General features: G+C 59.4%; 108 protein-coding genes, 4 tRNA genes and 2 pseudogenes (1 of these 114 cut by a window edge). 60 read left to right on the forward strand and 54 right to left on the reverse strand.

The annotated features are described in order from the left end of the window. On the forward strand, nt 1-572 hold a 572-nt coding region (locus IB244_RS31905; protein ID WP_210334307.1), incomplete at its 5' end, for a hypothetical protein. Then, nucleotides 569-961 (forward strand): hypothetical protein, encoded by a 393-nt coding sequence (locus tag IB244_RS21125; protein WP_192305459.1) that lies wholly within the window; start codon nt 569-571, stop codon nt 959-961. The genes IB244_RS31905 and IB244_RS21125, both read left to right, overlap by 4 nt. Before the next feature lie 10 nt (nt 962-971). Here IB244_RS21125 and IB244_RS21130 read toward each other — a convergent pair whose 3' ends face one another. Further along, nucleotides 972-1,787: an FkbM family methyltransferase gene (locus IB244_RS21130; RefSeq protein WP_192305461.1), complete on the reverse strand. Its 816-nt coding sequence runs from the start codon at nt 1,785-1,787 to the stop codon at nt 972-974. Between the two features lie 191 nt (nt 1,788-1,978). On the opposite strand from IB244_RS21130, the gene IB244_RS21135 reads away from it, so the two are divergent. The 5 genes from IB244_RS21135 (at nt 1,979) to IB244_RS21155 (ending at nt 4,275) form a co-directional block, all read left to right on the forward strand. Next, nucleotides 1,979-2,704 carry a glycoside hydrolase family 19 protein gene (locus tag IB244_RS21135; RefSeq protein WP_192305463.1) on the forward strand — a complete coding sequence of 242 codons (726 nt, stop codon included), beginning with the start codon at nt 1,979-1,981 and terminating at the stop codon, nt 2,702-2,704. Between the two features lie 3 nt (nt 2,705-2,707). Further along, nucleotides 2,708-2,899 (forward strand): hypothetical protein, encoded by a 192-nt coding sequence (locus IB244_RS21140; protein ID WP_192305465.1) that lies wholly within the window; start codon nt 2,708-2,710, stop codon nt 2,897-2,899. After that, nucleotides 2,887-3,276: a hypothetical protein gene (locus IB244_RS21145; RefSeq protein ID WP_192305467.1), complete on the forward strand. Its 390-nt coding sequence runs from the start codon at nt 2,887-2,889 to the stop codon at nt 3,274-3,276. Before IB244_RS21140 ends, IB244_RS21145 begins: the two co-directional genes overlap by 13 nt. Before the next feature lie 149 nt (nt 3,277-3,425). Further along, nucleotides 3,426-3,833, forward strand: a complete 408-nt coding sequence (locus IB244_RS21150) for a hypothetical protein (protein WP_192305469.1) — start codon at nt 3,426-3,428, stop codon at nt 3,831-3,833. A 97-nt stretch (nt 3,834-3,930) separates the two neighbouring features. Then, nucleotides 3,931-4,275: a DUF982 domain-containing protein gene (locus IB244_RS21155; RefSeq protein WP_192305471.1), complete on the forward strand. Its 345-nt coding sequence runs from the start codon at nt 3,931-3,933 to the stop codon at nt 4,273-4,275. On the opposite strand, the gene IB244_RS21160 is transcribed toward IB244_RS21155, so the two are convergent. Together IB244_RS21160 and IB244_RS21165 are read right to left on the reverse strand one after the other, a co-directional pair. Next, nucleotides 4,265-4,474, reverse strand: a complete 210-nt coding sequence (locus tag IB244_RS21160; protein WP_192305473.1) for a hypothetical protein — start codon at nt 4,472-4,474, stop codon at nt 4,265-4,267. The two genes, IB244_RS21155 and IB244_RS21160, sit on opposite strands and share 11 nt — an antisense overlap. Nucleotides 4,475-4,676: 202 nt before the next feature. After that, complete coding sequence (locus IB244_RS21165) at nt 4,677-5,036, reverse strand: antibiotic resistance protein VanZ (protein ID WP_018856969.1); 360 nt, start codon at nt 5,034-5,036, stop codon at nt 4,677-4,679. A 178-nt stretch (nt 5,037-5,214) separates the two neighbouring features. On the opposite strand from IB244_RS21165, the gene ilvA reads away from it, so the two are divergent. From ilvA to IB244_RS21180, 3 genes are all read left to right on the forward strand, one after another. Then, nucleotides 5,215-6,465 carry a threonine ammonia-lyase gene (gene ilvA, locus IB244_RS21170; RefSeq protein WP_026371759.1) on the forward strand — a complete coding sequence of 417 codons (1,251 nt, stop codon included), beginning with the start codon at nt 5,215-5,217 and terminating at the stop codon, nt 6,463-6,465. Nucleotides 6,466-6,500: 35 nt separating this feature from the next. Beyond that, nucleotides 6,501-6,827, forward strand: a complete 327-nt coding sequence (locus IB244_RS21175; protein ID WP_192305474.1) for an HlyU family transcriptional regulator — start codon at nt 6,501-6,503, stop codon at nt 6,825-6,827. A gap of 197 nt (nt 6,828-7,024) precedes the next feature. Beyond that, nucleotides 7,025-8,296: a sensor domain-containing diguanylate cyclase gene (locus IB244_RS21180; protein ID WP_192305527.1), complete on the forward strand. Its 1,272-nt coding sequence runs from the start codon at nt 7,025-7,027 to the stop codon at nt 8,294-8,296. Here IB244_RS21180 and IB244_RS21185 read toward each other — a convergent pair. Continuing rightward, nucleotides 8,293-9,075, reverse strand: coding sequence for an SDR family NAD(P)-dependent oxidoreductase (locus IB244_RS21185; RefSeq protein WP_192305476.1), 783 nt, complete (start codon nt 9,073-9,075; stop codon nt 8,293-8,295). The two genes, IB244_RS21180 and IB244_RS21185, sit on opposite strands and share 4 nt — an antisense overlap. 104 nt (nt 9,076-9,179) lie before the next feature. Here IB244_RS21185 and IB244_RS21190 point away from each other — a divergent pair, with 104 nt between their 5' ends. Next, nucleotides 9,180-9,758 (forward strand): TetR/AcrR family transcriptional regulator, encoded by a 579-nt coding sequence (locus IB244_RS21190; protein ID WP_029792481.1) that lies wholly within the window; start codon nt 9,180-9,182, stop codon nt 9,756-9,758. Nucleotides 9,759-9,807: 49 nt separating this feature from the next. Here the strand turns inward: IB244_RS21190 and IB244_RS21195 are convergent, their stop codons facing one another. Continuing rightward, nucleotides 9,808-10,422, reverse strand: coding sequence for an FMN-dependent NADH-azoreductase (locus IB244_RS21195; RefSeq protein ID WP_029792480.1), 615 nt, complete (start codon nt 10,420-10,422; stop codon nt 9,808-9,810). Nucleotides 10,423-10,563: 141 nt separating this feature from the next. Here IB244_RS21195 and IB244_RS21200 point away from each other — a divergent pair, with 141 nt between their 5' ends. Continuing rightward, complete coding sequence (locus IB244_RS21200; RefSeq protein WP_018856962.1) at nt 10,564-11,532, forward strand: LysR family transcriptional regulator; 969 nt, start codon at nt 10,564-10,566, stop codon at nt 11,530-11,532. A 34-nt stretch (nt 11,533-11,566) separates the two neighbouring features. Here the strand turns inward: IB244_RS21200 and IB244_RS21205 are convergent, their stop codons facing one another. The 4 genes from IB244_RS21205 to IB244_RS21220 form a co-directional block, all read right to left on the reverse strand. Further along, nucleotides 11,567-13,555: a bifunctional 2',3'-cyclic-nucleotide 2'-phosphodiesterase/3'-nucleotidase gene (locus IB244_RS21205; protein WP_192305478.1), complete on the reverse strand. Its 1,989-nt coding sequence runs from the start codon at nt 13,553-13,555 to the stop codon at nt 11,567-11,569. Nucleotides 13,556-13,642: 87 nt separating this feature from the next. Next, entirely contained in the window at nt 13,643-13,978 is a 336-nt protein-coding gene (locus IB244_RS21210; protein WP_018856960.1) for a PilZ domain-containing protein, read from the reverse strand. A gap of 69 nt (nt 13,979-14,047) precedes the next feature. Further along, nucleotides 14,048-14,944: a DMT family transporter gene (locus tag IB244_RS21215; RefSeq protein WP_018856959.1), complete on the reverse strand. Its 897-nt coding sequence runs from the start codon at nt 14,942-14,944 to the stop codon at nt 14,048-14,050. A gap of 90 nt (nt 14,945-15,034) precedes the next feature. Then, on the reverse strand, nt 15,035-15,496 hold the full coding sequence (locus IB244_RS21220) for an Lrp/AsnC family transcriptional regulator (protein WP_018856958.1): 462 nt from the start codon (nt 15,494-15,496) through the stop codon (nt 15,035-15,037). A gap of 156 nt (nt 15,497-15,652) precedes the next feature. Here IB244_RS21220 and ald point away from each other — a divergent pair, with 156 nt between their 5' ends. Further along, complete coding sequence (gene ald / locus IB244_RS21225; protein ID WP_025659112.1) at nt 15,653-16,771, forward strand: alanine dehydrogenase; 1,119 nt, start codon at nt 15,653-15,655, stop codon at nt 16,769-16,771. A 52-nt stretch (nt 16,772-16,823) separates the two neighbouring features. On the opposite strand, the gene IB244_RS21230 is transcribed toward ald, so the two are convergent. From IB244_RS21230 to IB244_RS21250, 5 genes are all read right to left on the reverse strand, one after another. After that, nucleotides 16,824-17,291, reverse strand: coding sequence for a DUF1203 domain-containing protein (locus IB244_RS21230; protein ID WP_192305480.1), 468 nt, complete (start codon nt 17,289-17,291; stop codon nt 16,824-16,826). Between the two features lie 99 nt (nt 17,292-17,390). After that, a complete protein-coding gene (locus IB244_RS21235; protein ID WP_025659110.1) occupies nt 17,391-17,954 on the reverse strand; it encodes a GNAT family N-acetyltransferase in 564 nt (187 codons plus the stop codon). Between the two features lie 4 nt (nt 17,955-17,958). Continuing rightward, a complete protein-coding gene (gene sseA / locus IB244_RS21240) occupies nt 17,959-18,828 on the reverse strand; it encodes a 3-mercaptopyruvate sulfurtransferase (RefSeq protein WP_192305482.1) in 870 nt (289 codons plus the stop codon). A gap of 18 nt (nt 18,829-18,846) precedes the next feature. Further along, nucleotides 18,847-19,584: an alanyl-tRNA editing protein gene (locus IB244_RS21245; protein WP_113470106.1), complete on the reverse strand. Its 738-nt coding sequence runs from the start codon at nt 19,582-19,584 to the stop codon at nt 18,847-18,849. A gap of 6 nt (nt 19,585-19,590) precedes the next feature. Next, entirely contained in the window at nt 19,591-20,631 is a 1,041-nt protein-coding gene (locus IB244_RS21250; protein ID WP_169681835.1) for a cysteine synthase A, read from the reverse strand. A 230-nt stretch (nt 20,632-20,861) separates the two neighbouring features. Here IB244_RS21250 and IB244_RS21255 point away from each other — a divergent pair, with 230 nt between their 5' ends. Beyond that, entirely contained in the window at nt 20,862-21,503 is a 642-nt protein-coding gene (locus tag IB244_RS21255) for a ChrR family anti-sigma-E factor (protein ID WP_083929853.1), read from the forward strand. 100 nt (nt 21,504-21,603) lie between these two features. Continuing rightward, nucleotides 21,604-22,437 (forward strand): SDR family NAD(P)-dependent oxidoreductase, encoded by an 834-nt coding sequence (locus IB244_RS21260; RefSeq protein WP_018856950.1) that lies wholly within the window; start codon nt 21,604-21,606, stop codon nt 22,435-22,437. Nucleotides 22,438-22,857: 420 nt separating this feature from the next. On the opposite strand, the pseudogene IB244_RS32960 reads toward IB244_RS21260, so the two are convergent. After that, nucleotides 22,858-23,167: pseudogene (locus IB244_RS32960) on the reverse strand (hypothetical protein). A 265-nt stretch (nt 23,168-23,432) separates the two neighbouring features. Here IB244_RS32960 and IB244_RS21265 point away from each other — a divergent pair. Then, nucleotides 23,433-23,744 (forward strand): hypothetical protein, encoded by a 312-nt coding sequence (locus IB244_RS21265; RefSeq protein ID WP_026372080.1) that lies wholly within the window; start codon nt 23,433-23,435, stop codon nt 23,742-23,744. Nucleotides 23,745-23,833: 89 nt separating this feature from the next. Here the strand turns inward: IB244_RS21265 and IB244_RS21270 are convergent, their stop codons facing one another. The 11 genes from IB244_RS21270 to IB244_RS21320 form a co-directional block, all read right to left on the reverse strand. Next, nucleotides 23,834-23,971, reverse strand: coding sequence for a hypothetical protein (locus tag IB244_RS21270; RefSeq protein ID WP_192305484.1), 138 nt, complete (start codon nt 23,969-23,971; stop codon nt 23,834-23,836). Between the two features lie 236 nt (nt 23,972-24,207). Beyond that, nucleotides 24,208-24,378: a hypothetical protein gene (locus tag IB244_RS21275; protein ID WP_169681837.1), complete on the reverse strand. Its 171-nt coding sequence runs from the start codon at nt 24,376-24,378 to the stop codon at nt 24,208-24,210. A gap of 1,263 nt (nt 24,379-25,641) precedes the next feature. Further along, on the reverse strand, nt 25,642-26,019 hold the full coding sequence (locus IB244_RS21280; protein WP_192305486.1) for a hypothetical protein: 378 nt from the start codon (nt 26,017-26,019) through the stop codon (nt 25,642-25,644). A gap of 771 nt (nt 26,020-26,790) precedes the next feature. Continuing rightward, complete coding sequence (locus tag IB244_RS21285) at nt 26,791-28,122, reverse strand: hypothetical protein (protein ID WP_192305488.1); 1,332 nt, start codon at nt 28,120-28,122, stop codon at nt 26,791-26,793. After that, a complete protein-coding gene (locus IB244_RS21290; protein WP_192305490.1) occupies nt 28,119-28,799 on the reverse strand; it encodes a hypothetical protein in 681 nt (226 codons plus the stop codon). The genes IB244_RS21285 and IB244_RS21290 overlap by 4 nt, the downstream gene beginning before the upstream one ends. Before the next feature lie 564 nt (nt 28,800-29,363). Further along, nucleotides 29,364-30,020: a recombinase family protein gene (locus IB244_RS21295; protein ID WP_192305492.1), complete on the reverse strand. Its 657-nt coding sequence runs from the start codon at nt 30,018-30,020 to the stop codon at nt 29,364-29,366. Nucleotides 30,021-30,761: 741 nt separating this feature from the next. After that, nucleotides 30,762-33,872, reverse strand: coding sequence for a type I restriction endonuclease subunit R (locus tag IB244_RS21300; protein ID WP_192305494.1), 3,111 nt, complete (start codon nt 33,870-33,872; stop codon nt 30,762-30,764). After that, on the reverse strand, nt 33,869-34,576 hold the full coding sequence (locus IB244_RS21305; protein ID WP_192305496.1) for a restriction endonuclease subunit S: 708 nt from the start codon (nt 34,574-34,576) through the stop codon (nt 33,869-33,871). Before IB244_RS21305 ends, IB244_RS21300 begins: the two co-directional genes overlap by 4 nt. Then, nucleotides 34,573-36,408 carry a class I SAM-dependent DNA methyltransferase gene (locus tag IB244_RS21310; RefSeq protein ID WP_192305498.1) on the reverse strand — a complete coding sequence of 612 codons (1,836 nt, stop codon included), beginning with the start codon at nt 36,406-36,408 and terminating at the stop codon, nt 34,573-34,575. The genes IB244_RS21305 and IB244_RS21310 overlap by 4 nt, the downstream gene beginning before the upstream one ends. Before the next feature lie 151 nt (nt 36,409-36,559). Beyond that, on the reverse strand, nt 36,560-37,954 hold the full coding sequence (locus IB244_RS21315) for a DUF6538 domain-containing protein (protein ID WP_192305500.1): 1,395 nt from the start codon (nt 37,952-37,954) through the stop codon (nt 36,560-36,562). An 87-nt stretch (nt 37,955-38,041) separates the two neighbouring features. Further along, nucleotides 38,042-38,116: transfer RNA gene (locus tag IB244_RS21320), tRNA-Asn, on the reverse strand. Between the two features lie 117 nt (nt 38,117-38,233). On the opposite strand from IB244_RS21320, the gene IB244_RS32420 reads away from it, so the two are divergent. Next, on the forward strand, nt 38,234-38,530 hold the full coding sequence (locus IB244_RS32420) for a hypothetical protein (RefSeq protein ID WP_025659101.1): 297 nt from the start codon (nt 38,234-38,236) through the stop codon (nt 38,528-38,530). On the opposite strand, the gene IB244_RS21325 is transcribed toward IB244_RS32420, so the two are convergent. Both IB244_RS21325 and IB244_RS21330 read right to left on the reverse strand, forming a co-directional pair. Continuing rightward, entirely contained in the window at nt 38,531-39,535 is a 1,005-nt protein-coding gene (locus tag IB244_RS21325; RefSeq protein ID WP_018859404.1) for an inorganic phosphate transporter, read from the reverse strand. It lies immediately after the preceding gene. After that, the gene (locus IB244_RS21330) at nt 39,536-40,177 is read right to left on the reverse strand and encodes a DUF47 family protein (RefSeq protein WP_113470110.1); all 642 of its coding nucleotides are present in this window, start codon (nt 40,175-40,177) and stop codon (nt 39,536-39,538) included. 193 nt (nt 40,178-40,370) lie between these two features. Here IB244_RS21330 and IB244_RS21335 point away from each other — a divergent pair, with 193 nt between their 5' ends. The 3 genes from IB244_RS21335 (at nt 40,371) to IB244_RS21345 (ending at nt 41,812) form a co-directional block, all read left to right on the forward strand. Next, complete coding sequence (locus IB244_RS21335; RefSeq protein ID WP_113470111.1) at nt 40,371-40,835, forward strand: BA14K family protein; 465 nt, start codon at nt 40,371-40,373, stop codon at nt 40,833-40,835. Nucleotides 40,836-40,958: 123 nt separating this feature from the next. After that, nucleotides 40,959-41,032: transfer RNA gene (locus IB244_RS21340), tRNA-Cys, on the forward strand. A 597-nt stretch (nt 41,033-41,629) separates the two neighbouring features. Further along, a complete protein-coding gene (locus IB244_RS21345) occupies nt 41,630-41,812 on the forward strand; it encodes a hypothetical protein (protein ID WP_018859401.1) in 183 nt (60 codons plus the stop codon). 219 nt (nt 41,813-42,031) lie between these two features. Here the strand turns inward: IB244_RS21345 and IB244_RS21350 are convergent, their stop codons facing one another. After that, nucleotides 42,032-42,178 carry a hypothetical protein gene (locus IB244_RS21350; protein ID WP_018859400.1) on the reverse strand — a complete coding sequence of 49 codons (147 nt, stop codon included), beginning with the start codon at nt 42,176-42,178 and terminating at the stop codon, nt 42,032-42,034. Between the two features lie 368 nt (nt 42,179-42,546). Here IB244_RS21350 and IB244_RS21355 point away from each other — a divergent pair, with 368 nt between their 5' ends. The 5 genes from IB244_RS21355 to exoR all read left to right on the forward strand — a co-directional run bounded on the left by IB244_RS21355 (nt 42,547) and on the right by exoR (nt 50,457). Then, entirely contained in the window at nt 42,547-43,212 is a 666-nt protein-coding gene (locus IB244_RS21355) for a protein-L-isoaspartate O-methyltransferase family protein (RefSeq protein WP_018859399.1), read from the forward strand. A gap of 220 nt (nt 43,213-43,432) precedes the next feature. Continuing rightward, a complete protein-coding gene (locus tag IB244_RS21360) occupies nt 43,433-44,308 on the forward strand; it encodes a PopZ family protein (RefSeq protein ID WP_026372079.1) in 876 nt (291 codons plus the stop codon). A gap of 117 nt (nt 44,309-44,425) precedes the next feature. After that, entirely contained in the window at nt 44,426-47,269 is a 2,844-nt protein-coding gene (locus tag IB244_RS21365) for a valine--tRNA ligase (RefSeq protein ID WP_192305502.1), read from the forward strand. Between the two features lie 402 nt (nt 47,270-47,671). After that, nucleotides 47,672-48,946: an OmpP1/FadL family transporter gene (locus IB244_RS21370; RefSeq protein WP_192305528.1), complete on the forward strand. Its 1,275-nt coding sequence runs from the start codon at nt 47,672-47,674 to the stop codon at nt 48,944-48,946. A 707-nt stretch (nt 48,947-49,653) separates the two neighbouring features. Beyond that, nucleotides 49,654-50,457 carry an exopolysaccharide production regulator ExoR gene (gene exoR / locus IB244_RS21375; RefSeq protein ID WP_018859394.1) on the forward strand — a complete coding sequence of 268 codons (804 nt, stop codon included), beginning with the start codon at nt 49,654-49,656 and terminating at the stop codon, nt 50,455-50,457. 38 nt (nt 50,458-50,495) lie between these two features. Here exoR and xth read toward each other — a convergent pair whose 3' ends face one another. Both xth and erpA read right to left on the reverse strand, forming a co-directional pair. Next, nucleotides 50,496-51,287: an exodeoxyribonuclease III gene (gene xth, locus IB244_RS21380; RefSeq protein ID WP_112641435.1), complete on the reverse strand. Its 792-nt coding sequence runs from the start codon at nt 51,285-51,287 to the stop codon at nt 50,496-50,498. Between the two features lie 120 nt (nt 51,288-51,407). Further along, nucleotides 51,408-51,740 carry an iron-sulfur cluster insertion protein ErpA gene (gene erpA / locus IB244_RS21385; protein ID WP_018859392.1) on the reverse strand — a complete coding sequence of 111 codons (333 nt, stop codon included), beginning with the start codon at nt 51,738-51,740 and terminating at the stop codon, nt 51,408-51,410. A 215-nt stretch (nt 51,741-51,955) separates the two neighbouring features. Here erpA and IB244_RS21390 point away from each other — a divergent pair, with 215 nt between their 5' ends. The 13 genes from IB244_RS21390 to IB244_RS21450 all read left to right on the forward strand — a co-directional run bounded on the left by IB244_RS21390 (nt 51,956) and on the right by IB244_RS21450 (nt 67,087). Continuing rightward, a complete protein-coding gene (locus IB244_RS21390; RefSeq protein ID WP_018859391.1) occupies nt 51,956-53,173 on the forward strand; it encodes a deoxyguanosinetriphosphate triphosphohydrolase in 1,218 nt (405 codons plus the stop codon). Nucleotides 53,174-53,238: 65 nt separating this feature from the next. Beyond that, entirely contained in the window at nt 53,239-54,996 is a 1,758-nt protein-coding gene (argS, locus tag IB244_RS21395) for an arginine--tRNA ligase (RefSeq protein WP_113470171.1), read from the forward strand. 59 nt (nt 54,997-55,055) lie between these two features. Continuing rightward, entirely contained in the window at nt 55,056-57,998 is a 2,943-nt protein-coding gene (locus tag IB244_RS21400) for an SPOR domain-containing protein (RefSeq protein WP_192305504.1), read from the forward strand. A 108-nt stretch (nt 57,999-58,106) separates the two neighbouring features. Next, nucleotides 58,107-59,120 carry a beta-N-acetylhexosaminidase gene (gene nagZ, locus IB244_RS21405; protein WP_192305506.1) on the forward strand — a complete coding sequence of 338 codons (1,014 nt, stop codon included), beginning with the start codon at nt 58,107-58,109 and terminating at the stop codon, nt 59,118-59,120. Between the two features lie 21 nt (nt 59,121-59,141). Next, on the forward strand, nt 59,142-60,002 hold the full coding sequence (locus IB244_RS21410; RefSeq protein ID WP_018859387.1) for a segregation and condensation protein A: 861 nt from the start codon (nt 59,142-59,144) through the stop codon (nt 60,000-60,002). A 32-nt stretch (nt 60,003-60,034) separates the two neighbouring features. Beyond that, nucleotides 60,035-60,715, forward strand: a complete 681-nt coding sequence (gene scpB, locus IB244_RS21415; protein WP_051085621.1) for an SMC-Scp complex subunit ScpB — start codon at nt 60,035-60,037, stop codon at nt 60,713-60,715. Nucleotides 60,716-60,900: 185 nt separating this feature from the next. Continuing rightward, the gene (locus IB244_RS21420; protein WP_007532194.1) at nt 60,901-61,098 is read left to right on the forward strand and encodes a twin-arginine translocase TatA/TatE family subunit; all 198 of its coding nucleotides are present in this window, start codon (nt 60,901-60,903) and stop codon (nt 61,096-61,098) included. 49 nt (nt 61,099-61,147) lie between these two features. Continuing rightward, on the forward strand, nt 61,148-61,765 hold the full coding sequence (gene tatB / locus IB244_RS21425) for a Sec-independent protein translocase protein TatB (RefSeq protein WP_018859385.1): 618 nt from the start codon (nt 61,148-61,150) through the stop codon (nt 61,763-61,765). Then, entirely contained in the window at nt 61,762-62,589 is an 828-nt protein-coding gene (gene tatC, locus IB244_RS21430; RefSeq protein WP_018859384.1) for a twin-arginine translocase subunit TatC, read from the forward strand. The genes tatB and tatC overlap by 4 nt, the downstream gene beginning before the upstream one ends. A 91-nt stretch (nt 62,590-62,680) precedes the next feature. Further along, complete coding sequence (serS, locus tag IB244_RS21435) at nt 62,681-63,964, forward strand: serine--tRNA ligase (protein ID WP_192305508.1); 1,284 nt, start codon at nt 62,681-62,683, stop codon at nt 63,962-63,964. A gap of 4 nt (nt 63,965-63,968) precedes the next feature. Beyond that, on the forward strand, nt 63,969-64,736 hold the full coding sequence (surE, locus tag IB244_RS21440; protein ID WP_018859382.1) for a 5'/3'-nucleotidase SurE: 768 nt from the start codon (nt 63,969-63,971) through the stop codon (nt 64,734-64,736). Nucleotides 64,737-64,742: 6 nt separating this feature from the next. Next, nucleotides 64,743-65,396, forward strand: coding sequence for a protein-L-isoaspartate(D-aspartate) O-methyltransferase (locus IB244_RS21445; protein ID WP_018859381.1), 654 nt, complete (start codon nt 64,743-64,745; stop codon nt 65,394-65,396). A 137-nt stretch (nt 65,397-65,533) separates the two neighbouring features. Then, nucleotides 65,534-67,087, forward strand: coding sequence for a peptidoglycan DD-metalloendopeptidase family protein (locus tag IB244_RS21450; protein ID WP_192305510.1), 1,554 nt, complete (start codon nt 65,534-65,536; stop codon nt 67,085-67,087). 52 nt (nt 67,088-67,139) lie between these two features. On the opposite strand, the gene IB244_RS21455 is transcribed toward IB244_RS21450, so the two are convergent. Further along, entirely contained in the window at nt 67,140-68,012 is an 873-nt protein-coding gene (locus tag IB244_RS21455) for an ATP-binding protein (RefSeq protein ID WP_018859379.1), read from the reverse strand. 208 nt (nt 68,013-68,220) lie between these two features. Here IB244_RS21455 and yajC point away from each other — a divergent pair, with 208 nt between their 5' ends. The 8 genes from yajC (at nt 68,221) to IB244_RS32425 (ending at nt 75,151) form a co-directional block, all read left to right on the forward strand. Further along, entirely contained in the window at nt 68,221-68,568 is a 348-nt protein-coding gene (gene yajC, locus IB244_RS21460) for a preprotein translocase subunit YajC (RefSeq protein ID WP_018859378.1), read from the forward strand. Between the two features lie 56 nt (nt 68,569-68,624). Then, nucleotides 68,625-71,186: a protein translocase subunit SecDF gene (gene secDF / locus IB244_RS21465; RefSeq protein ID WP_192305512.1), complete on the forward strand. Its 2,562-nt coding sequence runs from the start codon at nt 68,625-68,627 to the stop codon at nt 71,184-71,186. A gap of 4 nt (nt 71,187-71,190) precedes the next feature. Further along, nucleotides 71,191-71,577, forward strand: a complete 387-nt coding sequence (locus IB244_RS21470) for an Mth938-like domain-containing protein (protein ID WP_113470175.1) — start codon at nt 71,191-71,193, stop codon at nt 71,575-71,577. Between the two features lie 2 nt (nt 71,578-71,579). Then, nucleotides 71,580-72,431 carry a phytoene/squalene synthase family protein gene (locus IB244_RS21475; protein ID WP_018859375.1) on the forward strand — a complete coding sequence of 284 codons (852 nt, stop codon included), beginning with the start codon at nt 71,580-71,582 and terminating at the stop codon, nt 72,429-72,431. A gap of 68 nt (nt 72,432-72,499) precedes the next feature. Beyond that, nucleotides 72,500-72,967 (forward strand): hypothetical protein, encoded by a 468-nt coding sequence (locus tag IB244_RS21480; protein ID WP_192305514.1) that lies wholly within the window; start codon nt 72,500-72,502, stop codon nt 72,965-72,967. A gap of 191 nt (nt 72,968-73,158) precedes the next feature. Then, nucleotides 73,159-73,818, forward strand: coding sequence for a peroxiredoxin (locus IB244_RS21485; protein ID WP_018859373.1), 660 nt, complete (start codon nt 73,159-73,161; stop codon nt 73,816-73,818). 36 nt (nt 73,819-73,854) lie between these two features. Further along, the gene (locus IB244_RS21490; protein ID WP_018859372.1) at nt 73,855-74,892 is read left to right on the forward strand and encodes an MBL fold metallo-hydrolase; all 1,038 of its coding nucleotides are present in this window, start codon (nt 73,855-73,857) and stop codon (nt 74,890-74,892) included. A 76-nt stretch (nt 74,893-74,968) separates the two neighbouring features. Next, complete coding sequence (locus tag IB244_RS32425) at nt 74,969-75,151, forward strand: GDCCVxC domain-containing (seleno)protein (protein ID WP_312867262.1); 183 nt, start codon at nt 74,969-74,971, stop codon at nt 75,149-75,151. Here the strand turns inward: IB244_RS32425 and IB244_RS21495 are convergent. The 4 genes from IB244_RS21495 to IB244_RS21510 all read right to left on the reverse strand — a co-directional run bounded on the left by IB244_RS21495 (nt 75,124) and on the right by IB244_RS21510 (nt 80,054). Next, nucleotides 75,124-75,720: a class I SAM-dependent methyltransferase gene (locus IB244_RS21495; RefSeq protein ID WP_018859371.1), complete on the reverse strand. Its 597-nt coding sequence runs from the start codon at nt 75,718-75,720 to the stop codon at nt 75,124-75,126. The genes IB244_RS32425 and IB244_RS21495 overlap by 28 nt on opposite strands. A gap of 88 nt (nt 75,721-75,808) precedes the next feature. Beyond that, a complete protein-coding gene (trmFO, locus tag IB244_RS21500; RefSeq protein ID WP_192305515.1) occupies nt 75,809-77,242 on the reverse strand; it encodes a methylenetetrahydrofolate--tRNA-(uracil(54)-C(5))-methyltransferase (FADH(2)-oxidizing) TrmFO in 1,434 nt (477 codons plus the stop codon). A gap of 76 nt (nt 77,243-77,318) precedes the next feature. Continuing rightward, nucleotides 77,319-79,388: a pyridoxamine 5'-phosphate oxidase family protein gene (locus tag IB244_RS21505; RefSeq protein ID WP_192305517.1), complete on the reverse strand. Its 2,070-nt coding sequence runs from the start codon at nt 79,386-79,388 to the stop codon at nt 77,319-77,321. 48 nt (nt 79,389-79,436) lie between these two features. Next, complete coding sequence (locus IB244_RS21510; RefSeq protein WP_018859368.1) at nt 79,437-80,054, reverse strand: glutathione S-transferase family protein; 618 nt, start codon at nt 80,052-80,054, stop codon at nt 79,437-79,439. 111 nt (nt 80,055-80,165) lie between these two features. Here IB244_RS21510 and IB244_RS21515 point away from each other — a divergent pair, with 111 nt between their 5' ends. Next, a complete protein-coding gene (locus IB244_RS21515) occupies nt 80,166-81,053 on the forward strand; it encodes a LysR family transcriptional regulator (RefSeq protein ID WP_026372074.1) in 888 nt (295 codons plus the stop codon). A gap of 58 nt (nt 81,054-81,111) precedes the next feature. Here IB244_RS21515 and IB244_RS21520 read toward each other — a convergent pair whose 3' ends face one another. From IB244_RS21520 to IB244_RS21530, 3 genes are all read right to left on the reverse strand, one after another. Then, complete coding sequence (locus IB244_RS21520) at nt 81,112-81,315, reverse strand: hypothetical protein (RefSeq protein ID WP_026372073.1); 204 nt, start codon at nt 81,313-81,315, stop codon at nt 81,112-81,114. A gap of 182 nt (nt 81,316-81,497) precedes the next feature. Continuing rightward, nucleotides 81,498-81,641, reverse strand: coding sequence for a DUF1127 domain-containing protein (locus IB244_RS21525; RefSeq protein WP_018859365.1), 144 nt, complete (start codon nt 81,639-81,641; stop codon nt 81,498-81,500). 296 nt (nt 81,642-81,937) lie between these two features. Beyond that, the gene (locus IB244_RS21530; protein ID WP_018859364.1) at nt 81,938-82,084 is read right to left on the reverse strand and encodes a DUF1127 domain-containing protein; all 147 of its coding nucleotides are present in this window, start codon (nt 82,082-82,084) and stop codon (nt 81,938-81,940) included. Between the two features lie 869 nt (nt 82,085-82,953). On the opposite strand from IB244_RS21530, the gene IB244_RS21535 reads away from it, so the two are divergent. From IB244_RS21535 to IB244_RS32430, 5 genes are all read left to right on the forward strand, one after another. Continuing rightward, the gene (locus tag IB244_RS21535) at nt 82,954-84,057 is read left to right on the forward strand and encodes a DUF2157 domain-containing protein (RefSeq protein ID WP_192305519.1); all 1,104 of its coding nucleotides are present in this window, start codon (nt 82,954-82,956) and stop codon (nt 84,055-84,057) included. Continuing rightward, complete coding sequence (locus tag IB244_RS21540; RefSeq protein ID WP_018859361.1) at nt 84,054-84,641, forward strand: GDYXXLXY domain-containing protein; 588 nt, start codon at nt 84,054-84,056, stop codon at nt 84,639-84,641. Before IB244_RS21535 ends, IB244_RS21540 begins: the two co-directional genes overlap by 4 nt. Nucleotides 84,642-84,795: 154 nt before the next feature. Next, nucleotides 84,796-84,880 (forward strand) — tRNA-Leu (locus tag IB244_RS21545). Nucleotides 84,881-85,066: 186 nt separating this feature from the next. Further along, a complete protein-coding gene (gene tig / locus IB244_RS21550; RefSeq protein ID WP_192305521.1) occupies nt 85,067-86,545 on the forward strand; it encodes a trigger factor in 1,479 nt (492 codons plus the stop codon). A gap of 336 nt (nt 86,546-86,881) precedes the next feature. Next, complete coding sequence (locus tag IB244_RS32430; RefSeq protein ID WP_018859957.1) at nt 86,882-87,124, forward strand: hypothetical protein; 243 nt, start codon at nt 86,882-86,884, stop codon at nt 87,122-87,124. Nucleotides 87,125-87,162: 38 nt separating this feature from the next. On the opposite strand, the gene IB244_RS21560 is transcribed toward IB244_RS32430, so the two are convergent. The 6 genes and pseudogenes from IB244_RS21560 to IB244_RS21585 form a co-directional block, all read right to left on the reverse strand. Beyond that, the gene (locus IB244_RS21560; RefSeq protein WP_018859956.1) at nt 87,163-88,959 is read right to left on the reverse strand and encodes a radical SAM protein; all 1,797 of its coding nucleotides are present in this window, start codon (nt 88,957-88,959) and stop codon (nt 87,163-87,165) included. Nucleotides 88,960-89,142: 183 nt separating this feature from the next. After that, complete coding sequence (sthA, locus tag IB244_RS21565; protein ID WP_018859955.1) at nt 89,143-90,549, reverse strand: Si-specific NAD(P)(+) transhydrogenase; 1,407 nt, start codon at nt 90,547-90,549, stop codon at nt 89,143-89,145. Nucleotides 90,550-90,636: 87 nt separating this feature from the next. Continuing rightward, nucleotides 90,637-91,257: a dual specificity protein phosphatase family protein gene (locus IB244_RS21570; RefSeq protein ID WP_018859954.1), complete on the reverse strand. Its 621-nt coding sequence runs from the start codon at nt 91,255-91,257 to the stop codon at nt 90,637-90,639. Between the two features lie 65 nt (nt 91,258-91,322). Beyond that, a pseudogene (gene radC, locus IB244_RS21575) lies at nt 91,323-92,142 on the reverse strand (RadC family protein). A 7-nt stretch (nt 92,143-92,149) separates the two neighbouring features. Further along, entirely contained in the window at nt 92,150-92,986 is an 837-nt protein-coding gene (gene map, locus IB244_RS21580; protein WP_018859953.1) for a type I methionyl aminopeptidase, read from the reverse strand. 568 nt (nt 92,987-93,554) lie between these two features. Beyond that, nucleotides 93,555-94,880 carry a DUF2778 domain-containing protein gene (locus IB244_RS21585; RefSeq protein WP_192305523.1) on the reverse strand — a complete coding sequence of 442 codons (1,326 nt, stop codon included), beginning with the start codon at nt 94,878-94,880 and terminating at the stop codon, nt 93,555-93,557. Between the two features lie 316 nt (nt 94,881-95,196). Between IB244_RS21585 and IB244_RS21590 the strand changes: the two genes are divergently transcribed. Continuing rightward, complete coding sequence (locus IB244_RS21590; protein WP_169683365.1) at nt 95,197-96,216, forward strand: methyltransferase; 1,020 nt, start codon at nt 95,197-95,199, stop codon at nt 96,214-96,216. A 24-nt stretch (nt 96,217-96,240) separates the two neighbouring features. On the opposite strand, the gene phaC is transcribed toward IB244_RS21590, so the two are convergent. Next, nucleotides 96,241-98,079, reverse strand: a complete 1,839-nt coding sequence (phaC, locus tag IB244_RS21595) for a class I poly(R)-hydroxyalkanoic acid synthase (RefSeq protein WP_112641381.1) — start codon at nt 98,077-98,079, stop codon at nt 96,241-96,243. A gap of 154 nt (nt 98,080-98,233) precedes the next feature. On the opposite strand from phaC, the gene IB244_RS21600 reads away from it, so the two are divergent. The 5 genes from IB244_RS21600 (at nt 98,234) to IB244_RS21620 (ending at nt 103,896) form a co-directional block, all read left to right on the forward strand. Then, nucleotides 98,234-98,650 (forward strand): hypothetical protein, encoded by a 417-nt coding sequence (locus IB244_RS21600; RefSeq protein ID WP_018859949.1) that lies wholly within the window; start codon nt 98,234-98,236, stop codon nt 98,648-98,650. Nucleotides 98,651-98,875: 225 nt separating this feature from the next. After that, nucleotides 98,876-100,093 carry an LL-diaminopimelate aminotransferase gene (locus IB244_RS21605; protein WP_007532313.1) on the forward strand — a complete coding sequence of 406 codons (1,218 nt, stop codon included), beginning with the start codon at nt 98,876-98,878 and terminating at the stop codon, nt 100,091-100,093. 64 nt (nt 100,094-100,157) lie between these two features. After that, nucleotides 100,158-101,480: a homoserine dehydrogenase gene (locus IB244_RS21610; protein WP_018859948.1), complete on the forward strand. Its 1,323-nt coding sequence runs from the start codon at nt 100,158-100,160 to the stop codon at nt 101,478-101,480. Between the two features lie 182 nt (nt 101,481-101,662). Beyond that, nucleotides 101,663-103,465, forward strand: coding sequence for a single-stranded-DNA-specific exonuclease RecJ (gene recJ, locus IB244_RS21615; protein WP_169683363.1), 1,803 nt, complete (start codon nt 101,663-101,665; stop codon nt 103,463-103,465). After that, nucleotides 103,462-103,896, forward strand: coding sequence for a hypothetical protein (locus IB244_RS21620; RefSeq protein ID WP_192305525.1), 435 nt, complete (start codon nt 103,462-103,464; stop codon nt 103,894-103,896). The genes recJ and IB244_RS21620 overlap by 4 nt, the downstream gene beginning before the upstream one ends. Here IB244_RS21620 and IB244_RS21625 read toward each other — a convergent pair. The 3 genes from IB244_RS21625 to IB244_RS21635 all read right to left on the reverse strand — a co-directional run bounded on the left by IB244_RS21625 (nt 103,889) and on the right by IB244_RS21635 (nt 105,830). After that, complete coding sequence (locus IB244_RS21625; protein WP_156828822.1) at nt 103,889-104,248, reverse strand: hypothetical protein; 360 nt, start codon at nt 104,246-104,248, stop codon at nt 103,889-103,891. The genes IB244_RS21620 and IB244_RS21625 overlap by 8 nt on opposite strands. A gap of 215 nt (nt 104,249-104,463) precedes the next feature. After that, nucleotides 104,464-104,538, reverse strand: a tRNA-Glu gene (locus IB244_RS21630). 230 nt (nt 104,539-104,768) lie between these two features. Next, nucleotides 104,769-105,830: a class I SAM-dependent methyltransferase gene (locus IB244_RS21635; RefSeq protein ID WP_018859944.1), complete on the reverse strand. Its 1,062-nt coding sequence runs from the start codon at nt 105,828-105,830 to the stop codon at nt 104,769-104,771. 230 nt (nt 105,831-106,060) lie between these two features. Between IB244_RS21635 and IB244_RS21640 the strand changes: the two genes are divergently transcribed. After that, nucleotides 106,061-106,495: a hypothetical protein gene (locus IB244_RS21640; protein WP_018859943.1), complete on the forward strand. Its 435-nt coding sequence runs from the start codon at nt 106,061-106,063 to the stop codon at nt 106,493-106,495. 149 nt (nt 106,496-106,644) lie between these two features. Here the strand turns inward: IB244_RS21640 and IB244_RS21645 are convergent, their stop codons facing one another. The 4 genes from IB244_RS21645 to IB244_RS21660 form a co-directional block, all read right to left on the reverse strand. Further along, complete coding sequence (locus IB244_RS21645) at nt 106,645-107,418, reverse strand: amino acid ABC transporter ATP-binding protein (RefSeq protein ID WP_018859941.1); 774 nt, start codon at nt 107,416-107,418, stop codon at nt 106,645-106,647. A gap of 19 nt (nt 107,419-107,437) precedes the next feature. Continuing rightward, a complete protein-coding gene (locus IB244_RS21650; RefSeq protein ID WP_018859940.1) occupies nt 107,438-108,592 on the reverse strand; it encodes an amino acid ABC transporter permease in 1,155 nt (384 codons plus the stop codon). A 1-nt stretch (nt 108,593) separates the two neighbouring features. After that, complete coding sequence (locus tag IB244_RS21655) at nt 108,594-109,796, reverse strand: amino acid ABC transporter permease (protein ID WP_026372163.1); 1,203 nt, start codon at nt 109,794-109,796, stop codon at nt 108,594-108,596. A 91-nt stretch (nt 109,797-109,887) separates the two neighbouring features. Next, on the reverse strand, nt 109,888-110,913 hold the full coding sequence (locus tag IB244_RS21660) for an amino acid ABC transporter substrate-binding protein (protein ID WP_018859938.1): 1,026 nt from the start codon (nt 110,911-110,913) through the stop codon (nt 109,888-109,890). Between the two features lie 364 nt (nt 110,914-111,277). Here IB244_RS21660 and IB244_RS21665 point away from each other — a divergent pair, with 364 nt between their 5' ends. Next, nucleotides 111,278-112,468, forward strand: a complete 1,191-nt coding sequence (locus tag IB244_RS21665) for a cystathionine beta-lyase (protein ID WP_026372162.1) — start codon at nt 111,278-111,280, stop codon at nt 112,466-112,468. On the opposite strand, the gene IB244_RS21670 is transcribed toward IB244_RS21665, so the two are convergent. Beyond that, nucleotides 112,469-113,494: the 3' portion of an FAD-dependent monooxygenase gene (locus IB244_RS21670; protein WP_192240722.1), read on the reverse strand. 120 nt of this gene lie beyond the right edge of the window; only the last 1,026 of its 1,146 coding nucleotides appear in the window; its start codon lies off the right edge, out of view; it ends in the stop codon at nt 112,469-112,471.

Genomic DNA, 113,494 nt, shown 5'->3' on the forward strand with positions numbered 1-113,494 from the left:
CCAATCAGGGTGGACTAGACACCGGTTCGGTTGGGGACAACACATATCACGTATTTCTGATCCAGCGGTCTGACACGGGCGTTGTCGATGTTCTGTTTTCGCTTTCCGCGACATCACCAACGATGCCTACGAACTACGACCGCAAACGCCGCATTGGTTCCATTCTACGCACAGGCGGGGCAAACCGGCTATTTATTCAGATCGGCAACCGGTTCATGTTGGCGGGGGGTCCTATAGGAATTCGCAATAGTACAGCCGCCACTGCTGGTGGAACGCTTGTAACAACGGTTGCGCCTTTTGGCGTTCGTGTCCAGCCGCTACTGACTTCGCTCCTATCCATGAATAGCTCGTCCACGGCGTCGAACTGGATCTCGGACGGAGACGGCGGGGCAGGGAACTTCATTTTCCAGAACGTCGGCGCTGGCCAACTGGATCAGGTGCCAATTTTCGGCGGGATCTACACGGATCTCTCCGCTCGCATCAACTGGTCAACAACAATCGGCGCCGGGACCATTGCAGCCAACGTTCTTTCAAGCATTGGCTGGATCGACAGTAGAGGTATAAACGGATGACGTTTGTTCAAAGAGACGAAGCTGGCAAGATCAACGGCCTTTATGCCTTCCTGTGCCCAGGTGTGGCAGAGGAAGAGCTGCCAGACGACGATGCTGAGGTGCTGGCATTCCTCAACCCCCCACCGTCCATGACAGACTACGAGAATGCTGTTCAAGGCGTGATTGACGCCACGGCCCGCGAGAAGCAGTTCCGCGACGGCGTGACGCTAGCCTCCTACGAAGCTTCAACCGTACAACCGTGGGCCTCCCAGGCTATAGCGTTCATCGCCTGGCGCGACGATGTGTGGCAGTATGCCTATTCGGAACTGTCAAAGGTTCAAGACGGCGAGCGCGAGCAGCCGTCCATTGAAGCATTCCTTCTCGAAATCCCCGAAATGGTGTGGCCGTGATGGCGGCTAATCACCAGCCGAGCGCCGGGTGGTCCTTGGGGACGAAGAACTTATCCACTCCGGTTATCTGCATGGGAACGGGTCTCCCCTCTTCCCTTGCGAAGATCACACTATAGCCTGCCGCCTCCAGAATTGGCTGCACACTGTCTGCAGGCGCCACTCCGTCGTGCTCTTCAACGCAGATGAAGCCGAATTTATAGCGGTCGAAATCGAAATTGACGAACACTTCCTTTTCGTGGCCCTCAGTGTCCACTGAGAGAAAATCGACAAAGCGCGGCGCATCATGGTCCTTCAGGAGATCAAGAAGGCTCACGGTATCCACCTTATAGGATTTAACAACGCCGCCGATGTAAGGGTGCTCCTGGCTTGGGGATGAGTTCCCCGGCCGGTCTGATTGAAAAAATTCGATCTGTGCGCCTGTAACTGACGAAACGCAGCGCTTGTCGATAATAGCCGCCCTGTTCGGGGAGAGGCGCTCATGCCAGAACCGATCCGGCTCGGCCAATATCCCTCTCCATCCGAATCGCTGCTCAAGATTCACGGTGTTGTTGGCGACTATTCCATCGCATGCCCCGAACTCCACAAAGTAACCGTCCCGTTTCCCCTCATTAAGGAGAATGGCGAATACATCCTGACAGTGTTCTGCTGATGTCGTAAGAAGGGTGTCGATTATCTCCGGATAGTCTACGTTCGGGTGCGTGCGTAGCATTCTGCCGATCAGGCGGAACAGGAGCTTAAGCCGTTCCCGCTGGGCGATCGTATATTGAAGGCCAAGCGCATTCTTTTCGCTTTCAGCGTGCAGTTCTTCGAATGTCCATGTTTTCATTCTTACACCTATAAGGGGAATAGCCGCCTAGCTTCGTATTTTGGCAGCAATAGCCGGAGATGTGAGTCTCTGGCTACCCACGCTTCACCATCTCATTGTTGCGATGTCAACAGCCGCTAAGCATGAGGCCATCGCGGGCCGGTATCTGCTCAAGGCAAAGCCTTTCTAATCCTCACAATCTGGAGCTTTCAATGGATCGTACAGCGTTCTTCGCTGCACTGCGCCGTCGCACGTCTGGCGTTTTCGGCACGTCTCTAAGCCAGTCGCAGGTGGACGGCATCAACGGAATCCTAGACGCCTTCGCCACCCATGGAGACGGGCGAGACAAGACGCTCGCCTATGCCCTCGCCACAGCCTACCACGAGACAGGAGCCCGTATGGTTCCCGTCCGAGAGGGTTTCGCAAAAGACGACGCCAGCGCTCGCCGGATCGTCGCCAAACGCGAATATGGCAAGCCTGCGGGGAAATACGGCCACGTCTACTATGGTCGCGGGCAGGTCCAGCTCACCTGGCTGAAGAATTACGACACCTCGTCAGCCGATGCGGCCTATGATCTCGTCGCCTATCCCGACAAGATGCTCGATCCGGTCATCTCGGCGCGGGTGATGATCAAGGGCTTGCTTGACGGTCGATGGAACGGAGCCGGGAAGGGGATTGCCGCCTACCTCCCGACAAACGGCCCTGACGACCTCAAGAACGCCCGCCGCACGGTCAACGTGACCGACAAGTGGGAACTGATCGGCGGCTACTACACGGCCTTCCTGTCGGCCATCAAAGAGGCTGGCGGGGTTCCTGTCACCACTCCCGCTCCAGCACCAACTCCCAAGCCCATCGTCATCGAGCCGCAACCGGTCTCTGACGGCAATTGGCTCGCCAAGCTCATTGAAGCAATCGCCAACATCTTCACAAGGAAGTGACCCATGGCCGCAGTCATAAGCAGAATCGCTCTGAGGTACATTGCAGGCGCTCTCATCGCCAAAGGATATCTGGATGCCGGGACCGGCGACACGCTCGCCTCTGACCCTGACCTTCTCATGCTGACCGGCGTTGCCATCGGCGTTGTGACGGAAGGCGCTTATGCGCTAGCCAGAAAATACGGATGGGCGAAATAATGCTCTGGGGCGCCTTCCTCGGCTTCCTGAGAGGCCCGCTCGATCGAATTCTATCGACGATCGACAACCGCGTGGACAACATCACCGAGCGAGAGCGGATCAAGACTGAGGCCGTGCAGAGCTATGTCAACGCCCAGGCACAAGTCCTGACGGGGAGGGGCTGGTGGTTCCCGCTGCTATTCCTCATCCCGGCCGGTCTGTGGTTCACCGCGGTATGTCTCTATTCGATCCTGTTCTGCCGGGGATGCATCTATCCCCAGACGTGGACCGTAGCCGCGCTCCCGCCTCCGCTGGATGGCTGGATGGGGGCGATAGTGTCGTCTCTCTTCATCGGCAAAGCCGGTGAGCAGATCCTCGCCAAGTGGCGAAGCAAGTAGCAAGCGGCCCGACACGTTGCGCTAACAGCGTGCCGGACCTCACCTTAGACGATAAGTGCCATCGCCAAAGGCTGACGAGACATTACTCGCCTCTGGTTAACGGAATCGCATTGAAGGGGCATGGGGCATTGACACCAGCGGAAAATGATATGGATCTCCGAAGCCGAATGGTTCAGGCAGAACATCGATTAAGCGAGTACGGCGGGCGGCTCATGGCCGTTGAGGCGTGGCGCAGCACGAAAGAGGTTGCCGATGCCAGGAACGACGAGAGGATGACGGCTCTTGCTGACGACGTGAAAGGCATCAAGTCGGGAATCGGTCGCCTATTCTGGATCATCGTCGCGGCTATCGCTGCAGTTCTGGTGACGTTTGCCATGAACGGCGGGTTTGTGAAGGCGAAGGAAACAGCCTCTCTCTTGATCGACACTGTGCCGCCAGTCATGCCTGCGGCTCGCCCTTTGACATGCCCTGCAGAACGGCCCGTGCTTGTCCGCGCCTACTGCCGCGCTCCACAGAAGCCGTGGTTCGGCACCCAGGCGGTCCTTCGCTCGGAATAGCTCTCTCTGTCCCCCACCAGACAAATTAGAAGAATCTCATAAACGCACCTTGACTCTCCGGCTCCAATCCTCACCTGATTCGGCCAGAGGTGACGGCATGACTGAATACGTAGGTGAGCACATCAGCATTAGAGACTGCATTGTCTGCGTCGAGAAGCGCAAGGGCATCACCATGCGCCGGCACGCAACGCTGTCGGATCTGGCCTACAGCCTGCTCTATCGCTGGCCGGAAGAGAACCGGGGCAAGGAATGGCTACGAGCGCAGACCATGTGCCTTGAGGCGATGGAAGGGCATCGGGATCCGGAGCAGGCGAGGGCGGCTTTCGTAGCTGCTGCAATTGCCGCCGAGATGCTGATGATCAAGGAAGAATACATACAGGTGCGGGGCGAGAAGCGTCCCAAGCCCAAGCGCGGGCAGAGACAAACGAGCCCTAGCGCCTGACGACCTGTATCCGGTTGCCTTCCAACATCAGGATCAAACCATCCGACTCCATTGCATAGAGCGCGTTGACGATCTCGTCCTGCGTATACCGGTCATCCTTCAAGAGCAGCGGGCCGATCTCCAGAAGGCTGATAGGCGTTCCTCGCTCTGCCTTGCTGTTGGCGGCGTCTAGGATGGCTTGGCGGATGTCTTGGGTCATGGAATTAGACCTAAACCGTTGTGCAAATCGAAGGATTTTGCATCGTATTTCATCGGTTTTTGCGTTTGCGTTGTGCAGAAATATTCAACGAAAACAATGGACCGGAAGAATTTTAAGTCCCTTGCGTCTACCAGTTTCGCCACGCTCGCGCAGGCATCTCCTTCAACGACTGAGGCGATTCAGTCAAGAGCGACGCGGCTCCTCATGTTTGCGCGGGACGCGCTGCAATACGGACCCGATTCAAAAGGCAACCGGCAAACACGCCGGCGGATGCGCCGACAATCTTGACCGCGGCGTCGTGGAAGCGCGCATGGCGCGTCGGCGACAGGTATTGCAGATACTCGACTGCCAAGGCGCCGGCGGCCAGGAGAAGCGCGACCGCGATCCAATGCCGCGGATAGGCGAGCGCGAACATGAAGCCGGCCAACGAATAAGCCAGAGCGCGGTCGAGATTGACTGACGTGACCGTATGCGGGCGCAACCCGATCGGCGACAGGGTGACGAAAATAATGGCCGCGAAAAGCAGCCAGGCAATCGGTCTTGCAAATTTGCTTGAGATCATCCGGGCGATGTAGCCGCATTGCGAGCGAATTGATAGCGCACAATCGCGTTATTGCGCGAACGGCGGCAGCCGATACAAAAGATGACTTCGCAAGTGGAGAATATTGGCGGATATGGGCTTTTTCCCGTTGCGCGCTTATGCCATAGCGGGGGTCGGTAACAGCAATGGACGAACGATTGTGACCAGACAGGATGTCGAGAGCGCCGAGGCGGCCATGCGCAGCCTATTTCCAGCAACGCCACTGCAGCTGAACGAGCACCTGTCGGCGCGCTATGGCGCCGACATCTGGCTGAAGCGCGAAGACCTTTCACCCGTGCGTTCCTACAAGATTCGCGGCGCCTTCAATTTCTTCCGCAAGGCGATCGCCGAGGGTGCTGGCGGCAAGACCTTCGTCTGCGCCTCGGCCGGCAATCATGCCCAGGGCTTTGCCTTCGTCTGCCGCTATTTCGGCGTGCCTGGCGTTGTCTTCATGCCGGTGACAACGCCGCAGCAGAAGATCGACAAGACGCGCATCTTTGGCGCGGAGTTCATCACCATCAAGCTGACGGGCGACTTCTTCGATCAATGCTACAAGGCCGCCCGCGATCACGTCGAGGCGATCGACGGCGTCATGGTGCCGCCGTTCGACCATCCGGATATCATCGAAGGCCAGGCGACGGTTGCCGCGGAAATCCTGCAGCAACTGCCCGAAGGGACCACACCTGATATGGTCGTCATGCCGGTCGGTGGCGGCGGACTGGCGGCTGGCATCACTCGTTATCTCGATGATTTTGTGCCAAAATCCGGCTTCATCTTCACGGAGCCGGCCGGCGCGCCGAGCCTGAAGCGAAGCATCGAAGCAAGGCAGGTGGTGACGCTCGCGAAGGTTGACAATTTCGTCGACGGTGCGGCCGTTGCGCGGATCGGGGATCTGAACTTCGCCGCCCTGGAAGGCTTTCCCACCGAGCAGGTCATGCTGATGCCGGAAAACGCCATTTGCGTGACCATCGGCGAGATGCTGAACGTAGAGGGAGTCGTCCTCGAACCGGCGGGAGCACTATCGCTGACCGCAATTGCCGCGATGGATCCGGAAGTGCTGAGAGGCAAGACCGTCATCGCCGTTGTCTCCGGGGGCAACTTCGATTTCGAACGCCTTCCCGATGTCAAGGAGCGCGCAATGCGCTATGCCGGATTGAAGAAGTACTTCATCCTGCGGATGCCTCAGCGACCCGGCGCCTTGCGCGACTTTCTGAACCTGCTTGGCCCCGACGACGACATCGCCCGTTTCGAGTATCTCAAGAAGACGGCTCGCAATTTCGGCTCGGTATTGATCGGTATTGAGACCAAGGCGCCCGAGAATTTCGCGCAGCTCATCGCGAACTTCGAGAATGCGGCCATCGGCTTCGAGGACATCACCGAAAACGAGATCCTCGCAAACCTCATCATTTAACTTTTCCGGCACGCGCTGCCATGATAAGGCGAAATATGGCTTCGATCTTCTCCAGTATTTTCTCAATGTTTTCAGGCGGCGGCAAATCGCCTGACGCGCCGGTTGGCGTCTCTTCCGAGCCGCAGCTCTATGGGGACTGCACGATCTATGCCGAGCCGCAAAAGGAAGGCGGCCAGTACCGCCTTGCCGGCCGGATCGAGAAATCTGTCGGGGACGAGGTCCTCGTACGCAATTTCATTCGCGCCGACATGTTCGGATCTTCGGATGATGCGATCGAGTGCACGGTGCGCAAGGCGCAGCAGATCATCGACCAGAACGGGCCGTCATTGTTCAACGACGGCGCAAAAGTTCGCCAGGTCTGATTCGCTTTCCGCGGCGTCGGTAGGACGATACTAATACTCACGCAATCTTAAAGGATTACGAGGAATCTTGGTGTCCGCAGCCTTGCAGGACAGCCACGTGCCTTACGACAAACACAGACCACCGCTCATGTTCGCCGCCATTAATTGCTGGTGTGGTGGACCGCCTCTGGATGCGCGCTGGCTGGTGAGAGGGGCAGCTGATGGAAGCCTTTAACCTGCTGCTGTTTGCCATTGCCGCCGTTGGCTATTTCACGCTCATGGTGACGTTACTGCACTTCCGCCAGCGCCTCGGCCTGGGCATGTTTCTCACTGCCCTCGGTGTCATGCACTTCATGGAAACCTACCTGGCGGCAGTCTTTTATGTCGCGCTGCCGTTCGGCATTGCGTCGCCCGGTTCGTCGGTATTCTTCACTGGCAAGCTGATGATGATTCTCATGCTGTATCGGCAAGAGGACGCTGCTACCGTTCGCCAACCGATCTACGGCCTGTTTGTCGGCAATATCCTGACGGTCGCAGTAGCGTGGCTGATGCAACTGCATACGCCGATCGAGCTCCCTCGGGGCGACAGCGCGAACTTCGATTTCCTCAAGGAAATGGGATGGCTCATGGTTTGGGGGACGACGCTCCTCTATCTCGATTCCATCGGCATTATCCTGCTGTACGAGCGCCTCGGTCGCTTCCTGAAGCACTGGATCATCGTGCGCTTTATGATCTGCGGCTTCGTCATCCTCACATTCGATCAGATCGGGTTCTTCGGTGCGCTCCACTACTTCCTCGAGATTCCTGCCTCTGCCTTCTGGGACGGATGGAAGGGCAAGATGTTTGCCGTCTGCATCTATGCGTTGCTCTTCGCCGTCTACGAAGTTTGGATACGGCGCGAAGGCATTCCCGCGAGCGTGCGGCCGATCAGTGATGTCTTCAGTGACCTGACCTTCCGGGAGCGTTACAACGATCTGCTTGATCGTACCGGCAGGGACGTGCTGACGGGGGTCTACGATCGCGCGCGAATGGAGATGGAAGCGCCGGTCATGGTTCGTGAAGCACTGCGGCAGGGACACTCCGCCACTGTCATCATTCTGGACGCGGACCATTTCAAGGAGGTCAACGACCGCTTCGGGCATCTGCAGGGAGATGAGGTGTTGAAGGCGATCACGCTTCGTCTCGGCAGCATTTTGCGATCGGCCGACCGTGTCTTCCGTTTTGGCGGTGAGGAATTCGTCGCGGTCTGCCCGGCAACCGACCATGCCGAGGGAATGGGGCTGGCCGAACGCTTGCGCTGGACGATCGCGAATAGCGTCAAGACGCCGGATGGCGAGCCCGTGACCGTCAGTATCGGCGTGGCGACAGCCGAGACTGACGGCGCGAGCTTCACAACGGTTCTTTCGGCCGCCGACCAGAGGCTCTACCAGGCGAAGAAAAGCGGCCGCAATTGCGTGGTCGGCAAGTCCGGACTCGAGAAGTTCGATTAGCCGATCGATGCGCGGAATATTTTGGCGCCGGACGGGGCGCTCGTCGCGCCGCCATCGACCACAATTTCAATCCCTGTGACGTTGGTCGAATCGCTTGACGCGAAATAGAGCGCGGCCTTGGCAATTTCCTCCGCTTCGCTCATTCGGCCGAGCGGGCTCATTCCGCCCAGCCGGGCTTCAAGCGCCGACATTGCATCCGCCGTCGACGCCACCGGTTGCCAGATCGGTGTCTTGGTGCCGCCTGGCGTGACCTGGTTGACGCGGATGCCGCGCGGCGCAAGCTCGGAAGCTATATTGCGGGTCATGGCACGTACCGCACCCTTCGTCGCTGCATAGGCTGAATAGCCGGGCGCACCAAGCACCGCATGAACCGAGCCGTTTAGGATGACCGAGCTGCCGTCGTTCAGATGCGGCAATGCCGACTGGACCGTAAAGAAGACGGAGGTCAGGTTCGTGCTGATGATCGTGTTAAATTGCTCCAGCGACGTTCCACCAAGGGGAGTCGCACCGCCAATCCCGGCGTTTGCAAAGAGCACGTCAAATTTGCCGAACTTGGCGGCGGCTTCCGCAAAGGCCCGTTCCGTGGCCGCGACGTCCGTTACATCAAGCCTCAGCGCAAGCACGTTGCTGCCGAACGCCTTCTCGGCGGCGGCGAGTGTCTCGGTATTCCGGCCGGTTATGATCACCTTCGCCCCTTCGTCGAGGAAGACCTTGGCAGTTGCAAGACCGATGCCGCTATTTCCGCCCGTGATGAGGGCGACCTTGTTCTGCAGACGCATTGCATGACTCCTCTTGGAAAATTGCGCTATCTGGATTACGATATGAATCCAGAAGGATTATGATCGTAATCTAAATCTGTCAACCGGTGTGGGGAGAGATTTTTATGGGCCACTCACAGCAGGACAAGCGCAAGACACACGAGCGGATCGTCGTAATTGCATCGAAGCGTCTGCGTGAGAAGGGGCTGGATGGCGTCGGCGTCGCGGATCTGATGAAGGAGGCGGGGCTGACCGTCGGTGGCTTCTACAAGCATTTTGCGTCCCGAGACGAACTGGTGGCCGAGGCAATGCAATCGGCCTTCGGCGCCTGGTCGGCGAAGGTTCGGTCGGAGGGGCGGACTCCAGAGGACATTCCGTTGCAGGAGTATGCGGCGATCTACCTGAGCGGAAAACACCGGGACGATACAGCCGGCGGGTGTCCCTTTGCGGCCCTGACGGCCGATCTGGCCCGCAGTGGCGAGAGGTGCCGATCGCTTGCGACAGATCAGCTGAAGACGAGCGTAAACAGCATGCAGGCGCGCATTGACGCCACCGATGAGGCAGAGGCTCGCAGCAAGGCGATCATCATGTCCTGTCTCATGAGTGGAGCGCTGGGCCTTGCACGGATATCGAACGATGAAGCCTTTGGCGACGAGATCCTCGACACCGTGAAGGCCTTCGTGAACGAGTTCGGCACAAAATGAAAACGGCCGGTGAGAACCGGCCGTGTTTCAACATCGATTTCGACACCGATTAGGCGGCGAGGGCGATTTCCTCAGCGCGGGCCTTGGCAGCGCCAATTGCCTTCTCGGCAGCTTCCGGACCAAAGGCGAGGCCTTCGACGTAGATCGTTTCGACGTCGGTGATACCGAGGAAGCCGAGGACCGACTTCAGGTACGGTACAGCGTGGTTCATGCCTGCTGCCGGGCCCTGCGAATAGACGCCACCGGAAGCAAGAACGACGTAGACCTTCTTGCCGGTGGCAAGACCAACCGGGCCGCTTTCGGTGTACTTGAAGGTAAGGCCGGCGCGGGCGACGTTGTCGATCCAAGTCTTCAGCGACGAGTAGATGTTGAAGTTGATGAGACCCGTACCGATGACAACCGTATCGGCTGCGAGCAGTTCGGCGACGAGTTCGTCCGACGTCTGCACGGCGGCGGCTTCCTCAACGGTGCGATCATCGGCAGGCTTGCGGATGGCTGCGGTGAAGAGATCATCGATGTGCGGCAGCGGATTTACACCTAGGTCGCGACGAACGACGGCGCTGCCCGGCTGCTGAGCCTTGATCTTTTCGGCAAGGTCAGCGGCGATCGTGGTCGAAAGAGAGTCTACACGCGGGCTGGAAGTCAAAAGCAGAATGGAAGGCATGATTGAATTTCCTCTCGAATTTGCGTTCGCGGCCGTTCTTGGGAGCTTCGAGCCGCTGTTTCGAAGCAGAAAATAGGACTGGCCGACTATCGAAAAAACTGTGATAATGTCGATCAAAATCATCGATAGATTGGATGGAAGATGCTTCCGAACCCCACACTCGACCAGTTGCAAGTGTTCCTTACCGTTGCGGAAATGGGCAGCTTTTCGGCTGCTTCGCGCACGCTAAATCGCGCTCAATCGGTCATCAGCTACACGATCGCCAACCTCGAGGCGCAGCTGGAGGTGCCCCTTTTCGAGCGTTCGGGTGCGAGGCAACCGAAGCTGACGGAGGCGGGCAGGGCACTCCTCGAAGACGCACGGCGACTCGTCTCGGATCTCGAGGTGATGCGCGCCCGCGTAAAGGGGCTGAAGGAAGGGTTGGAGGCCGAGGTCTCCGTCGCGATCAGTGTCATGGTGCCGTCAAAGGCGATGGTTGAGGTCCTGCGCGAGTTTCGCAACGAGTTCCCGTCCGTCGGGCTCAATCTGGCGGTCGGTGAACTCGGCGTGGTGATGGATCTCGTCTCAAACGGCAAGGCGACGATCGGGATCGGCGGCGCCATCCTGCAGCAGCATGATTCGCTTGTGACCGAGCGCATCGGCCATTCCTTCATGGTGCCGGTTGCGTCGAGCGCTCATCCTTTGGCGCGGTTGGGCCGGCCGTTGACGCTGGCCGATGTCCGCGACGAGACGCAGCTTGTTGTCACCGACCCATCGGGATTGACCAAAGGTCGCGACTTCAATGTGCTTTCCTACAAGACGTGGCGCGTTAGCGATATCGCGACGAAGCACTCTCTTATTCGCGGGGGTCTCGGCTGGGGTGGTCTTCCGGCGTCGCTTATTCGAGACGAGTTGAGAAGCGGAGCGCTTGTACACCTGGATCTCCAGGCCTACGAGCAAGGCGAGTATCCAATTTATGCGATGCGACGAATCTCAACCCCGCCCGGACCGGCTGCCACCTGGATGGTTGACGCCTTTCGGTCCAGGCTTTCGCAATGCCCAAGCCATGCCGACTTCACCGCCGAGGTGGCGGAGTATGCAGCGCGCGATCTCTCCCTAGCGGCGGAATAGGCGAGGCGCAAGGGCCTCGCCGGGAGCTGAACGCCTAGAGAACCAGACGGAATTTGGCGAATCCATCGGTGCCTTCACCTGCGTCCTCGATCTTTACGCTTTTCACGTCCGCGAGGAACTGCTTGGCCTTCGGACCGCTCTGGAAGACGGCCGTCGTTCCCGGCAACGGTTTGAAGGTCCAGTTGCCGTCGGCCGACGGATTGATTGTGCGCTCTTCATGGACGAAGCGGACGATAACGTCACGATTGGTGTCCGGCGCCTGGAAGACGACCTTGTCGGCGGCGATTTCCGGAAACTTGCCGCCGCCGCCGGCGCGGTAGTTGTTGGTGACGACGACAAATTTCTGCTTGAGATCAATAGGCTTGCCGTCGAACTGCAGATTCTGGATGCGGTTCGCATCGGCATTGATCAACTTGCCGTCATCATCGAACCTGCGCGGTTGCGACAGGTCTATCTGGTAGGTGACGCCATCGATCACATCGAAGTTGTAGGATGGGAAGGCACTGTTCAGCAGGTCCGTGTCCTTCGATCCCGGTTTCACCTCGTTGAACATGGCGGCTGACATTTCCAGCCAATTCTTCACCTGTTCGCCAGTGATGGCGACCGCCTGAACCGTGTTGGGGTACAGGTAGAGATCAGCGACGTTCTTGATCGCGATATCGCCGGCGGGCACGTCGGTATAGTAGTCCGCGCCGCCGCGACCGCCGGCCTTGAACGGCGCTGCGGCCGACAGCACGGGCAGGTCCTTGTATTCGGTGTCGGCGAGCATCTGCTTGATGTACCAGGTCTGTGCCTGGCTAACGATCTGGACGGATGGGTCGTCGGCAACGAGCGCGAAATAGGAATAGAGCGGGGCCGATGTCTTGCCGACCGGAGTGCGCACGTAGGCAAGGGTGGCCTCATGCTCAGCCTTCGCAGCTTCGATGACGTCCTTTTTGTCGGCGACGTCGGCGATGACTTTCTTCTTATCATCGCGGTGGTAGATCGGCCGCGCTTCCGAGGTGAAGTCGACAATTCTCCAACCTTTGCCGTCCTTTTCCAGCAGGAGGTCAATGAGGCCGAGATGGGAGCCCCAGAAGCCCGCCATCACAGCAGGCTTGCCATGCAATGTGCCTTTCACCGGATCGGCATTCTGAATGCCATCCCAGGTCTTGGGACCGGGGAAGACGAGGTGCTGGTGCCCGGTAAAGATCGCGTCGATTCCATCGACCGCGGCAAGATGCAGCGATGCGTTCTCCATCTTCTCGGAGGGGGCCCCGCCGTCGATGCCGGAATGAGAGAGCGCGATCACGATATCCGCGCCTTCCTGCTTCATGACCGGCACCCAGGCCTTGGCCGCCTCGACGATGTCGCGCGTCTGCGCCTCGCCTTCGAGGTTCTTGATATCCCACAGCATGATTTGCGGCGGCACAAAACCGATGAAGCCGATCTTGATAGGGCTCTCGTTGCCGGCGCCGTCCTTGATTGTCTTCTCGACGATGAGATAGGGCTTGAAAAACAGCTCGTCCTTGGTCGGATCGGACGCGAGCTGGCCTTTGGTCAGGTTTGCGCAGACGAACGGGAAATTTGCCCCGTTCAGCACCTTGAACATGAAATCGAGGCCGTAGTTGAATTCATGGTTCCCGAGCGTGCCGACCGTGTAGCCGAGCGTGTTCATCGCCTTGATGACGGGATGTAGGTCACCGTCCTTCATCCCGCGTTGGTAGGCCATGTAGTCGCCCATCGGGTTGCCCTGCAGCACGTCGCCATTGTCGATCAGCAGCGAGTTGGCAGCTTCCGCCCGGATGTTGTCGATGATCGTCGCGGTGCGCGCCAGGCCCATCGTGTCGTTCGGCTTGTCGGAATAGTAGTCGTAGGGAAAGACGTTGACGTGAATGTCGGTCGTTTCCATCAGGCGAAGATGCGCCTGATTGGCGGCTGCGCGCGCGCTGAAAGGATGAAGAAGGATGAGCGCTGACGTGGCGGCCAGGCCGCCAAGCAACGAGCGGCGGGTCACTGGTGGCAGATCCAGAATGGAAGACATGAAAACTCCTTCGAAAATCACGCGTCGCCCAGCCATGGCGAGACTAGGGTGATTTGCGAAGGAGTAAACCCTGAAAATGACAGGGAATTATCGCGAGAGGACTGGCTTTACTTCCTTGTGGAAGAACCGGAAGTATGAGGCCACCTGCGCACGGGCATTGGAGTTCGGGTCGAACTGAATTCCGAGGCGACCATTATGGCTCCAGCGGATGATGCCGTGAAGCGTGCCGAGGTCTTCGGCGATGATTTGCACGCGGCTGCCGGCCGCGGCGTGGATCGGCGACCGGATCTCGACGGCAACGCCAGTAACCGACATATCGAGGATGCGAGCATCAACTTCTTTGGTGAGATAGCGGACCTTGCCGAATACACGGCAGGACCGCCGCTCGGCCTTTCGGGCAATGATATTCAGATTACGCTGCATGTTACGCTCCACCAGAACATGTAAGTGAAATCTACTGGAGGAACATTAAGAATGCTCTAATTGATCGATCTAGAATTGCGGAGAGCCCCGCTGCAAACGTCCTCTGCGCGCAACGACGTGTTCGCGCCACACGGTGAAAATGCCTGCCGCCACGACGATGGCGGAGCCAACGATCATGGTGAGGCTCAGCTTCTCGCTGTAGATCACCACGCCGATGATCGATGCATAGACGAGTTGCAGATATGTCAGCGGCTGCACGGCGGCAGCATCCAGCATATCGTAGGCCCGGATGAGAAAATAATGGCTCGAGATGCTGGTCAGACAGACAAGCGTCATCCAGCCCCAGTCCCACCCCGACATCCAGGTCCAATAGAAAGGGCCGACAAGCGTCATGGCGATGCCGCCGACGACACCCGTATAGAAGAAGCTCGTCATCGCCGAGTCGTCCCGACTGACAAGCCGCGTAGCGATGACGTAAAATGCGAATAGGAAGCATGAGAAGACAGCAAGCAGCAGCTTGACGTCGAAAAACTCGCCTTCCGGCTTCAGGATCAACAGCACCCCGACCAGACCCGCACCAATTGCCGTCCAGCGGCGCCAGCCCACCCGTTCGCCAAGGATCGGCATCGAGAGCAGCGCAATCAGAATCGGGGTTGCGGAAAAGATTGCCTGCGAGTGGGCTAGGCCGATCAGGGCGAAGCAATTGATGACAACGACAACCTGAGAGGCCAGCAAAACGCCCCTGAAGACCTGCAGGAGCGGCCTCTTTGTCTTGGCTGTCTGCTTGAGGCCACCCCTCATCTTGCAAGCAAGCGCAATGGTGAATGCGGCAAAGGCCCAGTAGCGGATCATGGTGATGAAGACGGGCGGATAGGCGGAGGCCAGGTGCTTCGAGATGCCGTCCTGCAGCGAGAAGATGGTGATCGCCAGCAGGACGAAAATATAGCCTTGGGTTTTGGATTTCATGCGTACGGGGTCTTATTGTGGGGGGATCAGGCAGAGGACGACGAAGCCGCTGCTCCGATTCTGCGACATTCTGCCGATTTCAGCTCTCTGTCAAAGCCCGACATTTGGCCTGTCGATGACTTCACGCAGGGCGAAGCTGGAGTTGATCTTTACGACATGCGGAAGCGCTGAGAGCCAGTCGCGATGGATGCGCTCGTAGTCCTCGAGGTCGCGCGCGGCGACGCGGAGAATGTAATCGTATTCGCCCGACATCAGATAACAAACCAAAACGTTCGGACAGCGTTTCACCGCGGCTTCGAATTCGGAGAGCGTCTTCGCAAATTGGCCCGACAGGGAGATGTGCACGATCGCGATCATCTTGTAGTCGAGCGCCTTGTGAGAGACGTGGGCGTGGTAGCCACGGATGACGCCGCGCTTCTCCAGTATATCAAGCCGCCGAGAGCAAGCCGATGGCGACAGTCCAACCTTGGCTGCAAGGTCGGCATTGGTAATGCGGGCGTCGGACTGAAGCGTCTTCAGAATCGCAAGATCGATGGCGTCGGGTTCTGACATTCGAAGAACTTTCGATTATTTGCTCTAATTCGCAATATTCTTCGAAAATCACCCGCTGCGCAAACCTTCTTTGCAAGGACATTTCGCGGGTGTGGTGGTTGGATTTCCCGGTCAAAAACACTCCGCGAAGCGGACATAATGAGAGAGGAACGCTCAATGCGTGTCGGTTGCCCGAAGGAAATCAAGAATCATGAATATCGTGTCGGACTGACACCTGCATCCGTTCGTGAATATGTCGCCCATGGCCACGAGGTCTGGGTTGAGACCAAGGCGGGCGCCGGCATCGGTGCTGATGACGCGGCCTATGCGGCCGCTGGCGCAAAGATTGCCGCCTCGGCCAAGGAAATCTTCGAGAAGTGCGATATGATCGTCAAGGTCAAGGAGCCGCAACCCTCCGAGTGGGCGCAGCTTCGCGATGGCCAGATTCTCTACACCTATCTTCACCTCGCGCCCGACCCGGAACAGACCAAGGGTCTCCTTGCGTCCGGCGTCACCGCTGTTGCCTATGAGACGGTAACGGACGATCGGGGCGGTCTGCCCCTCCTTGCGCCGATGTCCGAGGTGGCCGGACGCCTGTCTATCCAGGCTGGCGCGACCGCCCTGCAGAAGGCCAATGGCGGGCTGGGTATCTTGCTCGGCGGCGTTCCCGGCGTGCTGCCGGCGAAGGTCGCTATTATTGGTGGCGGCGTCGTCGGCCTGCATGCCGCCAGGATGGCCGCGGGCCTCGGCGCCGATGTCAGCATCCTCGACAAGTCACTGCCGCGTCTCCGCCAGCTTGACGATATCTTCGGCGGTCGCGTCCATACGCGCTATTCCAGCATTCAGGCTCTGGAAGAAGAAGTTTTCGCGGCAGACCTCGTCATTGGGGCCGTGCTCATTCCGGGCGCCGCCGCGCCGAAGCTTGTGACCCGCGAAATGCTGTCGGGGATGAAGCGAGGCTCTGTCATCGTCGACGTTGCCATCGACCAGGGCGGCTGCTTCGAGACGTCGCATGCAACGACCCATTCCGAACCGACCTACGTTGTCGATGACGTGGTGCACTACTGCGTCGCCAACATGCCAGGCGCCGTGCCGGTCACCTCGGCACATGCCCTGAACAATGCAACGCTGGTTTATGGTCTGGCGCTGGCCGATCGCGGCCTGCGTGCGATTGCAGAAGATCGTCACCTCAGGAACGGTCTCAATATCCACAAGGGACGCGTCACCAATAAGCCGGTGGCCGAAGCGCTGGGCTACGAAGCCTATGCTCCGGAAAGCGTACTAAACGTGGCGTAATTCCCATCACGTTACGTGAGGCAGGCTGGTCGCATTCTCCTGCGACCAGCCATCATCTGTCTATACGGCATTGATAGCAGTTATTGCGTGCCGACCGCACATGCACGTAGGCAACCTCAGGCCGCTCGAGGAGCTGGGTGGCATAGGAGCGGATATCGGGTGTCAGAGTTACCGCGCCTGTGCCGTACACGATTCGGTTATCGGCATTGTAACCGCGCACGATGAAATCCGGGCTGGTCAGAACCGGCGGCAGGACCTCTTCTGCGGCATAGCGCTCGCAGGGCTCCTTGTGAAGAAAGACCGGACCGGTCTCAGCATAGGGCTGAAGCTCCGGAAACGGCCGGTAGGCGAAGACCAGCAATTCCTCGCCGGCATCGATATTCTTCAGGCAATGACGGCAGGGATGGCCAGGCCCGTCGGAGACCATCGTCTCGGGCAAGAAACCGTAGGCGTCTGTACCGCCGTTCCAGAGATTCTCGGCGTTGGCGGTGGGCATGGCGGAAAAGCGGATGTCGGTCATGGCGGATCTCCTTGCTGATTGCCAAGAGATGCGCCTTTATCGGGGTAGAAACCACCCGATTCCTGCCAGAGCCCTCGAGGGCTCCAGCTCCTGGCCGACTCACCAATCCTTCTTGCTCAACTCCAGAAGTTCCTTGTCGCTGAGCGGCCGGACGATGCCCGAACCGGTGGAGACCGGTGAAAAGCCGAACATCTGGTAGAGCTGCAAAGCTCGCGGGTGATCAAGATCGTTGGTCGTCGTCGTCACCCGCTTCGGATTGAGCGTCCAGATCGCGTAGAGCGCCTGCAGCAGGAACCACTTTCCGATCCCCAGACCAAGCGCATGCTCGAACAGCCCGAAGTGGCTGAGCTCGATCGTGTCCTCATCCTCGACGAAGTACTCGTAGAAGCCAGCAGGCGCGCCGTTGACGTAGAGCACGCTGATATTGTTGCGTTTGTCGTGCAGCGACCTGGCCAAATCCTCGTCAAGCATCCGCAGCCGGTCCACCCACTGCCACCTGGCACCGACCTGACGGTAGAGATAGCGATAGAATGGCAGCGGAATGTCGGGAGCCCGCATGATCGCCGTCTGGATGTTGATCGGCACCGGAAGGCTTGCCTTCGGCGGTGCCGTCATTTCCAGGCGCGTAATATGGGCTTTTAGGGAAGAGGGGGGCTTCACCATCGTGTCAGGCTTTGACCGGTTCCGGCGGACCGGTGACAACAGGCGTGTCGTCCCGGCCACCCCATTCGCTCCAGGAACCGTCGTAGAGCTTGTTGTCGGTATGGCCGAGGGATTCCAGCGCCAGCGTGATGATGGCCGCGGTGATGCCCGAACCGCAGGACGTGACCACGGGCTTCGACAGGTCTACGCCCGCCTCCTCAATCGTCTGCTTGAGTTCCGGCAGGGATTTGAAGCGGCCCTGGGTGGCGAAGACACCCGATGGCAGGTTTCGCGCGCCCGGCATGTGACCGGAGCGCATGCCAGCGCGCGGCTCAGGCTCGACCGCTGCAAAGCGGCCCGCGCTCCTGGCATCCGCTATCTGCAGCGCGCCGCGTGCAACGATCTCCCGCATGGCATCGAGATTGACGACCCGCGAGGCGTCATAGGTGGGCTTGAAAACCTTTGGCTCGTGGCGCGGAACGGTTGCCTCAAGCGGCCGGCCCTCCGCTTTCCATCCGTCCAGTCCGCCATCAAGTACGTACACATTCCGTGCGCCCATCACGCGAAACAGCCACCACACACGCGGCGATGCGAACATCCCGATGCCATCATAGACGACGATATGATCGTTTTCCCCGATGCCGAGCTTGCCGACTTCGGTTGCGAAAAACTCTGGCGAGGGGATCGTGTGCGGCAGCAGTACGGAATGATCCGCGATCTTGTCCTGATCGAAGCGGATAGCGCCCGGGATATGGCCGGCGGCGTATTCGGCGTCGGCATCGCGCTTCTGCGCCGGCAGATAGAAGGACGCATCCAGGACGCGCAAATCCGGCTTGCCCAATTCCGCCTGCACCCAATCGGCCGAAACGACGAAACGGCTCTTTTCTTCGCTCATTCTGCTCTCCCTGGGGCTTCAGGCTTCGTCGCCGGGAGCGCCGAAGCGAATACGGAAGCGACGGTTTTCCTTGCCCTTCTTTTCGATCTTGGCAATGTGAATCTGACCGACTTCCTGAGTTTCGGACACATGTGTGCCGCCGCAGGGCTGGCTGTCAATCGCAGAGTTTTCGCCGATGCAGACAAGGCTGACCCGACCGAGCCCGATCGGCGGACGGACGTTCTTGGATTTGACGATACCAGGGTTGGCAGCAAGCTCCTCGTCGGTGATCCACTGCAGGTAGACCGGATAGTTCTGCCGCACCAGTTCCATGAGTTTTTCGGTGACGTCGTCCTTGTCGATCGTCTCGGTCATATCGAAGTCGACACGGCTCTCATCCTCGCCGACAGCTGCACCCGTGATCGGATAGGAGCAGACGACGGAGAGCAGGTGACAGGCGGTGTGCATCCGCATAAGCTTGTAGCGGCGCGGCCAGTCGACATGCAGTACCAGCTTCTCGCCGACGGCCGGCTGTTCCTGGCCCTCGAGCGGCACATGCACGACGATGTCCTTGGTCGCTCCATGCTTCGTCTGCCCAAGCGTGATCTTGCTGCCATCGGCGCGCTCGAGGAATCCCGTATCGCCCGGCTGGCCTCCCGATGTCGCATAGAAGCAGGTTTGATCCAGCTCAATGCCCCCGTCGTCGTGAACGGCGGTTACCACCGCCTCGCATGTCGAAAGATAGAAATCGTCACGATAGAGGGCATTGACGGGCATGGGGTCTCACGCTGCTGGTTCGTATGGGATCTGTATGTCTTGCGTCTTGGCGAGCCACGCCGGAACCGGCAGGCCCTTCGACGTCAGGAAATCGGGGTTGAAAAGCTTGGACTGGTAGCGGTTGCCGTAGTCGGCGAGGATTGTCACGATGGTATGGCCGGGACCGAGCTCCTTGGCAAGGCGTACTGCGCCGGCGATGTTGATTGCCGTCGATCCGCCCAGGCACAAGCCTTCATGCTCGACGAGATCGAAGACGTAGGGCAGGGCTTCCGCATCCGAAATGCTATAGGCGAAATCGGGCGTGAAGCCTTCAAGGTTCGCTGTGATCCGTCCCTGACCGATCCCTTCGGTGATCGAGGAACCCGACGCTTTCAATTCGCGGTTCTTGTAGAATTCGTAGAGCGCGGCTCCGTCGGGGTCGGCCAGGCCGATCTTGATGTCCTTGTTGAATGCCTTGAGGCCGGCGGCCACACCCGCAAGCGTCCCGCCAGAGCCGACGGAGCAGATAAAGCCGTCGACTTTGCCGTTGGTATCGTTCCAGATCTCGCTGGCCGTCGTTTCGATGTGCGCCTGCCGGTTGGCGACGTTGTCGAACTGGTTCGCCCAGATCGCGCCGTTGGGATCCGTCTTCGCCAGCTGTTCGGCCAGCCTTCCTGAGACCTTCACATAATTGTTCGGGTTTTTGTAGGGAACGGCGGGCACCTCGACGAGTTCGGCGCCGAGCAACTTCAGCGCATCCTTCTTTTCCTGGCTCTGCGTCTCCGGGATGACGATTACGGTCCGGTAGCCGAGCGCCTTTGCAACGACCGTCAGGCCGATGCCGGTATTGCCGGCGGTCCCCTCGACAATGACGCCGCCCGGCCGCAGCACGCCCTTCTTCTCTGCGTCGCGAATGATGTAGAGCGCCGCGCGATCCTTGACCGACTGGCCGGGATTGAGGAATTCCGCCTTGCCGAGAATAGTGCAGCCGGTCGCTTCCGACGCACCCTTGAGCTTGATCAACGGGGTGTTGCCGATTGCCTCTAGAACGGAGGGATGGACGGTCATGGACTCTGCCTCTTTTGAACGCTTAGTTTAGGAACGGTCTTTTCCCTTCACAAGGCTAGGTTGGCAAGAAATGCTATTCCATCCCTTTGAGCGCAGCGACAAAATTAGACTTCGCTGCCGTCCAGGCACTCGAGCCAGAGCCGTTCGCCGGCCTTGTGATCCGGAGATTGACTTTCAGCGTAGGGATGACGACAAAGCAGTCTCTAGAAGAAAAAACAACCGAAACCGTCATGGTTCATGAGCATATCGACACGGTCGATGCGTTGATGGCGCATTACGTCGCCGGATCCCTTCCTGAGCCGGCACGCGTGCTGGTCGAATCGCATCTTGAAATGAAGCCCGATCATCGCTTGCTGGTGAGAGATCTGGAATCCCTTGCTGGGGAGGCCCTCGAGGAGACACCCGAAGCCGCAATGGGCGATCGCCAGGTGCGCCTCGCCGCGGTCTTCGCCTCTGCGCTGCCAGCTGAAAAGCCAGCCGACCTGCCGACAAAACAGGGGTTCTTCCCGAAGGCGATTCGCAACCTGGTCGGCTATGATGTGGATACGGTCCCCTGGAAGACGAAGCTTCCCGGCTTCAAGGAGTACTCGACCGATATCGATGGCTGCGAAGTCAGCCTGATGTGGATCAAGGCTGGCCGGGCTTTGCCTGCACACACCCACAAGGGCATGGAGCTCACCTTGATCCTGGACGGCGCGTTCAACGACAGTCGCGGCCATTTCGGGCCTGGCGACATCTCCGTAGCGGACGAGAGCGTCGACCACCGACCTGTTGCCGAAAAAGATCGTCCCTGCATCGCGTTTTCGGTTTTTGACGCGCCGATCAAGCTCACCGGCTCCTTCCCCCAGTTCATCCGAGACCTGATCGGCTGAAAGCAGCCACAATGGCGTGATATTCCCTTGAAACCGGGAGATGGCGAGGAACTCCCGGACCTGTTTTGACGTTTGGAAAACAGCCCGGAGGAGATGTGCCATGCCAGATTTCGTCGCCCGTCCCGAACATGGAATAGCCTGGATATCGGGCGCGAGTTCCGGAATCGGGCGAGCGTTGGCATTGAAGCTCGCCGGAGACGGATACAAGGTCGCCGTCACCGCTCGCGACCACGAGAAGCTTGCGGAATTGCAGGCCGAGGCTTCGGACCTACCCGGCAGCATCATCGTGCTCGACGGCGATGTCACCAACGCCGAAGACATGGAGCACGTGCTTGCGTCAATCGAATATGAACATGGCGCACTTGCGCTGGCGGTTTTCAATGCGGGGGTCTATTTCCCCGTCCACGCGGAAGAACTGAAGCTCAGCGATTTCGAGCAGAGCTTCGCGGTCAATCTGCAGGGTGTCGTGAATTGCCTCATCCCGGCCGTGCGGCACATGAAGGCCAAAGGGCAGGGGCAGATCGCCGTCGTTTCATCGGTATCAGGCTATGGCGGCCTGCCGACAAGCGCGGCCTACGGCGCGACCAAAGCCGCCTTGATCAACATGGCCGAGAGCTTGAAATTCGATCTCGACAAGATGGGCATCCGCATTCAGCTCATCAATCCGGGCTTCGTCGATACCCCTGCGATTAAGAAGAACAAATTCTCGATGCCCTCGCTGGTCTCGGTCGAGGAGGCCGCCGAACAGATTTCGGCAGGACTCAAGTCTCAACGCTTCGAGATTACCTTCCCGAAGCGCTTCACCTACATGATGAAACTCGTCAATTTTCTTCCCTACGGGCTCTATTTCTGGCTGGTCAATCGCTCGACGGGATGGCGGGAGCGACCGCTTGAAAAGCACGCCCGTCCGGCGATGCCGCATCCTGCGGAGTGATGTTCAGTTTCCAGGCAAGGACGAGGCGGATGACGGCCAGACAGGAGGTCATCTGCCTAAAAGGGCCGCCATCCGCTCTCGTCAGCTCCGCGAATAGACGTCCTGGCGAACGTCTATGTTCTAGTGCGGAAGTCTGCTCACAATCGAAATAACTCGAACTCCCAACGGCCGTTTGAAGCGCTCATCAAAACCAAATAGGCGAATGCGCTCCAATGTCGACCAAAAACGCTCGCGCCTTTCGGCAGGAGAATGGCGCAGTCTAATCAGAAACAAAAGTCTCTGACCAGTGACAATTCAGCTTCTGGGAGCGGTATTGCCACCGTGGCTTCCTCCGCCGAGCGGGTCGGCAGTACAAAAGGGGAAGGGCCGGTTACACCGGCCCGGTTACACCGGCCCTTTGGAAATCAACGACGTGTCAGATCAGTCGTCGCTTTCGCGGCAGGCGTCACTGATGGATACGCCGCTCTCGCTACCACGGGTATCAACACCCGAATTCGCTTGCGGCATGCCTCGGCAATCCAGCGCCTCGGCTGTGGTGTGATGCTCGGCGTTGTCATCGGGTCAACCGGAGCGACAGTGATCGGATGCGTGCCGTTTCACTGCTCGTTTAGTCGCCGGGGTAGGTGCTGGAGCTCGGATTTTTCGAGCCGCCATTGGTCGGGTCGATTGGGTCGGGAACGGATTGGGCAAAAGCGGAGGTCGCCAGACCAGCGGCAAAAATCGCGCGGATTTTTCACCGGTCGCCCAACCTTCGCGGGCTATTTCTTCTGCAGGTAAAATTGTTCCGATGCTGAGCCGAAGCCTGTATGCGCGAGGTGTTAGGAGGAGCATCTAGGGCTGAGCTCTTCGATCTCATTTTCCGGGAACTACACCAATGGCTGGCGTGGTCATTACCTGCTCCAACAAAAGCAGCGCGCCGGCTGACTTTATTGCGAAGTCCGCAGCGCGCAGCCGTTCATCGGAGGTTAATCGCAGCCTGAAAGGATGATCCGATGATGAAGAAGATTTTGGCCGCACTCGCAGCCATGGTCCTGGCTGGATCTTTCGCCCTGCCGCTAAACGCCGCGCCAATTGGCGTGCCGAAAGCAGCACCTATCCACACCGCCGACGTCGAGCAGGTCAAGCACCGCGGCCACGGTAACGGATATGCGAATGGCCACTGGAAGAATCGGCGGTACGCTTATCGCGACTGTCGGTATTACGGCTCGTGCTACCGTCCGCGGTATTACGGCTATCCCCGATACGGCTATCGCGACTATTACCCCTACAATCGTAGGTCAGGTGTGAGCCTGTATTTTAACTTCTAGTCAGCAGTGCCACGGGCGCCAACCGTGGGACCCACGAAAAGAAGCCGTCGGCGCGAATGTCGGCGGCTTTTCTTTGAGAACTGCCACTATCATCGACCGTATTCGACAGAGAATGTCACATCGACCTCGTAACCGAAGTCATCGCCGGTCGTGGTCGTGGGGCATCGCAGCTTTACAGTTCTGCTCGATACGGTCTCCCTGGACCAGGTCGGCAGCGAAAGTTTCATTAGAAAGTTTCCGGCTCCCTCATCCGACTCCAGGGGGCATCATGCTCCAAGCCCCACGATCCCACCCAAATATTTGGGCGGTCCGTTGGGATCGATGCAAATGTATTCTCGACATAAGCGAATCCGATTGAATACGGGCGACCGGTTTCCGACCAATCGTCAATATCCATCGTTGGGAGGTGGAAATCCTGCAATATGTTCATTGCACGGTGGTCATCGCCTGCGGAAACACGAAATCAAAACTCCCCTTCACCAACGCTGGATGGGTCGCCATCATTGAGAATGCGCATCTGGGGGAATTGCACCGTCACCCTCCGCCCGAGCGTCGCGAAGCTGCTCGTCAGCACGTCCCAGTTTCCGCCGGGATCGACGACCATGATCGTGAAATGAAAGGGGTTTCCGGGCACCAATGAATCCAATGTGACGTGATGCGTTCTGCCAGAACTGGGAGTGATTTTTATCCTACCGACCGGGTCTCGGAGGACTGGGATCCAGCTGTCAAAACTTGGCGGCTCCATGGTTGCTCCAACGAATACAATATCCGTATGAACGGTTGTCTCGATCTGTGTACATGGAAGGTGCCGCCTGATCCGTTCTCACCGTCGGTTATGAGATCGGTTGTTTTCGGCGCGCCTGGCACCGCTGTTATGGTGCCAGTGCAGCGGACATGTGGGTCTGAGAGGGGGCCAGACCCATTTTCAAAGATGCCGACAACATACTTTTCTCCCGGCGCGATCGGCACAGCGTAAGTGCCGCTCAGCTCTGCCTTGTCTCCCTCGCCGGTCAGAATCTGGAGATCGGGACGCGACCACCGAGATCCTGGTCTTTTCTCCCAAAGTTCTTCTATGGCGTCTTTTTCGTAGAGGATCGTCCCTAAGCCGTGGGACGGGGCTGGAAAGTGGCTGTTATCGATGACAAGAACACCCACTGACCTCCCAGGGGAATGCATCTGTCCGCTTCGCTACTACGACGCCAGTTCCGAAGTATATTGCTGATTCCATGCTGCAGATCCCCAGTTTCAATACACCGATCTCGCAACGCCGTTGGAGGGCGCGCATTGGATTCAAGAATGCGGAAATTGAAGAGGGCCGGAGCCTGGCGGTCACGATAATCGAGACAAGCAGTGCGCAAATGCTATTATAGCGCGCATTTGGGTGGGAGAATTGTGAAAGATCGGACCGGACATACAAGCACTAGCCCGGCGGGCAGGGAGCCGGCGCCGGGCCTAACGCGGACCTGGATGTTGGGCGATGCAAGTCCCACAGCGTGTTGGAAGCGCTGCGTGAGGGAAACCGCTGAGGCGAGGAAAAGTTCCCGGTCTATGGTCGAACGGTGAGCAGCGGACGCAAATTTTCTGATTCCACCACAGCCTGGCGTGGACGTCGTAGAAGATTATCCACAGGAACCAATCGGCCAAACGCGATTTCAAAAGTGGGGAAAGAAAACGCCTGCTTTTGGAATATCAACAAAAGCAGGCGTTTATCTCTGAAACTGGCTCCCCGGGCCGGAGAAAAATTACGAAATCAAACCACATCTTATTTGTCGAAAAGCGATATTGTAACAAGTACTTAGGTTGGAATAAGCTGTAGCGGGTCGAGGGCATCTTAGTACCCAGAATAACTTCAATTTAGTACCTCGCCGTTCATGCGAAGCTACCGCAGCGTCTGCTTTCAAGCTTTCGCAAGACCTTGAAGGATGCCCGCGACCCATTCCCATCCAGCTTGGGTGAATACAATCTCATTTGAAGTTTCGTCGATTGAAGCGTGACCTTTTTTGAGAAAGGCGCCAACTAACCATTTATCTGGCCGGAAGTAGGCACCGCGCATCTGCACTCCTCGAAGCGGAATACGTCCTCCCGAGAATAGCAGATAGGCTATGGTGAGTGCTTCGGTGCGGTTTGTGTCCTTGGGAGGCTCATACTGCTTCCACCAGTGCAAGTCCGGGTCCCCTATGAAAGGTTCTTCCGAAAAGGTCTTGGCAGACGACGGTTTGCCATCGATCGCTACAGCAATCGCATCGATAATCCGGCGAGCCGTTTGCTCGTTCATGTCCAGCATACCGATTAGAGCCTTTCGCGCTTCCGGGTTTTTCCGCTTAGTTTTTCAACTTGGCGTTCTAACTGTTCAATTCGCTGGTGAAGATGAGAAGTAGTGCTAGCCGTCATCAGCATTGAAACCTCTTCAGCGGAGAGGCAGAAGTGCAGCGAGTAGTTCCCGGAAAGGGTTAGATATTCAGTGGACACCGTGAACGTTACACCGCCCTCTGCGTCGCCCTCCAACTGCCTTATCGTTCGAACGTCATCAACGAGCGTATGACGACGGCCTGTGTTCCTCCAGCGGGCGTTACCGGTGATTTTCACTCTTAGTCGCCTTGCTGATCAGCCTACTTCTTGGTGGCGTAGGCGTGGCCTGTCTTTGATTGTGCTCATGAGTCGCTCACCCGTTATTCGAGCAGAGTTGCTTATGTACCAACTTTCGTCAATCCGGGCTTCAGAATGAAATGATGGTTTGATTAATTTCGCCCCGAAGGACTCTCCGGTAAGGCCCTAACGGGGAAAGGGGCATGGCGGCACACTCGCTTGCTGAGGTCGAGTTTGGCTCGGTAGGGGCCGGCGTTGATTTTACCGGGCGACATCAAGATGAGCCCCTAGCCGTCTGGCCCTCTTACGGGTCCTGCTATGGGTAGCTCCGAGGTTGATATAAGGTTTACTTAGGTAAGCAGAGGTACCGTATGGTTCCACCCGGTAAGGATGGTAGCCGTGGTGTCTGAGGTTAGAGGGCCCACCCCATCAGGGGAGCCCCCACCAAGGTAGACCGAGGTCACCCCGAAGGCGTGGAGGAGACGTCCACCAATCCGGGCAAACCGACATGGTCGAGGAAGACGTCAGCCATAACCTGCCTCGCCGCATCCGCATTAGAACCTGCTACAAGGATCGCATCGTGGATGGGAAGAGCCGTCATTCCCTGTGACCTCAAGCGAAGCAAGATATCGACCATGATCTGGCTTTCTTGAAATTGAATGCGGTGTCCGACTCCGCGGAAGAAGAGGTGAGCTATTGCGGGATGGTGTCCGATGATTGCTTCGGTGATGTCACCGATACGTTCACCATTCTTGAATAGGACCGCGCTTCCCCTCGGAATCCTTCTCATAGGCTCGTCGCGGAAGACCATGGAACTGAAGACAACCTTGATGCCCTTACGGTATTCCTCGAAGCCGGGGATGGCGTAGAGATCGGCCATTTCGGGCACAGCACCTGCCATGCCGTAAAGCTGCCGTGGTCCCATCTGAGCGTAGTCGAGCTCGACTATCGCCTCACCGTCGATGACCAACCGGTCAAAGCGGTCTGCCTTCCCAATCGCTTGCCAGAAGCCGCCGAACAAGCGACCACCGCAACTGAAGTCTCCTCGGCTGAATATCCGGCGTAAGGCCCGATCAGTGGTGTCGGGGATCGGAGCGTGGTCGCCCTTGAAGATTGCGTAGTCGAGATTGGCAGTTAGCAGCCAATCATTGATGTCCCGCATCTCGCGTCGGAAGCGGGTCGTTTCTCCTGTGTCGCTGTAGTCGGTTACCTGGGCTTCGTCCCAGAAGTCGGCCTTCAAGCTCTTCAGGATGATCGGTTCGGCTACGCTGGCACGGGCAAGGTCCGTGAACGTTATATCTTGGTCTCCCATTTGTTTCAGCAATTCCGGCCCGGGACGGATGGCCGTGCGTCGCGCACCATACCGACCATCGCCATCACCTAAGTCTTGGACGATCCAACCGAGTTCGGGCTCGGCAAGCCGGTCAAGGATATCGGGTAGGGTCTTTCCATAGACCACCGGACGGTATCGGTTTCGGTGTCCGAGGACGGCATTCGACCGAGTGACGTAGATTCCGCCGGGACGACGGCGAAGCTTATGGTGCATGAGGTCGCACAGGACCGCCTCCACAGTCAGCTCGAAGGTCTCTTGATCGCGCTGCCTTCGTGTACGTTTACGAAGGCCATGGTGGCCCTCGAAGCGCTGGATGTCCGCTATTGCCAGAGCAACGACTGCCTGGGATGCATTGGTCTTCGCGAAGCGCCAGGGGTTGAACGGACTGTCTACGACCCGGTCAGGGCCCTGGGGCAAATTCTCGGCGTCAGACGCCGGGGAGGCTTCGGAGTCACTCATGCTTCACCTCGGGCCTGCTCGGTGCCAAGGATGGCATCACGTTCCGCCTTTGCTTTCTCTCGACCAGCTTCCAGAGCCTTCGCCCTACGCTTGGCGATCTCCATGCCGAACAAGACGAGCTTGGTCTCCTCGATGATCGCCCACAGCGCCCGTATGGTCCTCGGCGGTATCTCGCGGTAGACCGTGCGCGTAAGGCCGTTTATGGCCCATGTATAAGCAGCCTCGCGGGGATTGAGGCGGAGGAGCATGCGGACCGCCTGAAAGCGGAAGCCCTCGTCATACTTCCATCGGCGCTGATCGTCCTCGTACCAGAAGCCCATCGCCATTAGCGTCATTCCTATGGTGCGGCTGTCGGCCTCCTTGGACAGGGACAGGATTGCCTCGGCTGCTTGGAATGCGTGGACGTTGAAGGGGACGCCACGCGCTGCGGCGTCAATGTCGGCCTTGGCCTTCGCGACGGTGCGGGACCAGATGTCATTCAAGATGTCGTCGGCGTTGGTCGCTGATACGGTCTTCAAATAGCTGTCGATCTCCTTGAGATAAGGTTTCAAGTCGGATTTCTTCACGCCGGTCTGGTGCGGATGACCATGGCGGGCTTTGGTTCTCTTGTGGCGCTCGCAAAGAGCGCTGAAGCCGTTGGTTTGCGTGGAGCAGCCGTCAGCTTTGCAGGTCTTCATATGGATCGGTAATCTCGTCTTTGGGATTAGGTCGGGCAGAGGAGGCTATCTCGCTCTGTTTATGCAGCAATGTGCATGGCCGGAATCCGTACCTGGACCCTGAGGCACGGGGGCGGGTCGATGTGAGCAGTTTGGTGATCTATGATGTCATGGCTGAAGCTATGGTCGTCTTTCGGTGCATCTTAAGGGGCTCGGGTTCACTTCCCCGGCCAATCCTTCACCGCTCTGTTCAACGTCCGGCCACCTGCCGTCCGCCTTGCCACTGCTTACGGCCATTCGACCGTTCCAGATTTGGTGCTTTTGTTTCCGCTCTACGGGGCCGCTCTCCGGTCCCTGCGCCGAGGTGTAATCCCCAGACCGTCAGGCAGAAGCGCTATGCACTATCCCGTGCATTCCCGTCAAGCATAAAGTTAAATTAATTAAACAAAAACAGTAAGTTAGCGGACGTAAATCCGATGCGGGGTCAGCAATTTCAGGGGCTTGCGGGTGTGCGTGGGAGAATATGTCCCCCAAATGGGAGAATCCTGCAGCCGGAAAATGAGGCCAAAGCCGCACTCATGCCGACTACTGGCCCCGTTCGATCACTCGGGACACCTGCGTCGGCGTCCACGTGCCACCTCGGGACGTCGCGACACCCATGTTGTCAAGAGTTTCCGCTATGGCGCTCAAGGTCTGCCCCGCCGCCCTCAGCGGCCCAACAATCTTCATGACCTTGGAGGCTTCGGCATCTGCCTTCTGCTGGATCGCTTCGTTGCGCTTCATGGTCTTGTCGCGGAGACCACCGAGACGGACACCCCGCCCCTTGGCCGCCTTAAGCGCCGCCTTGGTACGCTCGGAGATGAACGTCCGCTCCTGTTCTGCCAGAGCTGCGTAGATGTGGAGCTGGAACTTGTCGGCCTGCGGCATCTGTGCCACGCGGAGCTTCACCCGCTTGTCGTCCATCAGGGTGGCGATGAAGGAGACCTTGCGGCTTAGCCGGTCCAGCTTGGCAACCAGCAGCTCGGCCCCCGTCTTGCGGACCAACTCCAATCCCTTGGCCAGCTCTGGGCGCTCGTTGTCCGCCCCCGACTGCACGTCGCGGAACTCCCCGATAATCTCGAAAGGGATGTCTGAGAACTTGTCGAGGTAGATGGCGATGTCCCGCTCCTGGGCCTCTATACCGAGACCGCTGCGGCCCTGATCCGCTGTGCTCACTCGGGTGTAGATGACGTACTGCTGCATGCCCGATCTCCTGCGTTGGAGGGAGCATGTCAGGCGAATTATCTAATGTCAACGTTCGTTGTGTTTGATAAAATGTGTTGCGACTTGCCCTTAGGAGGTTGTGGCCCGCCTATCTACGATCTGCTGAGAGGCGCAATGATTGCTTGAATTGAAACTCCGCGAATGGACAGGAAGGCGCAGGTGATCCGCGCCAGCTTCGCCCACGAAATTGATAGGTTAGGTGAGGCGCGTGACTGGAGCGGCAGGAACGGGCTTATGTCCCAGTGCGACTTCGAGGCATCGCAATTTGAAGACGAGGCCGCTGAATTGCGATCCAACCGCCTTGCTCGTCGGTCCCTGCGCCTATCCCTGCCGATTTCTCGCAAAGAGGAAGGCAGTGAGCATTGGTGGCAATCGCAGACATTATGGCACATGGGCGATGACCAATGTCGGGATCACGGAGCTGCGCAACGCAATACGGTCGGAGGAAAAAGATAGACGCGAGAAGTGGATGGCTTAGGCGGAATGCTCGTCAGCATCCTAAGCCTTGTTGTTGCTATTATTGCCCTGTCGAAGCCATAGATTCTGCTTCGGGGGGCATCTCGGTCACCTTCGGTCGCCCCAGCCACCTATAGCGTAGGCGGGGGTACGGGGGGTAAAGCGCTCCGGCCATTCTCAATATTGTTGGCCGAGAAATTTTCGGTATTTTTTATCGAGACCTTTCGAAGCCCGATGCACTCCGGCAGTCCTGATCTTTCCGGGTTAAGCTCTTTCTCGCAGCCTCTCCCATAGCTGTCCGGGGCCAAGCAGGATGTCCTTGATACCGTCACGCACCTTCTGTGAGTCCAGTGCCTGTTTGCTCATCGTTGAATGAGCATCGAAGGCGTCCATGATGGCGTCGAGAATCGCTTTGGAAAGGTCCGGCGAATTTGCGAACTGTTCCTTGGTATTATGCTCGGCTTGCCGGACCAACGTCTCGGACTCCATGAGCTTTCCCTTGAGAACATTGTTCACATAGATCAGTTGATCGTCGTCCGTCAGTTCGCCTTGGAAAAGGTCGTTGACTCTCGCCAGGATTTCGGCGAGCAACGCTTTTTCTTTATCCTGAATGGAACCTGAGCCAGGCGCAGTGTAAGGTGCCAAAGGCTCGGAGACGCCGCTGAGTACTAGAGCCCGCTTACCCTTGCTCGACAGCTTGTGGTGCGTCAGCTTGATTTGGGACACGTCAACAACATCCCGCTCGCGACCGAACTCCAGTAGCGGGATCAGCCGCTTGAAGAAGATCGAGCGCTTCTCGATGTCGGTGTTGCCGTAGTCGAAGATCTGCGACAGGAAAGCATAGACGCGCACGAAAGCGCCCATGTCGTTCCGGAAGAGCAGAAGGGCATCCATCTCATCCTTAGCATCCTTAGCATCCTTTGCCGCCTTGCCGTCATCCTTCGAGAGCGCAATTAGCCGCTTCTCCTGGGCAGCCTTGTAGGCCTTCAGCAGCCGATCCGCGACGGGGGATATAGCCGCGACGAGGTCGCCCTGCTTCGCCAACGCATCAAGTTCGACCTTCACGACCCGGTCAACCTCGAAGCTGTCATAATACCCTGCAGCGTCCAGCTTGGCTCTCAGGTCAAACACCAGGTTAGGGTCGGTGATGTCGGCAAGCAGGGCCGTCTCGTAGTAGGTCTGGAACGCCTTCAGAATGTCGTCCGAGCTGTTGACGAAGTCGAGGACATAGGTCGTATCCTTGCCGGGATGCGCCCGGTTGAGGCGCGAGAGCGTCTGCACTGCTTGTATCCCCGCCAACCGCCGGTCGACATACATGCCGCAGAGCAAGGGCTGATCGAAGCCGGTCTGGAACTTGTTGGCGACGAGAAGCACATGATATTCGGGCAGCTTGAACGCCTCGCGGATGTCACGTCCGCTAAGCCCCGGGTTCAACTCCTTGCTGGTCTCGGTGAAGGGATTGGGACCGCTTTCCCTGTCCTCGACCTCGCCTGAGAAGGCCACGAGGGTTCCAAGGTCGTACTTCTGTTCCTTGATATACTTCGTCATCGCAATCTGCCAGCGAACCGCCTCTAGACGGCTGCCGGTCACCACCATCGCCTTCGCCTTGCCTTCGAGCAACGGCTGGACATTGGAGCGATAGTGTTCGACGACGATCTGGACCTTCTGGCTGATGTTGTAGGGATGCAGCCGCACCCAGCGCATTAGCGATTTGACCGCCTCCTTGCGCTCCACCTCCTTGGCGTCCATCTCCCCGCCAGCATTGGCGAGCTTGAAGGCGAGATCGTAGGGCGTGTAGTTCTTCAGCACGTCGAGGATGAAGCCCTCCTCGATAGCCTGGCGCATCGAGTAGACGTGGAACGGCTCGGGCTTGTTGGTGGCGCTCGCGGGTTCCGCTGGGTTCGGACGGCGGCCAAAGAGTTCCATCGTCTTGCCCTTAGGGGTCGCTGTAAAGGCCACGTAGGTGATGCCGCGTTCGCTCGCACGGGCTTCCATCTGCGCCGCCAGAATGTCTTCGCTGCTAACCTCTCCGCCGTCGCCGAGTTCCGCTAATTCCTCAGGTGAAAGAACCTGCTTCAGCCTGGCCGCTGTTTCGCCGGTCTGGCTGGAATGCGCCTCGTCGGCGATCACAGCGAACTTCTTGCCCTGGGTAGCTGATAGCTCCCGTACGGCGTTCAGTGCAAAGGGGAAGGTCTGGATGGTGCAAACGACGATCTTCTTGCCTCCAGCCAGCGCCTCGGCGAGCTTGCCGCTCTTCGCGCCGTTCTCGTTAGTGACCGTCTCGACGACGCCCGTGGTGCGTTCGAAGCTGAAGATCGCTTCCTGAAGCTGGGTGTCGATCACATTGCGATCGGACACGACAATGACGGTGTCGAAGATCTTCTTGTGCTGTTCGTCATGCAGGTCGGCCAGGAAGTGCGCGGACCATGCAATCGAGTTCGTCTTTCCCGACCCTGCCGAATGCTGAATCAGATACTTGCCGCCAGCCCCCTCGGCCAGAACAGTGGCTTGCAGCTTGCGGGTGGCGTCGAGCTGGTGGAAGCGAGGAAAGACCAGGCCCGTGATCTTCTTCTTGGCGTCCTTCTGAGGGACGATGTAGCGACCGAGAATCTCAAGCCAGGAATGTTCTTCCCAGATATCCTCCCAGAGATAGGCGGTCGGATGGCCATTTGGGTTTGGCGGATTGCCCTTGCCGCCGTTGTTGCCCTTATTGAAGGGCAGGAAGAATGTATCGGTACCCTGCAGCTTCGTCGTCATCATCACTTCGGCATTGCTGACTGCGAAGTGAACGAGGGCGCCGCCGGGAAACCCAAGCAGCGGCTCGCGGGATTGCCCCCTGGGGCTCGGGTGCCGGTCGAACCTGTACTGGTCCACCGCGTCCTGGACGCTCTGGGTGAAGTCGGTCTTCAGCTCTACGGTCGAAACCGGAACGCCGTTGAGAAACAGCACGAGGTCGATGCAGTTCTCATTGCTCAAGGAATAGCGCACCTGCCGCACGACGCGCAGCCGGTTGACACTGTACCGGGCCAGGATTTCCTCGTTAAGGCCGAAGGCCGGCTTGAACTCCGCGAGCTTTAGCGGTGCCCTGAGGCCGATCATCTCCACGCCGTTGCGCAGCACGTCCAGGGTCCCGCGTTCGTCGAGCTGCTTGCGGATGCGGTCGAGCAGCATGGGCTCGGCAGCGGTGCCGTGATTCTTCGCCAGCGTCTCCCATGCCTTCGGTTGCGAAGTTCTGACCCAGGCAACAACATCGGGAGGAAACAGCGCCCGGGAGCGGTCATAGCTAGCAGCATCGCCCTCCGCATGGAGCCAGCCATTTGTGGCGAGGTGGCCGCAGATCTCGGTTTCGAAGCTGATTTCCTTGTGCAAATTCATTCAGCGGCTTCCCGGTCGACAAGGCCGCGTACGTCGATCTTGCCGGTGACGGCTGCTGAGATCAGTGCGGCGCGGCGTTCTTGGAGGAGTTCGATTAGCTGCTTCTGCTCCTCCACTAGCGCATCGATCTTGGCAGTTTCGCGGTCCAAGAAGGCGGCAATTTCGGTTTGCTCTGCGAGCGGGGGAAACGGTATCTCCAAATTGTCCAATGCATATTGACCCAAACCAACTCGGGTAAGACCGTTGGCTCGCACTGCTACGTTTGCTTTCACAAACTGTGAGTCGAAGAGCCATTTGACAAATGCACCACAAGTTCCCTGCAGAGGCCGCAGCATCGATAGGTGATAGCCGCAAATTACTCCCGGCAAATCCTGAGGCACGTAGGCGGGAATGGCTATATCGTCAGCGCTCTCGGAGTCCTTGGTAATGATAACGTCGCCAGCACGCAGTGAGAATTTCTCAATCTGCTCGCTAGTTGCTGTTGCAGACATAAACGGAAGGTGTGGAGTGATCCGGTCATTGTAGTAGACATCCGTGTAGTTGCAGAGCAGAACTTGAGGATCGCCGTCATAGGATTTCTTGTCTACGTTGCTCGGAAAAACACTACAAACGTGCTTGAGCCTCTGGACAGACCAGTGCCTGGGTAAGCGACCCAGCCATTCAATGCCTGCTTCATCTTGCTCTGGATAGATTGCTAGGTTCATGCTGAAAGCTCCCCAATCATCTGCAGGATTCGCCCGGTGACCTGCTTCAAGTCGGCGTCGATCTCTGCTAGCGACCGCGGCGGCTCGAAGACATAAAAGTGACGGTTGAATGGGATCTCATAGCCCGTCTTGGTCTTCTCGTGATCGATCCAGGCGTCCTTAGCATGGGGTAGCACCTCCCGGGCGAAATAACTATCGACCTCCTCGCCGAGCGGCACGTTCTCGGTGTCTCGCAACGAGCTGTCGGCTTGCGGCTTGCCCTTAGCCTTGCCCTTGGCGCTGAGAACAACATTGCCCTTCTCATCCCTCAGTGGGCGCTCAACGGTGATGGTGCGATAGCCAAATGCCTCGTTCGGGAAGATCCGCGACAGTGGTGCGAGCTTGATTTTGCCGCCCTCGGGTGCAACCGGCGGCTTCTCCCCGCAAGCCACGATCTCAGGTTGGACCTCCTTCCCATCGGCGTCGAGAACCGTGGCGATCTGCGCCTCGATAAAGCCGCCGAACAGTTTTGTCACGGCCGCGATGTCGGCATCGCCCATCTCCTTGCGCTTGGAGCCCAAGCTCTTGCGCATCTTCTGGCAAAAGGACGAGGCGTCGATCAGTTGCACCTTGCCCTTGCGATAGTCCGGCTTGCGGTTCGACAGAACCCAGACGTAGGTGGAAATGCCGGTGTTGTAGAACATGTCGGTCGGCAACGCGATGATCGCCTCGACGAGATCGTTCTCCAGCACGTACCGGCGGATCTCGCTTTCCCCGCTCCCAGCCCCACCGGTAAACAGCTGTGATCCATTGAGGACGATGGCAAACCGGCTGCCGCCATCCACAGAAGGCCGCATCTTCGAGACGAGGTGGAGCAGGAACAGCAGCGACCCATCGGACACACGGGGAAGGCCCGGACCGAAGCGGCCGTTGAAACCCTTCAACTCGTGTTCGGCCCTGATCTCCTTCTCGACCTTCTTCCACTCGACGCCGAAGGGCGGATTGGAGAGCATGTAGTCGAATTTCTTCTCCGGGTGACCATCGTCTGACAGCGTATTGCCGAAGACGATGTTGCTGACATCCTGCCCCTTGATTAGCATGTCGGCCTTGCAGATCGCGTAGGATTCGGGGTTCAATTCCTGGCCGTGCATGACGAGCCGGGCCTGGTCGTTGTGGTCAGCCAGGTATTCGTCGGAAATCGACAGCATCCCGCCGGTTCCGGCCGTCGGGTCGTAAATCGTCCGCACGACGCCGGGTTTCGACAACACCGCATCGTCCTCGACAAACAGCAGGTTGACCATCAACCGGATGACCTCACGGGGAGTGAAGTGCTCCCCTGCGGTCTCGTTCGACAGTTCGGAGAACTTACGGATCAGTTCCTCGAAGACGAGACCCATCTGGTAGTTGCTGACCTTGGTAGGGTGAAGGTCGATCCGGGCGAATTTCTCGGTCACCTGATAGAGAAGCTTGGCCTTCGCCAGGCGATCAATCTGAGCTGCAAACTCGAAACGGTCGAAGATGTCACGGACGTCCTCCGAGAAGCCTCGGATGTAGATATCGAGGTTTGCCGCGATGTTGTCCTGATCGCCCATCAGAAGGCGCATGTCGAGCTTCGAGACGTTGTAGAAGGTTTGCCCGGCCTTGCGGAGGACGAAGGGCTCGGGATTAATCCCAGCTGCAGTCTTGCTTGCGTGTTCGGCAAGCACCGCGTCCTTCGTCGGCTCCAGGACACAGTCGATGCGGCGAAGCACGGTGAAGGGCAGGATCACCTTCCCGTAGTCGGCTTGCTTGTAGTCGCCTCGGAGAAGGTCCGCCACAGACCAGATGAAAGCCGAAAGTGCCTGTTGGTTCATGCTATTCTCCGAATGCGTGTGCTGCTGCATTTATCGTCTGCCGCAGTAAAGAACTGGTGACTATCGTGTCGAGCATCGCGAATGATTCTGCACCACGAAGGCTAAAGCGAAGCGATCAAACGATAGGGTGTGCCATCCCGCTTTCCTTGGTCTATCGGAAAGCCTTCGCCATGGCTGCGCTGGTAACTTCCAAAATTGCTTCGTCTCCGCCGTAACCTTCGCCCACACCACCGTTGGTTTGACCCAGAATCATATTCTGAACCTCCAGAGCTACTCCGGCTTTCCTGAGGGTGTCCTTTGCGTTGTGCCGCAGGGAGTGGAGGACGTGCTTTGGGTTGGTCGTGATGAGCCGCATGTGCTTCGGTATGATGACGTTGGAGGCCCCACCGGCGCCCCCCATCCTGCCATAGGTCGGAAATAGCATGTGGGCTGCGGTATCCTTATGGCGCTTTCCTGTCGTCGTTAGTTCCAGCGCTGCCCGTGCCGCCGATAGCGCCGCTCCCACCAACGGCACCCAACGCTGCGTGATTTCGTCTTTCACCCTGCGCTGGTCGTGCCATTCGATACGGATATGGGGCAGGGGGCCGCCCACGTGCACATCTTCGACCCGGAGGCCGGTCACTTCGCTAGGGCGACAGCCTGTCCCTGCCAGCATGTCCCAAATGACCTGAAGTTCCTTGCCGGCGTGACCATGGATACGCTCGGTTACATTGCGGAGGACATCGGTTGGCAGAGGATGACGCTTGTTCTTCCTGGTGGCGGTCGGGTCCTTCTTGACCTCAAGGCCCATGAACGGGTTACCGCATTCGAGGTCAAATTCCTTGATTGCCATATTGATGATCGCCCGCACCGTGTTGAGGTAGCGCTCGACGCTTTCCGGGCTGCGTGCCTTCTCGGTCAGCATGAAGTCCCGAACTGCACGGCCATGCTCTCGCCTGAGGTCAGGCAGTGCAGGGGGCATGTCGTTCAACGCAGCCTTGAACTCCCGGGCGATCAATTGGACGTGGAGGAGTTGCTTTTTCTCAGCAGGCTCCAGTAGGTGTTTCTCCTGAATGTAGATGCGCACGGCGTCATCGAACGTCGCCATTGGGGCTTTGAACTTGGCGCCCTGACCAATCATTGCAATCATCATTGAGTCGATTGGCGAAGTGACGTCAGGTGTGCCTTCCTCGCCCACCGGATATTTGCTGGCGATGCTTTCGATAAGAACGTCCCGCGCTATCGACTCGGCGTCGTACCCGCCTTCGTCGGAATAGACAGGGGCTGATGGGTTTATGCCGAGTTCCTCGACACGCCGCTTGGCAGAGTGGAAGTCCATCAAGGCCGTGCGCACATTTTCTTCGTGCGCCTGCGGTGCCTTGGCCTTGGTAAGTATTTTCTCGGCTTCCTGAAATGCCCGGGAGTACGCGGCCATCGCCTGCGCCTCTGTGGACCCAAGAACCTTCTTGATCTCGCGCTTACCAACGGCAGCCCGGAGGTGGGTCGGAACTTGACGTCGAAATTCGTAGGTGCCGGATGGTGTTTTTGTGACGTACTTCAAACGCATTTAGGGCCCCTTCTAGTACCTTGCTTAGTACCTGAAGGAGCCCCAATGTCAAGAAATGCAGGCATTCCCGCGTGTCTTGTAAGAAACTGGCTCCCCGGGCCGGATTCGAACCGGCGACCTGTCGATTAACAGTCGAATGCTCTACCGCTGAGCTACCAGGGATCACCGCTCGCCGCGGTGTGAGTGGCCTAATACAAATGCTTGCCCGATTTGCCAAGCGGTTTTTTCAAAAAAATGACATCCGCTTGTATTCGTTCTGTATAACCCCATCTCCTGTGGATGACTGAAGCACATGATACCACTGGAAAACCGGCCGCCAAGCGATTTGGCATCGACCACACCACGGGCCGTCTCATTCTGGGGTCCGTAAGTTTCCCATTCCCGCGGTCGCGCCTTGCCCGGATGTCGATCGGCGTTGTGCTGATCCTGGGCGGTTTTTTGGGATTCCTGCCCGTCCTCGGCTTCTGGATGCTTCCGCTGGGGTTCCTTATTCTATCGCACGACCTTCCTCTCGTCCGGCGGATGCGGCGGCGATTGTCCGTCTGGTGGAAGAAGGGGCGGAAACCCGCCCCTTGATCAGCTGAACAGGCCTGCAGCCCAGTAGAAGAATGCGGAAATGAGTGCCGCTGCCGGAAGCGTAATGACCCAGGCGACGACGATGTTGCCCGCCAGGCCCCAGCGGACGGCTGAAACGCGCCGTGCCGCGCCAACGCCGATGATGGCGCCGGTGATCGTGTGCGTCGTGGAAACAGGGATGCCGAGCCACGTGGCCGCAAAGAGCGTCAGCGCGCCGCCGGTCTCCGCGCAGAATCCCTGCATCGGGTTAAGGCGGGTTATCTTCGATCCCATCGTGTGAACGATTCGCCAGCCGCCGAAGAGCGTTCCCATTGCCATGGCTGTCTGACAGGACAGGACCACCCAGAGCGGTACGTGGAAGGTTCCGCCGAGATAACCCTGCGAATAGAGGAGCACTGCTATGATGCCCATTGTCTTCTGCGCATCATTGCCGCCATGGCCCAGCGAGTAGAGAGAGGCGGAAACGAACTGCATGAGGCGGAACGTCCGATCGACGGCGAACGGCGTTTGCCGAACGAAGATCCAGGAAACGGCAAGAACGAGGAAGAGCGCCAGGATGAAGCCGATCAGCGGCGACATGACGATCGCGCCGGCTGTTTTTAGCAATCCGCCCCATACGATCGAGCTGAAGCCGACCTTTGCGAGGCCAGCGCCTACCAGCCCGCCGACCAGCGCATGGGAGGAACTGGAGGGGATACCGAAGATCCAGGTGACGATATTCCAGATGATTGCGCCCATCAGCGCCGAGAAGATCACCAGCGGCGTCACGATGTTGGGATCGATGATGCCCGTCCCCAAGGTCTCAGCCACGTGCAGGCCGAAGAACAGGAACGCGATGAAATTGAAGAAAGCGGCCCAGACGACCGCGTGGTGCGGCCTGAGCACACGCGTCGAAACGATCGTCGCGATCGAGTTCGCGGTATCGTGCAGGCCGTTCAGAAAGTCGAAGAAGAGAGCGACCGCGATGAGAGCCGCCAGCAATGGAAAGGCGAGGGTGGCGTCCATCTAGACGTTCTCGATCACGATGCCGCTGATTTCATTGGCAACGTCCTCGAAGCGATCGACGACCTTCTCGAGTTCGCCGTAGATTTCGCTGCCAATGATATAGGCCATCGCATTCGACGCGCCATGCCGTACGAAGAGTCCCTTCAAACCATTGTCGTGCAGTTCGTCGGAGCGTCCTTCGACGCGGGTGACTTCCTCGGTGATCGCCATCAGGCGCGGGGCATTGGAGTTGATGCGGCTGAGCAGGGGGACCGCCTCGGCTATGAGGTGTGCTGCCTGGACGATCGCCGCTCCCATTTCCTGCATGCGCGGATCGAATTCGGTTTGCTCGAAGAGACGGATCGTCTTGACGGTCTTATGCATCATGTCGATCGCATCATCCATCGACTGGATCAGATCCTTGATATCAACACGGTCGAAAGGCGTGATGAAGCTCCGGCGGACCGCAAGCAGCACCTCGCGCGTGATGTTGTCGGCATCGTTTTCGAGCGCGACGATCCGGTCGCAATGGTGTTCGATATCCTTGCCTGCAAGCAATTCGTTGAGCGCTTCCGCCGCGCCGACGATTGTTCGGGAGTGCTGTGCAAAGAGATCAAAGAACTGATCCTCGCGAGGAAGAAGTTTACGAAACCAGCTGAGCATTCCATCCATCCATAGCTATTTTTGAAGGTCGTCATAAAATAGCGGGACCTGCAATAAAAGTGTCACAATTGCACCAGCCGCGATTCTTTTCGCCCGGAGATGGAAGGCGTAAGGCGGAACTTGGAAGCTTTTTGGACGTTATTGTCCTGAGCGTTCTTCACGCGAAGTGCGTACGAAATTAGAAGGTGCCGGAATGAAAAAACTTGCGGTATTGATGTTGGCAATTGCGACGAGCCTCGCTGGCGTCGGTCCGTCTTTTGCCGAAAACTCAGGCGATGAGCATTCCGCTCAGAGTCGCGGTGGGTTTGGAGATTCCGGCGTCAGAAACAGCCGCGGCTTCGACCGCTGCAACATCTATCGTTGTGGCGGCTACCGCCATGGCCACTACGGGAATCGCGACTACGGAAATCGGTACTACGGAAATCGCTATTATCGCGACGGCTACTACCGCAACGATTACAACGATACTGGCGCGCTGCTCGGTGGTCTTGCTGCCGGCGCACTCATCGGCGGTCTGATCGCTTCGCAGCCGCAGGCCAGACCGGTGGGCAATTCGCACGTCGACTGGTGTTACAGCCGCTACCGGTCCTATCGGGCCTATGACAACACCTATCAGCCCTATTACGGTCCGCGGCGGCAGTGCTATTCGCCCTACTAGTGGTTGATTACGGAACCGGCGGCATGACGATCCAAAATACCGCCGGTTTTTCAACTACCCCCTTGCACTCGATTTCTATTCATTCTAAATGCCCGCCAACGCTTCGGTCATGAAGCGTCGTGAGGCCTCGTGGCGGAGTGGTGACGCAGAGGACTGCAAATCCTTGTACCCCGGTTCAATTCCGGGCGAGGCCTCCAAACCTTCCCATACATTCTGCAGTCATTGATTTCGCGGCTGTGTTTCCCACAGTGCCGCGGTGTTGTGGTCGCGTCTTCAGGCCGCCATTCGGTCGACAACAGCGGCGAATTCAACGTGCTGGTTTCATCCGACGAAACTTCGAGCCTAACCTCGGCAACCACCTACTCCAATCGGATTAGGACCTAGGTCCGTCTAGGATAGCCCCTGCTACGGGGCTATTGTGTCTCTTGCAAGTCTGCGGAGGACGGTGGGGCTTTGAGGCACCGGACCCACTTGCTGAACAGGTCCATTGCCCGTGGCAGACTCGGCGGGGGTATGTTCACTGTCCCGAAATGCTGGAGGGGCTAGCCAAGTAGGCTGGCCCTCCCGGCTTCTGGGTTGCCGCCTCGACGTAAGAGCCTTCAGTGTCGACAGCACTCTCTTTGTTGCGTCCGTTCCCGCGCCGCCAAGTTCACCTGCTTTGGCAATTGCTCCATCGGCATAGTGAGAATCCACACAACACTAGCGCTGGCGCATGTCTTCCATACCCAAATCGTCGGATTGCCGAATTTTCGATAGGCCCTAAGCTTTGTGTTGAGTTGTTAGGAGCGCCTCCCATGCCGGCGACCCAAATGCCGCAATTGATCTTTGCCCTGAGCGTGGCGCGGGAAATGGCGAAGCGCGAGCGGCACGCCGACGTGCTGGTGATACTGATCGACGAGGCCCTGAAAGAGGCAAAGGAAGAAGCGCTGCGCTACGGCATTCTCGTCGACATAGAAGAGGAAACGGAACTGCAATAGGCCCGCCGGGCGGCCCCGGCCGCGGCTATCAAGGGCCCCGGCCGGGTTGTCGACCGAGGAGGGGCTGGGGAGGCTCCAAGGTCGGCGTCGATACGCTACAGCTCCTGTTTGACGGCCGCTATTGGTGCTTAGAGCTATGTTTCGTCGTTTGTTCTTGCCTAAAAAGAACCTTGCAGTGGCGGTCCATTTGTCACCCAGCCAAAACGCCCCCGTTGGCGTTCAGTTCACTCGCTGCAGTGACGGCACTGGCGACACGCCCGACGTCGCGACATTCGGCGCGCCGACACGCACAAAGGGAATCAGGAGAATGATCGCGAGCAGCACGCAGATGAAAAGGCTGCCCAGCAAGATTGGTTTGATTGCCATGTCCCGTCCGTCGAATCCCAAGGGAACGACACTATTGGGACAGAACCTGACAACGGCCTGAAGGCAGGCAGTCAACTCGTTTCACGATCGAAAAGACCGCAGCAAAAGATGCCGACCAGTGTTGCGATGATGAAGAAGTCGAACAACGAGAGATATTCGATGATATTAGGCATGGCCTACTCCTCCTCTGTTCCTCCGGTTGCAACAATATCACGGCGCCCGCGTTTGTTCCATGAAGGATTGCGGTCGGGTCACTTCCGCGACACTCGTACTGGAATTCTTGGCGCAGGCATTCGCGAAGCCTTGAAAGGCCGGTGTGCTGAGATTAAGAGACGTGCAGACAAAGCCGCTTCTACGGGCGAGAGGACATGATGAATTTCGAATCAGCACGCGCAAACATGGTCGACAACCAGCTTCGCACGACGGACGTCACCTCGCATTCAGTGCTGACGGCCTTCCTCACGGTGCCGCGCGAGGCTTTCGTTCCTGAGAAGGCCAAGCCGCTCGCCTATATCGATCGTGATGTTGAAATCTGTCCTGCAGCGGCCGGCAAGCCGGCGCGCTACCTCATGCAGCCGTCGCCGCTTGCAAAGCTGCTCCAGCTTGCGGCTGTCACGAAGGATGACGTCGTCCTCGAGATCGGCGCTGGCAGTGGCTATGTATCGGCTCTTTTCTCGCAGCTTGCCGGTACGGTGATCGCCGTTGAAGAGGAGGAAACGCTGGCGGCGGAAGCCAAGACCAACCTCGCCGCCTACACAAATGTGTCGGTCGTCACGGGGCCGCTCAATGCGGGCAACGCGTCAGGCGCTCCCTATGATCTCATTTTCGTCAGCGGCTCGGTCGAGGAGGTTCCTTCCTCCTTGCTGTCGCAGCTTCGTGATGGTGGCCGTCTGGTCACCGTACAGGGCTACGGCGGTTCGGCACGTGCGAAGGTTTTCGTGAGCGAGCGCGGCACAATTTCCGAAAACGTCTATTTCAACGCCTCCGTGAAGCCGCTGCCCGGCTTTGCCAAGGCGCGTGAATTCGTATTCTGAGCCAAAGCTCCGATGACCGATTCTCGACGGGCGCCTCTGGCGCCCGTTTTCTTTCCCGCCATGGAATCCGAGCGCCAGGCAGCGTGGCAGAAAAGCTGTGCATGGCATCATTCATTTGATTCGCGATGATTTTTTTAAATCCTCGGCTATCCTAAGGTATGGGTGATTCGGATGCCCATTCCACGCAATCCGGTCGTTTTTCGGAGTAACGGGGATAGATATGGCTCAGCCAAGCGTAGCGCGTGAACCGTCCATGGAAGAGATTCTGGCGTCGATCCGCCAGATCATCGAGAGCAATGACCCCGGTGCGGGCAGGGCACTCTCCGCGTCACTGCCGGCGGTTTATGGTGCTGACGAGGACGATCGCGACTCGGACATTCATTTGACGGTGGACGAGACCTACGCTGGCGTGGAATTCCCTGAAACGGTCGCTCAGCCCGATCCGCGTTTCGTCGCGGCCAACTCGGCAGGGTCGGCTCCCGTGCCGGAGGCACAGCCGCGCGCCATGTCTCTTGCCGATGTCGCTGCGCGCGTCCGTGCCGCCTCGGAGAGGAACGCTGCGCAGTTGCAGCGCGAAGTGCCGCCGGCATTTCGGCCGCCGGAAGCAAGAGCCACCGAGGTGAGGACTGAAACGCCGGACGCTGTCGGCGAGGCACCGCTGTCCCCGCGCCCTACGGAAGCCGTTACCGCACCCTTTTCAGTTCCTGCGGCGAAAATTGTTGCTGTTCGCCCGCCGGTAGAGGTTCCATTCGAGCTACCTCCGGTCGTTGCCATGGAGCCGCGACCAGCTGTCGTTCCCGCGGCCGAGGTAGCAGTTGCCGCTGTCGCCGAGGCTGCGAAAGAAACAATGCCAAGCGTTGTTGAGCACGAGCAGCAGCCAGCGCTGCTCTCGCACGACGCCGGACTGCAGATCGCTCGTTCCTTTGAGGAGCTTGCCGCCGCAATCGATGGTGCCGAGCGCCGGTCGTTTGATGAGATCGCCGAAGACATGCTGCGCCCCATGCTGCGCGAATGGCTGGACGACAATCTGCCGACGCTGGTCGAACGTCTCGTGCGCGAAGAGATCGAACGCGTGGCGCGTGGCCCGCGCCGCTGATCGGAAACGCCTTTGCTCAAAAGCCGCTCCGGTCTCCGGGGCGGCTTTTTTATTGACTTGCCCGTAGCCATCCTATTTACAACCCGCATCTAAGAACCTCCAGATTTTGGTCCCCAAATGCTCGACAAGACCTACGATTCCGCTACCGTTGAACCGAAAATCGCTGCGAAATGGGATGAGGCGGACGCCTTCCGCGCGGGCGCCAACGCCAAGCCGGGCGCCGAGACTTTTACGATCGTCATCCCGCCGCCGAACGTGACCGGCTCGCTGCACATGGGGCACGCGCTGAACAACACGCTGCAGGACATCATGGTCCGCTTCGAGCGCATGCGTGGCAAGGATGTGCTCTGGCAGCCGGGCATGGACCATGCTGGCATCGCCACCCAGATGGTTGTCGAGCGCAAGCTGATGGAACAGCAGCTGCCAGGTCGCCGCGACATGGGGCGCGAAGCCTTCATCGATAAGGTCTGGGAGTGGAAAACGGAATCGGGCGGCCTTATCTTCAACCAGTTGAAGCGCCTCGGCGCCTCCTGCGATTGGTCGCGTGAGCGCTTCACGATGGACGAGGGGCTTTCGGAGGCCGTTCTTGAAGTCTTTGTAACGCTTTACAAGGAAGGCCTAATCTATCGGGACAAGCGCCTTGTCAACTGGGATCCGAAACTCCTGACGGCGATCTCCGACATCGAGGTGGAGCAGCACGAGGTCAACGGAAATCTCTGGTACTTCCGCTATCCGTTGGAGCCCGGCGTCACCTATCAGCATCCCATCGCCTTCGATGACGACGGCAAGGCAACGGAATGGGAAACGCGTGACTATATCGTCGTCGCGACCACTCGCCCGGAAACGATGCTTGGCGACACGGGCGTCGCGGTGAACCCGAAGGATGAGCGCTACAAGCCGCTCGTCGGCAAGCATGTCATCCTGCCGATCGTTGGTCGGCGAATTCCGATTGTCGCCGATGATTATCCGGACCCGACGGCCGGAACCGGCGCTGTCAAGATGACGCCGGCACATGATTTCAACGACTTCGATGTTGGCAAGCGTGCCGGTCTGCGAGTCGTCAACGTGCTCACTGCCGACGCTCGGATCACGCTCAAGGATAATGAGGATTTCCTGGAGGGGATTCCGGATGCCGCCGCATTGCACGGCGCCTGGGACGAACTTGAGGGCAAGGATCGTTTCGAGGCCCGCAAGATCATCGTTCGTATCTTTGAAGAAGGCGGCCTGCTCGACAAGGTCGAGCCGCACAAACACATGGTTCCCCACGGTGACCGTGGTGGTGTCCCGATCGAGCCGCGCCTGACGGAGCAATGGTACGTCGACGCCAAGACGCTCGCGGCACCGGCGATCGCCTCGGTCCGTGAAGGCCGGACTAAGCTCGTTCCGCGCAGTTGGGACAAGACGTATTACGAGTGGATGGAGAACATCCAGCCGTGGTGCGTTTCCCGTCAGCTCTGGTGGGGCCATCAGATCCCGGCCTGGTACGGTCCGGATGGTCAGGTCTTCGTTGAAAAGACCGAAGAAGAAGCGCTGCAGGCGGCGATCCAGCACTATCTCTCGCACGAAGGCCCGATGAAGGCCTACGTCGAAGACCTGCTCGAGAACTTCAAGCCCGGCGAAATCCTGACGCGCGATGAAGACGTTCTCGACACCTGGTTCTCCTCCGCGCTGTGGCCGTTCTCGACGCTCGGCTGGCCGGAACAGACGCCGGAGCTAGACCGCTACTATCCGACCAACGTTCTGGTCACCGGCTTCGACATCATCTTCTTCTGGGTTGCCCGCATGATGATGATGGGCCTGCATTTCATGAAGGATGACGATGGCGTTCCGGTCGAGCCGTTCCACACGGTTTATGTCCACGCGCTGGTCCGCGACAAGAACGGCCAGAAGATGTCGAAGTCCAAGGGCAACGTCATCGATCCGCTGGAACTGATCGATGAATACGGCGCCGACGCGCTACGCTTCACGCTGGCGATCATGGCAGCCCAGGGTCGTGACGTGAAGCTCGATCCAGCCCGCATTGCCGGCTACCGCAACTTCGGCACAAAGCTTTGGAATGCGACGCGGTTTGCCGAGATGAATGGCGCCAAGAGCGATCCGCATTTCGTGCCGGAAGCAGCTGAACTGACGATCAACCGCTGGATCCTGACGGAGCTTGCCCGTACGGAACGTGACGTAACGGAAGCCCTGGAATCCTACCGCTTCAACGATGCAGCAGGGGCGCTCTATCGCTTCGTCTGGAATCAGGTCTGCGACTGGTATCTCGAGCTGCTGAAGCCAGTCTTCAACGGCACGGACGAGGGTGCTAAAAAGGAAGCGCAGGCCTGCGCGGCCTACATCCTGGAAGAAATTTACAAGCTCCTGCATCCCTTCATGCCGTTCATGACGGAAGAGCTCTGGGCGCACACCGCAGGCGAGGGCATCGAACGCGACACGCTGGTTTGCCATGCCGAATGGCCGGCGCCGTCCTACGCCGACGATGCGGCGGCCGATGAGATCAACTGGCTGATCGATCTGGTTTCCGGCATTCGCTCGGTTCGCGCCGAAATGAACGTTCCGCCGTCTGCCGTTGCTCCGTTGGTCGTTGTGGACGCCAACAGCCTGACGCGCGAGCGGCTCGTTCGGCACGACGCCGCGATCAAGCGTCTTGCCCGTGTCGACGCCATCTCGCTGGGCAGCGAGGCACCGAAGGGAGCCGCGCAGATCATCGTTGCCGAGGCAACTGTCTGCCTGCCGCTCGGCACCCTGATCGACCTTGCCGCGGAGAAAGCTCGCCTCGAGAAGGCGATCGCCAAGGCCGACGGTGAGATCGCCCGCATCAACGGCAAACTCTCGAACGAGAAGTTCGTCGCGAATGCCAACCCTGAGGTGGTCGCCGCTGAACGTGATCGCCTCGAGGAATTGCAAGGCCAGATCGCCAGCCTGCGGGTTGCACTATCGCGTGTGTCTGAGGCGGCATAAAATCAACGCTTGGTAGTAATATATTCTAAGGCGTCCGATTGCGAATCGGGCGCCTTTTTTCAGGCTCGGTCGAGATTGATGGATTTCAAGGCCAGGTTTGCCGGGATCGCTGACGGGAATCCTTGATTTCACACGTTTTCTTGAGCCGTTTGGCGAAAAATATGACTGTTGTTTCTCTGTTACAGGGCGGCGTTATCGTGGAATGGTCGACCTCAATTGCTTGGGTAGTTTTACCTTTCGTGGAATTTTCTTCTAAATTGTTGGAATATTGACGTGCCCGTCAAATTTTTACGTAAAGCATCTGTTGGTGCAGTTTCTAATCACGCCCGATCACAAAGTTGCCATTTATCGGCATCGTCGGCACAGTCCCGCCATTGCAATTGCCCGAGTGGGGGAGACACCTTGGCATCTCGTATGACTTCGGCCAGCATTGTGTCGCTGGTTCTATTTTCAACGCTGGCGCAGCCGTCCTTCGCGGGCGGTCTTGACCGCAGCGGCTATAATATCGATCTGCTGTTTGATCAGTCGCGCTTTTCAGCGCAGTCGGCCGTGATCTATGTCATGCCGCAGCGCGAATTGAAGAATGTGAGGGACACTGATCCTTCCATTCGGCCCGGCGGCGGAAACCTGAACAATCGGTCCCACTCGGCGGACGACACAGAGAATTATGCAGTCCCCTACGTCGGTTTCAAGGCCGGGTATGAAGATGTGGACTGCCTCTTCGACTACTCCGAGCCATTTGGCGCACACACGAATCCCGGCATCAATTGGGCAGGTGCCAACAACAACATCGAAACGAAGATCAAGACGCATAACTATGCCACGACGTGCTCGTACAAGTTTGATGTGGGCCCTGGCCAGCTTCGCTTGATTGGCGGCGCCTTCTATCAGGAAGTGGAAGGCTTTAAGGAGCGCCTAGTTAGCACGGTTCCAATCGCATTCGGCACCGGAACGGGCGTAGGTCGGTTGGACCTTGAAGACAATGCTTGGGGATGGCGGACTGGCATCGCATATGAAATTCCAGAATACGCGATGCGCGCGAGCTTGGTCTATAACAGCCGTGTGAAGTATGACAGCCTGAGTGGTACGGTTGACCTGACGCAGGTCCGGGCGCCAGTCGCACCGCTGAATGCCGCGCCCTATGGCGCAGTCACGAATGTCTTCGGCGAGGCGGAAGCTCCCGACTCGCTGGAGCTAAAGCTTCAGAGTGGTATTGCGCCAGATTGGCTGGCATTTGGTTCTGTGAAATGGACCAACTGGAGTGTCCTCCAGTCGATCTCACTCTGCCCTACATACACGAAGGGCAGGGCTTGCACCGCCACGAGCGGAACTCAGCTCACGTCTCTTGATCTGCTCTATCAAGATGGCTGGACCATTACCGGCGGCATTGGTCACAAGTTCAATGAGCAGTGGACCGGCGCTGTTAGCCTGACTTGGGACCGCGGTACGAGCCACGGCTATGGCTCGCAGACGGACAGCTGGACGGTTGGGGTCGGCGCTGCTTTTAACCCGACCGACAACATTGAATGGCGCCTTGCCGGTGCCCTCGGCGTTCTGACGAGCGGTTCCTCCGGAGTGCTGGTGGAGAATGGTGTTCCCTACGGAACCGACGTCTCTTACGACTTCGGCAATGATCTCGTGGCCGCTGTCTCGACCAGCATCAAGGTGAAATTCTAGGTTTCAAAGATGAACCGCAGATCAGCCCGGCAAAACTGCCGGGCTTTTCTTTGTGTACGGGTCGTTAAGCATGGCGTTTCCCTGTCTCGTTTTGTGACGATTCAGCAACAGTTTTTTACCAGCATTTGCGTAAGATGATGCCAAGCTGAAATTGTCCATTTCCCGCCACAAACTAGGCGCAGCGCTATATGCGGGCGAGGGAATGACAGGCGTAAGGTGCGCGTAAAAGAGTACGATGAGCGAATTCGTAGCGGATACAGTCAGGGTGGGTAAGGCCTGCGGCAACGATGCCGCGGCCAGCGCGATTTCCCTTTTCCCGCAAGGCTATTCCGTCTCAGAACTTCGCTCTGACGTTGCGCTTCCGAACCTCTCTTTCTTCTCGCATTCAAACCGATTGGCGTTGTCGGAATCGGCTTCCGGTAACAACGATACAGGTTTGGTCACAATTGGTGATTACCTTTTTCTCGACTGCGGAAAGGCGCGGAGCCGGGCCGCGGGAGTGAGGCGAATGGCATCGCGGGGGAGCCGCGCCGGGCAGCGGGCGGACAGTGTCGATGCGCTTGGAATTGAAGCTCTCGCAGGAGGGCGGAAGGCTGGATGCGACGCGGGCAAAGGGGCCATTGAGCCCACCGCGGGATCGCTCGCCGGGAGGAATGCATCCGCGGATCGAAAGTCCGCACGGGTGGAATCGAAAGAAACCGAGTGAAATGCTGACGTCCGAGTTCAGACCTTTCAGAATGATGCTCATGGGGATTTCCATTGCCTGTTGCGCGGCAATTGTCTCCCCAGCGGGTGCATTCGACATAAAGTCGGGTGTATCGAAGGAGTCTGGCCCGTTCGACCTCTTCAAGTTCGGTTTCAAAGCCTACAAGAACGGCCAGAAGGAAGAGGCGGTCGAAGCCTATAAATACGCGGCGGAAAAGGGACACACGGGCTCACGCTGGGCGCTCGCCAACATGTATGCCGACGGCGATGGCGTCGCGCAGGATGATTTCGAAGCTTTCAAGATCTACAGCGAGATTGCGCAGCAGGGCGTCGAGCCTGGCTCTGAAGATACAGGATTCTTCGTCAACGCCCTTCTGTCGCTTGCCAACTATTACAAGCACGGAATTCCCGGTAGCCCTGTAAAGACCGATCTCAACCAGGCGCGTCAACTCTACTTCCAGGTCGCGTCTACCTTCGGGGTGCCCGAGGCGCAGTTCCAGCTGGCACAGATGATGCTGGCGGGCGAAGGCGGCAGCACCAGCACGCAGCAGGCAAAGAAGTGGCTCAACCAGGCCCGCAAGAGCGGCCATCCCGGTGCCATGGCCGTCTTCGGCAATATCCTCTTCCAGGAAGGGCAGGCAGCCAACGGGCTCGCGCTAATGACCGCGGCGCTCGACCGCTGCAAGCCCACGGACTGCGGTTGGATGGAGACCCTGCAGGAGCAGGCTTTCTCCGTCGCAACGGAAAGCGATCGCCGCTCGGCCGTGGCGCTTTCTCACAAGATCGCTGTCAACGGCGCCGATTAAAGCGCGCTGAGCGCTATCGCCAATCTGAACGAAAAAGCTCAGGCCGCGAAATCGAAGTAGGCTACGACTGGCACGTGGTCTGACGGCTTCTCCCAGGCACGAACGTGCTTTTCGATCGCTGATGATGTCATGCGATCGGCAGCCTCGGGCGAAAGCAACAGGTGGTCGATGCGAATGCCGTTGTTCTTCTGCCAGGCACCCGCCTGATAATCCCAGAACGAGTAGAGTTGAACGGCATCGGTCGTCGCGCGCACGGCATCCGTCAGTCCAAGGCCTCCTAGTTTGCGGAATGCCTGGCGCGTCTGCGGCAGGAACAACGCGTCGTTCTCCCAGGCCTTCGGGTCGAAGCAGTCATGCGGCTCCGGGATGACGTTGTAGTCCCCTGCGAGGATCAGGATTTCCTCGTAGGCCAGACGGTCGGCCGCGAATGAGCGCAGCCGTTCCATCCAGGCGAGCTTGTAGCTGTATTTCTCGGTTTCAACAGGATTGCCGTTCGGCAGGTACAGGCAGCACACGCGGGCGACGCGGTTGCCCGGCAGCGAAAAGACGGCTTCCAGGAAGCGAGCCTGCTCATCGAGCGGATCGCCCGGCAGCCCGCGGCTCACTTCGTCAGGTTTGGTCTTGGAAAGGATCGCGACGCCATTGAAGCCCTTCTGGCCGTGTGTCTCGACATGATAGCCCATCGCTTCGATTTCGAGCCTCGGGAAGCCCTCGTCGATCGTCTTGATTTCCTGCAGGCAGACGATATCGGGATCGGAGTCCTTCAGCCATTGCGTGAGATTGTCGATGCGCGCCTTGACGCCATTGATGTTCCAGGTCGCGATCTTCATGGGGTGTCCTATTCCGCTTCGTCGGCTTCTTGTATCGCGCTCTTTCGATCGCGGACAAGACGATAAAACCGGCCGCAAGGGAATCTTTCGGCGGTTCGATGTGGATACCAGGGATAGGGATTAGATCGAGAAGCTTGTGCCGCAGCCGCAACTTGCAACTGCGTTCGGGTTCTTGATCTGGAAGGATTGGCCAAGGAGATTGTCGACGAAGTCAATCTCGGATCCGGCCATGTAGACCAACGAGAGGCTGTCGATCAGCACCTTGGCGTCGTTCTTTTCGACGATCGTGTCGTCGTCCTGCGGGTCATCTGCAAGGTCGAACTTGTAGGAAAAGCCTGAGCAGCCGCCGCCTTCTACGGAAACGCGCAGCGCGCTCTTCCCGGGTTCGGTGCCGACGATCGCTGCGATTCGTTTTGCCGCGGCATCGGAAAGGGTTACACTTGTGTCCGTCATGTTTGCTCCTGCCGGGGTCAAGATCCGGAGAGAATATCTGTTAGCCGCTCGTTTCAAGCGGCAGATTTCATAGCCACTTGCGCTCTATACCACGAAAGCGCCAGTTCGGGCAAAGTGACTGCTAAAGCATCACTTTGCCGTTTATGCTCTTATAGGTATGAAGAGTGCAGGGCGGCGTCAATGGGCGGGCTGCCGCATATAAGTAATGGTGACGAATGACGATCGACAGGCATGCTTTGGGTTATGGCGACAGCGAGAGGGCCGTCTATGCAGCGGACCCTTGGAAGACTCGCGGCAGGCTTTATCCCGAGGATTTCAGCCCGACACGGTCGGATTTTCAGCGTGACCGGGATCGTATTGTTCACACGACCGCATTTCGCCGGCTGAAGCACAAGACGCAGGTCTTCATCGCCCAGGATGGCGATCATTATCGCACCCGTTTGACGCACACGATCGAGGTCGCGCAAGTTGCCCGCGCGCTGGCCCGGGCATTGAAGCTGGACGAAGATCTCGCTGAGGGCGTGGCGCTCGTCCATGATTTCGGCCACACGCCCTTCGGTCACACCGGCGAGGATGCGCTGCACGAGGTTCTGCTGCCCTACGGCGGGTTCGATCACAACGCCCAATCGCTGCGCATCGTCACTAAGCTGGAGCGCCGCTATGCCGATTTCGATGGCATCAATCTGACATGGGAAAGCCTTGAAGGGCTGGTCAAGCACAACGGCCCGCTTCTGACGAAGGACGGTGCCGGCACACGCGGGCCAGTTCCACAGCCGATCCTGGATTATTGCGAGATCCACGACCTGGAACTGGATACCTATGCCAGCCTTGAGGCACAGGTGGCCGCCATCGCTGACGATATTGCCTACAACACGCATGACATCGACGACGGGCTTCGCTCCGGCTACCTGAGCTTTGAGATGCTGGAGGAGATCCCGTTTCTGGCCGGTCTGATGGCCGAGGTACGGGAACGCTATCCGAACCTTGAGCCCAGCCGCTTTACCCACGAGATCATGCGCCGCCAGATCACACGGATGGTCGAAGACGTCATTTCCGTTGCCCAACGGGGTCTTGCGGAGATCAAGCCGAAAAGCGCAACGGATGTTCGCCTGGCCAATCGGGTAATCGCGACATTCTCCGACGAGATGTCCGAGACTGACCGGCAGATCAAGGCGATGCTGTTCAAGCGCATCTACCGGCACCCCGAGATCATGCGTATTCGTGCCGGTGCTGGGCAGATTGTGACCGATCTCTTCGGGGCCTATATGGCCAATCCAAAGGAGATGCAGAGCCACTATTGGGTGGATCACATCGCAGGGCTTGCCGAACCGGCGAGGGCGCGCCATGTCGGCGACTATCTGGCGGGGATGACCGACACCTACGCGATCAGTGCCCACAGGCGATTGTTTGACCACACTCCAGATTTGCGATAGGCAGCGGTCGCCCGGCTACGACCGGACAAATGCCTTGTGGCAAAGCCTATGCATGGAAGAGTGCGATGAACCTTTTTACCGATTTCGACGCCCGGATTAAAACCGCCCTTGAACAGATCGATCTGGTCAAGGAGAAGCGATCCGAGGTGGATTTCGGCCGCATCGCGATCGAACCGCCACGCGACCCGAGCCACGGCGATGTTGCAACCAACGCCGCGATGGTGCTCGCAAAGCCGCTCGGCACCAATCCGCGCGCCTTGGCTGAGATCATCACGGAGAAGTTGAAGGAAGACGCCGACGTCGCTGACGTCTCGGTAGCTGGACCCGGCTTCATCAACATCAGGCTCTCCGTCGGTTACTGGCAGCGCCTGCTTGCCTCGATGATTGAGGCCGGTACAGACTACGGCCGCTCGACGATTGGCGCTGGCAAGCGTGTCAACGTCGAGTATGTGTCGGCAAACCCGACTGGTCCTATGCATGTCGGCCATTGCCGCGGCGCCGTTGTCGGCGACGCCCTAGCCAACCTGCTTTCTTTTGCCGGCTTTGATGTCGTCAAGGAGTACTACATCAACGATGCCGGCTCGCAGATCGACGTGCTGGCGCGCTCCGTGTTCCTGCGTTACCGCGAAGCGCTCGGAGAGAAGATCGGAGAGATTCCGCCCGGCCTTTATCCTGGCGACTATCTCATCCCGGTCGGTCAGTCGCTCGCGAATGATTACGGGGTCAAGCTGCACAACATGCCGGAAGAGCAGTGGATGCCACTCGTCAAGGATCGCACCATTGATGCGATGATGGCGATGATCCGCGATGATCTGGATGCTCTGAACGTGCATCACGACGTCTTCTTCTCGGAGCGCACGCTGCATGCCAATGGCGCCGCCGCGATCCGCACGGCGATCAACGACCTGACATTCAAGGGACACGTCTACAAGGGCACATTACCGCCGCCGAAGGGCCAGTTGCCCGAGGATTGGGAAGATCGCGAGCAGACGCTGTTTCGCTCGACGGAAGTCGGCGACGACATGGATCGCCCGCTGATCAAGTCGGACGGTTCCTACACCTATTTTGCTGCCGACGTTGCTTACTTCAAGAACAAATTCGACCGCGATTTCAACGAGATGATCTATGTTCTCGGTGCTGATCACGGCGGCTACGTCAAGCGCCTGGAAGCGGTCGCTCGCGGCGTTTCCGAAGGTAAGGCAAAGCTGACTGTCCTTCTTTGCCAGCTCGTGAAGCTGTTCCGGAATGGCGAGCCGGTCAAGATGTCGAAGCGCTCGGGCGAATTCGTCACGCTCCGCGACGTCGTCGAGGAGGTCGGTCGCGATTCGGTTCGTTTCATGATGCTCTACCGGAAGAGTTCGGAACCGCTGGACTTCGATTTCGCCAAAGTAACGGAGCAATCGAAGGATAATCCGGTGTTCTACGTGCAGTATGCACATGCGCGCTGCATGTCTGTTTTCCGGCAGGCGAAGGAGGTATTTCCTGACCTCGACGTGACCCCGGCCAACCTTGCTAATGCTGTTGCGGGCATCTCGGATCCCGCGGAATTGCAGCTGGTTGCGAAGGCCGCGGAGTTTCCACGCTTGGTCGAGTCTGCGGCGCAGTCACAGGAACCTCACCGCGTCGTATTTTACCTCTATGATCTGGCGAGTTCTTTCCATGCGCACTGGAATAAAGGTAAGGATCAAGTAGACTTACGATTTATTAACGATAAGAACCGAGAATCGAGTATAGCCAGATTAGGGCTGGTGTACGCCGTTGCGTCGGTTTTGAAGTCGGGACTTGCCATTGCGGGTACCGCTGCGCCGGATGAGATGCGGTAGCGTCACCATTTACCCACAATGCTCTGGCATAAACCTTAGCAGTTGCGAGTGGGATGAGTATGGCAGACAAACAGCGGGCGTATGACACGCGTAAGAATACGGACCTCTTTGCTGACGATGATCCTTTGGCGGAACTTGCCCGCATCGTCGGCTTCGAGCCGCGGGTAGCAGCAAATACCGTCGAAGATGCCCCCCGACAGGAGCCGGCCTTCAATCTCGAGGATGAATTGTTGCGCGAATTCGAGCGCTACGATGCGCCTCAGTCTGAGGCTTCCTTCGATCTGCCTGAACCCCCTTTCGAGCAACCGGCTGCCTTTGAGGCTCTTGTCGAAGCCGATCTTTCGCCGGTCAACCAGGCCGAGCCCGAATTTGCTGTCGAGCCTGAAGTCGCGAGCGAGCCGGTGGCCCATCGGTCTTTGGACGCGGCTTCCAACCTGACCCCTGCCGCTTGGGCGTCGAATGCCGTCCGTGAGGGCGAGCAGATTTCTGGTGGCGCACGGGATCTGATCGAAGAACTCGAGATGTCGATCGGCGCGTCGCCGGCCTCCGCTGCTCCGGTGGCCCCCGCCAAGGCGCCGCAGTGGTCTGCGGCCAGCATTCGGTTGCCGATCGCCAACTTCCATCCGGCACGTCGCGATGAGCCTTCACCCGCGCCGATTATTCCTGTTGTAGCGCCGGAGCCAGTCGCCGCTGCGTCGGAGAGCGCTGCTGTTTTCGAAGTGCCCGTTGCCGCAGGCTTTCCTGCTGAAATCGATCGGCACGAAGAAGCCGAGGCGGTTTACGATGCGCCTGAGGTGCCTCAAGGGGCGCCGTTCGATGAACCTGTCATCGATCACAGCGCCTTCGATCTGGCTGCTGCAGCGAAGGATGACGGTGCCCTTCAGGCCGATGCCGCGCTGACCGAAGCCGCGCCGACGGAGAGCGACGATATTGCCTTCGATATCGACGAACTCCTCGCCGACGTATCGCATTACCCTGTTCCTGAGCGTCAGAACACGCCTGCGGCCGATGTCGCAGAGATTCCGCACTCGCCGGAGCCCGCCCGCGTAGTGGCGCCGTTGCCGAAGCCGGTCGAGCCGCCTCTGGCCGCTCCCACGGCCAAGGCCGAACCGGAAGGTGACGATCCTTTCGCTGGGCATGACTTTGAACTCGATCTTGAAGGTATCGAGCTGGAGCTTGCCGACTTTGACTTTGCTGAGCCCGTGAAGGTGCAACCGCAAGCGGCCGAGCCGGCGCGAGTTCAGGCACAGCATGTCGAGGTGGTCAGACCTCAGCCGGTTGCCCCGGTGCCCGCTTTCCAGCCGGCGCCCGCTCCGGTCGTTGCTGCCGCCCCGATCCACCAGGCCCCGGCCGAGGCAGCGTTCGTCGCGAAGGCGCCTGTTACACCCGCATTCACGGCCGATGCCGGAGACGATCTCCCGTTCGATCCGTCGATGATCTCGGATGCGGAATATCATCCGGAAGCCGTCGAAGAGATGCACGTGCCCGTGCTGCCGCCTATTGAGCAGCCGGAGCCGGTCGTAGCGACCTCCGATTTCGATTTCGACGTCGACGCCGAGATCGCCAACCTTCTTGCACCCGCAAATCCGGTGGAAATGCCCGCGAAACCGGTCGTCGAGGAATGGCGGACCCGTGCGCCCGTCTCCGTCGCGCCGACTGCAACACCGGCAGCGTCCGTCGCCAAGCAGGCACCATTGCAGGGCTTGGACGAGTTCGAGCGCGCTTTGGAAGAAGACTTCCGCCGGAGCGTCAACGAGCCGGTACAGCGCCGCGAGAACGTTTCTCAGGTGCAGATCCAGTCGGCGAGTGAAGCCGAGGACATGAGCCGCGCACGCTCGATGAAGCGTATGCTGGCTGCCGCTGCGGCAATCGTCGTGTTCGGCGGTGTCGCCTATGCAGGTTACACGTTCCTGGCCCGCGATGGAGGCCTCGGCATCGCCTCCGGCGAGCCGCGCGTGATCACGGCGGACAACGAGCCGGTTAAGGTCGTACCGGAAAACCCCGGTGGCAAGACCGTGCCGAACCAGGACAAGGCTGTTTACGACAGCGTTGGTGGGGCCGCTGCTGAGGCGCCTAAGCAGAAGGCGCTTGTATCCAGTGACGAGCAGCCGGTGGACGTCGTGCAGCGCACGCTAACACCGGAAACGCTGCCTGAGGACAACGACAGCGATATCGCGACGCCGCCCATGGCGACACCTGTCGGAGACACCGAGGATCCGCGCCTGCTGCCGAGCGAGGATACGGCCGCTGCCGACGAGGCAGACAATGCCAATCAGGCTCCATCGGTTTCCGCCCGCAAGGTCCGCACCATGATCGTCCGCCCGGACGGCACTCTGGTTGCCCGCGACGAGCCGGCTCCTGAAGCGGCCCCGACGCTGCCGAAGGCAACGCCGGTTCAGACGCAGAAGATCACGGCTGGCTCAAAGCCGGCTGGCGGCACAGCTGCTAATTTCCCGGCGTCGGGACAGGTTGCTGCCGCTGACATCCGTTCGACTCCGGTTGAAGCAACCAAGCCGACGGCGGCTCAGGCTCCCTCTGAAAACGCGCTAGCCAAGGCGGCTGCCGCCACTCCGGCGAATGTCGATCCGCCGGTTCGCGCCGTGAAGAGCTCGACGGTGAGCGACACTGCACCGGCTCCCGCAGCGCGCCCCGTGATCGATGCGGCGAAGGCACCGGTTGAAGCGCCGGCAGCTCAGAAGCCGAAGGACGTTGCCGCTGTTTCGCCGGCTGCGACCCAGGCTCAGCCGACTGCATCGGCTAGCGGTTATGGCGTCCAGATCGCATCGCTTCCCTCCGAGGAAGAGGCGAAGAAGACCTTCGCTAGCCTTTCGAAGAAGTTCGCGAGCGTGCTTGCCGGTCGCAGCTACGAGATCCGCAAGGCGGATATTGCGGGCAAGGGCACGTTCTACCGCCTTCGTATCCCGGCAGGCTCCAAGGACGAAGCCGCGGCCATTTGCGAAAAGTACCGTGCTGCAGGCGGCAGCTGCCTTATCTCGAAGTAAGTTTCTGCAAACATTCAATGAAAGCGGCGGGCCTCTGGTCCGCCGCTTTTTTTGTGAATGCCGATTGACGCGGCTCGTAATTCCGCAAGGCACCTCTATGATTCGGGTATGACCGAATCAAAAGCAATGATCCTTGGCTGTAGCGGCCTATCCCTCACTCCCGATGAAAAGGCGTTTTTCAACACCGAGCGCCCCTGGGGCTTCATTCTGTTCGGGCGCAATATTTCCGAGCCGCAACAGATCAGTGACCTCGTCGCGGAAATGCGAGACGCTGTCGGTTGGCACGCGCCGGTCCTGATCGACCAGGAGGGTGGACGCGTCCAGCGTATCCGGCCGCCAATCTTCCAGCATTATCCGTCGGGGCAACAGCTTGGTGATATCTATCGGCAGGACAGAGAAAAGGGCCTGCGAGCCGCATGGCTGATGTCGCGGCTGCACGCCTTCGATCTTTCGGGCCTCGGGATCAACGTTGATTGCCTGCCGGTTCTGGACGTGCCGGTGGAAGGCAGCAGCAACGTGATCGGCAATCGCGCCTATGGCGGTGATCCAGCAACTGTGACGGCCATGGGGCGTGCCGCTGCCGACGGTTTGAAGGCGGGTGGCCTTCTACCTGTGATGAAGCACATGCCTGGCCACGGGCGCGGCTTTGCGGATTCACATCACGAACTGCCGGTTGTCACCGTCTCGCGCACGGAACTCGAGGCGCACGATTTCCCGCCGTTCATTGCCATGAAGAACGAATTGATGGCGATGACGTGTCATGTTGTCTTTGCGGCCATCGACTCGGAGCGTCCGGCAACGACCTCACGCAAGGTCATTGACGGCGTCATCCGCGACCATATCGGCTTCAAAGGACTGTTGCTTTCCGATGATACGTCGATGAACGCGCTTGCTGGTACGATCGGTGAGCGCGCCGCCAACATCATCGGCGGTGGATGTGATATCGTGCTGCATTGCAATGGCCACATGGACGAAATGCAGCAGGTGGTCGCAAACGTACCGGTCTTGCAAGGCCAGTCGCATTTGCGGGCAGAAGCGGTGCTGAATGGCTTCCCGACAGCTGACAAGGCCGACGAGGCCTCGCTTCGGGCCGAATTCGATGCGATGTTTGCAACGGTCTGATTGCGAAAGGAACAGGGCAGGGTGACGACGGCCAAGGACACGGAACGGCCACAGACGGCGGCTACGCCGATGGACAAGCTGTGGCAGGAGAGCGGTGCTGAGCGCGCGACCTCCGATCCGGCCCTGCTGATCGACGTTGCCGGCTTCGAAGGTCCCCTCGACCTCTTGCTCTATCTCGCCCGCAATCAGAAGGTCGATCTGTCCCGCATCTCTGTTCTTGCGCTGGCGGAGCAATATTTGCAGTTCATCGAAAGCGCGCGGCGGATACGGATAGAGCTTGCTGCCGACTATCTCGTGATGGCCGCTTGGCTTGCCTACCTGAAATCGCGTCTGCTGATCCCGCAGCAGGCCAAGGACGACGGGCCCTCCGGCGAGGAGATGGCGGCGACGCTCGCCTTCCGCCTGAAACGCCTCGAAGCTATGCGCGAGGCCGCGAGCGGTCTTGTCAATCGCAACCGCCTCGGACGGGATATCTTCGCTCGCGGCGTCCCAGAGCACATCCCGGACAGGCATCAGTCCGCATATGATGCAAGCCTCTATGATCTGCTGACGGCCTACGCGTCGCTCAGGCAGCGTCAGGCCGTGACGCAGGTCACCATCGCGCGCCGCAACGTCTGGTCGCTGACGGACGCCCGCGAGCTTCTGACCCGCATTATCGGCGAGGTCAGCGAGTGGACTGCACTCGAATCCTATCTGTTGCGTTACATGTCGTCTCCGGAAGACAGGGTCACGGCGATTGCCAGTGCGTTTGCGGCTTCGCTGGAGCTGGTCCGCGAAGGCAAACTCGAAATCCGGCAGGATGGAGCCTTCCAGCCCCTCTACATGCGGCGAGGCCCCAAGCATGCGACGCTGCAGGTCGTCGAACAGGAGCGACCGGCGTGACCGATCTGGAAGAAGAACACATCGATAGCGTAATGGTGGAAAATTCAGACGACGAGGTTCGTGCGGAGACCGAGGCAGAGCGCATCGCCGAGGCACTGGTCTTTGCGTCCGCCCAGCCCGTTTCCGAAAGCTTCATCGCAGACCGCTTGCCTCGCACGTTCAACGTCCGCGCCATCATGTTGCGCCTGAAGGAGCAATATGCCCATCGCGGCGTCAACCTCGTCCAGGTAGACGATGCGTGGGCGTTTCGAACGGCCGCTGATCTCTCTTTCGTCATCCGGCGCGACGAGAACGAAACGAAGAAGCTCTCGCGCGCGGCCCTGGAAGTATTGGCGATCATTGCCTATCATCAGCCGGTGACACGCGCCGAAATCGAGGACATCAGGGGCGTGCAGACCTCTCGCGGCACGATCGACGTGCTGATGGAGGCGGGTTGGGTTCGGTTTCGCGGCCGCAGGCGCACGCCGGGCCGGCCTGTCACGCTCGGCACCACCCGCGATTTCCTCGATCACTTCGGCCTGGAAGAACTCCGCGACCTGCCGGGGCTTGAAGAGTTGAAGGGGGCAGGGCTGCTCTCCGGTCGCATACCGGCCAATTTCAATGTACCATCGCCTATGATGAGCGACGAGTTGACCGAGGACGAAGATCCAATAACGCAACTCGATCTTGAGGAACTCGGCCTGCTTGCACCGGGCGGCGGGTCCGAAGACTAATCGGATTTGTCTTGGTTCCGCCACGCATCGCGAAAACAATGCCGATCATAGTTTTTCGGATGTGTATTCTCTTGTCACAGAGGGCGATCCCGTGACATTAAGCGACAATCCAAGGGGAACTTTGATGTTGGAATTGGTGTAGGAAGCTCTTACATCTGGAAACATCGCAACAGGGAGTTAGCGTAATGGGTTCTTTTAGCATGTGGCACTGGCTGATCGTTCTGGTCATCGTGCTTTTGTTGTTCGGTCGCGGCAAGATTCCGGAGCTGATGGGTGATGTCGCCAAGGGTATCAAGAGCTTCAAGAAGGGCATGAACGACGAAGACGCGCCTGAGTCCACGACTGCCAAGACCGTCGATCACAAGGCCGACGAAACGAAGTAATCCACTTCCGGGCAACGTAGCCCCCACGTTTCCCGTTCAGGAGCCTTGAATGTTCGATATTGGCTGGACCGAGCTGCTTGTCATCGCGGTCGTATTGATCGTGGTGGTTGGTCCTAAGGACTTGCCGCCGATGCTTCGTGCGTTCGGCAAGATGACGCAGCGCGCTCGTAAGGTCGCCGGTGAGTTTCGTGCCCAGTTCGACGAGGCCCTGCGTGAAGCGGATCTGGACGAAGTTCGCCAGACGCTGACCGATGCGCAGAAGCTGAACCCCGTCAACACCTTGCGCGAAGCAATGAACCCGCTTCGCCAGATGGGCAACGAAATCAAGGCTGACCTGCAGAAGGCGACGACGGTCGATAACAAGACCGAAGTTCCGCCAGCTGCCGTATCGGTTCCTGAGCCGTCGATGAGCCTGCCAGAGACGCCGCCGGTCGTAGCACCGGCGCCTGTTGCAGCAGGCGTTGAAAATGCGGCAGCCCAGGAAAAGCCGAAGGCGGCCCGTAAACCGCGCGCCAAGGCGGAGCCTGCGCCTGCCGCAGTTGCTGCTCCGGTCGGAAAGCCCAAGCGGACTTCGACGAAGACAGCGGCCGCCAAGAAGCCTGCGGCAGTTGCCGCCACAGCCGCTCCGAAGAAGACGGCAGCAAAGAAGAAGAAGGACGACGCATGAGCGGTGAAATCGAAGACAAGCCGCAGCCGCTGATCGAACACCTGATGGAGTTGCGTACGCGGCTGATCTGGTCGATCGGTGCGTTTTTCGTCGCGTTCATCGCCTGCTTCATATTCGCCAAGCATCTCTTCAATGTGCTCGTCTATCCATACAAGTGGGCGGTGACCTGGGCGCATCTAGACGTGTCCAAGGCGCAGCTCATATACACCGCGCCGCAGGAGTTCTTCTTCACGCAGGTAAAGGTCGCCATGTTCGGCGGCCTGGTCATCGCCTTTCCGATTATCGCCGCGCAGATCTACAAGTTCGTCGCCCCTGGCCTCTACAAGAACGAGCGAGCGGCCTTCCTGCCGTTTCTGATTGCGTCGCCGGTCCTGTTTCTGATGGGTGCTTCGCTCGTCTATTTCTTCTTCACGCCGATGGTCATGTGGTTCTTCCTGACCATGCAGCAGGCGCCGGGTGAGGGCGATGTCGCGATCTCGCTGCTTCCGAAGGTCTCTGAGTACCTCAGCCTGATCATGACGCTGGTGTTTTCGTTCGGCCTGGTCTTCCAGCTTCCTGTCATCACCACGCTGCTCGCCCGAGTTGGGCTGCTGACTTCCGATTGGCTGGCCGAGAAGCGCAAGTTCGCGATCGTGCTCGCTTTTATCGTGGCAGCGGTGCTGACGCCGCCCGATCCGATGTCCCAGATCGGCCTTGCACTGCCGACCATCCTTCTCTACGAGATTTCCATCTACGCGGCGCGACTCGTGGAGCGCCAGCGTGCCCGCGAGGCGGTCGAAGAGGCTGAAGGAAACACGGACGTTGCCAAGACGGACAACGTCTGACGATCTCCCTCAATGAGCGCTTCCAAGCATCCGGTCGAGGCCTAGCCGGGCTTTGGCCGGGTTATCTTTTTTACAACGACCTGGAACGACGATGCTCGATATAAAATGGATCCGTGAGAATCCCGAAGCCCTCGATGCGGCACTTGCCAAGCGTGGTGCCGAGCCTTTGTCCGAAAACCTGATCGCGATCGACGAAAAGCGCCGTTCGGCCATCCAGAGCGTCCAGGACATGCTGTCCCGCCGCAATGCCGCCTCCAAGGAGATCGGCGCTGCGATGGCCCAGAAAAACAATGGGCTTGCTGAAAAGCTGAAGGCCGAAGTAGCCGACTTGAAGTCGCTGCTTCCGGCCGCGGAAGAGGGCGAGCGGCAGGCGACGGACGAACTGAACGATGCGCTGTCGCGCATTCCGAACATCCCGCACGATGACGTGCCGGTTGGCAAGGACGAGCACGACAATTCCGTTGCCCGAGTCGTCGGCGAAAAGCCCCGCTGGAATCATACGCCGAAGGAACACTTCGAAATCGGCGAAGCGCTCGGCTACATGGACTTCGAACGGGCTGCGAAGCTCTCGGGATCGCGCTTTACCGTGCTGACCGGCCCGCTGGCGCGGCTGGAGCGTGCGCTCGGTCAGTTCATGATCGACCTGCATACGCGCGAGCACGGCTACACCGAAGTCAGCTCGCCGCTGATGGTTCGTGACGATGCCATGTTCGGCACCGGCCAGCTGCCAAAGTTTGCGGAGGACCTGTTCAAGACCACGGATGGCCGCTGGTTGATCCCAACCGCCGAGGTGACGCTCACCAATCTCGTCTCGGGCGAAATCCTCGACCAGGAGAAACTGCCGCTTCGCTTCACCGCGCTGACCCCGTCCTTCCGATCGGAGGCAGGCTCTGCCGGACGCGACACGCGTGGTATGCTGCGCCAGCATCAGTTCTGGAAGTGCGAGCTCGTCTCGATCACCGATGCCGAGAGTTCGCTTGCCGAGCACGAGCGTATGACGGCTTGCGCCGAAGAGGTGCTGAAGCGCCTCGGCTTGCATTTCCGCACGATGACGCTCTGCACCGGCGACATGGGCTTCGGTTCGCGCAAGACCTACGACCTCGAGGTTTGGCTGCCCGGCCAGAACACCTATCGTGAAATCTCGTCCTGCTCGGTCTGCGGCGATTTCCAGGCGCGTCGCATGAATGCGCGCTATCGCAGCAAGGAAGACAAGGCGACGAAGTTCGTTCACACGCTGAACGGTTCCGGCACGGCGGTCGGCCGCTGCCTGATTGCGGTTCTGGAGAACTACCTGAACGAGGATGGTTCCGTGACCGTTCCCGATGCTCTGCTGCCATACATGGGCGGTTTGACGAAGATCGAACGGGCGGCCTGAGCCGATGCGCATTCTGCTCACCAACGACGACGGCATTCACGCGGAAGGCCTCGCGGCGCTGGAGCGGATTGCGCGGACGCTGTCCGATGATGTCTGGATTGTCGCGCCGGAGACGGACCAGAGCGGCCTTGCGCATTCGCTGAGTCTTTCCGAGCCGTTGCGGCTTCGGAAGATTTCCGACAAGCATTTCGCGCTGCGCGGAACTCCGACCGATTGCGTCATCATGGGCGTCAAGCAGGTTATGGACGTCAAGCCCGACCTGGTGCTGTCGGGCGTCAATTCAGGCTCTAACGTCGCCGATGATGTGACCTATTCGGGCACCGTCGCCGGGGCGATCGAGGGCACGCTGCAGGGTGTCCGCTCCTTTGCGTTGAGCCAAGCCTATCTGCACCAAGACGGGGCAAGGGTGGTCCCCTGGGAGGTCTGCGAGGCGCATGCGCCGGCACTTCTCGACAAGCTCATATCGCTCGACCTGCCTGACGGCACCTTCCTGAACCTGAACTTTCCGAATTGCCGGCCGGAAGAGGTCGAGGGCGTGGAAGTGACGGCGCAAGGGCGGCTTGCCTTCAACCTGCAGGTCGATGCCCGTTCCGACGGGCGCGGCCTGCCCTATTACTGGCTCCGGTTTGGAGAACGCGCCGGCGCCTTCGTCGCAGGCACGGATATTCACGCCCTGAGAAGCCGCAAGATTTCGGTAACGCCTTTGAAACTGGATCTGACTGATTATTCCGTACAGGACCGAGTCGCGCGGGCGCTTTCGGGTACGGAGTAGACTATTTTGACGGCACGGCTGGTGGAGAAGGAAGGTTTTGCGGCGCTCGTCTTGAGGCTGCGAGCCGAAGGCGTGTCCGATCTGGACCTGCTGACTGCAGTCGAGCAGACGCCGCGGTCGCTGTTCGTGCCGGCACAATTTGCCGAGCAGGCCTATTCGAGCCGCACGATCCCGATCGAATGCGGCTCCTTCATCGAAGGCGTCGATCTCGCGGTCAGGATCCTTCATCACCTGAAAATCAAACCCGGGCAACGCGTGCTCGAGGTCGGCACCGGCAGCGGCTTCATGACCGCCGTCATGGCTCGCATGGCCGAGCGCGTGCTGACGATCGACCGCTACAAGACACTGACGACGAATGCGCAGCGCCGTATAGACTCGCTCGGACTGCGAAACGTCATCATCCGCCAGGCTGACGGCAGCGCCGGTCTGCAGGGAGAGGGGACCTTCGACCGTATCGTCGTAACCGCTGCGTTCAATTCGATGCCACGGTTCTACACCGACCAACTCGTTTCCGGCGGTTCGATGATCGCTCCATTGATGATTTCCGACAAGGAGTGTCGCCTCGTGCGGCTCACGAAAACGGGCAGCCGCTTCGAGCGCGAGGAGCTGTTCGACACACCCTATCTTCCGATCGTCCCTCGTCTCGCATCTCAACTCTAGGGCGATCGGCTCGCAAGCGTTGCTATGGTTAGCAATCCCTCAAAAAAATCTCGCGGATTCCGGCACCTTAACCGCGTGGTAATACTAACGCGCTTTAATAAACCCACAAATGGTTGCGTTAATCAGTGGGTCGAGTCATGCGTTTCAGTCTTTCGCCAAGAGTGGGCAAGTCTGCCGGTAATGTCCTGATAGCGGCTTTGCTGGCGAGTGCGGCAACGGGTTGCAGTTCCGATGTGACACGTTTCGGTGGTCTCTTCTCGTCATCCGGTCAGGATCAGATGACGACCAACTCAATCCCTCGCAGAGGTATGCAGGCCGATCCGGTGCCGCAGGCGGATTTGGCACAGGGCGGCTACGCGCCAAGTAGCCAGGCAATGAGCCAGCCTTATTCCGCGCAGCCCGCTTATGGCGCCTCCAGCGCCCGCATGGCCTCGGCACCTGTTTCCGTCCAGCGCTCCGAACTTGCGGCTCCCTCCGCCGTTGCACCGGCAGCGCCATCCCGTGAAAGGCAAGTCGCACTCGCCCAGCCATTCCCTGCCGCCACTGCTCCGAAGAAGTCGGCGCCCATTCTCGTTCCACCGAAGACAGACTCGATCGTCACCGGCACGAACCCCAAGGTTTCCGGCTGGTCGGCAACCAATGCGCCGTCCGTCACACTTCGCCCGGGTGAAAGCATCGCGACACTCGCCAACCGCTACGGTGTGCCGGAGAAGGAGATCCTTCGGGTCAACGGCTTCAAGACTGCCGCTGCCGCCAAGCCGGGCCAGATCATCCTGATCCCGACCTTCAACGGAGGCAATGCAGCAAAGGCAGCCGCCCAAAGCGCCGACCTCTCCAAGGGTGGGCATCTGCCGCAACCGAACAAGCAGCAGGAACAGAACGTTGCGGTCGTTCCGGGTGCGAACTCCGCCCGTGACAAGTCAGTCGCAAATGCCGATCCGTCCAACAAACTTGCGGCCGGTGCAGGCAAGGGGCCAAAGGGCGCCGGCGGCACCTACGTCGTCAAGCCGGGTGACTCGCTCGCCAAGATCGCCAAGGCGACGGGCACCAGCATAGACGATCTGAAGGCCGCCAATAACCTGTCGGCCGGTTCTATCCGCATCGGTCAGGAGCTTAATCTTCCGGGTGGTTCTCAGGATGGCATGAAGACGGCTTCCATTCCGGCAAAGGCAGAGCCGAAGCCAGTCGCCGAGCCCGCCTCCGCAACGTCGACTGCTGCCGCGCAGCCGGCAACCTACAAGGCTCCTGTCGCCACCGAGACGGTGGATGAGGCTGCCAAGAAGGAAGTGGCGTCCGCCGCACCCGAGGCTACCGGCATCGGCAAGTATCGCTGGCCGGTTCGTGGAGCTGTCATTGCCGCCTACGGCGCCAACGTCAACGGCAGCCGCAACGACGGCATCGACATTTCCGTGCCCCAAGGTACGCCGATCAAGGCGGCCGAAAACGGCGTGGTCATCTATGCTGGCAACGGCCTGAAGGAGCTCGGCAATACGGTCCTCGTCCGCCACGACGATGGTACGGTCACCGTCTACGGCAACGCCGATATCTTGAGTGTTGCCCGCGGCCAGAAGATCCAGCGCGGCCAGACGGTCGCCGTCTCCGGCATGAGCGGCAACGTCAAGCAGCCGCAGGTCCATTTCGAAGTTCGGAAGGACGCGACGCCGGTCAACCCGATTACCTTCCTCGAATAGGTATTGCGTCCGAGGATGCTCAAAAGCCCGGCCTCAAGCCGGGCTTTTGTCATTATGCACGGTCGAGTGCAATGCGCATCCGACCGGCGAGATCCTGAATGTACTGCCAGGCAACACGGCCCGAACGTGCGCCACGCGTCGTGGCCCATTCTAGCGCCTCCGCATGCATCTTCTCGCGATCGATTGGCAGCCTGAAGTGGTCGGCATAGCCGTCGATCATCGTTAGATAGTCGTCCTGGCTGCATTTGTGAAAACCCAGCCAAAGGCCGAACCGGTCGGACAGCGAAACCTTTTCCTCGACCGCCTCCGAAGGATTGATCGCCGTCGACTGCTCGTTCTCCATCATGTGGCGCGGAAGCAGGTGGCGCCGGTTCGAGGTCGCATAGAACAGGACGTTGTCCGGTCTACCTTCCACGCCGCCATCAAGGGCTGCCTTGAGCGATTTGTAGGCCGTGTCATCATGGTCGAACGAAAGGTCGTCGCAGAAGACGATGACACGGTGCGGCGTGTCCTTGAGAAGATCGAGCAGCGTCGGGAGGCTCGCAATATCCTCGCGATGCACTTCCACCAGCTTTATCGACACGCCGCTCTCGCGCCGCACATCCTCGTGAACAGCCTTGACCAGCGAGGACTTGCCCATGCCGCGCGCACCCCAGAGGAGAACGTTGTTGGCCGGAAAGCCTTCGGCGAAGCGCACCGTATTCTCGTGCAGGATATCGCGCACGTGGTCGACACCGCGGATGAGCTTCAGCGCCACGCGGTTCGGCCGTGCAACCGGCTGAAGATGCTGACGGGCAGGGGACCAGACGAAGCAGTCGGCCGCGTTCCAGTCGTTCAATGCGGGCGGCGGCCCCGCCAACCGATCGATCGCATCTGTGAGCCGGCGCAGCTCCGTCAGAATGGCGTTGTTGACGTCTCCGGCCATGGGCCTTCCTCCTGAATTCTGCTTGCAACCAGTGTACTGTGTCTTTTGCCTGCGGCGTAGCATGGCCTTTTACGAGCGGAAAGGTTATGAGGCAGCGGAATCGGTACGGTTTCCAGCTGTTTCTGTTGCATTCGCAAAGACCGCAATTATAGTCCGGCCACCCGAGAAAAGGCGGAGTTCCGCCTCCGGAAAGTTTGAGGAGTTTAGCATGTTCATCACCCCGGCATTTGCCCAGGCTGCCACCGATACCGCGGCGTCGCCGTTCGGTTCCGGCTTCGAAATGATCATTCTTTTCGTGCCGTTGATGGTTGTATGGTATTTCTTGCTGATCCGTCCGCAGCGCGCCCAGGCCAAAAAGCGGGAAGAAACGCTGAAGGCGATCCGTCGTGGCGATCAGGTTGTGACCGGCGGTGGCCTCGTCGGCAAGGTCACCAAGGTTGTTGACGACAAAGAACTCGAAGTGGAGATTGCAGACGGCGTTCGCGTTCGCATCGTCCGCACCGGCATTTCGGAAGTTCGCGTCAAGGGTGAGCCAGTCAAGGCGGACGCTGCATAGTATTGCAAACCAAGATGTGAACCGGATTAGGCCGGGTCGGAAATAGTCGAGAGAAAATGCACCGTTTTTCCCGCTTGAAGGCCGTCCTGATCTGGGTTTTGGTGGTGGTGGCCGTGATACTCGCGGCCCCAAATCTGTTGTCTGAAGGGCAGCGTTCGAGGCTGCCCCTGTGGCTGGCTCATAGCCACATTGTTCCTGGCCCCGATGTGCAGGGCGGTTCCCATCTGCTTTTCCAGATAGAACGCGCTGATATCGTAAAGCACCAGCTCGAACGCACAGTCGCGGATGTTCGCGGTAAGTTGCGCGAAGCCAATATTCGCTACACTGGCCTGACCGGCAACGATCAGGAGATCACCGTCAAGATTACCGCTGCCAGCCAGGTGGACGCTGCCGTCAATGCGTTGAGCGCGCTGACCGTGAGCACGAAAAGTGGCTGGTTCGGTGGCTCGGTTCAGAATGTTTCCCTGCAGAAGGGCAATGACGGACAGCTTACGCTACGAATTTCGAACGCTAGCATCGACCAAGGTATCGTGGCCGCTCAGACGCAGTCCATCGAGGTTGTCGAGCGTCGCATCGCCGGCATTGGGATTGGCAGTTTTTCAGTCCGCGGAGACGGGCGCGATCGTATCGACGTCAAGGCACTGGGCTCGGTCGACGTCGAGCGCCTGAAGAATATTCTGAGCGAGCCGGCCCAGCTCTCCGTCCGGCTGATCGATGAAAGCATGTCGGGGCAGGAGGCCCTTGCCGGTCGCTGGCCCGCGACGTCAGAGGTTCTCTACTCGCTCGACGATCCGCCCGTTCCCTATCTCGTGGACCGCACTGATTTCGTGACGGGCAACAATCTCGTTGACGTTCAGGCCGTCGCCGATGCGAACACGGATTCAGTCGCAATCAGTTACAAGCTGGATGCTGAAGGGACCGAACGCCTCGCGCAGAAGACTCGCCAGAACATCGGTCGGCACCTTGCCATACTTTTCGATGATCAGGTCATGGCGGCGCCTCTGATCAATGCGCCGATCCTGGACGGCACCGGGAAGGTGCCGGTCAGCTTCAGTGAGGACGGAGCCCGCGATCTTGCGCTGATCTTGCGAAGCGGCGCTCTGCCGGCGACGTTGACGACCGTAGAGGAGCGCACCGTCAGCCCCGTCCTCGGCGCTGAATCAAAGCGCGCCGGTCTGATCGCCGGCTTCGTCGCTGCGATCCTTGTCACCGGATTGATGTTTGCCTTCTATCGCAAGCTGGGCATCATTGCCGGCATTTCGCTGGTCCTGAATCTGCTTTTGATTCTTGCTGTGCTGAGCGTGATCGGCGCGACACTCACGCTGCCCGGCCTCGCAGGTATCGTCTTGATCATCGGCATGGCCGTCGACGCCAATGTGCTTGTCTACGAGCGAATTCGCGAGGAGGCGAAAGCCGGTCACTCCTTCGCGGATGCGATCGACAACGGCTTCTCCCGGGCATTTATGACGATCCTTGATGCCAACGTCACGATCGTCATTGCGGCCGTCATTCTCTATTATCTCGGCAGCGATACCGTCCGCGGTTTTGCAGTGACACTGGCCGCGGGAATCCTGACGACGGTCTTCACTACCTTCACGCTGACGCGCTGGATTGTCGTTACCTGGCTGCATCGCAAGCACCCGCGGCATCTGCCAAGGGATGTTCAGACGGGCATTTTCGACCGCGCGAACATCCGTTTCATGGGTATCAGGCGCTACACCTTCACGGTGTCGGCCGTGCTTTCCATTCTCGCCATGGTCGGCTTCGCGACAGTCGGTGCAAATCTTGGCGTCGACTTTGCGGGCGGGTCGCTGGTGGAAGTCAAGGCGAAGCAAGGTGCTGCCGATCGTGATGATATCCGCGCTCGCCTCGGTGATCTGAACATCGGGGCCATTGAGGCTCGCCGCCTTTCCGACCCGTCGACGGCATTGGTCCGCATCCAGGCGCAAGGCGGCGGCGAGAATGCCGAACAGTCTGCCATGACGTTGCTGCGTGATGAATTGAGCGACGACTATGAGATCCGGCGTGTCGAGGTTGTCGGCCCCGCCGTATCAGGCGAACTGACCAGGGCCGCGACGTTGGGCACACTCGGTTCGCTCGCTATCATCCTGCTTTACATCTGGCTCCGCTTCGAATGGCAATTCGCGATCGGCGCGATTATCGCGACGCTCCACGATATCATCCTGACGCTAGGCCTTTTCGTACTGACCGGCATGGAATTCAATCTCACAAGCGTTGCGGCCCTCCTGACGATCGTCGGCTATTCGCTCAACGATACAGTCGTCGTCTACGACAGGATGCGCGAGAATCTGAAGCGCTATCGCAAGATGCCTATGCCGATCCTGATCGATGCTTCCATCAACCAAACGCTGTCGCGCACCGTTCTGACGGCGGCAACGACGCTGCTGGCGCTGCTGGCGCTCTGCCTTTTCGGTGGCGACGTGATCCGCCCGTTCGCCTTTGTGATGCTGTTCGGCGTTGCCATTGGCACCTTTTCCTCCATCTACATAGCCGCGCCCGTGCTGATAGCCTTCAAGCTCCGCCCGGACGCGATTGACAACGATCAGAACAAGAAAGTGGCCGAGCCGGATACGAACCCCGGCAATCCGGCAGTGTGAGAATATGGCAAGAGGCATAGAAATCCGCGAGGCGCATTTTCCTGGACGTGCGCCCATCGATACCTACGGCAATGGCGGCTTCCGTTTCGCTGACATGTCTCATCGCGGGTCGATCCTTTGCCTGCCGTCCGGCATCTATGGCTGGGACATGGACATGTCGAAGCCTCTGTCGATCAAGAATTTTCAAAAGGTGCTCGATGAAGCAGCCGAGATTGAGGTTCTGCTGATCGGGACGGGAGACGACATGCGTCCGATCCCGCCTGATCTGAAGGCCGCGCTCAAGGCTGCAGGTATTTCCTCGGATCCCATGAACACCGGCGCGGCCGTCCGCACCTTCAATATCATGCTCATGGAATCCCGCGCTGTCGCCGCGGCACTGATCGCGGTTTGACAATGGCGGAGCAGTCTTTGACGAACCAGGACATTTGCCTGGCGACGCTGCGTGACAACGACCGCGACCGCTATCTGGCTTGCCTGCTGGCGCCGGAAGTAAGGCGGGGCGCTCTGGCAGCTCTCTACGCTTTCAACGCCGAGCTCGCGCGCATTCGCGATCTGGTGCACGATCCCCTTCCAGGGGAGGTTCGCATGCAGTACTGGCGCGATCTGCTGGAGGGCGGCGCGCACGGCTCCACCCAGGCAAACCCGATTGCCGCCGCCTTGTTGTCGGCGATTGAAACCCACCGCCTGCCATCGCAGACACTCGTCAACATGATCGATGCCCGCATCTTCGATCTCTACGACGATCCGATGGTGACGCGGGTCTCACTTGAGGGGTATGCCGGCGAGACGGCGTCTGCGCTGATCCAACTGGCAAGTCTCGTGCTTGCGCCGGAGGCGGCCACCGCATCTGCTGAGGCTGCTGGGCACGCGGGCGTTGCGCAGGCCATCGCCGGTCTTCTGCTCCTGATGCCGTTGCATCGCCACCGCGGCCAGCTCTACCTTCCCCTTGAAATCCTGTCCGCTACCGGGCTCGATCGTGATGCGTTTCTCGCCGGCGAGGACAAGCCGCGAATCTCTGCCGCGATCGAAGCCTTTGCGGGACTTGGACGCGACCATCTTGCCAAGGCGAGACGTGTCGCAATACCGCAGTCGGTGTTTCCCGCCTTTTTGCCTGTCACCATGGCGGAGCCGGTTCTTTCCAACGCCCAGAAGGTAGGCGCGGGACTGTTCGATCGGCAGATCCAGCGATCGCAGTTTCGGCGCCAGGCCGGCATGCTGCTTGCGCTGATGCGCAAGAAAATCTGACCCTGTTTAAACTCGCGCAAGGCTCGTGCGTTATAAAGACGCCGTTGTCGATTTGATCGGAGAGCGATGTGAGCATAATCGTCTGGTGCGTTATATTCGCGATCGTCATCTTCATCGCCTTCATTTCGACGCGCATGGCGGCGCAGAACAAGGAAGATGGCCTGCACGATACCGGGCTCGCGATTATCGAGTTCAACCGGGCTTTCCCCAACGAAGCAATCCGCCAGTTGGAGGCGACTGCCGATGGGCAGGCGGTGTTCGTGCGTTTGCATGACAACAAGGCCGGCATCATGCGGAATATGCAGCGGCACTATTCGTGCCATGTTCTTGAGCCGGGAAGGGCGCGTGTGCTCGGCTCCGAAACCGGGCGAGGCCTCAACATAGAGTTCCTCGACGCACCACATCACAGCGGCACCTTTGAATTCGCGTCCGCCAGGGTGGCGTCGGAGGTCGCACTTTGGCTGCTCGGCAACTACGTGGCCGAGCCTGACAAGGCATTGCCGTCGCACAATCCCACGGTCGCAAACGGCCAGTAGCAAAGGTTCTGGCGAACCGGGATATCCCTTCGCTGCGGCCGTCCCGCATTCACAATGATCCTCGTCGGCGCGGCCCGCGCGATGCGTCGCCGCGGCCGTTTTGCCGTTGCCTACGGTCCGAAATAGGCGCAAGATTTACGCTATCCGGCATTAGTTTGAGTTTGTATTCACAAACGCGATGGAGGTGCGTGATGCTTGCAATCAATGATACCGCTCCGGATTTCGAAGCTCAGACAACCGAAGGCGTGATCAGTTTTCACCAGTGGATCGGCAACTCCTGGGCAGTGCTGTTTTCGCATCCGAAGGACTTTACCCCCGTATGCACGACCGAACTCGGCTACATGGCGCGGATCAAACCCGAATTCGACAAGCGCGGTGTGAAGATTATCGGTCTTTCCGTTGATCCGCTCGAACGCCACACCAGCTGGATGATAGACATCGAGGAAACGCAGGGCTATCGTCCAAACTATCCGATGATCGCGGACGTCGATTACGCGGTATCGAAGCGTTACAACATGCTGCCCGCGCTCGTATCCGGCGATCCGACCGAGCGCACTCCAGCCGACAATCAGACCGTCCGCAACGTCTTCGTGATAGGGCCTGACAAGAAGATCAAACTGGTCATGGTCTATCCGATGACCACGGGGCGCAACTTTGATGAGGTGCTGCGGGTCATCGATTCCCTGCAGCTTACCGCAAAGCACAAGGTCGCTACGCCAGTGAACTGGAAGAACGGCGAGGACGTGATCATCGCCGGTTCAGTCTCCGACGACGACGCAAAGAAGCAGTACCCGCAAGGTTGGCGAGCACCGAAGCCCTATATCAGGATCGTGCCGCAACCGCACGGATAGGCAATCGCAAAGCAAGCCGCCACGAAGGAGGTGGGGATGATCTTCCGGCAGCTGTTCGATCCGGTGTCGAGCACCTATTCCTATTTGCTGGCAAGCCGGAATGGCGGCGAGGCGCTGATCATCGATCCGGTGTTGGAAAGGGTTGATCGCTATCTTCAGCTCATCCGCGAGCTCGATCTGAAGCTCGTGAAGGCCGTAGATACCCATCTCCATGCCGACCACATCACAGGTCTTGGCGCGCTGCGCGACAAGACCCATTGTATTACCGTGATGGGAGAGCAAACAAAGGCCGACGTCGTTTCGATGCGTCTGTCGGACAATGAGAAGCTGACCATCGAGGGACTCGCCCTCGATGTGATTTATACGCCGGGACACACCGACGATTCCTACAGTTTCGTTTTGCCCGACCGTGTTTTTACCGGCGACACCCTGCTCATTCGCGGCACCGGCCGCACCGATTTCCAGAACGGAGATCCCCGGGCGCAATACGAGTCGATCTTTGGCCGACTGCTGAAGCTTCCGGAATCGACGATGGTCTTCCCTGCACACGACTACAAGGGCGATACGGTCTCGACCATCGGCGAGGAAAAGGCCTTCAATCCACGCCTGCAGGTAAGATCCGCCGATGAATATGCCGATCTGATGAACAATCTGAAACTGGCCAATCCGAAGATGATGGACGTAGCCGTTCCGGCTAACATGAAGGTCGGGATGAACCAGGACAACGTAATGCGCCATGGCTGGGCGCTGACGGCGCAGCAAGCGCTGGGCGTCGTCGGCCTCGGCGACGTCGCCTTGGTCGATCTGCGCGAGAATGCCGAACGGCAGCGAAACGGCACGATCCCGGGCTCTCTTCACGTCCCCTATCCCTCGCTCGAGGAAAGCATAGGCGCTGGCGGTACGCTGCATGAGCTTGCAACTTCAACCCGCAAGAGGCTGCTTTTCTATTGCGCGTTCGGCGAACGATCGGCAATGGCCGTGCAGGCAGCGCATGACGCCGGTCTTCCGCTGGCCTTTCATATTCAAGGCGGCATCGACGCCTGGAAGAAGGCGGACGGACCGATCGCGCATTAACGAGCGCCCTATGGCAAGCGATGCAATGGTGCAGCGGCAATCGATTCTGACCTGTCCGATCTGAGGGCACCGATCAGTGGAAACGGTGCCGGTCGATGCCTGCGTTTGGTTCCACGAATGCCAGGGCTGCGGCGCGACGCTTAAGGCGAAGCACGGCGATTGCTGCGTCTTTTGCTCATACGGGTCGGTTCCGTGCCCGCCGATCCAAACCCGCGCGATCTCGCGGTGTTGTCAGGCCACCTCGAACAGGGCCGCGTAGTGATAGGGCGGCAGATCGACGACCCGCTGCATGGAAAAGCCAGCAGTCTCAACAACGGTACGAACCGCTTCGGGCGACATGCGCATCTCGGTTCGCGGTCCCCGGGGCTTGCCTAGGACCACCGTTTCCTCTCGCGGAGCCGGGTGCCAGTTGACGATGCAGAACAGGCCGTCCGGTTTCAGAACTTCCCTTACGGAACATGCGAGACCTATTTGGTCAGGAACGCCGTGGAAGGTATTGGCGATCAAGACAAAATCGACCGGTTCGTCAAGGTGTTTCGCCAGCGCCGACGTGGCGTCCGCGCAAATCCACTGGCGAACTGACGCGCCGCTGCGCTCAACTTCGGCCTTTGCCAGCTCGATCATGGCGGGATCGAGATCGAGCGCCGCCAACCGTCCGTCGACCAGTGCTGCGAGCGGGCCGGTGAAGTAACCGTCGCCGCAGCAAAGGTCGAGAACGCTCATGCCCCGCCGGATGCCAATCTGTTGAAGCAGCCCTTGGGGATCAGGCCACAGCACAGACCACCAATCCCTGTCCGGCATGGACGTGCCTTGAAACAATGCTGCCATGTCACGCCCCCGAGGAGGTCTCACCACACAGAATTTCGACAGCGACGAGACGCCTGTCGATGGCTAGATCGGTAGGCTCCCGGCTCGATTACGCACTCTCCGCGAGCTTGACGTCCTGCCCGAGCCAGGTGGCACAATCCGCAAGCGCCCGCTTGGCGATCAGCTGCCGCTTCATGATCGTCTTGTCCTTGCCGCGGAAACGCTTCACGCCTTCGGGTTTGACGATCGAGCCGGGCTCCAGCTCGGGGAACAGGCCGAAATTGATGTTCATCGGCTGAAACGACCGCTTGCCCGGCTCCTCGTCGTTGACGATGTGTCCGCCCGTGATGTGGCCGAGCAGCGAGCCGAGCGCCGTCGTTGCCGGCGGCAGGGATACTCCCTCTCCCTTTCGCTCGGCAGCGGCGAACCGGCCAGCCATGAGGCCGACGCTGGCGCTTTCGACATAGCCTTCGCAGCCAGTAATCTGCCCGGCAAAGCGCAGGCCCGGGCGGGACTTGAGCGTGAGCGACGGGTCGAGCAGCGTGGGCGAATTGATGTAGGTATTACGGTGAAGGCCGCCGAGGCGAGCGAATTCGGCTTTCTGGAGCCCCGGGATCATGCGGAAGATCTCGGCCTGGGCCCCGTATTTCAACTTCGTCTGGAAGCCGACCATGTTGTAGAGCGTGCCGAGCGCATTGTCCTGGCGCAACTGAACGACGGCATAGGCCTTGACCGTCGGGTTGTGCGCATTGGTCAGGCCCATCGGCTTCATCGGGCCGTGCCGCAGCGTCTCGCGGCCGCGCTCTGCCATCACCTCGATCGGAAGACAGCCGTCGAAGTAAGGCGTTCCTTCCCACTCCTTGAATCCGACAGTATCGCCGGCAATCAGGGCATCGACGAAAGCGTTGTACTGCTCTTCGGTCATCGGGCAGTTGATGTAATCCTTGCCGGTGCCACCGGGACCGACCTTGTCATAGCGCGACTGGTACCAGCAGATATCCATATCGATGCTGTCCCGATGAACGATCGGCGCGATTGCGTCGAAGAAGGCCAGCGCGTCCGCGCCCGTCTCGGCCTCGATGGCGCTTGCAAGGGAAGGTGCCGTCAACGGGCCGGTGGCAACGATGGCGAGATCCCATTCTGTCGGCGGCAAGCCGGTTACTTCTTCACGAACGACCGTGATCAACGGGTGCTCTTGGATCGCTTTGGTAACGGCGTCCGAGAAACCGTCGCGGTCGACGGCCAGCGCGCCACCGGCGGGGACCTGATGCTTGTCGGCGCACGCCATGATCAGCGATCCCGCCATGCGCATTTCGGCATGGATAACGCCAACCGCGTTGCTGGTCGCGTCGTCAGAGCGGAAGGAGTTGGAGCACACGAGCTCGGCCAAGCCGTCGGTCTTGTGGGCGTCGGTGCCACGCACGCCGCGCATCTCGTGCAGGATAACCGGCACGCCGGCATTTGCGATCTGCCAGGCTGCCTCGGAGCCGGCGAGCCCGCCGCCGACCACATGGATGGGAGAATGGGAAAAGGTCTTGTTCATGCGCGGCTGATTACCACGCTGGGCTGGCGCAGGAAACCGAAGAATTGGCGACTGATCGATGCCGGCACCGATGCCGTCAAATATCCAGCTTCAGCCGAGCGCCCGTGTCGCTCGCCGCCGGCACGGCGCAGCAAATCAGCGCTTCGTCATCGGCGGTGTCGGCGGTCGGCTCCTTCGTGTATGCGACGGAGCCTGACAGGATTTTCGTCCTGCAACTTCCGCAATTGCCAAGGCGACAGCTGAACTCGGGCGCCAAGCCGCGCGCTTCGGCAAGCTCGAGCAACGTGCCCGATCCTGGCTCCCAGCGTGCTTCCTTACCGGAGCGCATGAAATAGACCGGCTGCGGTTCTTCAGCGGCGGCGCGCGCGGGCGATCGCGGGAGCGCATCTCCCGATCGCTGGAGAGACGCGGGTCCAAACGGTTCGGCATTGATGCGGCTATCGGAGATATTCAATCCACGCAGGCCATCATAGACCGACTGCATGAAGCCGGCTGGACCGCACAGATAAAAGTCGTAGTCGTTGAACGGCAACACGCTGCTGAGCAGGGTCATGTCGACCCGCCCCTGCTTGTCATAGTCTTCACCAGCGACCGTATCAGAAGTATCGCTGAGCAACCGGACCAGCTTAACGACGCCGCCGGACACTGCGGCGAGTGCCTGCAGCTCGGCATTGAATGCACGTTCCGACGCGTTGTGCGCTGAATAGATCAGCCAGGTCGGTCGTATCCGCCTGGTTCGCAGCCCCTCGTAGACGACATGCCGCAGCATCGCGAGCAGGGGGGTGATCCCGATGCCCGCCGCCAGCAAGACGGCAGGGCGTCTCTCGCCGGGGTCGATCGTGAACGCGCCTGTCGGGGCGCGTGTCTCGATGATGTCTCCTTGCCGGATGGCATCGTGAAGATGCGCCGAGACAAGCCCTTCGCGCTTGACGCTGATGCGATAGATACTGTCGGAGGGGGCCGAGGAGATCGTATAGGTGCGCACCGCCGGCACATCCGATCCCTCGAGCTTGATGCGGATCGGTAGGTGCTGGCCGGAGACATGCGGAATGATCCCGCCTTCGTCTATCGGTTCGAGATAGAACGAGCGCACGCTGGCGCTCTCTTCGACGATCCGGGTGACGCGGAAGGGCCGCCAGCTCTTGGCGAGGGCAATCGCCTGAAGCCGCGCGTCAGCCTCATCCCAACTCCCGGTCATCAGGGAGTTGGGAGATGGACCATTGGCGCGCGATCGCCAGCGCAGCGGCAACGCTTCCTGCCGGTAGACGATCTGTGTCGGGCGAAAGCGCCACAGACGCTCCGCCCCCTGGAACGCCGCTATCTCAGGCGATTCCAGAATGACCTCGGCGCTGCCCGATAACTGCAGCAGGTCGCCGCTCTCGAAATCCGCGAAGACCAACCCCGCCCGCGGATTGGCAAGAATGTTGCCGAGCGTGTTGAAGAAGAGATTGCCGGCAAAGTCCGGGATCGTCAGAACACTGTCCTCGCCAATCCGGACAAAGCCGGGCCGGCCGCCACGATGCGAAACATCGATTTGGCGCCCTTCATGGTCGCGGCCGACATACGAGGCGACGAAGAATGTATCCGCCTTGGCGATCATTTCGGCAGGCCGACCCTCCAGATTGCCAAAACTGACCGGGTCGTACCCGGAGGGCTGCATTGGATCCCGTGTAAACTCGAAATCGCGCAGCTGGATATATTGCGGGCAGTTGCCGTAGGCCTGCCCAACACGCACATCGAAGCCGTCCTGCCCGGTTCGATGGATAGTGCCATTCAGCCGGTTGCGACGGCGCGTGTGGAGCTCGATGCCCAACATGGCAATGGCCTTGCCGTCGTCCATTCCCGCGTCGGCCGGGTCGAGCGGCTCACGGGGAAGGTCGACACTCAGTGTGTGGACGTCCGGGCTCTGAAGGAAGCCCGGACGATTGGCACGGAGTGTCGCCCATGCGTTGCCGTCTTCATCTACCGTCCCAAGTACGATGAAGGGCAGCTGCGGGTAGAACTGCCGATGCTGATCGATCAGGTGATCTCGCAGCACGCGGCGGCCCACTTCGTCCATTCGCTTCGCGACGCCGACCTTCTCCTGCAGTGCGATCTCTCCGGCATGCCAGGGAGAGGAGGTGGTGCTCTGTGCCTCGGTGGGCATAACTGGCTCCTTCACGGCTTTTGGTCGGGTGCGGTGCGATGCGGCGCCTTAAGCGGCCTCGACAATGCCGACGGGTGATTTCTGGAAAGGCTGAAAGCCGGGAAGAGCTTCTATGCGCTCGAGCCAGGTCGTTACGCTACGGTAGGCAGACCGGTCGACGTTCCCCTCAGGCGCCCGTGCGATGTAGCTGTAGAGGGCGATGTCGGCGATCGTCGGTCTCGTTGAGACGATCCATTCACGACCGGTCAGTTGGGCATCGACAAGGCCAAGAATGCGATGAGCTCTCGCGATCACTTCTTCAGTATCGAATTTCGCGCCGAATAAGGTCACAAGACGGGCCGCGCATGGACCATAGGCGATCTCGCCCGCCGCGACCGACAGCCACCGCTGAACCGCAGCCGCCGCTGCCGGCTCCTCCGGCAGCCATCCCTCCGGCGCATACGTCTTGGCGACATAGACAAGAATGGCGTTGGAGTCGCTGACGACGGTGTCGCCGTCCTGAAGCACCGGCAGCTGCCCGAATGGGTTGAGCGCCAGGAAATCGGGGCTCTTGTGTTCTCCCGCCGCTAGGTCGACCTCCACGATTTCGGCATCGACGCCGATAAGCGACAGAAAGAGGCGGGCGCGATGGGCATGGCCCGATAGAGGATGCGAGTACAGCTTCATCGATCTGATCTCCGATTGAGGTGAACAAACAATAATTGTTTCCTGCTGCGCGTTGAATTGCGATAATACGAAAGTCACTATTTCAATTTGTGGAATATTGCGGGATATCCTATGGATCGGCTTCAATGCATGAGGGTTTTGGTCAAGGTCGCCGAGACGGCAAGCTTTGCGCAGGCTGCACGCCAACTTCACATGAGCGCTCCGGCCGTTACGCGCGCAGTTGCCTATCTGGAGGAAACTACAGGTGCTAGGCTGTTCGTGCGCTCAACGCGCTCGGTGAAGCTGACGCCATCAGGCAGCCGATATGCCGACGACTGCCGAAGGATTCTCAGTGATATCGACGAGGCGGAAGCCTCTGCCGGTGGATCCCATTCAACGGCATCCGGAATCCTCAGCATCACTGCGCCGGTATTGTTCGGTCAGATCCATGTCGTCCCGATTTTGACCGCGTTTCTCAGCACGCACCCGGCGGTCACCGGGCGCGTCCTGTTCTTCGATAGGATGGTCAATCTCGTGGAGGAGGGCATCGACGTCGCCATTCGTATCGGCCACCTGCAGGACTCGGACCAGCAGGCGAACAAAGTCGGCGGCGTGCGCCGCGTTGTCTGCGGCGCGCCGGCCTATTTCGCGCGTCATGGCGAGCCGGTAACGCCGGCGGATCTCACCCGGCACGTGACCATCGTCAATACGGGATCATCGGCGCCGTTGGACTGGCACTTCGCGCCCAACCATACGCCCGTCAAGCTTCACCCGCGCATGTACTGCAACACCGTCGATGCATCGATCTCCGCGGCGTTGACGGGGTGGGGCCTGACGCGGACCTTGTCCTATCAGGTGGCGGAGCATCTTGCTGCCGGTCGGTTGAGGACGGTGCTCGATCAGTACGAGGAAGAGCCACTGCCGATCCACGTGGTCCACGTAGAGGGCAGGCACGTCTCAGCCAAGACACGTGCTTTCGTGGACTTTGCTGTTCAGAAGATAAAGGCGCTCGGCCTCTAGAGGCAGACCGATGTCGAGGTAGATATCAGCCCGATACGCTGTGCCGCAAAGGCGGCATTTATGCCATGGCCTTGGCCGAGGCTTCGTAGCATTCGGACAGGGAGCTTATACGATCGAGGTTGTTCAGGATATCGACCATGTCGCATGCTTCGCGCCACGTCATCCGAGCCATCTGCACGTTGTTCAACTCCGCCGGCCGTTGTGTCGTGGCATCGACAACGGTCCAGAGTCCGTCCTCCATGCGAAGATTATATCGGCACATTACGCATGTCTCCCTTGGGTAATGCCGGATACTTTCACAATGACTAATATGAGTCCATCCTAAAGGATGATGGAAGTGCGGTATTAACAGCCATGCCCGTGGCGGGCGCGCTCGCCGTGAAGGGGCTCAGAATCAAAAACGGCGCCAAAGGCGCCGTCTTGGAAGCTTCACGCTCGCCGCTATTAGCGGAACGAGCGGGAAGCGATATTGCGGATGTCGTAGCGGGTAACGCCGATGTCGGCGAGCGCCTGGTTGGAGAGGCTGCCAAGTTCGCTGAGCGTGCGGCGATAGCTCATCCAGTTCTTTGCAATGCGGATCGGGTTCATGTTCTTTTCCTCAGAATGATCGTCAGAGCGGCCCCATCGCCGTCTCATCGTTGACGTTCATATAAGTCTTCTCTGTCATATTGTGCAGTGCAAAGAAGCGGCATCTGCTATGCAATTGTGCATGTGATGCTCATTCCGAATGCAGCGATTGTTTTCTGAGCCACGCCAAAAGGGACGGGGAATTGACTGCAACTATCGCGGAAGCTGGTAGCCAGGCAAAAGAAAACGCCCGTTGCTAGGGGCAGCGGGCGTTTTATCAAGGCGATCTTGCTTGGGAGGATAGCAAGTCGCTTGGATTAGCGGGCAGAAGCCTCGCGAGCAACACGATGGATGTCAGAACGGTCGATACCGAGGTCGTGCAATTCGCGGTTGGTCATGCGGCCGAGTTCGGAAACAGTCTGACGATACTTGCGCCAGTTGTTGAAAGAGCGAGAGAAGTTCATTTTGGTCCCCTTTCCTAGGGCTTGCGATCTGCCAGCTGCCGCCGATCGGCGCTGACCTCTATTTGATGACTGCAATATATGTTGCGCTGCGAAGTCGTAGCAGAGACAAGATTTCAGATCACCTATGCATTAAGCGCAAGTCTCAAGTGCTAATCGCCGTGATTTCGCGCCTATGTGGTTAATCATTAGGCAGAATGGTTGGTGTATGCCGGCCCGCGTTGCCTTTTCTCCTTGCGAGGCAGAGTGGCCGCCGGTTGGCATATTCAGCTACGACAAGGAGGTCGCAGCAAAATTTGGTTCGGCGGTCAGCGGCTGCGGGGTCGTTGCTGCCTCCGATGAGCCTGCTGCCAGGCCATTAGACCGGCGCGACCTGCGGGAGGCACATCCGCCACCGCTGTCCAACAGGCATTGGAAAACCACGCTGCGATATTGTCGAAAACCAAACGCCCACCGGGGGAGGATCCGGTGGGCGTCGTTAGGGTGACTGACAACTGGGAGGAGGAGGAGTGTCGTCAGTCTATCGGAGGGCGCTGGGAGGAGGAGTGCGCTGCTCCGAATTTCGTTACGAAGATCATCTTCGCAGGCTTTTCCGGTAACCCGGGGCAGGGCGCCGTCCCCTTGCCTTCTGATTAATAATATAAATCGTCTTACTGGTATTTTGCAGTGCAATATAATCATGCTGCCCATGCAGAAATCGCATGGCTTGCGAGTATGGAGTGTATATTAGCAACCTGCCGTTATGGATCGGTTAAAAAGCACCCCAAATTCGCCCAATGACGAATTCGTATGGGAATATTTCCCTCGTGCTCGATCAACGGCTATAAAGCAAAGAGAGGAAGCGCGTAGTCGCGCGTTTGGCGGAGTAGGGCATGTATCGCGGTCGATTGGAGCGAGACCTCTCGCTTTGGGTGGAAAAGGGGCTCTTGCCGGAGGCAACTGCAGGAGCGCTCTTGGAGGAATATGACGCGCGCCCGGCAAGCTTCAGCCTTGGCAACGTGCTGATGATCCTCGCGGCAATCCTGCTAGGGGCGGCGATCCTGCTGGTTGTCGCTTCGAATTGGGAAGCCATCCCGCGTCTTGTGCGCGTCGCCGTCATTCTTGCAATCATCTGGGTCGTGCATCTCGGCGCGGCGGTCATGCTCAGGCGCGGCGCAACCGGCGCAGCGGGCGGACTGCTGGTGATCGGGACATTGGCCTTCGGTGGAGCGATTTCGCTGATCGGGCAGATGTATCATCTGTCGGGAGACCAACTGACGGTCATGTACCTGTGGTTTGGCATGGCAGTGGTTTCGGCGGTGCTGTTTCGCTCCGGCGTCGTCGCCGCGGTGGCAGGCTTTCTGTCTTGGGGCAGCTTCGCGGCCTATCTCGATACCTACGATACGCGCTGGGTCGGCCTCGATCCCTGGATTGTGCCGCTCATGGCAGCGGTTGTCATTGGTCTCGTCCACCTCACCGGCGCGGATCGCGCGCGCCATCTCGCGTATCTGCTGCTTGTCGCCTGGCTTACCTGGCTCTATGCGGTGAACGAGAATTTCTGGCTCGCGCTCGCCTATGCTATCGGCGGCATGCTCGCCTTTGTTCTCGTCAGCCTGCCGGTAGCACGACGTTCCGCGCTTCTCAGGACTGCCGGATCGGCTCCTGCCTTTTACACTTTCCTCGTCGCCATCATCGGTCTCCTTCTGCTCCATATTGAACTGGAGCATGGCTGGCAGTTCGTGACATTGGCGCTGGTGACGCTGGGCGCCGCAGTTGTTGCCATTGCGCTCCAGGGACGAAACAACGGTGCGGTGCGCTATCTGGCCTACGCCGCCTTTGCCGCTGAGATGCTCTACCTTGCGTCGGTGACCGTCGGGTCGATTCTCGGGACATCGAGCCTCTTCCTGTTCTCGGGGCTCTTCGTTGCGGCCGTCGCGTGGCTCGTCATTCGCCTCGAGCGGCGATTTGCCCTCAGAACTCCGGAGGCAAGCGTATGAGCATTTTCTCGCCGCAAGGCTCAGGCAGCCGCTACATCGTCGCTGCAATCATCGTAGCGGCGCTGCAGACCGCCGTTCTTGGCTATGCGATCGAGAGCCGTGCGTCGATTCTGCGCAGCGGTACCGACGCTCTGCTGAAGACCGCGCCCGTCGATCCGCGCGACTTTCTGCGCGGTGACTATGTCGTGCTGAACTACGAGATCTCCTCGGTCCCGGTAGCATCGATTGTTGGCGGTGTACCGCAGGACCAGGGCAAGAAGAGCCTATGGGTGCGGCTGAAGCCTGGCGATGGCGGATTCTGGGGCATTGTCGAAGCATCGTTCGAACGCTTGGCCGAGCAACCGGGCACCGTGGTTCTGCATAGCAGGCCTTTCTATAGTTATGGCCCCAATTCCGCCGACCACATCCGCGTCGAGTATGGCATCGAACGCTATTACGTTCCGGAAGGCCAAGGCACGGCCTTGGAGAAGGCGCGCCAGGGCGGTGACGTCTCCATTGCCGTTCGCGTGGCCTCGGATGGAACGCCACAGATACGCAGCCTGCTCGTCGACGGGAAGCCCGCCTACGACGAGCCTCTTTATTAAGTTGACGCCGAATGGTGTGGAAGCCTGCGAGCGCGGGCGAAATCACTGTCATTTGCCCTTCATTTTTCCTTTGCCTCTCCCAAATCGGGTGTTATAGAGACGCCGCGCTCCGGAAGGCCTCATGTGCAGGCATATGCATGCGGTTTTTGAGAACGCGGGTATGGTGAAATTGGTAGACACGCCAGATTTAGGTTCTGGTGCCGCAAGGCGTGGGAGTTCAAGTCTCTCTACCCGCACCAAAAGCTGGCTTGCAGGCGGGGGGACCGGAACCGGTGTTCCTCGATTACCCGGCAGCAAGGCGCCGTTCCGCCAGGGGCGGAATGAATAAGAATTGAGAACAAGCCACGCTCGGCAACTTTCCGGCGTCGTGCTCATCGAAACGAACGGCGTCTGGGCACGGCCGCCACGAAATGAGGTAGGAAGACATGCAGGTTATCGAAACGCTCGCTGAAGGGCTGAAGCGCGAAATCAAGGTCGTAATCCCGGCCAAGGACATGGAAGTCAAGATGAATGAGCGTCTTGCCGACGTGAAGGACAAGGTCCGCATCAACGGCTTCCGTCCGGGCAAGGTTCCGGCCGCTCACCTCAAGAAGGTTTACGGCAAGTCCATTATGGCCGACCTCGTCAACGAGATCGTCCGCGAGCAGCCGACCGCCATCTTGGCCGAACGCGGCGAAAAGTCCGCGACGCAGCCGGAAATCGCGATGACGGAAGACAAGGACGAGGCAGAACAGATCCTCGCCGCTCAGAAGGACTTCGAGTTCACGCTGTCCTACGAAGTTCTGCCGCCGATCGAACTGAAGTCCAACAAGGGCATCAAGATCACGCGCGAAGTCGTCGACATCTCCGAAGAGGAAGTCAACGAACAGGTTCTGAAGGTCGCTGAAAGCGCCCGTTCGTACGAAACCAAGAAGGGCAAGGCCGCCAACGGCGACCGCATCACGATGGACTACGTCGGCAAGGTCGACGGCGTTGCCTTCGAGGGCGGCACCGACCAGGGCGCCGAACTCGTTCTCGGCTCCGGCCGGTTCATCCCGGGCTTTGAAGACCAGCTGGTCGGCACCAAGGCTGGTGACGAGAAGACCATCACCGTTACCTTCCCGGCTGACTACCCGGCCAAGAACCTCGCTGGCCAGGAAGCCACCTTCGACGTGTCGGTCAAGGACGTTGCTGCTCCGGCCGACGTTGAAATCAACGACGAGTTGGCCAAAAAGCTCGGCCTTGAATCGGCTGACCGTCTGAAGGAAATCGTCCGCGGCCAGATCGAGTCGCAGTACGGCTCGATGACCCGCCAGAAGGTCAAGCGTCAGATCCTCGACCAGCTCGACGAAATGTACAAGTTCGAGACCCCGGCCTCGCTCGTCGACGCCGAGTACAACGGCATCTGGAACCAGGTCGCCAACGATCTCGCTCAGTCCGGCAAGACCTTCGAAGACGAAGACACGACGGAAGAGAAGGCACGCGAAGAGTACAAAAAGCTCGCTGAGCGTCGCGTTCGCCTCGGCCTCGTTCTCTCTGAAATCGGCGAAAAGGCCGGCGTCGAAGTAAGCGAAGACGAAATGCAGCGCGCCATCTACGAGCAGCTGCGCCAGTATCCGGGCCAGGAAAAGCAGATCCTTGACTTCTTCCGCAGCCAGCCGGGTGCGGCAGCCTCGATCCGCGCTCCGATCTTCGAAGAAAAGGTCATCGACCATCTGCTGACCGAAATCGACGTCACGGACAAGAAGGTGACCAAGGAAGAACTGCTCGCCGACGAAGAAGGCGAAGCGTCCGAGAAGGATGCCAAGAAGGCCGCTCCTAAGAAGAAGGCTGCTGCAAAGGCAGAAGCTGCTGAAGGCGAAGAAGCTGCTCCGAAGAAGAAAGCAGCTCCGAAGAAGAAGGCTTCCGAGGAAGGCGCCGAGTAATCTTCGGCCAGTTGAAATTTACGAAAGCCCCGCCTTGTGCGGGGCTTTTTCTTTTCCAGGTCGCGTGCCTGCTTTTAGGCTGCCGTCCGTCCAGGTCACACGATATGGTTGCATTTGGGAATGATCTGATGCAATCTAAGCGTTGTTGGCAGGGGAAGGATTGACGATGGCTTCCGGCGCAGACCTGACAAGGCGGATTTTCGAGGCGCGGCATCGGGGGGACCTTGATGCGCTTATGTCATTCCTTGGGACAATTGCGTTTTCCGGGCAGAAGGCAGCCAGTATCTGGCGTCACTCACCAACCCGGTTGTCGGCAGCGCTGCACTCCGCGCGACGATGCGGCAGTTCATTGACACCTGGGACATGACGGCGCTGGAACTCGACATCCGTGTCGACGGAAATGTTGCACCGGTTCATCGCGTCGGCCAGATGCGTCATAGTACGACCAAGTTCGATACCGAAATCATGGACAAGATGACCTTCGAGAACGGCAGGCTGGTTGAGTGCGTGGAATTTCTCGACACGCTTCAAGCTGCGTCACTACTCAATATAGCGGCGATCTCTGCGGCACAAATTTAACCGGCCCGTTCTTGCGTTGTCGGCGGCGGCGGTCGACCTCAGACTGCCGGTCGGGCCTTGTGGGCGTGGGTCAATTCCGCGACCTTGTGAATGTGGGACACAGCAGCCCGCCCGCCGGCTGTCTTCGTGAAGAGTTCAAGCGTCTCATCCTCATGGTCACCGACCGGTGTCAGTGCCTGGTCCATATAGGCTTTGGACGCTTTGTCTCGTGCGATGAAGAAGGCGCTGATTGCAAGCTTGGCAATGGTCGCACCTAGCGACAGGTGTTTGGTGACCGTCTCCCAGACGAAACGCGGCCAGAAGGTTACAGCGCTTTCTCGCGGCATATCGGGCCGCCGTTCGGAGGGATGCTTGAGACGTAGAAGGCCGCTCTGCAATGGATGCACGTTCTCCAACGGTACAGTTGTGGCGAACGACACAAGGACCTTCACGAGGCTGGCGAGCGGCACGCCCGTGGCAACGGCCCGGCGCAGCAGCGTCTTCATGTGCTCCGGCGAATAGTAGAGCGACCAGGCCTCCTGGTAGATGCCCTCCCATTCCTGCTTGCTCATCTTCGGATGCGCGGTGCAGACGTGCTCCACGTCGTAAATGTTGAGATCGGCGTCCATCTCGACGCCTTTCTTCCACAAGGTCTGGTGGTCTTCCGAGCCCGGCAGTGGTGTCAGCACGAAGAATTCAATGACATCAAGAGGCAGTTCGTGCTGGATGATCGCGATGTCGCGGCGGATCGTCTCCGGCGTGTCCGCGGGGAAACCGAGAATGTAACCGGCGAGAGTCATGATGCCCTGTGCCTTCCAGGCAAGCAGCATCTTCCGGTATTCGGTGATCTTGTTCTGGTTCTTCTTGGCCGCCGTGAGGTTGTCCGGGTTTACGTTCTCAAGCCCGATGAAGACGCGGGTGACGCCGGCACGCTTTGACTTTTCGATGAAGTTCGGGATCTTGTGGCAGAGGGTGTCCACCTGGATCATCAATCCGAGCGGAATGCCGTCCTTCTCCCTGAGTTCGATCAGGCGGTCGAAGATTGCTTCCCAATCCCTGTTGCGTGCGAAATTGTCGTCGGTGATGAAGAACTTATGGATGCCTTGCGCCCAGTTCATTCGCACCAGCTTTTCGACATCGTCGGCCGAGCGGAAACGCGACTTGCGGCCCTGCACGTTGATGATGGTGCAGAAGGAGCACTGATAGGGGCAGCCACGGCCGGCGTCAAAACTCGTGCTGAGGCCGAGCGTCTGCGCGACATTGGTTTTCGGCAGAAATGGGACGGCGGCACCTTCGATGCTGGGCAGGTCGTTCATGAAATTGTAGAGCGGCTCAAGCTTGCCGGCGGCGGCGTCCTGTAGAACGCGGTCCAACCGGCCTTCTGCCTCTCCAGCAAACATCGAGATGCCCATCTCGCGACAGGCGTCGAGGCCGACCGCCTTGCCGTCGAGCATGGCCAGGCATCCCGACACGTGAAAACCGCCCATCGAAACCGGAATTCCGGCAGCGCGGAAGGGCCGGGCAATGTCGAGCGCCCGCGGATATTGGTTCGACTGCACACCAACCAGGGCGATCATCCCGAAATTGTCGTGCTGTTCAAGCCGCTTGAGAAGTGCGGGGACGTTGACCCGAGTGTTGGTCTCGTCGATGACCGTAATCTCGATCCCGACATTGGGCCCCAATACCTTGCGTTCGGCGCAGTCGGCAGCGATTCCATAGATCGCAGCCAAGGAATTCGACGGGATCATCGCCCGCCACCACCGGATTACATAGCCGTCATCGTCATAGTGCGACGGCTTGATGAGGATGAGCTGAAAGGTCCGTTCGGCAGTCTTTGGAAGATCTTGCACGGTCACTCGCTGGTAAGAGGAATCCCCGAAAATGGACGCTACCAGACACGGTGGATTATACAAGTAAAGCTTTTACCGATGCTATTCGACACAAATAAGTCAGTTGGAATGGATTTTGGACGGCGCGTAGGTGTCTGTTTTCGTTCAAGAAATTATCAAATTCGAATCGGTTGCCGTTAGTCGGAGGGATTAAAGCTCCGACTTGATGTCGCCCATGCGGTTCCACGCGTCGAGGCCTGCGATCTTGTAGGCTTCAGCGAGGGTCGGGTAGTTGAAGGTGTTTTCGACGAAGTACTCGACGGTGCCCTTGAGGTTCAACACTGCCTGGCCGATGTGAACCAACTCGGTCGCTCCTTCGCCGACGATGTGCACGCCAAGCAGCCGGCGCGTCTTCAGAGAGAAGATGAGTTTCAGAAGCCCAGTATCGAGTCCCATGATGTGGCCACGCGAAGTCTCGCGGAAACGCGCGATGCCGCATTCATAGGGGATACCGCGCTCCTTCATCTCTTCCTCGGTCAGGCCGCAGGTGGAGATCTCAGGCACGGCATAGATGCCGTAGGGAAAGTACTTTGGCGGCTCCTTCGCGACCGCGCCGATAGCAACGCGCGCAGCAATGCGGCCCTGCTCCATCGAGGTGGATGCCAGGCTCGGAAAGCCGACGACATCGCCCGCGGCATAGATGTCTGGTACGGACGTCTGGAAAGTCTCCGGATTGACCTTGAGGCGACCGCGGCTATCAGCTTCGAGCCCGGCCGCGTCCAGGTTGAGCGTGTCGGTCGCGCCCATGCGCCCGGCGGCGAACAGGACCATGTCTGTCACCAGGCGGCGACCATTGTCGAGCTTCAGTTCAACCTTGCCATTGTCGAGACGCGTCACCTTGTCGGCCTTGGTGCCGAGCAAGATCTTCATGTTGCGATCGCGCAGTTGGTAGGTGAAGTCCTCGACGATTTCCCGGTCGATGAAATCGAGCATCGTCGCCTTCGGATCGATCACGGTCACCGCGGTATCCAATGCGCTGAAGATCGTCGCATATTCGATGCCGATGACGCCCGCGCCGATCACGACCATCGAGCGCGGCAGCTCGTCGATGTCGAGCAGTTCGTCGCTGTCGAGCACCGTCTTGTTATCGAATGGGATGTCGTCCGGACGGAACGGTTTCGTGCCGACCGCAAGCAGGATGCTCGCTCCCGTGACCTTGACCACTTCCCCATCATCCTTGACGACCTCGAGTGTCGACGGGTCGAGAAAGCTTGCCTTGCCCCTGATGTGCTGCACCCGGTTTCGGGCGAACTGGTGTTCCAGCACTTCGACTTCGTGATCAAGGGTGATCAGCAGGCGGCGCCGAAGGTCATCCGCGCTGATCTCTTCCTTCACGCGATAGGATCGGCCATAGAAGCCGCGCTCACGCCATCCGGACAGATTGAGCGCCGTTTCGCGCAGCGTCTTGGAGGGGATGGTGCCGGTGTGCACCGAAACACCGCCGACGCGCTTGCCTTGCTCGATGACCAGGACCTTCTTGCCAAGCTTGGCTGCCTGGATTGCGCCGCGGCGGCCTGCCGGGCCGCTGCCCACAACAACGAGATCGTACTGGAACATTAGGCTGGCCCCGATTGGAAAGCTGGAATCATTTTGCGACGCAATATGTCGCGCGTCCACCGGGGCAGGTCAATGTTGCAAAATGCTTTAGGAGGAGAGGTCTGGATTTATTGAAGCCAAGTAGGGTTCCAGCTTCTCGAAGCTGCGGTCCATGGCGAAGGCGCGAGCGAAAGGCAACCCGATATGCCCGTAGAAGATGGACATCTGTTTCTCCGCAACCCCCTGGCTCGTCTTGTCGACGCCGGCCAGATAGAGAGCGGAAGCGAGACCGGTTCGATCCGCGCCTGAGTTGCAATGGATCAACAGCGGTTTCGGCGCGTCCTTCATGACTTGGATCAATTTCATCGCTCGCTCTGGCGAAAGCTCCTTGTAGGCCGACATCGGGAAATCGATATGCTCGATGCCAAGTGTCTTTGCCTGCTCGACTTCGGCGCTCCGTACCGGGTTATTGCCTCGCAGGTTTATGATCGTCTTGATCCCATAACGCTTCGAGAAACCCGCAAGGGCTTCAGGCGATGGCTGCGATGAACGATAGACTTCGCCATCGACGACCGCGTGGAAGTTGTCCGTAACTGTCAGGTAGAGGGCGTAGCTGCCACCGGCGAGAAAAGACCCGGCGAGCAAGCACAGCGCTGCTATCGCGCTGCGAGGAAATCGGCGAGAGGCGGTTGGCGTCATAAAGGTCCCGGAGCAGTTTGATTGCAGCATTGTCCCTTTGCCACCTAAACCTGACGGATACCTGAAGCACTTTAGACTCCTATAGGTTTAGACCCCTATATCAGACGCAACCCTTTCAGGCTAGCGTGACGTCCTTGCCGATGATGATGTGGTCGTGGACCGTGATGCCGAGGGGCTTTGCGGTGTCGACAATCATCTTGGTCATGTCGATATCGGCCCGCGACGGCGTGGGATCGCGGGAGGGATGATTATGCACGAGGATCAGGGCTGTGGCCGAAAGCTCCAGCGCCCGCCGCACAACCTCGCGCGGATAGACCGGCGTATGATCGACCGTGCCCCGCCCTTGAACCTCGCCGGCGATCAATGCGTTGCGCTTGTCGAGAAAGAGAATGCGGAATTGCTCGCGTGTCTCGTGAGCCATCGCGGCGTGAGTATTGAATCACCAACGACCAGGACGACAGCACCTGCTTGCCTCGAAGCTCGCTCTTCAGGGTCCGCTGTGCGACCGTCGAGACCAGTTTCAAATCGAGCGCCACGGCTTCGCCGATGCCCTTTACCTCCTGCAGCAGAGGCAGCGGTGCACCGAAGACGGCAGCGTGCGAGCCGAAGCGCTCGAGCAGCGCCTTGGCGATCGGCTTGGTGTCGCGCCGGGGGGATCAGCCTGAACAGTAGCAGTTAGAGCAACTCGTAATCGGCGAGGGCTGTATCGCCATGCTGACGGAAGCGGTCGCGCAGGCGCTCGCGGTGCCCGTGGTAGTGCTCTTCCTTGCCAAGCGAGGCGGAGAGGCTGGCCTGCTTCGCCAAGGATGCCGGCTTGGCGGCCTGTTCCGCGAAAAAGGAGCGTTCGTCGCTTGCATCGCTGGTGGCCAAGGGCAGTTCGGCGTCGTTGGAATGCGAAACAGGACCCTTCGTCATCAAGCGCTCATCGGTTCAAGGGCGGGAGGCCGGGTCGGTCGAGGCCGCCTGGCGAAAGCGTGAAAATCTCGCAGCCGTCGGCAGTAACCCCGACCGTGTGTTCGTATTGCGCCGAAAGTGAGCGATCGCGCGTTACCGCAGTCCAGCCGTCCGCCAGAACCTTCACATGCGGCCGACCGAGATTGATCATCGGCTCGATCGTGAAGATCATGCCTTCCCGCAGTTCGGGCCCTTCGTTCGCGCGACCATAGTGCAGGATATTTGGGGAGTCGTGGAACAGCGCGCCGACGCCATGACCACAGAAGTCGCGCACGACGGAACAGCGCTCGGCTTCGGCATAGGTCTGAATGGCTTCCCCGATCGCGCCGGTGCGGGCGCCGGGCCGAACGGCCGATATGCCACGCAGGAGGGATTCATAGGTCACTTCAAGCAGCCGCTCAGCAGCGCGCTTGATGGTTCCGACCGGGTACATCCGGCTTGAATCGCCGTGCCAGCCTTCGACCACGTAGGTGACGTCGATGTTGACGATATCGCCTTCGCGCAGGGGTTTTGCATCCGGAATGCCATGGCAGACGACATGGTTGATCGATGTGCAGGTAGACTTTGTGTATCCGCGATAGTTGAGCGTCGCCGGAATCGCGCCGTTGTCCATGCCAAATTCGAACACGAAACGGTCGATTGCATCGGTCGCAACGCCGGGCCGCACGAACGCCGCCAGCTCATCGAGGCAACGCGCCGTCACTTGGCACGCCTTCCGCATTCCTTCGAATGCTTCGGGACCGTAGAGCCTAATTGCGCCGGTATTCTTCGATGGCGCGGAAGAGGCTTCGATATAATTCACCATTGCAGGCCCTTAGGATTGTCATTCTGGTACATAATGCAGCTATGCCGGGTTCGTCCATCGCGATCAATGGGGCGAATGCTATTTCTGCCGTGTGCGTCGTGTATCGGTGCCAAGTGGCTTTTCTGCGAGCGGCACGCGTCTTCGCCCTCACGCGATCCTCACGACCCGCGGCTTGAGCATGCATGCATTGGACGGGGCGCTGGAATTTGCCTCGTTGAGATAAAATCATATGGCTCTTCCCAGAGCCCCGTTCGTCGGTTTATGTCCGCAACTCCGGTCCCTCTGCGGCCTTGCCCGAGCAAGCTTCGCTTCCCCTGGGGACCATGTGTGCCACACAGGCACGTCCGAGGCTCAACTCAACGCCGCATTCGCGCGGACGCCGCCGCCCCCAGAGGGAGACCATTTTCTGCAGACCCCTGATGCGGAAGCTCACGTCCTTCTTCCGCACCCTGCGCCGGTTCCGCCTCGCCGCAACGCCTTGCGGTGTATCCGCGACGGGACAAGGGGATGATGGCATGGGGGCGAGGTGCGGGGAAAATCGAGCGCGGTGTTTTCTTTTGACTATTGATTAGGAGCGCGACGAGAACAACGAAGCGAAGGTGGACGTCGGCTTGTTCGGCATGCTCGTGACCACCACCAGCTGGCGTATCTGGCCGCGCTTGAAGGCAGCGAGGAAGCGCTTGTAGTCCTTGAAGGACACGCAACCGTTCGAGTCGCCGCGGGCGCCGAGCATGTAGGTGTGCGCAAGCAAGCCGACGCGGTTGTAGACGTAGCCTGCACCGCCGACAGGGTTCAGTCGGATCGCCTCGACGCCGTGGAAAAGGCTTTCGCGCATCGTCAGATTGTAAGTATGCGGCGGGGTCGGGCCGCGGTTCTTGGCATGCACATAACGCGGATTGTCACGCATCTTGCCGAGGCCGGAATGGGCTTCCAGGCGTTCGCCGTTCGGAAGGTAGACGACGTTGGCCGAAATGTCGTAGACCGCGACGCCATTGCGGGCGATCGCGGGGGACAGCCCCTTCTTCACCGTCGGCATTTGATCGTCGTCATCATCGGAAGCGCCGGCATCCGGGCGCGCATAGGCAAGTACGGGTTCAGCCGGAGCACTGCGATCGTTGGGGGTAGCCCGCTTGATCAGGCCATCGGGCCGAGCCATGGGCAAGGGGATCGCGGTGTCGGTGCCGCTCAAAACGAGATCGAACGGCTGGGTTGCCCCCGGTGCAGGCTGCTCAGTCGGCGCAAGAGCGGCAATCTCGACCGGGCCGGGCTTGGTGGCGGCGGGCGGTACCTGTCCCTTGATTTCGGCCGCAGGGCTTGCTGCGAGCGCCAGCAAGGCAGGTCCTTCGGCGGCTGCGACCTCCTGCTTCGACGGGATGATGATACGGTCAGTCGAGGCAACGGTCGCTGATGCCACCTCTACGGTGTCGTCCTTGGCCGGGCGCGCGGGCTGAGCGGGTGCCGCTGACGCGACAGCCGTCGCCAGCTCTCTGTTCGGGGAGGCATCGGAGAGCGCAAGAGGTTCGGACTGCCCGACAAATGCCGCCGCAAGCGCCGCCGACGGAGCGGCTACGTGAACACCCCTTGCAAGGGCCAGTTCGGCATCGGTGCTCATGCGCAAGCGCGAGAATTTTTTGACGTGAACGAGGCGTTGCTCAGGCTCGGTCTTCGCGACGCTTGCGGGGGCAAGCGCGATGTCGGCGAAGCGACCGGCGCTCGGATGCGGGGCCGGTGCGACCATATGCATGGTCGCAAGTGTAGCGACGACCCACGCTGAAGCGGCAAACCCCGCACCGATGAGAGCTGCACCTGAAAGAAAGCGGAAAGAGTAACCGAAACGAGAAATGGACGTACCTATAGGCCTGCTATTGCTAAACACATCGACCGCAAACGCCATGAGACCCGTCTTTCACAACTCGTTACTGGGGCCGGCGGTACGAACCGATGGAAATTCCTTCGCCGGGGCCGGTATAGAAGCATCAGGGCTAAATTGCGGCTCGCTAATATGTCCGGTTGATTGGCAGGATGCCGAATTATGGTAACCAATTCCTTTACGAGCTCGCTCGAGCCGTTCGAAATTGAGGGCAGGCTTTGGGCATGTCCCTGGGGCGCCGGCTTTTTGCCTGCTCCTCCTTTGTCAGGACGTGCCGAGGAATGCGGATTCTGCTATGAATACCTCCCGTCGCGTGGCTCCACGTTGGGAGGGAAAGCCGATGTCTTCGACACAAGTGGTTCATGAAGAAATCTCGCCAGCCTTGCTTGTTGATGCGATGTTTGCATTTCGGAAAACGGCGGCGATGAAGGCAGCGATCGAATTCGATCTTTTCACAAAATTTGGCGGGCAAGCGCGCACGGCGGCGATGCTCGCGTCGGACATTAATTGCGCCGAGCGTGGGGTGCGCATTCTTTGCGACTTCCTGGTAGTTTCGGGTCTTCTGACGAAGAGCGGTGAGAATTATGCGCCGACGCCGTCGAGCAAGGCCTTTCTGGACAGGCGTTCCCCGGCCTATATAGGTGCGGCGATCGATTTCATGGGGTCGCCGCAAATGATGTCCTTGTTCCTCGAAAACCCTGCCGCCTACGTCCGCAACGGAGGCTCCGTCGGCTTGGCCAACGTGGAGCCGGACAACCCTATTTGGGTCAAGTTTGCGAGGGGCATGTTTGGGCTTAACACAGCGAGCGCGAAAGCTGTGGCATCTGACGTTGCGACATGGTCAAAGCTGCCAAGCAAGGTGCTGGACGTTGCCGCCGGTCCTGGTGCCTTCGGTATAGAAATCGCCAAGGTGGCGCCATCTGCCAGCGTGGTTGCTATTGATTGGAAGCCGGTTCTTGCGGTGACCGAGGAAAATGCAACGAATGCAGGAGTAGCGGGGCGCTTCAGCTTCCGACCCGGCAGTGCCTTCGAGGTTGATTGGGGCAGTGGCTATGATCTCATCCTGCTGCCGAATTTCCTTCATCACTTTGACGCCGAAGGCTGCGTCATGCTCCTGAAAAAGGCGCGAGCAAGTCTGGCGGGAGGAGGCCGCGTTGCGATCGTCGAGTTCGTTCCGAACGAGGATCGGGTGTCGCCCGAGTTCCCGGCTGCTTTCGCCATGGTCATGCTGGCCACGACACCGAAGGGAGACGCCTACACGGAGCGGGAACTGGCCGATATGGCCAAGTCGGCTGGTTTTCAGGAGTTCGTTTCCCGACCGCTGCCCCCGTCACCTGCCAGTCTGATCTTCCTGGAGTGACGAAGCCGAGCAGGGGCGTCGCTCTTAGGCTCGCTCCATCACATAGCTTCCCGGCGCCTCCTCGATGGCGTTGAGCGCGGTGCCTCCCGGTTTCCGGGCGGGCACGCGCTTGTTGTCCTTCGCCTCGATCCAGGCTTGCCAGTGTGGCCACCACGAGCCGGCGTTCTCAGCCGCTTTGGTAAGCCACGTCTCATAGTCGCCGGTTACGCCGCCGCCGGTCCAGTATTGGTATTTCTTCTTGTCCGGGGGATTGACGACGCCCGCTATGTGGCCGGAGCCTGCCAGCACGAAATCGACCTTGCCGCCGAAGAACTGGCTGCCGAGAAACACCGATTTTGCAGGCGCGATATGATCTTCGCGGGTGGCGAGATTGTAGATCGGGATCTTGACGTCCTTCAGCGACAGCTTCTGACCGTCCAGGATCATCTCGTTCGCCGTCAGCGCGTTCCTGAGGTAGCAATTACGCAGATAGAAGGCGTGGTTTGCCGCCGCCATGCGGGTGGAATCGGCATTCCAGAACAGAAGGTCGAAGGGCATCGGTTCCTGGCCCTTCAGATAGTTGTTGACGAAATAGGGCCAGATCAGTTCGGAAGCCCGCAGCATATTGAAGGCGGTCGCCATCTTTGAGCCGTCGAGGTAGCCGATCTCCTCCATGTGGGCTTCAAGCCGGCCCAATTGCTCCTCGTCGACGAAGACCTTGAGGTCGCCGGCGTGGGTGAAATCGACCTGTGTCGTGAAGAGGGTAGCGGTCTTGATCCGCTTGTTCTTTTCCTTGGCGTGCAACGCTAGCGTTGCCGCAAGCAGCGTGCCTCCGACGCAGTAGCCGACGGCGTTCGCTTCCTTCTCACCCGTCGCCCTCTCGATGGTGTCGAGGGCAAAGTCGATGCCTTCGCGCGCATAGGCGGCCCAATCCTTTTGCGCGTGCCGCGCGTCCGGATTGACCCAGGAGATCACGAAAACGGTCTGGCCCTGATCGACGCACCATTTGATGAATGATTTTTGCGGGTTGAGGTCCAGGATATAGAATTTGTTGATCCACGGCGGGCAGATGAGGAGAGGGCGCTTCAGCACCGTCTCTGTCGTCGGCTCGTACTGGATGATCTGGCAGATCTCGTTCTGCGCGATCACCTTGCCCGCGGTCAGCGCCATGTCGCGACCGACGGCGAATTTGGTCATGTCGGTCTGGCGAAGCCTCAGGTCGCCTTGGCCCGCCACGATATCCTCGGTAAGCATCTTCATCCCGCGCACCAGGTTCTCGCCGCTGGTCGCGATCGTTTCGCGGTAAAGCTGCGGATTGGTGGCAACGAAGTTGGTCGGCGACAGGGCGGCCGTGATCTGCTTCACATAGAAACCGGCCTTGTGCTTCGTGTGCTCGTCGAGCCCGTCGGTTTCGGCGACCATCTTCTCCGCCCAATCGGCGGTGATGAGGTAAACCTGCTTCAGGAACTCGAAGAACGGGTTCTTCTGCCAGTCTTCATCGGCAAAGCGCTTGTCGTTGCGCTCCGGTTCCGCCGCCGGCGTTTCGCCCTGCATGCGTTGCATCGAGCGCATCCAGATACCGAAGTAACTGCTCATCAACTGGGTCTGCGCTTCGAAGGTGCGGCGCGGATCTGAGATCCAGTATTCGGTGACCTTGGAGAGCGTCTTGACCATGTCGGTCACCGGCTCCGCTGCATTTTCTGCGATCTCGCCACGTTCGCGTGGCGCAAGCCAGGCCGTGGCCGCCTTGCCGAGATTCTCCAGTGCACGGGCGAAGTTGACCGCCATCGCCTCGGGATCTTTCATCAGGTACGGATCCAGGTCCTTCGCATCGAATCCCCGGCTCTTTGCCTTGTCGCCGTCTTGCTGCTTGCTGTCGGTCACGTGTCTCCTCCGGCGGCGGCATGTTCCTGCAAATTGAGTTGTACATCTGGAAAGATCTATAAAACAAGTTCCGCTGACGCACGCTCGTGCTATTGCTTTGTGGCGGCGACGAATCTAACAGTCGAAGCACCTCAGGATTTGGGACCTCTGGCAAATGACGAGAATTGGCATCCGCACCATCGCAAACATGACCCGTATCGCGCTCATCGGCGCCGCCGCGGCCATGGCGCTTGCCGGATGCATGCAGACGCCCGAGGAAAAGGCCGCCTTCGCGGCAAGGCAAGCGGCCCCGACGCCCGTTGTCATGAGCGCGACAAAGGGTGAAGAGCCGACCGAGAGCGGCCTGTCTCATTACAAGGACGGCTATCCGGGATTCGGGGCACCGCTCACGGCCGCAAACGTTCAGATGAGCGACGACGAGGCTGGCGGGGTTCAGAAGCAATTGACGGCGCTTGCCGCCCAGCGCAAGGCCGGCACGATCTCGGAAGCCGAGTACCAGCGTCGCGTCGCGGAATTTCGCAAGCTAGCGGCCGAGCACGGCGCCGAAACGCTCTCAGAAATCGCCAATTAGGCCTTGCCTTCGCTGCAATTTGGAAGCAAAGCCTTCCATCTGTGGCGGAAGATGAATTTTTCCCGATAATGCACGGCCTGCGCGGCTTTCCGTCAAAGAAATGCCGTGCGACGCAAGTCTGATGAATACGGCGTTGGTGATTCTGAAGTTCGTATCGCGAACAGCCGGGAATTTAGGACGAACTTCGAGCGCGGCCGCGGTGGCCGCATTTCCGTGGGGAAAGAAATGGAAGAGTTTCACAAAGTCCGGCGTTTGCCGCCTTACGTTTTCGAACAGGTCAACCGTTTGAAAGCAAGCGCGCGAGCGGGCGGGGCCGATATCATCGATCTCGGCATGGGAAACCCTGACCTTCCGACCCCGAAGGCGATCGTCGACAAGCTCTGCGAAGTCGTCCAGGACCCGCGCACGCATCGTTATTCGTCCTCCAAGGGCATTCCCGGCCTTCGCCGGGCGCAGGCTGCCTATTATGCGCGCCGCTTTGGCGTGAAGCTCAATCCTGACACGCAGGTCGTCGCGACGCTGGGCTCCAAGGAAGGCTTCGCCAACATGGCGCAGGCAATCACCGCACCGGGCGACGTCATCCTCTGCCCGAACCCGACCTATCCGATTCACGCCTTCGGCTTCCTGATGGCCGGTGGCGTCATCCGCTCGATGTCGGTCGAGCCGGACGAGAGCTTCTTCCCGCCGCTGGAACGCGCCGTTCGCCATTCGATTCCGAAGCCGCTGGCGCTGATCCTCAACTATCCGTCCAACCCGACGGCTTTTGTGGCGACGCTGGACTTCTACAAGGACGTCATCGCGTTCGCGAAGAAGCACGATATCATCGTCTTATCCGACCTTGCCTATTCGGAAATCTACTTCGAGGGTGAGCCGCCTCCGTCGGTTCTCGAGGTTCCGGGTGCGATGGATGTGACGGTCGAGTTCACCTCGATGTCGAAGACCTTCTCGATGCCCGGCTGGCGCATGGGCTTTGCCGTCGGCAACGAGCGTCTGATCGCCGCGCTCACACGCGTCAAATCCTACCTCGACTACGGCGCGTTCACGCCGATCCAGGTAGCGGCAACGCACGCGCTGAACGGCGACGGCTCTGATATCGCGGAAGTCCGCAACGTCTACAAGCGCCGCCGCGACGTCATGGTCGATACTTTCGGCAAGGCCGGCTTTGAAGTGCCGCCGCCGGCAGCGACGATGTTTGCCTGGGCCAAGATCCCGGAAAAGTTCCGTCACCTCGGTTCTCTGGAATTCTCCAAGCTGCTCGTCGAGAAAGCCGACGTGGCTGTCGCGCCAGGCATCGGTTTCGGCGAAATGGGCGACGACTACGTGCGCCTGGCGCTCGTCGAGAACGAGCACCGCATTCGTCAGGCAGCCCGCAACATCAAGAAGTTCATGTCGACGGCAGACGAGACGATGCACAACGTCATCTCGCTCAACGCACATCGCTGATATAATCCCTCAACGGCAGCCGCTTCCGGCGGCTGCCCTTCATGACACATTTCAGGATCGATCCATGGCAGATGCCCTCAAAATCGGCATTGCGGGCTTAGGTACCGTTGGTGCTTCGCTTGTCCGTATCATTCAGCAGCGCAGCAACGAGCTGGCCGCAACGTGCGGACGCCCGATCCTGATTACGGGTGTTTCCGCCCGCGACAAGACCAAGGACCGCGGCATCGACGTCGGCGGCATCGAGTGGTTCGACCGGCCGGAAGATCTGGCGGAGAAGGGCGACATCGACGTTTTCGTCGAACTCATGGGCGGCGTCGGTGGATCGGCAAACAGCTCCGTACGCGCTGCTCTACAGCGCGGTCTCCATGTGGTGACAGCAAACAAGGCGCTGCTTGCCTACCACGGCGTCGAACTGGCGACGATCGCGGAAGAGAAGGGCGCGTTGCTGAACTTCGAAGCAGCGGTTGCCGGCGGCATTCCCGTCATCAAGGCGCTGCGCGAATCGCTGACGGGCAATACGATCTCCCGCATCTACGGGATCATGAACGGCACCTGCAATTACATCCTGACGAAGATGGAAAAGGAAGGCCTGTCCTTCGCCGACTGCCTGAAGGAGGCACAGCGCCTCGGCTATGCAGAAGCCGATCCCGCCTTCGACATCGAAGGCAACGACACCGCCCACAAGCTCTCGATTCTCACGACGCTCGCCTTCGGAAACCAGATCGCGGCCGACGATATCTATCTCGAAGGCATCACCAACATCTCGATCGAGGACATCCACGCTGCCGCCGATCTCGGCTACCGCATCAAGCTGCTCGGCGTTGCACAGCGGACCGATACCGGCATCGAACAGCGCGTCCATCCGACGATGGTGCCCGTCGATTCCGTGATTGCACAGGTCGACGGCGTGACCAATGCCGTGGCGATCGAGTCCGATGTTCTCGGTGAGTTGCTGATGGTCGGGCCCGGCGCCGGCGGCAATGCGACGGCTTCGTCTGTTCTCGGTGACATCGCGGACATCGCAAAAAGCCGACCTGGCGCCCAGCGCGTGCCCGTTCTCGGCCATCCCGCCAAATCGCTCGAGCCCTACCGCAAGGCGCAGATGCGAAGCCACGAAGGCGGATATTTCATTCGCCTGACCGTGCTCGACCGCACGGGCGTGTTTGCAAGCGTCGCGACCCACATGGCGGAAAACCATATTTCGCTGGAATCGATCGTCCAGCGCTCGAAGCAGCACCTTGCGCCGTCGCATCACCAGACGATCATCATGGTGACTCACGCGACAACAGAGGACTGCGTTCGCAAGGCGGTCGCCGCAATCAAGGGCGAGGGCTATCATGTGGGTGAACCGCAGGTGATCCGCATCGAGCGGCCGAAGGAAGACTGAGCCTCACCCGCTCCCAGAAGATCGATGTTGCCGAAGGTGCCGCGGTAGATCAGCCGCGCGCATCCACAGCTAACGTCGAGTGTCTCGTCCAAAACCGTTGTGCGGCCGGGCCAAGCCGCATAAAGCTGCCGATATCACTCCCGGTCCCGGGGTGGTGACAAGCGACGAGGGCAGCAGGCGATATGGAGATTCCGGCCGATCCGGTACAACGTGCGTTTCTGGGCGTGGAGAGGTCCGTACTGGACAACCGCTGGATATCGCGACTGGATCAGGCCGGCCAGAACCGGGCGCTTGCGATGTCTCAGGTGCACGGGCTGCCTGAACTTATCGCGCGCGTCCTCGCCGGACGCGGTGTCACCGTCGACGAGGCGCTGGAGTTTCTTGATCCGACGCTCCGCAACCTGATGCCGGACCCCTACACGCTGACGGATTGTGAGAAGGCGGCCAAGCGGCTCGCCGAGGCCATCCGCAACCAGGAGCAGGTCGCGATTTTCGGCGACTACGACGTCGACGGCGCGTCCTCGTCGGCGCTTATGTTCCGCTTTCTCAAGCACTTCGGCGTCAAAGCTGAGATCTATATTCCGGATCGAATTTTCGAGGGCTATGGGCCTAACGCTGCGGCAATCGGCAGTCTGATTGACAATGGCGCACGCCTGATCGTCACCGTCGATTGTGGGTCCACAAGTCACGATGCCCTCACCGAGGCAGCCAGGCGGAATATCGATGTGGTGGTGATCGATCACCACCAGGTGACACACGATCTGCCGCCGTGCCACGCGCTGGTCAATCCGAACCGGGAGGACGATCTCTCCGGGCAGGGACATCTCTGCGCGGCGGGTGTCGTGTTCCTCGTGCTCGTCGCGACGCTAAGGCTGTTGCGGGAAGCAGGAAACCCGCGCGTACGGTCGATCGACCTGCTGCAATGGCTCGATATCGTCGCGCTTGCGACCGTCTGTGATGTCGTGCCGCTGAAGGGTCTGAACCGTGCCTACGTCGTCAAGGGGCTGATCGCCGCTCGCCACCAGGGCAATGCGGGCCTGTCCGCTCTCTTTCGCAAGGCGGGTCTTGCTGGACCGGTGACGCCCTATCACTTCGGCTTCATGATTGGGCCGCGCATCAATGCCGGTGGGCGCATCGGCGACGCGGCACTCGGGAGCCGCCTGCTCACCCTGGACGACACGAGCGCGGCCGAGGCCATCGCCATGCAGCTGGATGAGCTCAACCGCGACAGGCAGGCTATGGAAGCGGCGATGCTGCTGGAAGCGGAGGCCGAGGCACTGGCGGAATATGGGGACGGCAAGGGCGCCTCGGTCATCGTCACTGCCCACGAAAAGTGGCACCCCGGGATCGTCGGCCTGATTGCCGCCCGTCTCAAGGAGCGCTTCAAGCGCCCGGCCTTTGCCATTGCTTTCGATCCATCCGGCAAAGGCACCGGCTCGGGTCGCTCCATCAACGGCTTCGACATGGGCAAGATGGTGCGCGCGGCTGTGGACGATGGCCTGCTGGTCAAGGGCGGCGGCCACGCGATGGCTGCCGGTCTCACCGTTGAGCGCGACAAGCTCGGCCGCTTGCGCAGCTTCTTTGCCGAGCGAGCCGAAAAGACGGTTGCCGCACTCGTCGCCAACGAGAAGCTGAAGATCGACGGCGCGATTGCCGCCAGCGGCGCGACGCTCGATCTGATCGACCGCCTCGAGACGGCCGGGCCTTACGGCTCGGGGCATTCACAGCCGCTCTTTGCTGTTCCCGCCCATCGGCTTCGCGATTCTCGTTTGGTTGGTGAGAAGCACGTGAAGGTGACGCTCGAAGCCATGGACGGCGCCCGCCTTGATGGGATCGCCTTCCGGGCCGCCGATACGCAGCTCGGCAACCTGCTGCTGAATTCGAGGGGCGCCAACCTCCATGTTGCAGGCTCGCTTAGCGCGGACCACTACCAGGGTGTACGACGCATCCAGCTACGCGTCCAGGACGCCGCTCCGGCGCGGTGAGTGCACATGGCTATCCAGTGAAGGCTCGCGACGCTATCCTCGCCTGTCGACCGGCCATTGGCGTCATCGGCCGCCGGACTCGCCGGACATTGATTGGCGACTATGCCGCGATTGCCGACTTTGGCCTGCATGTCGCAACGATCTGCGGCGATCCTGCTCCCGGCATACCGCTTGACGAGGTCGCCAAGATCGACGTGACGACATTTCTGTTCAAGCATACCGTTTTTTCGGGAAAGGCGACGTCAGTCATGGGTGATCCGTTGAACGCTGTCGCCTGGCTCGCTGCTGAGCTTGCAGCAAAGGGCCGCCAGCTCGAGCCGAACGACGTGGTCGCAACTGGTTCGTGCTCGAAAATTCTTCAGGTTTGGGCAGGCCAGCATCTCGCAGCCGACTTCGGTCCGCTTGGCCAAATCGAGTGCGTCTTTACCTGACGCTCATCGAGGGCTCGCGCCCGCGCTTAATGTGAAAAATCAGATCGAGCGCTATCTTCAGCGCATCACGCGGCTCGGGAGCACTCAGGGTCCACGCTACCAATGCATAGTTGATTTTCTGGGAGTGACTCTCCATCGCTGTTTTCAGCCCTTTGCAGACGGCGTGATCAGAGAAGTGTCGGTTCTGAGCATCAAATGCGTGTAGTCTTGCCCGCTTCCTCGATGCGCGCGACAGCCAAGAAGTAGGCTCGCGCAATGTGCCAGGGTCACGCAATAGCGATGCTTCGACGAGAGGTTCCTCTGCGTTGCGGAGCGCCGCTTCGCCGTAACGCCGCAGAAGATCAGCCGTCATTTTAGGTGACCCATGGGCTGCTCATTCTGCTGCTAGGTAGATGGCGGGGAGGGCTCGAACCATATGGTGTCCGAGCCCAAGCTATAGCAGGTGGCTGATTCCCAGACATTCGCTTTGCGAAAAGCAGCATATAATCCGCTTGCCCCCGAAACTCGAAATAATTATCGAATTTTCGCAAGCGGGTATCTAAACAACTGATTTTTAAAGGAAAACGATGGCACGCCCTAGGGGAGTCGAACCCCTCTTCCCAGAATGAAAATCTGGTGTCCTAACCGATAGACGAAGGGCGCTTCCTTCGTGGTGGCGCCCTTATAGTCAGGCACTTTGAATCCCGCAAGCGGCAAAACCAGAAAAAATCACAATGGCGCGATTTTTTCTCTCCCTTGAACCTCCGGCGCCTAGGAAAATCTGTCTATCTTTTTGATATTTCGCCGTTATTTCTATATTCACAAGCTCTTCTCAGCATGTGGAAAGTTTCAGGTGACGCGGCGGGCCATGGCCAAGCGCGCCGCACCTCGCCTCAGGCGCGCACCTCGAAGACCATGTTGAAGGGTGTTTCCGTGGCGCGGCGGAAATGCTTGAAGCCGGCATCGAGGGCGACCTTACGCAGCTTGGTTTCCCCGGCCTGCGCGCCGAGTCCGAGGCCGACCTCCTGAGAGAGCGACGCCGGCGTGCAGATCATCGTCGACGCGCCGTAGTAGACGCGGCCGACCGGATTGAGATTGTCCTTCAGGCAGTCGTGGGCGAAGGGCTCGACGACCATCCAGGTTCCATCGGCCGAGAGCGATTCCTTGACATGCTTGCCGGCACCGACCGGATCCCCCATGTCGTGGAGGCAGTCGAACATGGCGATGAGATCGTAGTTCCCCTCAGGAAAGCCGGCGGCGGGCGCCTGTTGGAATGTGACGCGATCTGAGACGCCGGCCTCCTTGGCGGCAGCCTTCGCCCGCTCGATCGACGGGGCGTGATAGTCGAAGCCAAAGAACGTCGAGGCAGGATAGGCCTTAGCCATCAGGATCGTCGAAGCGCCGTGGCCGCAGCCGACATCAGCGACCTTGGCGCCGGCTTTGAGGCGGGCGTCGACGCCCTGGAGCGCCGGAATCCACTCAGCAACCAGATTGTTGTTGTAGCCGGTCCGGAAGAAACGCTCCGTGCCGCGGAACAGGCAGGCGCTGTGTTCGTGCCATCCCACACCCTTGCCGGTCCGGAAGGCGTCAGCCACCTTCGGTTCGTCCGTCCACATGGCCTGCACGACCTGAAAGGCGCCAGCAAAGAAGGCTGGGCTGTCCTCCTCGGCAAAGACCATGGCCTGCTCTGGCGTCAGATGAAAGCGATCGCTCTTCTCGTCATAGCTGACGTAGTCGGCAGCTGCGAGGGCGGACAGCCACTCCCTGATATAACGTTCCTTGATACCTGTTTTTTTCGACAGTTCGGAAGAGTTGCGCGGCTTGCCGTCGGCCATGGCCTTGAACAGGCCGAGATCATCGCCCAGCACTACCAGCGCTCCGGAGACGGCCGCGCCAACATCGCCGATTAACCTGCCGACGAGTGCATCTACTTTCTGCATGTCAGGTTCGCGCATGTCTTCCTCCCTCGGAAGTGCAGGAAAAGCCAGCCCGGCCGGCACTATACCACCGTCGGCGTTTTGCCGCTAAGCAAACGCCTGCTGCATCGCGGGGATGTTATCCCGTCAGTGGAGCTCGACGGTTGCCCGGAACAAATCTAACGTACTGGTTGCGCCAATTGTCGCGTTGACAAGAAAATTGGCCAGCCTGATAGTTTGATTGCCCCTGGAGGCCTGGAGGAAAGATCATGATCAAGCAGTTGACTATTCTTGCATCCGTTTCCCTGCTCGGGGCGTTGGCGTTTGCTACGCCGTCCTCGGCGCTGACCATGAAGGAATGCAGCGCGAAGTATAAATCGGCCCAGGCTGACGGCTCTGCGAAGAACATGAAGTGGAACGATTTCCGCAAGGCGCAGTGCGGTCCGGATGCGACGGCCGAACCCGATGTCACCCTCAACAGTGGCGAAGAACCGGACAAGCCGACGATGACGGCGCCCAAGGGCGTGTCGTTCCCGACAGCAATTTCACCGAAATACGCCAAGGAAACGCCCGGAAAGGGCCGGATGCATACCTGCGTCGACGCCTACCATCAGAACAAGGATGCGAACACGCTCAATGGCCTGAAGTGGATCCAGAAGGGCGGCGGCTTCTACAGCCTCTGCAATGCCAAGCTGAAGACCTGATCGCTCTCAGGCTCGCCTCGGAAGGCCCCGTCATCGGGGCCTTTTGTTTGTGATGTTATGGCGCCGCGTGTGAACCGCCAGAAGTGCCCCGAAACGAAAAGGCCGCCGGAAAAATCCGACGGCCTTGAATTTGTTGTTCGCCAATCGACCTAGTGCAGGATCTGGCTGAGGAACAGCTTGGTGCGTTCGTGCTGCGGATTGTCGAAGAACTCGGCCGGCGAATTCTGCTCGACGATCTGCCCCTGGTCCATGAAGATGACGCGGTTGGCGACCTGACGCGCGAAGCCCATTTCGTGCGTCACGCAGAGCATCGTCATGCCTTCTTCCGCAAGCCCGACCATGGTCTCCAGAACTTCCTTGATCATTTCAGGGTCGAGCGCCGAGGTCGGTTCATCGAAGAGCATGATCTTCGGGTTCATGCAGAGCGAGCGGGCGATTGCCACACGCTGCTGCTGACCGCCCGAGAGCTGGCCCGGATACTTGTTGGCCTGTTCCGGGATCTTGACGCGCTTCAGGAAGTGCATGGCGACTTCTTCCGCCTGCTTCTTCGGCATCTTGCGCACCCAGATCGGCGCCAGCGTGCAGTTTTCCAGGATCGTCAGGTGCGGGAATAGGTTGAAGTGCTGGAAGACCATGCCGACTTCGCGGCGCACTTCGTCGATCTTCTTGAGGTCGTTGGTGAGTTCGACGCCATCGACGATGATCTGGCCCTTCTGGTGTTCTTCCAGACGGTTGATGCAGCGGATCATCGTCGACTTGCCCGAGCCCGACGGGCCGGCGATGACGATGCGCTCGCCACGCATAACTTTCAGATTGATGTCGCGCAGAACGTGAAAATCACCGTACCACTTGTTCATGCCGATGATGTCGACGGCAACGTCGGTTGCCGAAACGGTCATCTTCTTTGGTTGAGCCTCAGCCATGTGTTCGTTCCCTTATCTTTTATCGTTTGTGGCCGGTATCGAGATAGCGTTCCATGAAGCCTGAATAGCGCGACATGCCGAAGCAGAACAGCCAAAAGACGAAGCCAGCGAAAATCAGGCCTGTCAAGGGTGTCACCGCGCTCGCCCAGTTGGCGTCCGTGAAGTTGAAACGGACGATACCGAGCAGGTCGAACATGCCGATGATCGACACCAGCGATGTGTCCTTGAACATGCCGATGAATGTATTGACGATGCCCGGGATGACCAGCTTGATCGCCTGCGGCAGGATGATCAGCCGCATTTTCTGCCAGTAGCCGAGCCCGAGCGAGTCGGCCCCTTCGGACTGGCCCTTCGGGATCGCCTGCAGGCCGCCACGGATAACCTCGGCCATGTAGGCGGAGGCGAAGATCGCCACACCGATCAAGGCGCGGAGCAGCTTGTCGATCGTAAAGCCTGTGGGCAGGAACAGCGGAAGCAACACGCTCGCCATGAACAGCACGGTGATCAGCGGTATGCCGCGAATGATCTCGATGAAGCCGACGCAGACCATCTTGATGACAGGCATCTTCGAGCGGCGTCCGAGTGCCAGGATGATGCCGAATGGCAGCGACACGGCGATGCCGACGAAGGAGAGCACCAACGTCACCATCAGGCCGCCCCAGAGCGGCGTATCCACCATTTCGAGCCCGAAGCCGCCATAAAGCAGCCAGAAGGCAAGAAGCGGCAAGACGGCAAACAGCAGAATGGCGTTGGTGCGCTTGAATGGTGCCTTGGGGATCAGCATAGGCACGAGCAGCAGCACAAACAGGATCCCGACGATTGTCGGACGCCAGCGTTCGTCGAGTGGATATCGACCGAAGACGAACTGGTCGAACTTCGCATTGACGAACGCCCAGCAGGCGCCGCTCCAGCCGTCGGGTTGCGTGCCGCCCTGAACGGTGGTTGCACAGAAGGTGCGGTCCGTTCCGGTCCAGACGGCCTGGATGAATAGCCAGTTGATGACGTGCGGCAATGCCCATGCGAGCAAGGCAACGGCCAGAGCCGTCAGGACGACGTCTTTCGGCGTAGCCAGCAGGTTCTTGCGGATCCAGGCCAGAGGCCCGCTTTCGCTACGCGGCGCGGGTTCGGCATCGATGAAATTCGTTCGGACGAACGCTTGGTTGGATGTCGACATCTTATCTCTCCACCAAGGCCATCTTGGCGTTGAACCAGTTCATGAACAGCGATGTGAGGATGCTGATGGCGAGATAGACGACCGCCCAGATGAACACGACTTCAATGGCCTGTCCGGTCTGGTTCAGGATCGTACCGCCGACGGCGACGAGATCCGAAAAGCCAATGGCGATCGCGAGCGACGAGTTCTTCGTCAGATTCAGGTACTGGCTGGTGAGTGGCGGAATGATGATGCGCAAAGCCTGCGGAACCACCACGAGGCGCGTGATACTTGATGGATGCAGGCCCAGTGCGCCGGCGGCCTCGGACTGGCCCTTCGGCACACCGCGAATGCCGGCGCGGACGATTTCGGCAATAAATGCCGCCGTATAGAAGGACAGTGCCAGGAACAACGACATGAATTCCGGGCCGATGACGGAGCCGCCGGTGAGATTGAACTTGCCAGCAACTGGCACATCGAACGAAAGCGGCAGGCCGGACAGCAGGAACACCAGACCGGGCAGGCCGACAATCAGCCCGATGGAAGCCCAGATCGTGTGGAATTGCTTACCGGTTGCGGCCTGACGTCTATGCGCCCAGCGCGCGATTATTGCGGCTGCCACGATACCAACCAGAAATGCCACGCCAACCGCCCACATGCCTTCACCGAAGATCGGCTTCGGGAAGGCGAGCCCGCGATTGTTGAGAAACATGTTCAGTGGCAGGTGCAGCGACTCTCGCGCGCCTGGCAGAACAGCGAGAACGCCCTGATACCAGAAGAAGATGACGAGCAGCGGCGGGATGTTGCGAAATACCTCGACATACACCGTGCAGAGCTTGGCGATCAGCCAGTTGTGCGACAGGCGCCCGATGCCGACGACGAAGCCAATGATCGTGGCCGTAATGATGCCGGTGACCGCGACGAGGATTGTATTCAAAAATCCGACCACAAGGGCTCGGCGATACGTCGCATCGCTCGAATATTCGATCAGCGACTGGCCGATGTCGAAGCCGGCGCGCCCGCTCAGAAACCCGAAGCCGGAGGCCGTGCCGGCGCGGGCGAGGTTTTGAGCCGTGTTATGGGCAATCCACCACACGAAGCCGACGATGAGCGCGACGGTCAGAACTTGGAAGAAAATGCCCCGAATCCTCGGGTCGTAAGCCACCGACCGGAAACTCCAGCCAGTGCTTTGCACATGTGACGTGTGCATAGCCTCTTGCGTCATGCCGAGTCTTATCCCCTATGAGCCCGTTTTCGGGCTTTTCTCTTTATATAGGGAAGGCGGCTGACCGCCTTCCCTAGTCTTGACCAGCCGCTTAGCGGACCGGCGGAGCGTACTGGATGCCGCCCTTGTTCCACAGCGCGTTCAGACCACGCTCGATCTTGAGCGGGCTGCCTTTGCCGACGTTGCGCTCGAAGACTTCGCCGTAGTTTCCGACGCCCTTGATGATGTTATAAGCCCATTCATTGGTGAGCCCGAGGTCGGTGCCGATCTTGGTATCGGTTTCCGTGCCGAGGAAGCGCTTGATGTCAGGATTGGCCGAGTTCTTCATTTCATCGACGTTCGCCTGGGTGATGCCGAACTCTTCGGCATTGATGAGGGCATAGGCCGTCCACGACACGATGTCGAACCACTGATCGTCACCCTGACGAACGGCCGGGGCGAGCGGCTCCTTCGAGATGATTTCCGGAAGGATCATGTGCTCGTCTGGGTTCTTCAGCGTCAGACGCAGCGAGTAGAGGCCGGACTGGTCAGTCGTGTAGACGTCGCAGCGACCAGCGTCATAGGCCGCGTTGACCTCTTCAAGCTTCTCGAAAACGACCGGATTGTACTGGAGGTTGTTGGACTTGAAATAGTCGGCAAGGTTCAGTTCCGTCGTCGTGCCGGACTGGACGCAGATGGCCGCACCGGACAGCTCAAGTGCCGACTTCACGTTCAGGCTCTTGCGGACCATGAAGCCTTGGCCGTCGTAGTAGGTGATCGGGCGGAAGTTGAAGCCTTGCGCGGTGTCGCGGTTGATCGTCCAGGTGGTGTTACGCGACAGAAGGTCGACTTCGCCCGACTTCAGCGCCGGGAAACGGTCCTTGGCCGACAGCGGCGTGTACTTCACCTTGGCCGGGTCGCCGAAGACAGCCGAAGCAACTGCCTTGCAGAAGTCGACGTCGAAGCCGGCCCAGTTGCCGGAAGCGTCAGGTTGCGCGAAACCGAGAAGGCCGGTGTTGACGCCGCACTGAATGAAACCCTTTGCCTTCACGTCTTCGAGCGTGGTGGCAGAAGCTGCAGAAGCGCCAACTCCGAAAACTGCTGCGCCGATGGCGACCGACAGAAGCTTAATCTTCATTTTTCCCAACCTTTTCCTTTGTCTTATCTTTCTGTGGGAGCGCTCGCGAAGCAGGCAAACCTCCCAGATGACCCGACACCCTCCCGGCGCGAGTTGGTGCTATCACAGTCGCAAATGTCACTATGGTCAAGTGTCGCGATGAAAGATTGCGTGATATTTCGGCAATTCACTAATTGAGGCGCATAAAATGCGCAGATGGCTATCGAAATGGCAGCATCTTGCCAAAAAAACCGCGCAAAACCGATGATATATCTGAGGAATTTGCATGGCAGGGATGCTGTGCGAGTCCGGGCTACGGGGTTGACCGATCGTTTTACGCGGTCCAAGAGTTTGGCTGCATCCCACCGCCAAAGGCATTTCCGATATGATAGATAAAGAAGGCCTGCTTCAGAACGCCGGCATCAACACGCGCCTTTCCCACCTCGGCAACGATCCGGCCGAATACCACGGTTTCGTCAATCCGCCCGTTGTCCATGCCTCCACGGTCCTCTTTCCAAATGCGAGGACGATGGAGACACGTGGACAGAAGTATACGTATGCAACGCGCGGTACCCCGACGACGGATGCGCTTTGCGAGGCGATCGATGCGCTGGAAGGGTCCGCTGGGACTATCCTCGTGCCCTCGGGCCTTGCAGCTGTTACCGTCCCGTTCCTGGCGTTCCTGTCGGCCGGTGACCATGCGTTGATCGTCGATTCGGTCTATGGACCGACCCGTCATTTCTGCGACACGATGCTGAAGCGTCTCGGTGTAGAAGTAGACTATTACGATCCGCTGGTCGGTGCGGGCATCGAAGCACTGATCAAGCCGAACACCAAGCTCGTTCATACGGAAGCGCCTGGCTCGAATACCTTCGAAATGCAGGACATTCCGGCGATTGCCGCGGTCGCCCACAAGCAGGGGGCCGTGGTAACGATGGATAACACCTGGGCGACGCCTGTTTATTTCAGGCCGCTCGACTTCGGTGTCGATGTCTCGATTCACGCCGCCACCAAATACCCGTCCGGGCACTCGGACATCCTGATGGGAACAGTCTCGGCAAACGCCAATTACTGGCCGCAGCTGCACGAAGCGAACATTACGCTCGGCATTTGCGGAGCGCCTGACGACGCCTATCAGATCCTGCGTGGATTGCGGACCATGGGCGTGCGCCTGGAGCGACACTATGAAAGTGCGCTCACGATCGCCAAATGGCTGGAGGGCAGGGAGGACGTCGCCAAGGTGCTGCATCCGGCGCTGCCGAGCTTCCCATCGCACGAATTGTGGAAGCGCGATTTCAAGGGCGCGAGCGGCATCTTCTCTTTCGTGCTTGCCGTGGACGCGCCGGAAAAATTCAAGGCCAAGGCGCACGCCTTCCTCGACGCGCTGCAAATCTTCGGCCTGGGTTGGTCATGGGGTGGGTTCGAGAGCCTCGCGCTTCACGTCAACCTGAGCGATCGCCGTATCTGCAAGGCGCCCGCCGAGGGGCCGGTCATCCGTCTGCAGATCGGGCTTGAGGATGTCGTCGATATCAAGGCCGATATCGAGCGCGGTTTCGCCGCGGCAAAAGCCGTCTGATCAAGTGCCGGCGCGGTAGCCGTAAATCCAGTCGAGATCCGCCGCGAGACTTTGCGGCGGCCGCAGCGCCAGAACGATGTCCCGGCCGATGCGCATCGGTCCGCGGGCGTGATAGGCAAACTGGTTGAATGCACCGCGCTGGCGCAGCCGCGCAATCCGCGGCGTGCGATGCGCTTCGAACAACCGCAGGGCTTCGGCGACGGGATGCGACGGGGCGAACAGCGCAAGCTCATAAGCGTCTTCGATTGCCATTGCGGCACCCTGCGCCGCGAAAGGCATCATTGCGTGTGCGGCGTCGCCGATGAGGACGCAGTTGTGGCCGTCGTGCCAACGCCCGTTCGTCGTTTCGTACAAGGGCCAGAAGGTGACGTCGCCTGTCTTGGCGAATAGTTCGACGATCGCAGGATGCCACCGAGAAAAACGCGACAGCAGTTGCTGACGCTGGGCATCCGTCGGCTGGTTGGTCCAGTCGTGCGATGCGGCATTGCCGGCGGTGATCGCCACCATATTGAAACGGTTGGCTTCCCTGAGCGGATAACAGACGAGATGCGCTGAGGGACCAAGGATGGCAGAGACGCTCGTCCGTTCAAGAAAGGCGGGCGCATTTGCGGCGTCAACGGTGAAACGGTAGGCGATGTTGCCGGAGAACCGCGGCGAGGGGCTGCCTTCGATGCTTTCCCGAACCTGCGACCAGACGCCGTCGGCGCCAATCAGAAGGTCTGCTTGGCGGTCTGACAATGGCCGGCCCTTGATCTGCGCGCCTAGATGTATCTGGCAGAGCGGCTCGTTGGCGACGGCGTCGAGCAGGGTTTGCTGCAGCGTGGAGCGATGCAGGACGCCGTAGGGAGCACCCCAGCGGGCGCGTGCAAAGCTCCCGGCGGGAACGGCTGCCAGCCGGCGCAGTGAGGTTCCGGATATCAGCTGGATGGAGTCCGGCTCGAGCCAGGCGTCGGTCAGGCGCGCGAGTACTCCCAACTCGGCCAGAATGCGTGACGCATTGGGCGAAATCTGCAGACCGGCGCCGAC

Source organism: Rhizobium sp. RHZ02, assembly GCF_014851575.1.
In the GTDB taxonomy this organism is placed as follows: domain Bacteria; phylum Pseudomonadota; class Alphaproteobacteria; order Rhizobiales; family Rhizobiaceae; genus Rhizobium; species Rhizobium altiplani.

Bases quoted from the DNA above. Each gene is read 5' to 3' on its own strand.
- IB244_RS21215 (WP_018856959.1), bottom strand. From the start codon at position 14,944: ATGAAATCCAAAACCCAAGGCTATATTTTCGTCCTGCTGGCGATCACC.
- IB244_RS21135 (WP_192305463.1), top strand. From the start codon at position 1,979: ATGGATCGTACAGCGTTCTTCGCTGCACTGCGCCGTCGCACGTCTGGC.
- IB244_RS21640 (WP_018859943.1), top strand. From the start codon at position 106,061: ATGATCAAGCAGTTGACTATTCTTGCATCCGTTTCCCTGCTCGGGGCG.
- IB244_RS21600 (WP_018859949.1), top strand. From the start codon at position 98,234: ATGACGAGAATTGGCATCCGCACCATCGCAAACATGACCCGTATCGCG.
- IB244_RS21155 (WP_192305471.1), top strand. From the start codon at position 3,931: ATGACTGAATACGTAGGTGAGCACATCAGCATTAGAGACTGCATTGTC.
- ald (WP_025659112.1), top strand. From the start codon at position 15,653: ATGCGTGTCGGTTGCCCGAAGGAAATCAAGAATCATGAATATCGTGTC.
- IB244_RS21335 (WP_113470111.1), top strand. From the start codon at position 40,371: ATGAAAAAACTTGCGGTATTGATGTTGGCAATTGCGACGAGCCTCGCT.
- IB244_RS32430 (WP_018859957.1), top strand. From the start codon at position 86,882: ATGCGGCAGTTCATTGACACCTGGGACATGACGGCGCTGGAACTCGAC.
- IB244_RS21515 (WP_026372074.1), top strand. From the start codon at position 80,166: ATGGATCGGCTTCAATGCATGAGGGTTTTGGTCAAGGTCGCCGAGACG.
- trmFO (WP_192305515.1), bottom strand. From the start codon at position 77,242: ATGAACAAGACCTTTTCCCATTCTCCCATCCATGTGGTCGGCGGCGGG.
- IB244_RS21205 (WP_192305478.1), bottom strand. From the start codon at position 13,555: ATGTCTTCCATTCTGGATCTGCCACCAGTGACCCGCCGCTCGTTGCTT.
- IB244_RS21485 (WP_018859373.1), top strand. From the start codon at position 73,159: ATGCTTGCAATCAATGATACCGCTCCGGATTTCGAAGCTCAGACAACC.
- IB244_RS21270 (WP_192305484.1), bottom strand. From the start codon at position 23,971: ATGAAACTTTCGCTGCCGACCTGGTCCAGGGAGACCGTATCGAGCAGA.
- scpB (WP_051085621.1), top strand. From the start codon at position 60,035: ATGGTGGAAAATTCAGACGACGAGGTTCGTGCGGAGACCGAGGCAGAG.
- IB244_RS21265 (WP_026372080.1), top strand. From the start codon at position 23,433: ATGAAGAAGATTTTGGCCGCACTCGCAGCCATGGTCCTGGCTGGATCT.
- sseA (WP_192305482.1), bottom strand. From the start codon at position 18,828: ATGAGCGAAGAAAAGAGCCGTTTCGTCGTTTCGGCCGATTGGGTGCAG.
- IB244_RS21495 (WP_018859371.1), bottom strand. From the start codon at position 75,720: ATGGCAGCATTGTTTCAAGGCACGTCCATGCCGGACAGGGATTGGTGG.
- tatB (WP_018859385.1), top strand. From the start codon at position 61,148: ATGTTCGATATTGGCTGGACCGAGCTGCTTGTCATCGCGGTCGTATTG.
- IB244_RS21150 (WP_192305469.1), top strand. From the start codon at position 3,426: ATGGATCTCCGAAGCCGAATGGTTCAGGCAGAACATCGATTAAGCGAG.
- IB244_RS21360 (WP_026372079.1), top strand. From the start codon at position 43,433: ATGGCTCAGCCAAGCGTAGCGCGTGAACCGTCCATGGAAGAGATTCTG.
- IB244_RS21185 (WP_192305476.1), bottom strand. From the start codon at position 9,075: ATGCGTCTGCAGAACAAGGTCGCCCTCATCACGGGCGGAAATAGCGGC.
- exoR (WP_018859394.1), top strand. From the start codon at position 49,654: ATGCTGACGTCCGAGTTCAGACCTTTCAGAATGATGCTCATGGGGATT.
- IB244_RS21365 (WP_192305502.1), top strand. From the start codon at position 44,426: ATGCTCGACAAGACCTACGATTCCGCTACCGTTGAACCGAAAATCGCT.
- IB244_RS21470 (WP_113470175.1), top strand. From the start codon at position 71,191: ATGGCAAGAGGCATAGAAATCCGCGAGGCGCATTTTCCTGGACGTGCG.
- IB244_RS21525 (WP_018859365.1), bottom strand. From the start codon at position 81,641: ATGAACCCGATCCGCATTGCAAAGAACTGGATGAGCTATCGCCGCACG.
- sthA (WP_018859955.1), bottom strand. From the start codon at position 90,549: ATGTTCCAGTACGATCTCGTTGTTGTGGGCAGCGGCCCGGCAGGCCGC.
- IB244_RS21400 (WP_192305504.1), top strand. From the start codon at position 55,056: ATGGCAGACAAACAGCGGGCGTATGACACGCGTAAGAATACGGACCTC.
- IB244_RS21235 (WP_025659110.1), bottom strand. From the start codon at position 17,954: ATGGTGAAGCCCCCCTCTTCCCTAAAAGCCCATATTACGCGCCTGGAA.
- IB244_RS21165 (WP_018856969.1), bottom strand. From the start codon at position 5,036: ATGATCTCAAGCAAATTTGCAAGACCGATTGCCTGGCTGCTTTTCGCG.
- IB244_RS21245 (WP_113470106.1), bottom strand. From the start codon at position 19,584: ATGCCCGTCAATGCCCTCTATCGTGACGATTTCTATCTTTCGACATGC.
- tig (WP_192305521.1), top strand. From the start codon at position 85,067: ATGCAGGTTATCGAAACGCTCGCTGAAGGGCTGAAGCGCGAAATCAAG.
- argS (WP_113470171.1), top strand. From the start codon at position 53,239: ATGAACCTTTTTACCGATTTCGACGCCCGGATTAAAACCGCCCTTGAA.
- IB244_RS21570 (WP_018859954.1), bottom strand. From the start codon at position 91,257: ATGCTGCAATCAAACTGCTCCGGGACCTTTATGACGCCAACCGCCTCT.
- IB244_RS32420 (WP_025659101.1), top strand. From the start codon at position 38,234: ATGACTGAAGCACATGATACCACTGGAAAACCGGCCGCCAAGCGATTT.
- IB244_RS21520 (WP_026372073.1), bottom strand. From the start codon at position 81,315: ATGTGCCGATATAATCTTCGCATGGAGGACGGACTCTGGACCGTTGTC.
- IB244_RS21315 (WP_192305500.1), bottom strand. From the start codon at position 37,954: ATGCGTTTGAAGTACGTCACAAAAACACCATCCGGCACCTACGAATTT.
- IB244_RS21510 (WP_018859368.1), bottom strand. From the start codon at position 80,054: ATGAAGCTGTACTCGCATCCTCTATCGGGCCATGCCCATCGCGCCCGC.
- IB244_RS21650 (WP_018859940.1), bottom strand. From the start codon at position 108,592: ATGTCGACATCCAACCAAGCGTTCGTCCGAACGAATTTCATCGATGCC.
- IB244_RS21605 (WP_007532313.1), top strand. From the start codon at position 98,876: ATGGAAGAGTTTCACAAAGTCCGGCGTTTGCCGCCTTACGTTTTCGAA.
- IB244_RS21305 (WP_192305496.1), bottom strand. From the start codon at position 34,576: ATGAACCTAGCAATCTATCCAGAGCAAGATGAAGCAGGCATTGAATGG.
- IB244_RS21325 (WP_018859404.1), bottom strand. From the start codon at position 39,535: ATGGACGCCACCCTCGCCTTTCCATTGCTGGCGGCTCTCATCGCGGTC.
- tatC (WP_018859384.1), top strand. From the start codon at position 61,762: ATGAGCGGTGAAATCGAAGACAAGCCGCAGCCGCTGATCGAACACCTG.
- IB244_RS21310 (WP_192305498.1), bottom strand. From the start codon at position 36,408: ATGAACCAACAGGCACTTTCGGCTTTCATCTGGTCTGTGGCGGACCTT.
- IB244_RS21220 (WP_018856958.1), bottom strand. From the start codon at position 15,496: ATGTCAGAACCCGACGCCATCGATCTTGCGATTCTGAAGACGCTTCAG.
- nagZ (WP_192305506.1), top strand. From the start codon at position 58,107: ATGACCGAATCAAAAGCAATGATCCTTGGCTGTAGCGGCCTATCCCTC.
- IB244_RS21300 (WP_192305494.1), bottom strand. From the start codon at position 33,872: ATGAATTTGCACAAGGAAATCAGCTTCGAAACCGAGATCTGCGGCCAC.
- IB244_RS21355 (WP_018859399.1), top strand. From the start codon at position 42,547: ATGATGAATTTCGAATCAGCACGCGCAAACATGGTCGACAACCAGCTT.
- xth (WP_112641435.1), bottom strand. From the start codon at position 51,287: ATGAAGATCGCGACCTGGAACATCAATGGCGTCAAGGCGCGCATCGAC.
- recJ (WP_169683363.1), top strand. From the start codon at position 101,663: ATGGAGATTCCGGCCGATCCGGTACAACGTGCGTTTCTGGGCGTGGAG.
- IB244_RS21490 (WP_018859372.1), top strand. From the start codon at position 73,855: ATGATCTTCCGGCAGCTGTTCGATCCGGTGTCGAGCACCTATTCCTAT.
- IB244_RS21635 (WP_018859944.1), bottom strand. From the start codon at position 105,830: ATGCGCGAACCTGACATGCAGAAAGTAGATGCACTCGTCGGCAGGTTA.
- IB244_RS21250 (WP_169681835.1), bottom strand. From the start codon at position 20,631: ATGACCGTCCATCCCTCCGTTCTAGAGGCAATCGGCAACACCCCGTTG.
- IB244_RS21420 (WP_007532194.1), top strand. From the start codon at position 60,901: ATGGGTTCTTTTAGCATGTGGCACTGGCTGATCGTTCTGGTCATCGTG.
- IB244_RS21295 (WP_192305492.1), bottom strand. From the start codon at position 30,020: ATGCAGCAGTACGTCATCTACACCCGAGTGAGCACAGCGGATCAGGGC.
- erpA (WP_018859392.1), bottom strand. From the start codon at position 51,740: ATGACGGACACAAGTGTAACCCTTTCCGATGCCGCGGCAAAACGAATC.
- IB244_RS21345 (WP_018859401.1), top strand. From the start codon at position 41,630: ATGCCGGCGACCCAAATGCCGCAATTGATCTTTGCCCTGAGCGTGGCG.
- IB244_RS21280 (WP_192305486.1), bottom strand. From the start codon at position 26,019: ATGAACGAGCAAACGGCTCGCCGGATTATCGATGCGATTGCTGTAGCG.
- IB244_RS21540 (WP_018859361.1), top strand. From the start codon at position 84,054: ATGAGCATTTTCTCGCCGCAAGGCTCAGGCAGCCGCTACATCGTCGCT.
- yajC (WP_018859378.1), top strand. From the start codon at position 68,221: ATGTTCATCACCCCGGCATTTGCCCAGGCTGCCACCGATACCGCGGCG.
- IB244_RS21505 (WP_192305517.1), bottom strand. From the start codon at position 79,388: ATGCCCACCGAGGCACAGAGCACCACCTCCTCTCCCTGGCATGCCGGA.
- IB244_RS21610 (WP_018859948.1), top strand. From the start codon at position 100,158: ATGGCAGATGCCCTCAAAATCGGCATTGCGGGCTTAGGTACCGTTGGT.
- IB244_RS21665 (WP_026372162.1), top strand. From the start codon at position 111,278: ATGATAGATAAAGAAGGCCTGCTTCAGAACGCCGGCATCAACACGCGC.
- IB244_RS21455 (WP_018859379.1), bottom strand. From the start codon at position 68,012: ATGGCCGGAGACGTCAACAACGCCATTCTGACGGAGCTGCGCCGGCTC.
- IB244_RS21655 (WP_026372163.1), bottom strand. From the start codon at position 109,796: ATGACGCAAGAGGCTATGCACACGTCACATGTGCAAAGCACTGGCTGG.
- IB244_RS21230 (WP_192305480.1), bottom strand. From the start codon at position 17,291: ATGACCGACATCCGCTTTTCCGCCATGCCCACCGCCAACGCCGAGAAT.
- IB244_RS21290 (WP_192305490.1), bottom strand. From the start codon at position 28,799: ATGAAGACCTGCAAAGCTGACGGCTGCTCCACGCAAACCAACGGCTTC.
- IB244_RS21160 (WP_192305473.1), bottom strand. From the start codon at position 4,474: ATGACCCAAGACATCCGCCAAGCCATCCTAGACGCCGCCAACAGCAAG.
- IB244_RS21660 (WP_018859938.1), bottom strand. From the start codon at position 110,913: ATGAAGATTAAGCTTCTGTCGGTCGCCATCGGCGCAGCAGTTTTCGGA.
- IB244_RS21125 (WP_192305459.1), top strand. From the start codon at position 569: ATGACGTTTGTTCAAAGAGACGAAGCTGGCAAGATCAACGGCCTTTAT.
- IB244_RS21535 (WP_192305519.1), top strand. From the start codon at position 82,954: ATGTATCGCGGTCGATTGGAGCGAGACCTCTCGCTTTGGGTGGAAAAG.
- IB244_RS21330 (WP_113470110.1), bottom strand. From the start codon at position 40,177: ATGCTCAGCTGGTTTCGTAAACTTCTTCCTCGCGAGGATCAGTTCTTT.
- IB244_RS21210 (WP_018856960.1), bottom strand. From the start codon at position 13,978: ATGCAGCGTAATCTGAATATCATTGCCCGAAAGGCCGAGCGGCGGTCC.
- IB244_RS21140 (WP_192305465.1), top strand. From the start codon at position 2,708: ATGGCCGCAGTCATAAGCAGAATCGCTCTGAGGTACATTGCAGGCGCT.
- IB244_RS21260 (WP_018856950.1), top strand. From the start codon at position 21,604: ATGCCAGATTTCGTCGCCCGTCCCGAACATGGAATAGCCTGGATATCG.
- IB244_RS21130 (WP_192305461.1), bottom strand. From the start codon at position 1,787: ATGAAAACATGGACATTCGAAGAACTGCACGCTGAAAGCGAAAAGAAT.
- IB244_RS21530 (WP_018859364.1), bottom strand. From the start codon at position 82,084: ATGAACTTCTCTCGCTCTTTCAACAACTGGCGCAAGTATCGTCAGACT.
- IB244_RS21625 (WP_156828822.1), bottom strand. From the start codon at position 104,248: ATGACGGCTGATCTTCTGCGGCGTTACGGCGAAGCGGCGCTCCGCAAC.
- IB244_RS21190 (WP_029792481.1), top strand. From the start codon at position 9,180: ATGGGCCACTCACAGCAGGACAAGCGCAAGACACACGAGCGGATCGTC.
- IB244_RS21645 (WP_018859941.1), bottom strand. From the start codon at position 107,418: ATGGCTGAGGCTCAACCAAAGAAGATGACCGTTTCGGCAACCGACGTT.
- IB244_RS21200 (WP_018856962.1), top strand. From the start codon at position 10,564: ATGCTTCCGAACCCCACACTCGACCAGTTGCAAGTGTTCCTTACCGTT.
- IB244_RS21175 (WP_192305474.1), top strand. From the start codon at position 6,501: ATGGCTTCGATCTTCTCCAGTATTTTCTCAATGTTTTCAGGCGGCGGC.
- IB244_RS21285 (WP_192305488.1), bottom strand. From the start codon at position 28,122: ATGAGTGACTCCGAAGCCTCCCCGGCGTCTGACGCCGAGAATTTGCCC.
- IB244_RS21585 (WP_192305523.1), bottom strand. From the start codon at position 94,880: ATGGCGTTTGCGGTCGATGTGTTTAGCAATAGCAGGCCTATAGGTACG.
- IB244_RS21195 (WP_029792480.1), bottom strand. From the start codon at position 10,422: ATGCCTTCCATTCTGCTTTTGACTTCCAGCCCGCGTGTAGACTCTCTT.
- secDF (WP_192305512.1), top strand. From the start codon at position 68,625: ATGCACCGTTTTTCCCGCTTGAAGGCCGTCCTGATCTGGGTTTTGGTG.
- surE (WP_018859382.1), top strand. From the start codon at position 63,969: ATGCGCATTCTGCTCACCAACGACGACGGCATTCACGCGGAAGGCCTC.
- IB244_RS21390 (WP_018859391.1), top strand. From the start codon at position 51,956: ATGACGATCGACAGGCATGCTTTGGGTTATGGCGACAGCGAGAGGGCC.
- IB244_RS21145 (WP_192305467.1), top strand. From the start codon at position 2,887: ATGGGCGAAATAATGCTCTGGGGCGCCTTCCTCGGCTTCCTGAGAGGC.
- serS (WP_192305508.1), top strand. From the start codon at position 62,681: ATGCTCGATATAAAATGGATCCGTGAGAATCCCGAAGCCCTCGATGCG.
- map (WP_018859953.1), bottom strand. From the start codon at position 92,986: ATGGTGAATTATATCGAAGCCTCTTCCGCGCCATCGAAGAATACCGGC.
- IB244_RS21255 (WP_083929853.1), top strand. From the start codon at position 20,862: ATGGTTCATGAGCATATCGACACGGTCGATGCGTTGATGGCGCATTAC.
- IB244_RS21350 (WP_018859400.1), bottom strand. From the start codon at position 42,178: ATGGCAATCAAACCAATCTTGCTGGGCAGCCTTTTCATCTGCGTGCTG.
- IB244_RS21475 (WP_018859375.1), top strand. From the start codon at position 71,580: ATGGCGGAGCAGTCTTTGACGAACCAGGACATTTGCCTGGCGACGCTG.
- IB244_RS21590 (WP_169683365.1), top strand. From the start codon at position 95,197: ATGTCTTCGACACAAGTGGTTCATGAAGAAATCTCGCCAGCCTTGCTT.
- IB244_RS21450 (WP_192305510.1), top strand. From the start codon at position 65,534: ATGCGTTTCAGTCTTTCGCCAAGAGTGGGCAAGTCTGCCGGTAATGTC.